The following is a 115,343-nucleotide window of genomic DNA, read 5'->3' on the forward strand; positions in this document are numbered from 1 at the left end:
TGCACAGCAACGGGCAGCTGACCTCGGCCGATGACGCCGCAGCCCGCGTGCTGGCCTGGCTGGCACGACCGGACTTCGGCGACCAGGTGGTTGCCGACGTACGCCAGGCTTGAGATAGCACTCAGAACGGTTGGACTCCAAAACATGGCTGCAGCCACCTTATCCAAACCAATGACCAAAGGCACCTGCAGCTCTTGTTGCCGTGAACTACCGGGCCAGGCAAAAAATCTGGAAACAGGCGCAGCCTATTCTCGAACCAAGCCCTGGCAAGTCTTTCATGCGTGGCAGAATGTTTCCACTGGTCTGCAGCAGCCTCCGTGGCTGTGCGCAGAACCACAATCCGCACCCGTGGGCCACATAGACAGCGACACCCGATCGGTACGCTGCCTCCGTGCTAGCAACGGCAGCAACCCTGTCGTGCAGCGCGTGCGGATGGCGATCATGTCCGTACGGCATGGCTCGCGCTCCCCGGTAAAGACAAATACCCATTGATGGCGGAACCACCGTCCCCGATCATCGAAAAGCCCACCTTCCGTGACTCTGGCTGCCGAGCTCAAGGCTCAGGCACCAGCCGCGACTGCGCCGCCCTTGTTTGCGGGCCAGCGCTCCCCCGTTCGTCTCTGGAGCTTCTTTTTCATGATTCGCCAAATTCTCATCAGCACAGCCGTGATCGCAAGCGCGGGCCTGAGCTTTTCAGCCGCTGCACAAGACCCCGCAGCCGACTACCCCAACAAGCCCGTGCGCATGATCGTGCCGTTCCCACCTGGCGGCGGCACCGACATCCTCTCGCGCGTGATTGCCAGCAAGCTCACCGAAGTCAGCAAATGGACCGTGGTGCCCGACAACCGTGCTGGTGCAGGCGGCACCATCGGCATCACCGAAGCGGTCAAGGCGGCGCCCACGGGCTATGACATGGTGATGGGCCAGAAGGACAACGTGGTCCTTGGCCCCTACCTCTACAAGAACCTGCCCTGGAACCCCAGCAAGGATCTGACCCCCGTGGCTCATGTGGCCTACACCCCCATCGTGATCGCCACGGCCGCCAACTCGCCATACAAGACGCTGGCTGACGTGGTGGCTGCAGCCAAGAAGAACCCGTCCAAGATCACCTACGGCTCGCCCGGCAACGGCACCAGCATCCACCTGGCCGGCGTGATGCTGGAAAAGGCCTCGGACATTCATCTGACTCACGTGCCCTACAAGGGCTCCAACCCCGCGATGATGGATGCACTGGCCGGCAATGTGGATCTGCTGGTGTCCTCCGTACCCTCGGCCATAGCCCAGATCAAGGCCGGCAAGCTGCGCGCCATCGCCGTGACCTCGGCAAAGCGCTCGTCCTCGCTGCCAGACACCCCGACACTGGCCGAGTCCGGTCTCAAGGGCTTTGATGTGAGCACCTGGTACGGCCTGTTCATGCCCAAGGGCACACCCGCAGCCATCGTGACCAAGGTCAATGTCGAAGTGAACAAGCTGCTGGCCATGCCCGAGGTGCGCGAGGCCATTCTGACCCAGGGCGCCGAGCCTCAGTCCATGAGCGTGGCCAACTTCGACAAGATGTTCCAGGCCGACTTCAAGCAGTCCAAACAGGTCGTCGAATCCTCGGGCGCCAAGATCGAGTGACATCCCGACGCGGCGCGCAGGATTCGCGCCGCCCTGCCCGGCGCGGATAGGCCTGATCTGCATCAATGCGGCATATGACAGGCTCGTGAATACTTCTGCGGAAACCCTTGAATTTCTGGAGAACATCATGGCATTGCTGGTCTGGGTCCCCGAGCTGGACACCGGGATTGCGGAGATCGACCGGCAGCACCGCCGCATCGTCGATTACATCAACCGGCTTTATGAGTTGCGCAGCTCGCCAGATCGCGAAGGTCTGGGCGATGTCATCGGCGAGATGATCGACTACACCGTCTCGCACTTCGTCTTCGAGGAAAGCCTGATCGAGAGCGCCGGCTATATGTTCGCCGGCCCGCACAAAAAAGTGCACGAGCTGTTCACGCGCCGCGTGATCGAGATGCAGACCCGCTTCGATGCGGGTGAGGATGTGGCCGCCGAACTACACGGCATGCTTTCGCGCTGGCTGTTCAACCACATCCGCAACGAAGACCATGGCTATGTGGACTCGGCCAAGGTCTATCTGCGCATGATGTCCAAAGAGAGCGGACAAGCTGCACAGAAGGAACAGCTCAAGGCCGAGGTGCTTCAGGAGCTGGAATTGCAGCGCAAGAAAAAAGGCTGGCTGGCCCGGCTGCTCAATCGCTGAGCACTCTGGCTCATCAGAAAAACGGCTCCCTGAGGAGCCGTTGCTTCGTGGGCAGCCGCCTTACGCTCACTCGCGCACCACAAGAACCGGGATTTTGACTGCGCCCAGCACACGTTGCGTGACGCTGCCCAGCATCAGCTTCTCAAGGCCGCGTCGCCCCTGCGAGCCCATGACGACAAGGTCTGCGCCCACGCTCTCCATGGTGCGAACGATGCCTTCATGCACTGCATGACCCTCACCCACCAGGGTCTTCACGGGCACACCCGCCTCATCCATGATGGCCTTGACCGCATCCAGGGCGGTGTTGGCTTCGGCGGTGGCCGCGCTCAGATACTGGGACTGGCCATAGGCAAAGTCGGCGCCCACGCCGGTGAAAGGATAGGGATCGACCACATACACCGCCGTCACGGCGCTGCCGAAAACCTTGGAGAGTTCAGCGGCCTTGCGTGCGGCCAGCATGGAGGGCTTGGAGCCGTCGACCGGAACCAGGATGTGATTGAACATGGACATATGTTTCTCCTTCTAGGTTGCAGGCGACACGGAACCCGGACCAGGGACCCAGGGCAAATGCCGCTCTTGGAATAGCATGCAGTCTGCCTTCATCATGCCTCAGCGTGTTGACATGAATCAACCCTAAAGTTCACTCCAAGCCATCTGCCTCAGATGCAGACATGGGCCGCCTGGTACTCGTAGCACTTGTCCAGCAGAGTGTCGGACTTGTCGGTGATAGTGATGCGCGTGCCGTCGGGACGCAGCAGGGAGACGTTCTTGAAAGCCGGCTCATGAGGCTTGCTCGGTGCATCGCGGCGCACGGTCCATTCCTCCTGGACGATGCCGCCCGGCAGGTCCAGCATCACGACGATCTGCTCGGTATCGTCCGACAGCCTGATGCACTTGGCATCATTGAGCTCGACCACGGCACCGGCCGGCGCGGCCAGACCATAAGGGCATTCCTCCACCCCGTGAACCGGCACCGAGGCATCGCCGAGGGTAATCTCAAGGCCATTGCGAAAGTAGATCGTGGGCTCCTTGGTGTAGGCCGCCTGTGCCGGACGGTCTTGCGAAGGCTTGCAGGCCGCTACTGTGACAAGAGCGGTCAGCACTGAAATACTAAGGGCGTAAAAGCGATTCATATAAAAAACCACGCCCTGCAGGGCGTGGTGTCGGCCAGCTGTTCTGGCTTGTTGGATGCAGGAAAGACTTGAAGGGGCGAAAGCTTCGCCGCAACAAGCCTGCATCATGCAGTGTCGAGGGCGTCACTTTGATGCATTGAGCACGTTACAGTTTTGCTCAAATTTTCAGAACAAAGCCGTCCGGCCCAATCAAGCTCAAGCGGCCTGGCCCTGCTGCCCCTGGAGCTCGGCCCCCTGGAAGTTGCCGCGGCGATAGGTCAGCACCAGCGTGTCGCGCACACCACCGGGCTCGGCAGGTTGGATCGGCGTGGTCTCATGAATCATGCGCGCATCGTCGAGCAGCATCACCGACCAGGGCTCGGTCAAGGTAAAGCGCTGGCCATTGGGGCCGGTCGCTTCGAACACGCGGGTCTCGCCCCCTTTGACGCCCTTGCGTCCCACCAGCAGCACGGCGACCAGATCGACGCCGTCGCGGTGAGCGCCTTCGGGCGTGGGACGGCCGATGCCGTCCGTGGTGTCGATGCGGAACTGGTGCGCCTCGACAAACCAGCGCTCATGCAGCTCGTCGGTGCAGAACACCTGATCGGCCAGCTGCCCCAGAGCATTGATCATCTCCAGCCATGCCGCGCTCGTCGTCGTGCTCTCCAGCATGGGCTCGAACATGCGGTGCATGCCGCCATGCAGCGCGTTGTATTCCACCGGCTGCCAGTGCGCGCGGTGGGGCACTTGCTGCACCTGATCGCCTTCGCTGACAAAGCAGGAATGGCGGCGGCGGCGATAGCGGCCTCCATCCTTGAGGAAGGCATCGGGCGGCAGACCCTGCCAGTCCGCATCCATGGCGTGCAGATCGGCCACACTCAGGCCCATCCACTGGGCGAAGTCCTCGGGCTGCAGCACGGCATAGCCGCGCGTGCGCAAGGACTGGGCTGCCTCGGCAGCGGCAATATAGGGAGGGGAAAACATGATGTGCGCCATAAGGTCGGCAAGCTTACTCCTCGCAGGCCCCGCTGGCTTGTGCCCCGGCATCAAAATTTACGCAAGGCAGCATCAACCAAATTGCATGGATGAAAAAATGCCTGCATCGCACACAGCAATGCAGGCAGAACACGAGGCGCCGTGATCGGGCACCCGGCCTTCATCACCTAGGTGACGAAGGCAAGGCGGTCTCGGGCTTAAACCAGAGGCAGACCCACATAGTTCTCGGCCAGCGAGGTCGAGCCGGCTTCGGAGTGGACGATGTAGTCCAGCTCGGCTTCCTGTACCTTGGTGTTGAACTCGCCCTCGCCGGGGAAGTTGTGCAGCATGGAAGTCATCCACCAGGAGAAGCGCTCGGCCTTCCAGACACGGCGCAGGCACTGCTCGGAGTAACGGTCGATGCCAGCCTCGGACTGCTCCTTGTAGTACTCGACAAAGGCTTGCGACAGATAGCCCACGTCGGAAGCCGCCAGGTTCAGGCCCTTGGCGCCGGTGGGGGGAACGATGTGCGCGGCGTCGCCTGCCAGGAACATGCGGCCGAATCGCATGGGCTCGGTCACAAAGCTGCGCAGCGGCGCAATGCTTTTTTCCAGCGATGGCCCGGTCACCAGATTGGCGCGGGCTTCGGGGTCCAGGCGCTTCTTGAGCTCTTCCCAGAACGCCTCGTCGCTCCAATCCTCGACCTTGTCGGTCAGCGGCACCTGCAGGTAGTAGCGGCTGCGCGTGGCGCTGCGCTGGCTGCACAGGGCAAAGCCGCGCTCGGTGTTGGCGTAGATCAGCTCGTGCGACACGGGCGGCGTATCCGAGAGCAGGCCCAGCCAGCCGAAGGGATAGACCTTCTCGAAGGTCTTGATCTTGTCCTGAGGAGCGCTGGCGCGGCAGATGCCGTGAAAGCCGTCGCAACCGGCGATGAAGTCGCACTCGATCTCATGCACCTGGCCGTCTTTTTCGTAGCGCACCTTGGGCTTGTCGCTCTCGAAGTCCACAGGCTGCACATGACTGGCTTCGTAGACTGTGGTCAGGCCTTCCTGAGCCCGCACCTCCATCAGGTCACGGGTCACTTCGGTCTGGCCGTAGACCATCACGCGCTTGCCGCCGGTCAGACCATTCAGGTCGATGCGGTGGCGCTTGCCCTTGAACAGCAGCTCGATACCGTCGTGGGGCAGGCCTTCCTCGTTCATGCGCTTGTCGGCACCCGCCTGCTTGAGCAGATCCACCGTCACCTGCTCCAGCACGCCGGCGCGGATGCGGCCCAGCACATAGTCGGCGCTGCGCTGCTCGATGATGATGTTGTCGATGCCCGCCTTGTAGAGCAGCTGCCCCAGCAGCAGACCTGAGGGACCGGCACCGATGATGGCGACTTGTGTACGCATGATTGTGACTCCTTGTTATGGCTCAAAAACCTGTCAATCGGCGAGCGTGACGACGCCGGTTGCGCTGTGCAGCAAGACTAAGTTTTGTGCTGCATCAAGACAAAGGAGAGAAGCGTTGTTTGCGCGATAATCGCACAATGAGAACGATGATCGCGCAAAACAAGAACTGCGGAAGCCTCCATGAATGACCATGGCTCATCCTCCATCGCCCCGGCAGACTTCATTGCCGGCCTGGCCAAGGGCCTGGCCGTACTGGAAAGCTTCGACACCGAGCGCCAGCGCCTGAATGCCACCATGGCCGCCGAGCGCGCCGGCATCACGCGCGCTGCCGCCAGGCGCCATCTGCTCACCCTGGCCTATCTCGGCTATCTGGAAACCGATGGCAGCTATTTCTGGCTGGCTCCCAAGGTGCTGCGCCTGTCGGGCAGCTATCTGGCCTCGGCGCGGCTGCCGCGCATCGTGCAGCCCGTGCTGCACAGGCTGGCAGCACAGACCGGACTGTCCTACTCCTGCGTGGTGCGCGAGGGCCGCGAAGTCGTCATCGTCGCGCGCAGCGCCGTTCATGAGAAGGGCGAGCGCCTGATGGCCCACGGACTGCATCTGGGCACGCGCCTGCCGGCGCACGCCACGTCCACCGGCCGGGTGCTGCTGGCCTCGCTCTCAAGCTCGGAGCTCGACGACTGGCTGGCCAGCTATGACCTGCCCAAGCTGACGGCACACACGGTGTCCGATGGTGCGGCGCTGAAGGCCTTGCTCGACGAGGTGCGCCGTCTCGACTACTGCATGGCGCTTGAGGAGCATGAACTGGCCATTCAGGCCGTGGCCGTGCCGTTGCGCAATATGCGCGGGCGCACCGTGGCAGCGCTGAATGTGGTGACATCGGCCAAACGCATGAGCCCGCAAACCATGCAGCAGGAAATACTGCCGCTGCTGCAGGAAGCCGCGAGAACCTTGCGCCCTCAGCTTTGACGCTATCAATATCAAAGCTTATTGCGCTTACCATTCATTGATTTCATGTACAAACAAGTTTGAAATCCTTATTCAACAAGCGCAACCAGCTCCCCTAAAAGGAGCATGAACCAGCAGCGGCAGTGCCCCGGAGCAGGCCGGTCGTTCAGATATGCCCGCTTTCCACCGAGCACACCTGCATGCTGAGGCGGCGCAGCAGCTCGGCCGTGCGGCGCATCAGCGGCGTGGACTTCTTTTTGGCGGGCTGCACCAGGCACAAGGTGCTGACGATATGCGGCGACTTGATGGGCACCTCCACCAGCGATGCATCCGTGGCATGACTGTGCATGGCGCTATCGGTCAGCGCCGCATAGCCATAGCCGCCGCGCACCAGATCCAGAATGGCGGGCACGCTGGAAACCTCCCAGACCACATTGAGCTTGACCTGGGACAGCGTGGCCTGGGCCTCCATCAGCTTGCGGAAAATCTGCCCGTGCTGGGGCATGATCAACGGAAACTCGGCCAGATGCTCGAACGGAATGCTGGTGCGCCCTGCCAGCGTGCTGGCCGGGCCGATCAGGCACAGGCGCTCTTCGAGCACGGGCGAGACCTCGATCTGCGGGTGCGGCTCCGGCGTGTAAACCAGGCCCAGATCCATGCGCCCCGAAGTCAGCCACTCCGAGATATTCATCGAAAAACCTTCGACCACCGCCAGCCTGGCCTTGGGCATTTCGCGGCTGAAGCCGTCGATCAGGGGCAAGGTCAGGCGCCGCGCCAGGCTCGGCGGCAAGCCGACCGTGATACGCCCCACGGGCTCGTCGCGCTGACTGCCCAGGTCTTCCTTGGCCATGGCCACGCGCTGCATGATGGCATGGCCATGCTCGAGCAGGCGGCGCCCCGCATCGGTCAGCGTCACGCCGCGCCCGGTGCGGATCAGCAAGGTCTCGCGCAACTCGGTTTCAAGGGCCCGCACCTGACGACTGAGCGCTGGCTGGGCGGTGTCCAGCAGTACCGCAGCCTTGCTGAAGCTCCCCACTTCGGCCACCCGAACAAAGGTCTCTATCTGCTGCAGATTCATGCTCACACCTTTCAAAACAAGCTATGCTATTTTGCTATAGCTGCTAGCCTCAGCTAGACCTAGGTGTTTATGCCCCAAGTGACACAATGTAATCAACTGGGCCTGAATATCTAAAAATAACAGCCGACGATATCAACAATGCGTGGTCCACACGCAATTCATCATCGACATCCTTCCAGGGAGACAAAATGACCCATCAGCTCAATATGAGCCGTCGCCAAGCTGCATTCGCACTCGGCGCCATTGCCGCAGCCGTGGCAGCCCCCTCTTTCGCCCAGAGCGACAAGTGGCCCACCAAGTCCTCACGCATCATCAACCCCTTCCCCGTAGGCGGTGGCCCCGATGGCCTGTCGCGCCTGGTGGCCGACAAGCTTGGCCGCGCCTGGGGTCAGCCCGTGGTGGTGGAAAATCGTCCCGGCGGCAACGGCTTCATCGCCATCAATGAATTCAAGCGCGGCGCCACCGACGGTACGGACATGATCCAGCTGGACAACGTCCATATCGCCGCCTACCCCCACCTGTTCAAGAAGCTGCCCTATGACTTGAACAAGGACTTCGAAATCCTGATGCCCTTGTTCCGCAACTTCTTCTTTGTCTGCGTGCCCGTCAACAGCCCTTACAAGACCATCGGCGACCTGATTGCCGACGCCAAGGCGCACCCCGGCAAGCTGAACTACGGCTCCTGGTCCGTGGGCAACCCTGTTCACCTGGGCTCGGCCCTGCTGGAAAACCAGACCGGCACCAAGATGGAGCATGTGATCTACAAGGAAACCAGCCAGCTGTACCAGGGCGTTGCCAATGGCGAGCTGACTTTTGCCCTGGGCTCCCTGGGCACGGCAGGCCCGCTGGTGCGTGGCGGCAAGCTGCGCTTCCTGGCCGTGGCAGCTCCCAGCCGTATTGCCGGCTTCGAGAACGTGCCCACGGTGTCCGAATCGGGCGGCCCCAAGGACTTCACTGCCATCGGCTGGAACGCCCTGGCCGTGCGCCCCGGTACACCCCCCGCCGTGATCGAAAAGATCCGCACCGATGTGCGCCAGGCACTGACAGGGCAGGACGTCAAGGACAAGTTCGCAGCCTTCGGCTACGAATCCTTCAATCCCACGCCTGCCGAGTTCAAGGCCTTCATGGCCTCCGAGAGCAAGCGTTTCGGTGATGTCATCAAGAAGGCCGGTCTGGCTCTGGACTGATCCGTCTTCCAATCGATAAAAAGCCGCCTCTTGCAGGCGGCTTTTTCATGTCCTCTGGTATCAAGAAAAACGCCCGATGCAAGCACCGGGCGTTTTTCAGGGAAGTTCACTGACTTCTTATTGGTCGCGCGCCTCGATGGCACGGTTGATGCCCAGGGCCGCCAGCGTGCACAAGGCGCCCGACAGCAGATAGATACCCAGAGCCACCAGGCCGAACTTTGCCGAGACACCCAAGGCCACCAACGGAGCGAACGCCGCGCCGATCAACCATGCCATATCGGTGGACAAGGCCGCACCGGTGTAGCGGAAGTGAGGCGAGAAGTTGGAGGTCACGGTACCCGATGCCTGCCCGTAGGACAATCCCAGAAGGATGAAGCCCACAATGATGAAGACATTGTTTCCCACCGTACCGCTGCCCAGCAGCCAGGGCGCCAGGAAACTGAAGATGCCGATCAGACAAGCCATGGTGCCCAGCGTATTGCGGCGGCCCACACGGTCGGCCAGCCAGCCAGAGAGCATGATGGCCATCCCCGCCAGAAGTGCGCCGATGATCTGCACCACCAATACATCGGTCACCGACTGATTCGAGTACATCGAGATCCAGGACAGCGGGAACACGGTGACCAGATGGAACAGTGCAAAGCTGGCCAGCGCCGCGAATGCGCCGATCATCACATTGCGGCCTTCGCTGGCCATCAAACGTGTGACGCTGACAGGCTCCAGTTCGCGCTCCTGCAGCGCCTGTGTATAGGACTGGCCCACAACCAGGCGCAGACGAGCAAACAAGGCCACCACGTTAATCGCAAAGGCAACGCAGAACGGGAAGCGCCAGCCCCAGCTGAGAAAATCGTCGGCACTCAGGCTCGAATACAGATAGGCGAACAGCGCTGCGGCAATGATGAAGCCCAGCGGAGCCCCCAACTGCCCGATCATCGAATACCAGCCGCGCTTGTCCTTGGGTGCCGACATGGCCAGCAGCGAAGGCAGACCGTCCCAGGTACCGCCAAGAGCCAGGCCCTGCCCGACGCGCAGGATCACCAGCGCCCAGACCGCTTTCATGCCAGCGACTTCATAGCTGGGCAGGAAGGTCATGCCCACGGTGCAGACGCCCAGCAGCAACAAGGCCAGAGTGAGCTTGGTGGCTCGCCCCCAGCGGCGCTGCACGGCCATGGATAGCGCCGTGCCGACAGGACGGGCCACAAAGGCCAGCGAGAAAATGGTAAATGCCGCCAGCGTGCCATCGAGCTTGGACAGATCGGGAAACAGCAGTGAAGGAAACACCAGCACGCAGGCAATGCCGAACACGAAGAAGTCAAAGTACTCGGAAGAGCGCCCGATGATCACCCCCACGGCAATCTCGCCGGGGGTCACATCCTCGTCGGTATCCGCGTAGGCCAGGGTTTCCGAGTTCTCATAGTCTTGCTGAGTAAGACCAACGGACGGGTTCATGCTTGTCATAAAGGTACAACTCCTTGTCTTACTTTTCAGTCCTGGGGACGCTTTCCGTTCTACGCCCAAGCATGTGCAGCTGCAATAGAGTTTTTGCCCTGAACACTGTCAGCCCAGCCCTGTGCTGGCCCCGTTTCTGAGGGCTGATTTGACAATTTCAAGCCCTGCCAGCTCAAAGTTTGTCCACACGCCAAAGCCGCTAAACCCTTGTCGCATAGCGCATTTCCAATCCCAAGCTGTTGACCTTGGACAAAATGTCCAATGGACAAGCCCCTGTTTGGTATTACATTTGCCGAGATCCAGTAATCCGCGTTTACACCTAAGCGCGACTTTGTCACGCCCAAAGCATGTTAAAAATCAAGGAAATCCGTGGGCCCGCGTGGCTCTCAGCGGCCGCTTTGACCGCAACCCTCGCCGGTTGCAGCAAGGCCGTCGTCCTCAACCCAGCTGGCGATGTCGCCAAGCAGCAAGGCGATCTGGTCATTACGGCCACTTTGCTGATGTTGCTCATCATCGTCCCCGTCATCTTTTTGACGCTGCTGTTTGCCTGGAAATACCGCCAGTCCAACACCGAAGCCAAGTACGACCCCGAATGGCACCACTCCACCGCGCTGGAGCTGGTGATCTGGACGGTTCCCCTGCTCATCATCATCGCTTTGGGCGCCATTACCTGGATCAGCACCCACAAGCTCGACCCCTATCGTCCCCTGGACCGCATCTCCGCCACCAAGGCTCTGGACCCCAACGTCAAGCCTCTGGAGATCCAGGTCGTGTCGCTGGACTGGAAATGGCTGTTCTTCTACCCCGAGCAAGGCATTGCCACCGTCAACGAAGTGGCTGCCCCGGTGGATCGCCCCATTCACTTCAAGTTGACCTCCACCCACACCATGAACGCGTTCTACGTTCCTGATCTGGCCGGCATGATCTACACCATGCCCGGCATGCAGACCGAGCTGAACGCAGTGATCAACAAGCCCGGTGTCTATGGCGGCAAGTCCTCTCATTACAGCGGCGCTGGTTTTGCGGGCATGACCTTCAAGTTCCACGGTCTGGAAAACGAGCAGTTCGATCAGTGGATTGCCAAGGCCAAGACCGAAGGCAAGGTTCTGACACGCGATGCCTATATCGATCTGGCCAAGCCCAGCGAGCGCAACCCCGTTGAACGCTTCGCCAGCGTGGACGAAGGCCTGTACCACAAGGTCCTCAACCGCTGCGTGGAAGACGGCAAGATGTGCATGAACGAGATGATGGCCATCGACGCCGCCGGCGGCAGGCCACCTGCACACCACAGCAAGACCTCCAGCGTGACCCTGCCCCTGGATGTCTGCACTTCCAAAGACGCTGACCGCGTTGTCGCCCTGCTCGACGAAGTCGCCGCCTCCGGAGCTGTCGCACAGCAATAAGTAGTTCACGGTGCGGATGCGCTCAGCGCTCAGCCGCTCCAATACGACAAAAGAGACTCAACATGTCTGAAACAACAACCCCGGCCTCCCACTGGCTGTTGGGCCGTATCACATGGGACCAGATTCCCATGACGCATGAGCCCATCGTGCTCATGACCTTTATTGCCGTGGTGCTTGGCGGCCTCGTCGTGGTCGGCGGCATCACCAAGTTCCGCCTCTGGGCTCCGCTGTGGAACGACTGGATCACCTCCATCGACCACAAGAAGATCGGCATCATGTACATGATCCTCGGTCTGGTCATGTTCCTGCGCGGCTTTGCCGATGCCGTGATGATGCGTCTGCAGCAGTCCATGGCCTTCGGCGACAACATGGGCTACCTGCCTCCTCACCACTACGACCAGATCTTCACGGCCCACGGCGTGATCATGATCTTCTTCGTGGCGATGCCCTTCGTGACCGGTCTGATGAACTACCTGGTTCCTCTGCAGATCGGCGCACGTGACGTGTCCTTCCCGTTCCTGAACAACTTCAGCTTTTGGATGACTACCGGCGGCGCCGTGCTGGTGATGATCTCCCTGTTCCTGGGCGAGTTCTCGACCTCCGGCTGGCTGGCTCTGTCCAATCTGGGGCACCAGAGCGGCAGCACGGGTCTTGATTACTACATCTGGGGCCTGCAGGTCGCCGGTGTGGGCACGACCTTGTCAGGTATCAACCTGATCGTGACCATCATCAAGATGCGCGCTCCCGGCATGAACCTGATGAAGATGCCCGTCTTCACCTGGACTGCCCTGTGCACCAACGCCCTGATCGTGGCCTCCTTCCCCGTGCTGACCGCAGCTCTGGTGCTGATGTCGCTGGACCGCTACGTCGGCACCAACTTCTTCACGAACGAACTGGGCGGCAACCCCATGCTGTACGTGAACCTGATCTGGATCTGGGGCCACCCCGAGGTCTACATCCTGATCCTGCCCTGCTTCGGCGTGTTCTCCGAAATCGTGGCAACGTTCAGCCGCAAGCGTCTGTTCGGCTACACCTCGATGGTTTACGCCACCGTGTGTATCACCATCCTGTCCTACCTGGTGTGGCTGCACCACTTCTTCACCATGGGCTCGGGTGCCAGCGTGAATACCTTCTTCGGTATCACCACGATGATCATCTCCATCCCCACGGGCGCGAAGATCTTCAACTGGCTGTTCACCATGTACCGCGGCCGCATCCGCTTCTCGGTGCCCATGCTGTGGACGGTGGGCTTCATGGTCACCTTCGCCATCGGCGGCATGACCGGTGTGCTGCTGGCCGTGCCTCCCGCAGACTTCGTGCTGCACAACTCGCTGTTCCTGATCGCCCACTTCCACAACGTGATCATCGGCGGCGTGGTGTTTGCCGTGTTTGCCGGCATCAACTACTGGTTCCCCAAGGCTTTCGGCTTCCGACTCAACGAGTTCTGGGGCAAGGCTTCGTTCTGGTTCTGGCTGGTCGGCTTCTGGGTTGCCTTCACTCCCCTGTACATCCTGGGTCTGATGGGCGTGACTCGCCGCGCCAACCACTTTGACGATCCCTCGCTGCAGATCTGGTTCATCATCGCTGCCTGCGGTGCCGCCCTGATCGCTGCCGGCATCGGCTGCTTCTTCATCCAGCTGGCCGTGTCCATCTGGAAGCGCGACGAACTGCGTGACGTAACCGGCGACCCATGGGAAGGCCGTACCCTGGAATGGGCCACTTCTTCGCCCCCTCCCCAGTACAACTTCGCCTTCACCCCCGTGGTGCACGACATCGACGCCTGGACCGACATGAAGAAGCATGGCTATCAGCGTCCGCTGAACGGCTTCGAGCCCATCCACATGCCCGCCAATACCGGCGCCGGCGTGGTGATTGCCGGCCTGTCCACCGTTCTGGGCTTTGCTCTGATCTGGCATATGTGGCCTCTGGTGATCGCTTCGTTCGCCGCGACCATCCTGGCTTCGATCATTCATACCTTCAACTACAAGCGTGACTACTACATCCCTGCGGCCGAAGTGGCCACATCGGAAGAAGCACGTACCAAGCAGCTTGCAGCAGCCCATGTCTAATACACATATCAACGCTGGCGGCGCTGCCGCCCTGGCTACTCGCGAGTACCACCTCGCGCACGAGCCTCATCCGGAAAACGGCACCTCGCTGGGCTTCTGGCTCTACCTGATGAGCGACTGCCTGATCTTTGCCGCACTGTTCGCCACCTATGGCGTGCTGGGCCGCAGCTATGCAGGCGGCCCCTCGGGCAAGGATCTGTTCGATCTGTCGCTGGTGGCCGTCAACACGGCTTTCCTGCTGATGTCGTCCATCACCTTCGGCTTTGCCATGCTTCAAAAGCAGAAGAAGAACGTGAACGGCACTCTGCTGTGGCTGGCCGTCACCGGCCTGCTGGGCGCAGCCTTCCTGGCCGTGGAACTCTATGAGTTCCACCACCTGATCCATCAAGGTGCGACGCCTCAGAGCAGCGCCTTCCTGTCGTCCTTCTTCACGCTGGTGGGCACCCACGGTATCCACGTGACCTTCGGTCTGGTCTGGCTGATCACCCTGATGATCCAGATCAAGAAGCACGGCCTGATCAACGAGAACGTGCGCCGTATCAACTGCCTGTCCATGTTCTGGCACTTCTTGGACGTGGTCTGGATCGGTGTGTTCACCTTTGTGTATCTGATGGGGGTGCTGTAAATGAGCGCACACGATATCCACGCCGGTCATGACGATCACCACGATCACGACGACCTGCACGTCACCATGGGCGACTATGTGAAGGGCTTCATCCTGGCCGTCATCCTGACCGCCATCCCCTTCTACCTGGTCATGAACAACATCATCACCGACCGCACCACGGCTGTGGCCGTGCTGGGCCTGTTCGCGGTGATCCAGGTGATCGTGCACATGGTGTACTTCCTGCACATGAACGGCAAGATCCAGGGCGGCTGGACCATGCTGTCCACCATCTTCACGGTGATCTTCCTGGCGATTGCGATCTCCGGCACGCTTTGGGTCATGTTCCACATGAACACCAACATGATGCCCGGTCATGAAATGCACCAGGCTGCAGGCCATGCAGATCACGCAGGTCACACGGCTCCCGCAGCTGTCACACCTTGACTGACCTCATGAAGAACCAGAGCGCTGCGCGGCAGCGCTCTCCCTTCGCCAAGGCGATGCTCGCGTTTGTGGGCATCGCCTTGTTTTTAGGGTTCATGGCTCTGGGCACCTGGCAGGTGCAGCGCCGCGCCTGGAAGCTCGATCTCATCGAGCGCGTGGAGCAGCGCGTGCACAGCGCCCCCGTGGCGGTTCCCGAGCCCGGCCAGTGGCCGCAGATCAATGCCGCCAGCCACGAGTACCTGCCTGTCAAGGCACAGGGCCAATGGCTGGACAAGCAAAGCGTGCTGGCCAAGGCCTTGACCGAGGCCGGCGCGGGCTTCTGGCTCATGACGCCGCTGCAGCTGGGCGATGGCACACAGGTTCTGGTCAACCGCGGCTTCACGCCCGAGAAGCTGCGCGGCCAATGGCTCAAGCAGATTGCCGAAGCCGGCCCGTCCGCCGAGACCGTCACCGTCATCGGCCTGATGCGCATGAGCGAGCCCGGCGGCGGCTTTCTGCGCCAGAACGACCCGGCCAACGGCCAGTGGTACTCACGCGATGTCGCCGCCATTGCCCAGGCCCAGGGCCTGAGCAGGCCCGCCCCCTACTTCATAGACCAGGGTGTGCCCGCCAGCAACCCGGCCTATGCCCGGGCAGAGGCCGGCACCGAAGTCCTGCGCCCCGGCATGACGGTCATCCGCTTCCCGAACAGCCATCTGGTCTATGCGCTTACCTGGTATGGGCTGGCCATCATGGTGATCGGAGCGGCCTGGCTGGTACGCCGGCACGACAAGGCGGTTGCCAAAAGCTGATGCCTCCCCCTGAAAAGCGCTCCCCGGAGCGCTTTTTTTCGGCCCATTCAAACTGTTCCTACATCAGGAACGCATAGCCCCAGAGGCGTCCGTGGCAGGCCTGCTCGGTGACAATTGCGCGGTGAGCCAAATTTCCGATTCCCTGTTTCGCGTACAGCGCCTGACCGAGCGGCAGAACATGCAGCTGCTGATTCAGCTGCGCTGGATTGCCGTGGTCGGCCAGGTCGTCACCATCTCGCTGGTGCACTACGGCTTTCAGATTGCACTGCCCTTGCTGCCCATGGCGCTGGTGCTGGTGGCCCTGGTGGCCACCAACCTGGCCTATATCTACTGGAGCCAGGGCCTGCACCGCCCCGTGACCTCGCGCAGCGTCTTCTATGCGCTGCTGGCCGATGTGCTGGCCCTGACCATTCAGCTGTACCTGAGCGGCGGTGCCAGCAACCCCTTTATCTATCTGTATCTGCTGCAGGGCATTCTGAGCGCTGTGCTGCTGCCCGCTCATTACACCTGGTGCGTGGTCGCGGCCTCTTTTGTCGGAGTCCTGGGCCTGACCCTGTTTCACCAGCCCCTGCATGTGCAGTTCGTGAGTCAGGAAGGCCTGCCCAGCCTCTATGTGGTGGGCGTGCTCATCAGCTTTGCGCTGACCAGCATCCTGACCATCGTCTTTCTGACGCGCATCGTCGAGAACACGCGCCGCCGCGACAAGCGCATCTCCAATATGCGCCAGCGCGCCAGCGAGGAAGAGCACATCGTGCGCCTGGGCCTGCTGGCCACCGGCGCGGCCCACGAACTGGGCACGCCCATGGCCACCATGTCCGTGATCCTGGGCGACTGGCAGCATATGCCGGCCCTCATGCAGGACGAGGATCTGCGCGAGGACCTGCAGGAAATGCAGCGCCAGCTGCTGCGCTGCAAGTCCATCGTCTCGGGCGTGCTGCTGTCGGCCGGCGAGACCCGGGCCGAAGGCACGGAAAGCACCACCTTCGCGAGCTTTGTGCAAGGCGTGGTCAGCCACTGGCAGACCCATAACAGCCTGCAGCACTTTGCGCTGCACCAGCAGGGCGTGAACGACTTCGCCATGCTCTCGGATACTGCATTGCAGCAAATGATTTGCAATTTGCTGGACAATGCCCTCGAAGCCTCGCCCGACTGGGTGGAGCTGACCCTGAGCAGCGATCACGACCAGATACGCATCCAGGTGCGCGACCATGGTCCGGGCTTCGATGCCGCCGTGCTGCAGCAGTTGGGCCAGTGCCATGTCTCCACCAAGCAAGAGCGCCCCGGTCGCGGCCTGGGCCTGTTTCTGGTGACCAACGTGGCCCGCGCCCTGGGCGGCCGCGTTCATGCCGGCAATCTGCCGGCTCAGCAAGGCGGAGGTGCTCTGGTGGAGGTCAGCCTGCCCCAGTCCGCTCTCGCGATTTAAGACATTGTGGTTTGCATGGAAGAAGACCGTTTACTGCTGCTGGTTGAAGATGATGCGGCATTTGCACGCACCCTCAAGCGCTCGTTCGAGCGCCGGGGCTACCGCGTGCTGCATGCCACCAGCGGCGAGGAAGTGCAGCTGCTGCTGACCCAGCACCGGCCGCAATATGCGGTCATGGACCTGAAGCTGGCCGGCAATGCCTCGGGCCTGAACTGCGTGCAGATGCTGCATCTGCACAACCCCGATGCGCTGATTGTCGTGCTCACCGGCTACGCAAGCATTGCCACGGCGGTGGAAGCCGTCAAGCTCGGAGCCTGCCACTACCTGGCCAAGCCCTCGAATACCGACGATATCGAAGCCGCCTTCGGGCGGGTCGAAGGCCGCACCGACGTGGAGGTCAGCAGCCAGACCACCTCCATCAAGACGCTGGAATGGGAGCATATTCACGAGACCCTGGCCGAGTCCGGCTTCAATATCTCCGAGGCCGCACGCCGCCTGGGCATGCACCGGCGCACGCTGGCGCGCAAGCTGGAAAAGCGCCAGGTCAAGTAACTGGCGTCTGGCGCAAGCAGCAATGTTGATAGCTGACTCCGCTCTTCAGCATTGCCTTTCAAATATGAAAGTATCTGAAATCGTCATGCAGCAAGCGATAACAGCTCCTTTTTTCATTGGTTTCGCGACCTCGTTCCAGCGCACCGGCAGACGTCCATGAAGCAGCAGCAACAGCGGCAACCCCGACTCATAGGAGCCACCGGCCTCGGCCTGCTGGTTCTGTCCTATGCGACGGCCCTGCCCTGGCTGCTACGGGGCGAAGCAGTGGACCTGGTGCCTTTTCTCTGCGCCCTGGTCTTTGGCTGCTGCCTGATCCGCCCTGTCACGCTCGCCTTCGAGCGCGCATCCAAACGTACCAAGGCCCTGGCCGTCACGCTGCTGGCCCTGCTCGCCGCCGCCATCGCGACCGCCGTGGCCGGCGGCCATGTTCAAAGCTGGCTCGCACATCTGCGCACCATGCCGCTGTGGCAGGCCAACCACCTCTTCTTTTTGTTCTTTGCCTTGCTGCCTCTGACCAAGGGCATCATCGTCGCTGCGCTCAACTTCATCAGCCAGGCCGCACGCGGTACAGCAGGCAGGACCTAGGCATGCTCCAAAGCCGTTTTCTTGCGGCAGTCCGGCTCAGCACCTCGGCCGGCCGTCACGACAGGGCAGCGCACCGGGTCCGGTCCGAGTCGGCCGCGAAGCCCCGCATTCACGGCTGAGCCATCTATAGTTGCCGCGGAGATGCACGATATGAAAACCCTGAGCCGACTTGTTTTCTCCGCCTTTCTGGCACTGCTTGCCAGTCTCGCCGTGGCGGCGCTTTTTCTGCCGTTTCACAGCATCTTCCTGCCGCCCGACGGGGTCAGCTGCCTGAATGAAGGCATAGCGGAATGCATGCGCGCCCTGGAGATAAGCCTGCTCGTCTACGGCCCCCTGTTCTCCATCATCGGCGTTCTGATCGGCACTCCGATCTTCATGCTGCTTCTGTACCTGCGCGATTGATCAGGCAGCCCTGCCTGGGCATTGACGTACGGCCCTATCGTGGTCCGCAGGACAAAACATCCTGCCAAAGCCTGCCCCCATTCAGGCTACAAGCACCGAAACGACCGCATTGGCAGCTGCTGCATCCGCCAGGACCAGTCCATAGAACCTGATGGGCGAATCATCATTCATAGCTGACTTCGACCGCGACCAGCAGCACTCAAGCATAAAAACACCTGAATTACATGCTACACAATCGATAGAAGCTCTCATAAAGAGAGCAAATACAGGCCAGGCGGACAACAAAAAACCGACAGTGTCGCCACTGCCGGTCTCTGGTTTCAGCACCCCATACGGGCGCTGACGAAGGCCTTATTCGGCCACGGCCTGCTCGGGCTCGGCCTTGGGTGCGTCCTTGGGCAGCTCGGTAATGGTGAGCTTGACATCACCCTTGCCTTCGTTGCCCGCTTCGTCCCACTCCACTTCCAGGCGCCCGCCATTGGTCAGACGACCGAACAGCAGCTCATCGGCCAGCGAGCGGCGGATGGTGTCCTGGATCAGGCGCTGCATGGGGCGTGCACCCATGAGCGGATCGAAGCCCTTCTTGGCCAGATGCTTGCGCAGGTTGTCGCTGAAGGTGACCTCCACCTTCTTCTCGGCCAATTGCTGCTCGAGTTGCAGCAGGAACTTGTCGACCACGCGCAAGATGATCTGCTCGTCCAGCGGCTTAAAGCTGACGATGGCATCCAGACGGTTGCGGAACTCGGGCGTGAACAGGCGCTTGATATCGCCCATTTCATCACCGGCTTCACGCGGGTTCGTGAAACCGATGGTGGCCTTGTTCATGGTCTCGGCACCCGCATTCGTGGTCATGATGATGATCACGTTGCCGAAGTCGGCCTTGCGTCCGTTGTTGTCGGTCAGCGTGCCGTGATCCATGACCTGCAGCAGCACGTTGAAGATGTCCGGATGCGCTTTTTCGATTTCATCGAGCAGCAGCACCGAATGCGGCTTCTTGGTCACGGCCTCGGTCAGCAACCCTCCCTGGTCAAAACCCACATAGCCGGGAGGAGCGCCGATCAGGCGGCTGACCGCATGACGCTCCATGTACTCGGACATGTCGAAGCGGATCAGGTCCACGCCCAGGATATAGGCCAGCTGTTTGGCAGCTTCCGTCTTGCCGACGCCCGTGGGGCCGGAGAACAGGAAGGAGCCGATCGGCTTGTCCGGCTTGCCCAGACCCGAGCGCGCCATCTTCACGGCCGAGGACAGCACTTCCAGCGCCTTGTCCTGGCCGAAGACCACGCTCTTCAAGTCACGCTCCAGCGTCTGCAGCTTGCTGCGGTCGTCGTTGCTGACATTGGCCGGCGGAATGCGGGCGATCTTGGCCACGATGGCCTCGATCTCGGCCTTGCCGATGGTCTGCTTGCGCTGTGCTTCGGGCGCGATGCGCTGGGCAGCACCGGCCTCATCGATCACGTCAATCGCCTTGTCGGGCAGGTGACGGTCGTTGATGTACTTGGCCGACAGCTCGGCAGCAGCCTGCAGGGCTTCCTGCGCATAGGTGATGCTGTGGTGTTCCTCGAAGCGCGACTTCAGGCCCTTGAGGATGTCCACGGTCTCGGCCACGGTAGGCTCGACCACATCCACCTTCTGGAAACGGCGCGACAGGGCCGCGTCTTTCTCGAAGATGCCACGGTATTCCGTGAACGTGGTCGCACCGATGCAGCGCAGCTGACCGCTGGACAGCGCAGGCTTGAGCAGATTGGACGCGTCCAGCGTGCCGCCCGAGGCCGCACCGGCGCCGATCAGCGTGTGGATCTCGTCGATGAACAGGATGGCATGCGGCTTGTCCTTGAGCGACTTGAGCACGCCCTTGAGGCGCTGCTCGAAATCGCCGCGGTACTTGGTGCCGGCCAGCAGCGCGCCCATGTCCAGCGAGTAGACCACGCCTTCCTTGAGCACCTCGGGCACCGTGCCCTCGGTGATGCGCCAGGCCAGACCCTCGGCAATCGCGGTCTTGCCCACACCGGCCTCGCCCACCAGCAGCGGGTTGTTCTTGCGGCGGCGGCAGAGGATCTGGATGGTGCGCTCCACCTCGTACTCGCGCCCGATCAGCGGATCGATCTTGCCTTCCTTGGCGGCCTGGTTCAGGTTCAGCGTGAACTGCTCCAGCGGCGAGGCCTTTTCATTGCGCTCGCCAGCCGCGCCTTCTTCGCTCTCCGAGGGAGATTCGGCCTTGGCAGGCTCGGGCGGCTCGCCCTTCTTGATGCCATGAGCAATGTAGTTGACCACGTCCAGGCGTGTGACGCCCTGCTGGTGCAGGTAGTACACGGCATGGGAGTCCTTTTCGCCGAAGATGGCCACGAGCACATTGGCGCCCGTCACCTCCTTCTTGCCATTGCCTGTGGACTGCACATGCATGATGGCGCGCTGAATCACACGCTGGAATCCCAGCGTGGGCTGCGTATCCACCTCTTCGGTGCCGTCCACCTGAGGTGTGTTGTCCTTGATGAAGTTGGACAGCGATGAACGCAGGTCGTCGATATTGGCCGCGCATGCGCGCAGCACTTCAGCTGCACTGGGGTTGTCCAGCAGGGCGAGCAGCAGATGCTCCACGGTGATGAACTCGTGGCGCTGCTGACGGGCCTCGACAAACGCCATGTGCAAGCTGACTTCCAGTTCTTGAGCGATCATGTGCGACTCCTTTCGGCTTGCTTGGTTGACTCTCTGCTAACTAATCTGAGGGCGGACTGCGCTTATTCAACAGGCTCGAATGTGGCCTGCAAGGGATGGCCCGCTTTCTGGGCCGCCTGCAGTACCTGCTCGACCTTGGTCGCCGCCACATCCTGGCTGTAGACGCCGCAGACACCGCGGCCGTCCAAATGAATTTTGAGCATGATCTGCGTGGCCGATTCTCGGTCCTTGCCGAACAGGTCCTGCAGCACGGCAATCACGAACTCCATGGGTGTGAAGTCGTCGTTGAGCATCACCACCTGATACATGCGTGGCGGCTGCAGCCGCTGGCGGCGCCGCTCGAGCACCAAGGAATCTCCATCGTCAGGCGTTCTGATCGCTGGCGAGACCGGGGGAATTGATGGGAGTTGGGTAGCCATGAAATCCATTCTAGCGAGCCGTTGCAATGTTTTTGCGCTGGCATATGCATAGCATTGTTAGGGATTTCAAGGCGACCGGAAGCAAATTTGGCAAAACCAAGGGAAATCCATGGAAATCCCTTAACCAGCAAGCGCTCTGCGCTATCAAAAAATCAGGCTCTTATCCGACATTCGAGTGCAATCGGCCCTCAAGGCCAGCCATGATGTCTATTCATAAACCACTTTGACCTGGCCTGCTGCGGCCGAGCCATACCAGGCAGCCAGTGCGGCATCCGAGGGATAGAAGCGGCTGCTCTCTCCCAGCGCCAGCTCGCAACTGGCCGAGCCGCGCTCGTCGCGGCATATCAAGTCCAGACGTACCTTGACGCCATGGTTGATATTGCCGCTCTCGGTTTCCTCGACCTTGGCCGGGAACTGGCGCAGCAGCGCCGGCACATCGGGCATCTTCTCCCCGACGCTGACCTGCAGATAGCGCGCAAAACGGCAGCGTGCATCGGCCAGGCTCCACATCTGCTGCACCTTCATGCGCAGGCCGCCGCTGAAGCGGTCGGGCTGGAGACGACCCGAAACCACGACAAACTCGTCTTCCTTGAGCACATCGGCGCAGGCTGCCATGGTTTTTTCGTCGACCGAGGCCTCGATCACCGCCGATTTGTCGTCCAGCGTGAAGATGCTGAGCCTGCCGCGCTGGCCGTTGATGGTGCGCAGCCCGCCGATGATGCCGGCCATGGTCTGCGGCTCGCGGCTGTCGCGCATCTCGCCGATAGGAGTGCGCACGAAGCGGCGCACTTCGGCCTCGACCTCGTCGAACAGATGGCCCGTCAGGTAGAAACCGATGGCCGTCTTCTCCAGCGTCAGCTTTTCCTTGACGCCCCAGGGCAGCACATCGGCCATGGGCGGCTCCGCCGTGCTCGAGCCCAGCGCATCATCGCCCATCATGTCGAACAGACCGCCCTGATCGGCATTGGCAATCGAGGTCGCCGCAAAGCCGAATGCCGTGTCCAGCGTCGCCATCAGCGAGGCGCGGTTCATGTCTATCGTGTCAAAGGCGCCGCCCTTGATCAAGGCTTCCACGGTGCGCTTGTTGATGCGGCTGCGATCCACGCGCAGGCAGAAGTCGAACAGGCTCTTGAACGGGCCTTTCTCGTGGCCGTTGGGGCCTGTGCCCTCGCCGTTGCGCGCAGCCACAATGGCTTCGATGGCCGCCTGCCCCGTTCCCTTGATGGCTCCGAGGCCGTAGCGTATGACCTTGTCGGTCACCGGCTCGAAGCGGTACACACCGCGGTTCACATCGGGCATCTCGAAAGTGATGCCCATCTTGAGCGCGTCCTCGTACAACACCTTGAGCTTGTCGGTGTTGTCCATTTCCACGGTCATATTGCCGCAGTAAAACTCGGCCGTGTAGTGCACCTTGAGCCAGCCCGTGTGATAGGCCAGCAGGGAGTAGGCTGCCGCGTGCGACTTGTTGAAGCCGTAGCCCGCGAACTTCTCCATCAGGTCGAAGACCTCGTCGGCCTTTTCCTCGCTCAGTCCGTTCTTGGCTGCACCCTCGCGGAAGATGCCCCGGTGCTTGACCATCTCCTCGACTTTTTTCTTGCCCATGGCCCGGCGCAGCAAGTCGGCACCGCCCAGCGAGTAGCCGCCCAGCACCTGGGCGGTCTGCATCACCTGCTCCTGGTAGACCATGATGCCGTAGGTTTCGGCGAGCACCGACTCGACCAGCGGATGCGGGTACTCCACGACTTCCTGCCCGTGCTTGCGGGCAATGAAGGTGGGAATCAGGTCCATGGGACCGGGGCGGTAGAGAGCGTTCAGCGCAATCAGGTCTTCCAGACGCGAGGGCTTGGCCTCCTTGAGCATCTGCTGCATGCCGCGCGATTCAAACTGGAAGACGGCTTCGGTCTTGCCGTCGGAGAACAGCTTGTAGGTCGGGTAATCGTCCAGCGGAATGTTCTCGAACTGGAAGTTCTCCTGGCCCTTGTGGCGCTTCATGATGAATTCGCGCGCAATCTCCAGGATCGTCAGCGTGGCCAGGCCCAAGAAGTCGAACTTCACCAGGCCCACGGCCTCCACGTCATCCTTGTCGTACATGGCCACGGCCGAGGTACTGCCGGGTTGCTGGTACAGCGGACAGAAATCGGCCAGCCTGCCCGGCGCAATCACCACGCCGCCGGCATGCATGCCGATGTTTCGCGTCATGCCCTCCAGGCTCTGCGCCATCTCGATCAAGGTCTTGACGTCTTCCTCGCGCTCGATGCGCTCGGCCAGAATCGGCTCCTCCTTGATGGCATAGGTGTATTTGTCGCCTTCCTTGGGCGGATTGGGCGGGTACTTGAGCGTGACATGCAGGCCGGGCTTGTTCGGGATCAGCTTGGAGATGCCGTCGCAGAAGGTGTAGCTCATGTCCAGCACGCGGCCCACGTCGCGGATGGCCGCACGTGCGGCCATGGTGCCGAAGGTGGCGATCTGGCTGACGGCATCGCGGCCGTAGCGGTCCTTGACATAGTCGATCACGCGGTCGCGGTTCTGCTGGCAGAAGTCCACGTCGAAGTCGGGCATGGACACGCGCTCGGGGTTGAGGAAACGCTCGAACAGCAGGTTGTATTCCAGCGGATCCAGGTCGGTCACCTTGAGCACATAGGCCACCAGCGAGCCGGCACCCGAGCCACGGCCCGGCCCCACTGGGCAGCCATTGGCCTTGGCCCACTTGATAAAGTCCGACACGATGAGGAAGTAGCCCGGAAAGCCCATCTTCATGATGGTTCCCAGCTCGAACTCCAGCCGCTCCACATAGCGCGAGCGCTGGGCGTCGCGCTTGGCCGCATCGGGATAGAGGTGGACCAGGCGCTCCTCCAGCCCCTGGTAGGACTCGTGGCGGAAGAACTCGTCCATGCTCATGCCGGACGGCACGGGGAAATTGGGCAACTGCGGGTTGCCCAGCTCCAGCGTCAGGCTGCAGCGGCGGGCAATTTCCACCGTGTTCTCGATCGCGCTCGGAATGTCGGCAAACAGCTGCTCCATCGCGGCAGCGGTCTTGAAATACTGGTCGCGGGTGAACTTGCGCACCCGCTTGGCATTGCCCAGGATCTCGCCTTCGGCAATGCAGACGCGGGCCTCGTGGGCCTCGTAATCGTCGGGCTTGGCATACTGGATCGGGTGTGTCGCCACCACAGGCAGATTCAAGCGGCTGGCCAGCTTCACGGCCGCCAGCACATGCGACTCGTCATCGGCACGGCCCGCGCGCTGCAGCTCGATATAGAAGCGGTGCGGGAACATGGTGGCCATGCGCTGGGCAATCTCGGCCGCCCCTTTTTCATCACCACGCGTCAGGGCAATGCCCACGGGGCCGGCTTGCGCACCGGACAGCACGATCAGTCCCTCGCCCAGTTCCTGCAGCCATTCCCACTTGTGCTGCGCCTGATCACGCACTACATTGCGCGTCCAGCCACGTGCCAGCAGCTCGGCAATATTGTGGTAGCCCTGCTTGCTCTGCACAAGAACGATGATCCGCGAAGGCGGCGCGTCGCCCAGCCCTTCGAGCATGATCTCGGCGCCCAGCAGAGGCTTGACGCCCTTGCCACGGCCTTCGCGATAGAACTTGATACCGCCAAACAGATTGTTGAAGTCGGTAATGGCCATCGCCACCTGCCCGTCTTCGGCAGCGGCCTTGATCATGGCATTGACGCGGGTGGTTCCGTCGACGACGGAGAATTCGGTGTGCAGGCGCAGATGGACAAACATGGCCGCTATTGTAGGAAGAGCGCTTCGTCCCTGCGGACTCAATGCCTCTAGATTCGCTGTAGCCGTAGCGTAAAGACGCCAGCAACTCGCGAGCGCGATCCGGCGGCCCATTACAATGCGTCGATCCTTTTTCAGGAAGGTCCGGGCCTGGTGGTGTATGGTGTAGGTTTTGCGCCTTGCCGCCAGATGCGACGGGCCTGCCTCCTATTACCGCTAATGATTGTCAGAAAACTGTCCACCATGCCGCGTATTTCACTGACTCTAGTCCCTGCCGTGTTAATCGCCGCCACGCTGGCGGGATGCTCCAGCACCAAGGACGACCCGACGGCCAAGTGGACACCCGAGCGCATCTATACCGAAGCGCGCGATGAATCTTCCTCCGGCGCCTATGACAAGGCCGTGCCGCTGTTTGAAAAGCTCGAAGGCCGTGCCGCCGGCACGCCACTGGCCCAGCAGGCTCAGCTGGAAAAAGCCTATGCCCAGTACAAGGCCGGCGAAAAAGTGCAGGCTCTGGCCACGCTGGACCGCTTCACCAAGCTGCATCCTGCCAGCCCTGCCATGGACTATGCCCTCTACCTCAAGGGCCTAGTCAACTTCAATGACAACCTGGGCATGTTCGGCTGGCTGACCCGCCAGGATCTATCCGAACGCGACCAGAAAGCCGCCAAGGACTCCTTCGAGTCCTTCCGCGAACTGGTGACCCGCTTTCCAGATTCCAAGTACTCCGATGATGCCCGCCAGCGCATGCAGTACATCGTGAACTCGCTGGCCCAGTACGAAGTCCATGTCGCCAAGTACTACTACAGCCGAGGCGCCTATGTGGCGGCCATTGCCCGTGCGCAGGCTGCCATCAAGGACTACCAGAACGTGCCTGCGGTGCGCGAAGCCATGGTGATCCTCGTCAAATCCTATGACGCCCTGGGCATGACTCAGCTGCGTGACGACGCCCAGCGCGTGCTGGAGAGCAGCTATGGCGCCAACACCGAGCAAAGCGTAGAGAAGAAAAAAGAATCCTGGTGGAAGCTCTGGTAAGCAGCGTTTGCCGCCCAAGGGACAAAAGGATGCGTCAAGCGCATCCTTTTTCATTTCTACACCTCTGAATCCTGCGCCGGCGCCTGCTCGCCGTCACGCCCGGCATGTTGCGCCGACAACTGCTCCAGCGCCGCCTCGAACTCCGGCTGACTTCCCAGCACGCGCATGGGAGGCAGCGCCGACATCAACTCCGCTCCATAGCCCATAGTCATCAAGCGGCTGTCGCAGATGACCAGCACGCCACGATCGGCTTCACTGCGGATCAGACGCCCGCCCCCTTGCTTGAGGGCCAGTGCCGCCTCGGGCAGCATGTAATCATGAAACGCTCCTCGCCCCACGCGCTCCAGCAGTCGCGAACGGGCTTCGACCAGCGGGTCGTCAGGCGGCGGAAACGGAAGCTTGTCGATCACCACCAGCTGCAGCATGTCGCCGGGCAGGTCCACCCCCTCCCAGAAAGTGGCGGAAGCCACCAGAACAGCTCCTCGTCCGGCGACTGCTCCGGCGGCCATAAAGCGCTGAATCAAGGCCAGCTTGGGCGCCTCGCCCTGTACCAGCACATCGAGATCAGCAAACAGGCCCAGGCTGGTGCGCAGCGATGCGCTGATCGCGTGCAGGGCCTTGAGGGTGGTAGTCAGCACCAGGGTGCGGCCGCCTATGCGCTGCGCTGCATCCAGCACCAGCTGGGCGACCTGCTGGCTGTGCTGTGCGCTGCCGGCCGCAGCAAAGGGCTGGGGCACATAGACACCGGCTTGCCGATGGTAGTCAAACGGGCTTTCCACCTGCAGCACCTGTGCTCCGCGCAGGCCGCAGGACTCGACAAACCAGCTCAGCTGGGCGTCATTGCCCAACGTGGCCGAGGTGAAGATCCAGGCCTTCTTCCTTGAAGAATCGGGCTCCTCGCCCTTGTCCGTGCCGGCATCCTCCAGCGAGCGCTGAAGCAGCCGCTGCTGCATGATGCGGGCAATCGACAGCGGAGACTCCAGCATGCGCAGATACTGCGCCCCGACCTCCAGCCAGCGCACGCATTCATCATCTGCAGGAGCAGCAAAGCGTGCCAGTCGCGCGAGCAACTCTGCTCCGCGCTCATACAGACGCTGCAGCTCTGCCCCTGCCCCCTCCAGGCTTGAGAGTGGAATCAACAAGGCACGCAGGCTCTGCCCCAGCCGCACCAGTGCCGCACGCCATTTCACCGCATCCAGTCCCTGCGGGGTCACCGCTTGCCACGCAAGCCGTCCTCCGACCGGAGGCTTGCCGGCCTGCAGGCGCAACTCACGCATGGCCTGCTCCAGCGTGGCACAGAGCACCAGCCAGTCGGCCATGCCGCGTGCATGTTCCTGCGTCAGCCTGAGGGCATCGCGTGCATACCCCACCAACTGCTGACTGGACAGAGCCTCTCCGGCAAACTGCACGCCGATATCGTTGAGCCGATGGGCTTCATCGATCACCACCACGCCGGTGTTGGGCAAAAGATGAGCCATGCCGCTATCGCGCACATCGAGGTCGGCAAACAGCAGGTGATGATTGACCACCACCACGTCGGCCTCCAACGCCTGCTGACGCGCCTGATTGACATGACAGCCCTGCCAGTGCGGGCAGTCAGACCCCATGCAATTGTCCTTGGTGGAGCTCACCAGGGGCATCACAGGGGAGCGCTCATCCAGCGCCGTCAGCTCGGCAAGATCGCCGGTACGCGTGACCCTGGCCCAGCGTTCCACATCGGCCACGGCGCGCAGCACCTGCGGATCCTGGGGAGCCGTGCGACCCTGGCGCACACGCTCCAGTCGCTCCGTACATAGATAGGAAGAACGCCCCTTGAGCCTGGCCATGCGCAGAGGCAGGCCCAGACCATGAACCAGGCGCGGAAGATCACGGGCAAACAACTGATCTTGCAGCGCCTTGGTGGCCGTGGACACCAGCACGCGCTGACCGCTGAGCAAGGCAGGCACCAGATAAGCGTAGGTCTTGCCAACACCCGTGCCGGCCTCCACCACCAGCACCCCGCCCTCCTCTATGGCCTGAGCCACCGCCAGCGCCATGCGGGTCTGGCCTGGGCGCGGCGTGAATGCGGGCTCAGCCAGCGAGAGCGCACCTTGCTGTGCAAACACCTGCGCGACCGCCTCCTGCAAATGAGTCAAAACCGTTTCACCTTCCAACAAGCCAAGTCAGCGCAAGCTCACATAAGATCGCAAATATTCGCCGAGGCCCAGCCTCCGCCCGATAAAATGTAACGCAACGTTAAATCTCGCTCCGCGAGCGCATTCGCACACACTCATGTCATCCAGCTACCGCATTCAGGCGGCCACCGGCATTCATCGCGGTGACCGAGAATACCAGCAGGACCAGGTTCTGCTCATGGCGCATCCCTATGCCAAGGGCTGCATTCTCGGCGTGGTAGCCGATGGCATGGGCGGGCGCAGCGGCGGGAGAAAGGCATCCGATCAGGTCATGCTGACGGCCCGCCAGGTTTTCGAGCGCTTTGAGCCCGCCAAGGAAGACTGCACACGCATGCTGCGCACCATTGTGCAGGATGCCCACACCGTCATTCGCCTTACCGCCATAGCAGCGGAACAGGAGCCCCACAGCACCATCGCGGTCTTTGTGGTCCTGCCCGACAGTCGCTGCCACTTCATGCACTCCGGCGATTCACGGCTCTACCATTTTCGCGGCTCTTCCCTCGTGCACCGTTCGCTTGATCACTCCTATGTACAGGCACTGGTCGACCGCGGCGAGCTCACCGAAACCGAGGCTCAGCACCACCCACAGTCCAATATCTTGCTGGGCTGCCTGGGTGCCGAGCCGCCGCCGCCCATGAGCCACCACATGATTGAGAAACTGCTGCCGGGCGACAGCTTGATGGCCTGCTCGGACGGCCTGTGGCATTACTTCACCGCACAGGAGCTGGGCACTGTGCTCGACGGACTCTCGCCACGCGAAGCCTCGCAATTTCTGATTGAAAAAGCCAGGCGGCGCGCGGCCGGGGGTGGTGACAACCTCTCGCTGGCAATACTCAAGCTGGACACCTCAGCCGCAGCGGCAAACGCTTGAAGAGCTATTCAGTCCAGCCAAGACTGCTTGAGCGCCTTGGGAACAGGCGCTTGCAGCCATTCTCTCGGCAGCACCCTGCTGTAGAGCACTGTCGATCCTCAATGTATCAGGGAGCAGGTGCTGGCAGCGGCGCCGCCGTCTGACCGCGCTCCTTGGCCTGCTGCAAAGCCCTGGCTTTGTGTTCGGCTGCAGCCTTTAGCTTGGCCTCATGATCTGCCCGGGCCTTGGCTTCACGCTCGGCTCGCCCCTGATCGGCTTGTGCACGGTTTTGCTCGTGGCGGCGCACATAGTCGGCCTGTTTGCTGGCACGCTGCAGAGCCTCGGTCTGGCGCTGTGCCTGCGCCGCCTGCTCGTCAACCGCAGGTTTGGCACCCGGGCCGGTGGGCTGGGGCTGACTCTTGCCATTCTTCTCGCGTTGCTGAGACTTCATGGGAACGGCAGCGTTTTCGGCTTTTTTCTCTTCAATGGCCTGCAGCTTGGCTGCCGCCTTTTCCTTGCGCTCCGCGTCGTTGATTTCCAGCTCGCGCGCACGCAGCGGCGCATCTTTTTCACGTGCCGCCCTGCGGGCATCGGCCAGACAGCCCTCCACGGCAAATTTCTGGTAGCAGAGCTTTTCATCAGCCACCCGCTGCTGCTCGATAACGGCGCGCTTGCCGAGAATCTCGTCGCGCTCGGCTTCGCGCTGCTGGTGCAATTGCTGGCGCGCCTTGTCGGCAACTTCCTTCTGCGCCAGCTTGTCGGTCTGCTGCGCCGAATCCACCTTTACCTGGGCCATGGCCGGCACACAAGCCAGCCAGATGGCGGCCAGGGGCGCCAGTGCAAAGCCTGCAATGCGGTGGCGGATCGGCTGGGCAAGGATAGTGGGCATCGTCATCAACTCAGAACTCGAAGTACAGGCTGGCATCTTAAGGCCGCAGGCAGTTGCCCGCAGGCGATCAGGTCAAGCTGGTGTCCACCACGCGGCGCTCAAGCGCCAGATATTCCTTGGAGCGCATCTCATTCAGGCGCGAGACGGTGCGCGGGAACTCGTGGGACAGAGGACCTTCGGTATAGATCTTCTCGGGCGGCACGGCAGCCGACAGAATGAGCTTGACATGGCGATCGTAGAGCACGTCCACCAGCAGCGTAAAGCGCCGTGCGGCCGAAGCCATGTTCACATGCAGCTCGGGCACATCGGACAGCAAGATGGTGTGAAACTGCGTGGCAATTTCCAGATAGTCATTTTGCGAGCGCGGGCCGCCGCAGAGTTCACGGAAGTCAAACCACACGACGCCGCCGGCACGGCGCTTGGCTGCAATCTTGCGGGTTTCGATCTGCATCACCGGCTCTTCGTCATGGGCTTCGGCCAGGCGATCGAAGGTCTCCTGCATCGCAGCATCGGCGTCCGGGCCCAACGGGCAATGATAGAGCTTGGCATCTTCGAGAGTGCGGCGGCGATAGTCGGTGCCGTTATCCACATTCACCACTTCCATGCGCTCCTTGAGCAGGGCAATCGCAGGCAGGATCCGGTCGCGGTGCAAACCACCAGGATAGAGACCGTCAGGCTCGAAGTTGGAGGTCGTCACAAAGCCCACGCCGTTGGCAAACAGCGACTCGAGTAGCTTGTAGAGAATCATGGCATCGGTGATGTCGGCGACATGAAACTCGTCAAAACAGATCAGCTTGTACTTCTTGGCGATCTTGGCGCCAAGGGCATCGAGCGGATTCTGCGTGCCTTGCATGAGATGCATCTCGCGGTGCACCTCGCGCATGAATTCGTGAAAGTGCAGTCGCACCTTGCGCTTGAGGGGCACGGCATTGAAGAAGCATTCCATCAGAAAGCTCTTGCCGCGCCCCACCCCGCCGTACATATAGACGCCCTTGGGCAGATCGGGGTGATTGATCAGTTTCTTGAGAGCATTGGAGCGTTTGCCCTTGTACACGGCCCACTCGTCGGCACAGCGCTGCAACGCATCGACTGCACGCAACTGCGCGGGATCGCTTTTGAAACCCTTGGCGGCCAGTTCCGCCTCGTAGGCTTGTCTTACATTCACCGTCTTGTCTCCAGATGCTCAAAAAACAATAGCTGCTACCGCTTATGCACTAAGCGTTAGCAGCCATTTTGTTCTGAATTCTAAAAGAAACTCAGCCTGCGCGCGGGCACTTCACAGCCATGTCAAAACCTGCGCGCAAGACTGAAAAAACTTAGAAGTTCAGGGTACGCTTGTCCACAGCCAGAGCCGCTTCCTTGGTGGATTCGGACAGCGAGGGGTGAGCGTGGCAGATACGGGCGATGTCTTCGCTCGATGCCTTGAACTCCATGGCCACCACGGCTTCGGAAATCAGCTCGGACACCATGGGACCCACCATGTGCACACCCAGGATTTCGTCAGTCTCGGCGTCGGCCAGGAACTTGACCATGCCGGTCGTGTCGCCCAGTGCACGCGCGCGGCCGTTGGCCAGGAAGGGGAAGGAGCCAGCCTTGTACTTGACGCCTTCGGCCTTGAGCTGCTGCTCGGTACGACCCACCCATGCCACTTCGGGGCTGGTGTAGATCACCGAAGGCAGAGTGGCGAAGTTCACATGGCCATGCTGGCCGGCAATGCGCTCGGCCACGGCCACGGCTTCTTCCTCGGCCTTGTGCGCCAGCATGGGACCACGCACCACGTCGCCCACAGCCCACACGCCAGGCAGATTGGTCTTGCACAGATCGTCCACCACGATGGCGCCGCGCTCGTCCAGAGCCAGGCCCACGGCTTCTGCGTTCAGGCCGATGGTGTTGGCGGTACGGCCGATCGACACGATCAGCTTGTCCACTTCCAGGGTCTGGGCTTCGCCCTTGGCGTTGGTGTAGGCAACGGTCACGCCCTTCTTGCCGGACTTGACTTCACCGATCTTCACGCCCAGCTCGATCTTCAGACCTTGCTTGTCGAAAGCCTTCTTGGCTTCCTTGGCGATCTGCTCATCCACCACGGGCAGGAACTTGTCCATGCCTTCGAGCACGGTCACTTCCGTACCCAGACGGCGCCAGACCGAGCCCATTTCCAGACCGATCACACCGGCACCGATCAGGCCCAGCTTCTTGGGAGCCTTGCCCAGGCTCAGAGCGCCGTCGTTGGACAGGATGTTCTCTTCGTCGAAAGCCACGCCGGGCAGGGCACGGGCGTTGGAGCCAGTGGCCACCACGATCTGCTTGCCGGTGATGACTTCCTCTTCCTTGCCGGCAACCTTGATTTCATAGCCGCCTTCGACAGCCTTGACGAAGGAGCCGCGGCCGTGGAAAAAGGTGACCTTGTTCTTCTTGAACAGGTACAGGATGCCGTCGTTGTTCTGCTTCACGATCGCTTCCTTGCGGGCGATCATTTTGGCCACGTCCATCTCGACCTTGCCGGTGGAGATGCCATGGTCGGCAAAGTGCAGCTTGGCATGCTCGAAATGCTCGGAAGACTGCAGCAGCGCCTTGGAGGGAATGCAGCCCACGTTGGTGCAGGTGCCTCCGGGGGCAGCGCCGCCAGCGGCGTTCTTCCACTCGTCGATACAGGCGACGTTGAAACCCAGTTGTGCAGCGCGGATGGCAGCGATGTAGCCGCCGGGGCCTGCGCCGATCACGACGACGTCAAATTGCTTGCTCATGATTTGAATCTTTTCTCTGTTTAACTCGAAAAAAGCCCACCGCTTTTGGTGGTGGGCTTTGTAGAAGCTCGATCTGCTGAATTACAGATCAAACAGGAGGCGAGAAGGATCTTCCAGCGCGTCCTTCATGGCCACCAGGCTCAGCACGGCTTCGCGGCCGTCGATGATGCGGTGGTCATAGGACATGGCCAGGTAGTTCATGGGACGGATCACGATCTGACCGTTCTCGACCACGGCGCGATCCTTGGTGGCGTGCACGCCCAGAATGGCGGACTGAGGGGGGTTGATGATGGGGGTGGACATCATCGAGCCGAAGGTGCCGCCATTGGAGATGGAGAAGGTGCCGCCGGTCATTTCTTCAATGCCCAGCTTGCCTTCCTTGGCCTTCTGACCGAATTCGACAATCTTCTTTTCGATGTCGGCAAAGCTCATCTGGTCTGCATTGCGCAGGATGGGCACCACCAGGCCGCGAGGCGAGCTCACAGCGATACCGATGTCGAAGTAGCCGTGGTAGACGATGTCGTTGCCGTCGATGGAGGCATTGACTGCGGGGAACTTCTTCAGGGCATGCACTGCAGCCTTGACGAAGAAGGACATGAAGCCCAGCTTCACGCCATGTTCCTTGGTGAACTGGTCCTGAAACTTCTTGCGCAGTTCCATCACGGGAGCCATATTCACTTCGTTGAACGTGGTCAGGATGGCGTTGGTGGCCTGGGATTGCAGCAGACGCTCGGCAATACGGGCGCGCAGACGTGTCATGGGCACGCGCTGCTCGGGACGGTCGCCCAGGTTTTCCTTGGTCACGGGAGCTGCCACCTGAGGCAGAGCCGCCTTGGGAGCGCCGGTGGGGATGGCTGCGCCAGCCTTGATGGCACCCAGAGCGTCACCCTTGGTCACCCGGCCGTCCTTGCCTGTGCCGGCCACGTTGGCAGCGGACAGGTTGTTGTCGGCCAGGATCTTGGCAGCAGCAGGCATGGCCACGCTGCTCTTGTCGGCGCCGGCAGGAGCTGCGGCCACGGGGGCAGCAGCAGCGGGGGCGGCAGCAGGAGCAGCGGCGCCTGCGACGGCTTCGGAGTCGATCTTGGCGATCACTTGCTCGGCAGCCACGGTTGCGCCGTCGCCTTGCAGGATTTCGGTGATCACGCCAGCCGAAGGAGCGGGCACTTCCAGCACGACCTTGTCGGTTTCGATTTCGATGAGGATTTCATCGACGGCCACGGCCTCGCCGACCTTTTTCTTCCAGGTCAGCATGGTGGCTTCAGTGATGGATTCGGACAGCTGGGGGACTTTAACTTCAACGATTGCCATTTTGAATTCTTTCCAAAGATGTTTCTTGTGCCCCCTGTCCTCGGACAGGGGGTGTCGCCTGTATTACTTGGTCAGGACAAAGCCCTTGAGCTTGGCGAATGCGCCTTCCACCAGTGCCTTTTGTTGCTCTTGGTGCAGATGTGCGTAGCCAACGGCGGGCGAAGCGGACGCAGCGCGACCGGAGTAGCCCAGCTTCTGGCCTTCACGCATGTTCTCGTGGATGTTGTGCTGGATGAAGAACCAGGCACCCTGGTTCTGAGGCTCATCCTGGCACCACACGATGTCAGTAGCGTTGGCGTACTTCTTCACTTCGGCGGCGAACGCCTTGTGGGGGAAGGGATACAGCTGCTCGACGCGGATGATGGCGACGTCCTTGGATTCCTTCTCGGCACGCTTCTTGACCAGATCGTAGTACACCTTGCCCGAGCAGGCGATGATGCGCTTGACCTTGGCAGCGTTCTTGACGATGGTTTCGTCCTGCTCGGGGATCACGGTCTGGAAACCACCAGAGGTGAATTCGGACAGGGGCGACGTGGCGTCCTTGTTACGCAGCAGCGACTTGGGAGTCATGATGACCAGCGGCTTGCGCAGGCCACGAACCATCTGGCGACGCAGCACGTGGAAGATCTGGCTGGCCGTTGTGGGCTGCACGATCTGCATATTGGTGTCGGCAGCCAGCTGCATGAAGCGCTCCAGACGCGCCGAGCTGTGCTCGGGGCCCTGGCCTTCATAGCCGTGAGGCAGCATCAGTGTCAGGCCGTTGACACGACCCCACTTCACTTCACCCGATGCGATGAACTGGTCGATCACCACCTGGGCGCCGTTGGCGAAGTCGCCGAACTGGGCTTCCCACACCACCAGGGTGTTGGGATCGTTCGATGCATAGCCGTATTCAAAGCCCAGCACTGCCTCTTCGGACAGGATGGAGTCGATCACGACAAACGGAGCCTGATTCTCGGCAGCGTTCTGCAAAGGAATATATGTGCCCTCGTCCCACTTTTCACGCTTCTGGTCATGAACCACGGCGTGACGGTGCGTGAAGGTGCCGCGACCCGAGTCTTCACCCGACAGACGCACTGGATAGCCGGAAGCGACCAGGGAGCCGAAGGCCATGGTTTCACCCATGCCCCAGTCCACGTTCACATCGCCGCGGCCCATGGCTGCGCGGTCGTCGTACACCTTCTTGACCAGAGCATGAGGATTCACGCTGGCAGGCAAGGTGGTGATCTTCTCGGCCAGGCGCTTCCACTCGGTCAAGGGAATAGCTGTGTCGCCGGCGTCGGTCCAGGTCTTGCCCACGAAGGGGCTCCAGTCCACTGCGTACTTGCTCTTGAAGTTGGTCAGCACCACGTCCTGGGTGTGACGGCCTTCGTCCATGGCGGCGCGATAGGCCTTGACCATATCGTCGCCCAGCGTGTCGCCCAGGCCCTGCGTCGCCAGCTTGTCTGCGTACAGCTTGCGCGTGCCGGGGTGGGCAGCGATCTTCTTGTACATCAGAGGCTGTGTCAGTGCAGGTGTGTCCTGCTCGTTGTGACCCAGCTTGCGGAAGCAGATGATGTCGACCACCACGTCCTTGGAGAACTCCATACGGAATTCCAGGGCCAGCTGCATGGCCAGGCACACGGCTTCGGGATCATCGCCATTCACGTGCAGCACGGGCGACTCGATCATCTTGACGATGTCGGTGCAATACAGCGTGGAACGCAGGTCGCGAGGGTCAGAGGTCGTGAAACCGATCTGGTTGTTGATGATGATGTGAACCGTACCGCCGGTGGTGTAGCCACGGGTTTCGGACAGTGCCAGGGTTTCCTGGTTCACGCCCTGGCCGGCGAAGGCTGCGTCACCGTGCACCAGCACGGGCAGCACTTGCTTGCCCATGGGGTCGTCGCGACGGTCCATGCGCGAGCGCACCGAACCTTCCACCACGGGGTTGACGATTTCCAGGTGCGAGGGATTGAAGGCCAGCGACAGGTGAACGGGGCCGCCCTTGGCAGACACGTCAGAGCTGAAGCCCTGGTGGTACTTCACGTCACCGGCAGGCAGATCTTCAGGAGCGGTGTGGTCGAACTCGGCAAACAGATCCTTGGGCGCCTTGCCCAGGGTATTGACCAGCACGTTCAGACGGCCGCGGTGAGCCATGCCGATCACGACTTCCTGCACGCCCTTGGCGCTGGCGGAGTTGATCAGCTCGTCCATGGCGGCGATGAAGGACTCGCCACCTTCCAGCGAGAAGCGCTTCTGGCCCACATACTTGGTATGCAGATAACGCTCCAGACCTTCAGCAGCGGTCAGGCGGTCCAGGATGCGCTTTTTCTCGTCCGCATTGAAGACGGGCTTGGAGCGGATCGATTCCAGGCGTTGCTGCCACCAGCGCTTTTGATTTTGATTGGTGGCATACATGTACTCGGCGCCCAGGGTGCCGCAGTAGGTTTCGCGCAGAGCATTCATCAGCTCGCGCAGAGTCATGCTTTCCTTGCCGAAGAAAGTGTTGCTGGTGTTGAACACCACTTCCTGGTCGGCGTCGGTGAAGCCGTAGAAAGAAGGCTCCAGCTCGGGAATTTCGGGGCGCTCGGTGCGCTTCAGAGGATCCAGATCGGCCCAGCGTTGACCCACGTTGCGGTAGGCAGCAATCAGTTGCTGCACGGCCGTGCGTTTGCGACCCAGCTCGGAGTCAGCGCCGGAAGCCACCACCACCTTGGTACCGCCCTGCTTTGCGCGCTCTGCGAAAGCATTGATCACGGGCAGGTGGGGAACGTCCTTGTTGTCGGTGCCGTCGACTGCAGGCACATGCTGCAGGGCATCGAAGTATTCACGCCAGGAATCGGGAACGCTGCCGGGGTTGGCCAGGTAGTTCTCGTACATCTCTTCGACATAGGGCGCATTGCCGCCGAACAGATAGGTGTTGCCTTGATAGGCTTGATAGATCGTTGACTGATCGCTCATATCTCGCTGACCTCCGCTTTCCTTCGGAAAGCATTAGCTGGTTTGTAGAACCTCCCGCGACACGGCTGTACCGATTGGCGGATGCGACTGTGGCTGGGGAAGGGCCTTGAGTTGCGGCAGCCATTGTGCCACTGTTCAAAGTCTTGGTCTTATAAAAGACAAGATGTTTACCCCCCCTGGGAGTCGCTTACATTGCGGGAACTCCATAAACAAGGACTCGCATGCCGCTTTTGCCGCTTCACAAACGTGCATTCATTCTTCTTTTAATAGCAGTAACCACAGGATTCGGCTTGGTTCTAGAGGAATATGCCGTAGCCATCTTCTGGGGCGTGGTGTTTGCCATCGTCTTCGCCCCCCTGCACCGCAAGCTGCTGATGCGCATGCCCAACAAGCCCACGCTGGCCGCGTTGGCAACCTTGCTAATTAGTCTGGTAATGGTCATTTTGCCGCTGTCTCTGATAGGCCTCTCGCTCATCAAGGAGACTGCCGCCATCTACGATCGAATCAGCAGCGGCAACCTGTCCGCCGGCAGCTACGTGGAGCAAGTCTTCAATGCACTGCCATCCTGGCTGACGCCATGGATGGAAAAACTGCACCTGGGCACTCTGGAGGAAATCCAGACCAAGCTCTCCAACATCGCCCTACAGGCCAGCAAGCTCGCCGCCACCAAGGCTGTGGGGCTGGGTCAGAACACCCTGGGCTTTGTGGTGGGCTTTGGCGTCATGCTCTACCTGATCTTTTTTCTGCTGCGTGACGGCAAGGAGTTGGTCGCACGCATCTGGGCAGCCACGCCGCTCGCACCCGAACACAAGCGCGAACTGGCCATCAAGTTCATTACCGTCATCCGGGCCACAGTCAAGGGCAATCTGGCCGTTGCAGCCGCCCAGGGCGCGCTGGGTGGGCTGATTTTCTGGATTCTGGGCATTCAGGGCGCAGTACTCTGGGCCGTGGTCATGGCCTTTCTGTCGCTGCTGCCAGCAGTGGGGGCAGGCCTTGTCTGGGGGCCGGTGGCTATCTACTTTCTGGCCACGGGCGCCGTCACCAAGGGGCTGATCCTTGCTGCTTATGGTGTGCTGGTCATCGGTCTGGTGGACAACGTGTTGCGCCCCCTGCTGGTCGGCAAGGACACCAAGATGCCCGACTATGTGGTTCTGATCTCCACCCTGGGGGGCATGGCCTTGTTCGGTCTTTCGGGCTTTGTGCTCGGTCCCGCCATTGCCGCCCTGTTCATGGCGGCCTGGGAGTTGTTTGCCACCATGCAGGAGCAGGAGGAAAAGCTGCTGAACCGGGAAATCGCGCAAAAGCGCACAACAACCGATCCGCAACAACCTGTAGAAGGCCCTGCCCCCACCGTCGCCCCCCCTCCTGCCGAAACACGCAAAAGCGACACAGATTAGGGATTTCCTGTTCAACCCGGCCTGCTGACCGATGGCTTTTCGAGCAGAAAGTTGATAGGTTTAGAGGTGCAGGTTGAAAACTATCGCCGTCATTAAGAAAAACAAAAACGAAACATAAAACTCAAAGTCGCTCAACGTTACTCAAGAATTAAGGGTTTGTAACTGCTATCAAAAATGGGGGGGGTCGTAAAATTTGCTTTCACATAAGCGTTCATACGAAAAGGTACCCCACAATGGACCAATTCTCCAGACGCCAGTTCATGAAAGTGACTGGTTCGACTCTGGCGGGTTCAAGCTTGGCGCTGATGGGCTTCTCACCCACAGCCGCCCTTGCTGAGGTGCGACAGTACAAACTGTCAGCCACCACCGTAACCCGTCAAACCTGCACCTACTGCTCCGTAGGCTGCGGCATCCTCATGTACTCCCTGGGCGACGGCGGGAAAAACTCCCGTCTGTCCGTGATGCACGTGGAAGGCGACCCGGATCATCCGGTCAATCGCGGCACGCTGTGTCCCAAGGGCGCATCGCTGCTGGACTTTGTCCACAGCCCCAGCCGCCTCAAGTACCCCGAATACCGCGCCCCCGGCTCGTCCGAGTGGAAGCGCATGTCCTGGGACGAGGCACTGAACCGCATCGCCAAGCTGCTCAAGGAAGACCGCGACGCCAATTTCGTTGAAACCAACGAAAAAGGCCAGAAGGTCAACCGCTGGCTGACCACCGGCATGCTGGCCGCTTCGGCCTCCAGCAACGAAGCCGGCTACATCACGCACAAAGTGGCCCGCTCCTGGGGCCTTCTTGCACTCGATAACCAAGCACGTGTCTGACACGGCCCGACGGTGGCAGGTCTTGCCCCGACGTTTGGCCGTGGAGCGATGACGAACCATTGGGTCGACATCAAGAACGCGGACGTTATTTTGATCATGGGCGGCAATGCCGCCGAAGCACACCCCTGCGGCTTCAAGTGGGTGACCGAAGCGAAGGAGCACAACAAGGCTCACTTCATGGTGGTCGATCCGCGCTTCAACCGCTCGGCATCCGTGGCTGACTTCTATGCGCCGATCCGCTCCGGCTCGGACATCGTCTTCCTCGGCGGCGTGATCAATTACCTGCTGACAAACGACAGGATTCACCACGAGTATGTGAAGAACTACACGGACTTCTCATTCATCGTGCGCGAGGACTTTGCGTTCGACGAAGGTATTTTCTCCGGCTACAACCCTGAAAAGCGTACCTATGACAAGGCGTCGTGGGACTACGAACTGGGTGAAGACGGCTTCGTGAAGGTCGATCCCACTCTGGAACACCCTCGCTGCGTCTATCAGTGGCTCAAGAAGCACTACGCCGGCTATACCCCCGAGAAGGTGGAATCCATCTGCGGCACACCCAAGGAAAAATTCCTGCACGTGTGCGAGAAGCTTGCTTCGACCGCCGAAGCCGGCCGTGTTGCCACCATCCTGTACGCACTGGGCTGGACCCAGCACACCACGGGTGCGCAGATCCTGCGTACCGGTGCCATGATCCAGCTGCTGCTGGGCAATATCGGTGTCGCTGGCGGCGGCATGAACGCGCTGCGCGGCCACTCCAACATCCAGGGCCTGACGGACCTGGGCATCCTGTCTGCTTCGCTTCCCGGGTACCTGACGCTGCCGAACGAAGCCGAACAGGACTACAACCAGTACATCGCCACTCGCACGCCAAAGCTGCTGCGTCCCGGTCAGATGAATTACTGGTCGAACACGCCCAAGTTCCATGTCAGCCTGATGAAGGCATGGTGGGGCCCGGCCGCAACTGCTGAAAACAACTGGGCGTTCGACTATCTGCCCAAGTTGGACAAGCAGTACGACATGCTGCAGATCTTCGAGATGATGACGCAGGGCAAGGTCAACGGCTATATCGCTCAAGGCTTCAACCCCTTGGCGGCTCTGGCCAACAGCAACAGCGTGCGCGACGGTCTCAAGAAGCTGAAGTTCCTGGTCATCATGGATCCGCTGGTTACGGAAACTTCGGAATTCTGGAAGAACCACGGCGAATTCAACGACGTGGACTCGGCTTCGATTCAAACCGAGGTGTTCCGCCTGCCAACCACTTGCTTCGCTGAAGAAGACGGTGCCGTGGTCAGTTCCTCGCGCGTGCTGCAGTGGCACTGGAAGGCTGCCGAGCCCCCAGGAGAGGCCAAGACCGACATTGCCATCATGTCCGGTCTGCACCTACGCCTGAAGGCTCTCTATCAGAAGGAAGGCGGCAAGTTCTCCGAGCCCATCACCAACCTGTACTGGCCTTACGCTGAAGCCGATCATCCCTCTTCCGAGGAAGTAGCCAAGGAATACAACGGCCGTGCGCTGGTGGATCTGTTTGATCCCAAAGACCCCACCAAGCTCATCCGCAAGGCCGGCGAGCAGTTGGCAGGCTTTGGCGAAATGCGCGATGACGGCACCACCCTGGGTGGCTGCTGGATCTGGGCTGGCAGCTGGACCTCGTCCGGCAACCAGATGGCGCGCCGCGACAACAGCGATCCCACAGGCATAGGCAACACGCTGAACTGGGCCTGGGCCTGGCCTGCGAATCGCCGCGTGCTTTACAACCGCGCATCCTGCGACCGCCAGGGCAAGCCCTTCAACCCAGAACGCGTGCTGATCAAGTGGAACGGCAAGCAGTGGGGTGGAGCGGACGTGCCGGACGTGGCCGTGGGCCTGGATCCCGAGGTGATCAATCCCTTCATCATGAACCCCGAAGGGGTGGCCCGTCTGTTTGCCCGCAAGGGCATGGCAGAAGGTCCGTTCCCCACGCACTACGAGGCGTTTGACAACCCGCTGGGCTACAACCCTATGTACCCCAACAACAAGCAGGCCGTCATCAGCCCCGTGATGCGCATCCTGGCAACTGCCAAGGACACGCAGGGCGACCCCAAGGACTACCCGCATGTAGGCACGACCTACCGCCTGACCGAGCACTTCCATTACTGGACCAAGCATGTTCAGCTGAACAACATCGTTCAGCCCGAGCAGTTCGTGGAAATCGGCGAGGCACTGGGCAAGGAACTGGGCATAGAGACCGGCCAGAAGGTCAAGGTTTCGTCCAAGCGCGGTTTCGTGAAGGCCGTGGCCGTGGTGACCAAGCGCATCAAGCCCATGAAGATCGATGGCAAGACCATCCATCACGTGGGTGTGCCGATTCACTGGGGCTTCTCCACGACGGGACGCAAGGGCTATCTGGCGAACAACCTGACAGCCTCCGTGGGTGACGGTAACAGCTTGACCCCTGAATCCAAGACCTTCCTCGTGAAGGTGGAAAAGATCTAAGGAGCCACGCTGATGTCCTCAACCATGTCTCTCGATATCAAACGCCGTTCGGCCACGACAACCCCCGCACCCAGCGCACGCGGTGCGCACGCAGGGGAAGTCGCCAAGCTGATCGACGTCTCCAAATGCATTGGCTGCAAGGCTTGCCAGACCGCCTGCATGGAGTGGAACGACCTTCGCGACGAAATCGGCACGGTTGCCGCAGGCGTCTACGACAACCCGACGGATCTGACGTCGGAGTCTTGGACCGTGATGCGCTTTGCCGAGTACGAAAACGAAGCCACAGGCAACCTGGAGTGGCTGATCCGCAAGGACGGCTGCATGCACTGCGAAGACCCGGGCTGCCTGAAGGCCTGCCCCTCGCCTGGCGCCATCGTCCAATATGCCAACGGCATCGTGGACTTCCAGCAAGACCAGTGCGTGGGCTGCGGCTACTGCGTCACGGGCTGCCCCTTCAACATTCCGCGCATCTCCAAGAAGGACAACAAGGCGTACAAGTGCACCTTGTGTTCGGATCGCGTGGCTGTTGGCCAGGAGCCCGCCTGCGTCAAGACCTGCCCCACGGGCGCTATCCAGTTTGGCACCAAGGAAGCCATGCAGGAGCAAGCGTCCCGCCGTGTCGTGGACCTCAAGGAACGCGGCTACGAAAAGGCAGGCCTCTACGACCCGCAAGGCGTGGGCGGCACGCACGTGATGTACGTTCTGCATCACGCGGACAAACCTTCGCTGTACAAGGGCCTGCCGGACGATCCGTCCATCAGCCCGATGGTGTCGCTGTGGAAGGGTGTAGCCAAGCCTCTGGCCATGGCCGCACTGGGTGCAGCCGCAATCGGCAGCCTGTTCCACTACATCACCAAGGGACCCAACGACGTGTCCAAGGACCTTGAGGATGAAATGGAACGCAAGGACGCCGAAGCGCTGAACAAGGAGAACGGCAAATGAAACGCAATCCTCGCGACCTCGTGCGCTACAACGCATCGGAGCGCGCCAACCACTGGGTGGTAGGCATTTGCTTCATCTTGCTGGCCCTGTCTGGTCTGGCGTTCTTTCACCCGGCTTTCTTCTGGTTGACCAATCTGTTCGGTGGCGGTCCCTGGACCCGCATCCTGCACCCCTACATCGGGGTTGTCATGGGCGCATTCTTCGTCATCATGGCCTGCCGTTTTGCCAAGCTCAACATCGTTGAGCCGCGCGACATCGAATGGCTCAAGAACGTCAACAAGATGATCGATGGCGACGACCACGACATGCCCGAACAGGGCAAGTACAACGGTGGTCAGAAGCTGTTGTTCTGGGGCCTGGTAATCGGCATGCTGCTGATCGTGATCACCGGCTTTCTGATGTGGCGCGCCTGGTGGACATTGCCGGTCAACGTGGTCCGAGCGGCCTCGGTGGTTCACGCCATCGCTGCCGTGTGGATGATCGGCCTGATCATCATGCACGTGTATGCCGCCATCTGGACTCGTGGCACCATTCGCGCCATGCTTTATGGCACAGTAACGCGAGCCTGGGCCAAGCAACACCACCGCGGCTGGTACCGCAAGATGACGGGTGACAACGACTAAGGTTTTTAGTCCTCTCCCCTAACAACCCAGCCGCCAAGCGTTTATCGGCGCTCGGCGGCTGATTCATTTGGAAACCCTGTCAATGCAACGCATTCTTCAACCCGGTGAAATCGAAGCACTGGATCACACCAGCTTTCCCCGCATCTTGCTGCCCCAGGTAAGCAGTCTGTTCGCCGAACGCGCTGCACGCCTGCGCCAGCTGGCCAACGGCAATCCCATTGCAGACTATCTGCTGTTTGTGGCCCAGATCATGGATGCGCAGCACAAGGCTGCCGCCACCATCGAGATATCTGCGCCCGATGCCGAACTCATGGCGCGTGCTCAGGAGCACTCCATGCCCCTGCTGCCCGCAGTGGACACCATCGATCCCGCCTGGCAAGCCGTACTGGACAATATGCTCGACACGCTGCAGGGTAGCGAAGGCCTGCCTGCACCGCTGCAGCCCCTGCTCAAGGAGCTGCGTGCACTGACTCCCGAGACCCGTGCAGACATTGCCAAAAAGCTGTTGCAAAAGGAAGTCGCCGCCCGCCACGTGGGCATGGCACCCTTCATCATGGCTGCGCTGCAAGTGACCTTTGCCAAGCGCTCGGCCAGGCTCAGTGGCCGCGACGTTCCCTACACCGACCCCGCCAGCATCTGCCCCGTCTGCGCCAGCGAGCCTGTGGCCAGCGTCATCCGCATTGGCGGCAAAGTGGCCGGTCACCGTTACGCTCATTGCGGCACCTGTGCCTGCGAATGGCATATGGTTCGCGTCAAGTGCACGCACTGCGAATCGACCAAGGGCATCCACTACCAGGGCATTGACGGTTCGGGCGAAGAAGTTCTGGCCGAGACATGCGACGAATGCGGCAGCTACCGCAAGATCGTGAATCAGGAAAAGAACCCCATGGTCGAACCTCTCGTCGACGATCTGGCCAGCCTGATGCTGGATCTGCTGATGAGCGAGACCCAGTTCCAGCGCGCCAGCGCCAATCCTCTGTTGTTTGTGGCCGTGGCCGAAGAGCAGCAAGGCGAGGCCGATCACGAACTGGTGGACCCTGCGGCGTAAACCTGCCGGCTCCAACCGCCACCATAATGAAGGCGGCAGGAACTCCTGCCGCCTTTTTCATTTTTTGACGACCCGACACACCTTGGCCATGAGCAATACCGCAGCGACCGCCCCTGAAATTTCGCACCCATCTCAGCTTCCCGCCGTGGACAAGGTCTTGCTCGCGATCGAGATGCAGGTGCTGCGCGAGTCCTACGGCCTCGATGCCTGCACCAAGGCAGTCCGCGATGTGCTGACGGGGTTGCGCCAGCAGCTCCTGGGTTTTGCCGATCAGCCTGGCCAGAGCGTGCAGGCCGACATCGCCAGCATCGTGCAAACTGCGCAGCGCCAGCTTCAGGCCCGGTTTGCGCCACGCCTGCAAGCCGTCTTCAATCTCACCGGCACGGTGCTGCACACCAACCTGGGCCGCGCATTGCTGCCGCAGGCCGCGATCGATGCCGTGGTACAGGCCATGAACTCCCCGGCCAACCTGGAATATGACCTTGAAGACGGCGGTCGCGGCGATCGCGACGATCTGGTCGAGTCGCTGATCTGCGAGCTGACCGGCGCTGAAGCCGCCACCGTTGTCAACAACAACGCCGCAGCCGTGCTGCTGGTGCTGTCCACCATGGCCACGGGCAGGGAAGTCGTGGTCTCGCGCGGCGAGCTGGTGGAAATCGGCGGCGCCTTCCGCATTCCCGATGTCATGACCCGCGCTGGCGCCAGGCTCGTCGAGGTCGGCACCACCAACCGCACGCATGAGAAAGACTATGCAGAGGCCATAGACGAGAACACGGCCGCGCTCATGAAGGTGCACTGCAGCAACTACGCCATCACCGGCTTTACCAAGGCGGTGAGCGACGCCGATGTCGCCCGCATTGCGCACGACAGCAATCTGCCGATGATTGTGGACCTGGGCAGCGGCACGCTGATCGACATGCGCGACTGGGGCCTGCCCTATGAAGTCACGGTGCGCGAGACGGTCGAGTCCGGTGCCGACATCGTCACCTTCAGTGGCGACAAGCTCCTGGGCGGCCCGCAGGCCGGCATCATCGTTGGCAAAAAGGAGCTGATCACCCAGATCAAGAAGAACCCGCTCAAACGCGCGCTGCGTGTGGGCAAGATCACCCTGGCGGCACTGGAGCCCACGCTGCGCCTGTATCTGAACCCTGAAAAGCTCGCCCAGGAGTTGACCACGCTGCGCCTGTTCACGCGCCAGGCCGCCGACATGCAGATCCAGGCCGAGCAGCTGCAGCCTCTGCTGCAGCAGGCACTGGGCCAGGACTATGTGGTGGAGATGGCGGCCATGAACAGCCAGATCGGCAGCGGCGCCCTGCCCGTGGAAAATCTGCCCAGCTTCGGCCTCAGGATTTATCCGGCCAGCGGCAAGCATGCGGGTCGCCAGCTGACCCGGCTCGAAGCGCGCTTTCGCGCCCTGCCCCGGCCCGTGATCGGGCGGCTGCATGACGATGCGTTGTGGCTGGATCTGCGCTGTCTCGAACACCCGGCGCAGGCCCTGTTTGCCGCGCAGCTGCCGCAGCTGGCCTGAGGCAGTCCCATGGCCCCGGCCCCTGGAATTTATACAAAAACACCTTGCATCGCTTGATACACAAGCGCCAGCAGCCAACAAAACTACAAGCACACCATGATCATCGGAACCGCAGGCCATATCGACCACGGCAAAACCACGCTGGTGCGTGCGCTCACGGGCGTGGAAACCGACCGTCTCAAGGAAGAGAAAGCCCGCGGCATCTCCATAGAGCTCGGTTATGCCTACAGCCCGTTGCCCAACGGCGATGTGCTGGGCATCATCGACGTGCCGGGCCACGAGAAATTCGTCCACACCATGGCCGCCGGAGCCGTGGGCATTGACCACGCCCTGCTGGTCGTGGCTGCCGACGACGGCGTGATGCCCCAGACCCTGGAGCATCTGGAAATCCTGCAGCTGCTGGGTGTCAGGCGCGGCAGCGTGGCGCTGACCAAAGTCGATCGCGTGCTGCCACAGCGCATTGCCGACGTGCATCGCGAAATCAACGCCATTCTCGGCGTCACCGCGCTGGCCGACAGCCCCATCTTCGAGACCAATGCCGCAGAACCCGACAATGCCGGCGTAAAGGCCTTGCGCGAGCACCTTCAGGTGCAGGCCCAGATGATGCAGGCACGCCCCCGCGACGGCCTGTTCCGGCTCGCCGTGGACCGCGTCTTCACGCTGTCGGGCCAGGGCACGGTGGTCACGGGCACGGTCTTCAATGGCCAGGTCCGCGTGGGCGACACGCTGGCGCACTCGGCCAGCGGTCGGGCCGTGCGCGTGCGCAGCATTCACGCCCAGAACCAGAGCAGCGACAGCGGCGTCGCCGGCCAGCGCTGTGCACTCAATCTGGCGGGCATAGGCAAGGACGAGATCGAACGCGGCGACTGGATCATGGACCAACGTCTGCTGCAGGCCACGGACCGCCTCGACATTCATCTGCACCAGCTCAGCGAAGCGCCCTTGCTGGCCCAGTGGACGCCCGTCCATGTGCACCTGGGCACCAAGCGCACCACGGGCCATGTGGCCCTGCTGCAGGACGAGGCCATAGAGCCCGGTACCGAGGCTCGGGTGCAGCTGGTGCTCGATGCGCTGGTGTTCGCCCTGCCCGGCGACCGCCTGATTCTGCGCAACGCCCAGGCCAGCCGCACCATCGCCGGTGGCATGGTGCTCGACCCCTATGCCCCGAGCCGCAAGCGCCGCAGCGCAGAGCGCATGGCCTACCTCGACGCCATGGAGCAGCTAATCGCCCGCAACGACTTCAGACCGCTGATCGCACAGGCCCCGCACGGCATTGCGCGTTCGCAGCTGGTGCGTCTGAGCGGCCATGCCTTCCCCGAGGCCAGCCTTGCCGACACCATCCAGTTGCCCATCGCCGGCGGCGATGCCCTGGTGCTTGGCCTGCAGCGCTGGCAGCAGCTGCAGACCCAGCTCATCGACAGCCTGGCGCGCTTTCATGAAAAATCGCCCGACGAGCCCGGCGTCAACGCGGCCAGACTGAGGCGCATGGCCTTGCCCGGCCTGCAGCAAGGCAGCTACGACGCGCTCTATCAGGGCCTGGTCGATGCCCTGCTCAACAGCCAGTTGCTAGCCAGCACCGGCGCCTGGTTGCATTTGCCGCAGCACAGCGTGCAGCTGAGCAGCGCCGAGCAGACGCTGGCCGAAAAACTGCTGCCCGCCATTGCTGCAGGCCGCTATGACCCGCCCTGGGTGCGCGATCTGGCGCGCGACCATGCCGCTGGCGAAGAGCTGGTGCGCCAGCTGCTCAAAAAGCTTTCGCGCCAGGGCCAGCTGTTCCAGGTCGTCAAGGACTTGTTCTATGCACCGGTGCGCATGGATGAACTCGCCGCCCTGGTTGCCGACATCGCCAGCCAGCACGCCAGGGGAGAGGTGGAAGCCAGCGCATTCCGCGACGCCACAGGTCTGGGCCGCAAACGCGCCATCCAGATTCTCGAATTCTTCGACCGCACCGGCTACACGCGCCGCGTGCGCGACGCCCATCTGCTGCGCCCTGACGTGCATTGGAATAGCACGCCACGGTGATCCAGCAAGGAAAGCAGATAGAAATCAGCCCAGGTTCCTTATGCAACCTGCGCAACAAGCTATCAAATCAGAATAACGGGACATGAGGCCGGCTCGTCGTCAAGTGCAGGATTGCTGGCTACAATCGCAGTCCTATCTTCTACAAGAGTGGCAGCTGCCACTCTTGACCCAAAGGAAGGCAATCGTGCCCGGTGGCGCGGCCGGGCTTCAAACCCGGTGGGGGGCGTCAGCCGCTCCCGGGTTGGTTCGACTCCAGCTGCTTTCCGCCACTCCCCCTCTTTGCATTTCAGACCGCGGCTTCCTGCTCCTGCAGCATTCGCCACATCACCTTGCCGCTGCCGCTCTTGGGCAAAGCCGTCACGAATTGCACCCGACGTGGGGCCTTGTAGACTGCCATATTGTCATGGCACCACTGGATGATCTGCTCTGCCGTCGTCGCCTCATGGCCGGCACGCAGCACGACCACAGCCTTGACGGTCTCGCCGCGATAGGCATCCTTGGCGGAGATCACGCAGGCCTCCTGAATCGCGGGATGGCGGAACATCAGCGACTCCACCTCGGCCGGCCACACCTTGAAGCCGCTGGCATTGATCATGCGCTTGAGCCGGTCGGTGATGAAAAAGTAGCCATCCTCATCCACGCGCCCCAGGTCGCCGGTGCGGAAAAAGCGCTTGCCATCAAGCTCCATAAAGCTCTGCTCGGTCGCCTCGGGGCGCTGCCAGTAGCCTTCGAACACCTCGGGGCCGTTGACCACGATCTCGCCCTGCTCTCCTTGGGGCACTTCCTCCAGCGTGTCGGGGCTGATCACGCGCGCGTCGGTACTCATGAAGGGAATGCCCAGGCATTGCTGCTTGGGATGGTCGGGCGGATTGCTGTGCGAAGGTGCGGCGGTTTCGGTCAGGCCATAGCCCTCGCAAAAGCGCAGGCCGTACTGCTCCAGCAGGCGCTGGGCCACGGCCTGGGGCATGGCGGCGCCGCCGCCGCCGATGTATTTGAGGCTGGAGAGATCGAAGGACGCAAAATTGGGGCTGGCCAGCAGATCGATCACCATGGTCGGAATATTGGTCCAGCTCGTGACCTGATAGTGCGAGATCAGGCGCCCTGCCAGTTCACGCTCCCAGCGCGGCATGATGATCAGCGTCGCCCCCATGTAGATGGCACTGTGCAGCACGGAAACCATGCCTGTGATGTGAAACATGGGCACGACGGCGAGCACCACGTTCTCGCTGCTGCCCGTGCCCCACATCGCGCCGGAAACGGCGTTGTGGTTGATGCTGCGGTGCAGGTGCATGCAGCCCTTGGGCTGGCCCGTGGTGCCGCTGGTATAGGGCAGCAATGCCAGGTCGTCACGACCCGCGGTATGCGGCGGCGGCAGCTCGCTGCAGGCCAGTGCCTGCGTCCAGGCATGGACCTGGCCATGGCTCAGGCTTGCGGGTTCGCGCTCGCCGAGCAGCCAGTTGCGCCAGGCTTCGGGCGGTGCATCCGGCCCCTGCACATCGGCATCAAAACCGTCGGTGAATCGGGTGACCAGCAAGTGCTGCAATGCTTCGGACTGCGGCAAGGCATTGCTGGCCTTGGCCAGCTCCGGCGCCAGATCGGCCGTGGTAATGGCCACCTTGGCGCCGGAATCCGTGATGTAGTGCTTGAGCTCCTCCGCCGTATTCATGGGGTTGACTGGCACCACCACCGCATTGGCTCGAAAGATGGCGTAATGCGCCAGCACCAATTGCGAGCTGTTTTGCATCAGCACGATAACGCGGTCGCCTTTTTGCACGCCCAGGCCATGCAGATAGGCGGCCATGCGCTCCGTTCCCTCGCAGAGTTGCCGATAGGTCGTGGTGCGTCCCAGAAACACCAGCGCGGCTTTGTCCGGATAACGCCTGGCATTGATAGCGAGGTTTTCCCAGACACTGGTTGCTGGAACGGTGATGGAATATGGCAGCCGATTGGGCCAAAACTTGTGGTGAGCGGGCATGAGTCAGGCAATCAGAAAAGCGTATACATAGTCCGGGTGGACTAATCAGTCCGCAAGACTAGGCCCGCAACCTCGGCCCGGCATCCGGGATGGCCCCAACAGTCGGTCACGCAGGTGACGGTCGACGCGGCCTGACGCGGCTCAAGCTGGTCCGACCCCGCGCTCTGGCTTACCATGCGCAAATGCCTCATGAATCACGCCTGCAGCAGTCGCTGCGCCAGCTACTCGCCAATCAGCGTACTGCCGCCCTGGCCGTTCAGCCACAGGCCGGTTCATCAGCCCCCGGATATCTCCCCGCCCCAGGCCTGTCGCTGGTGCCCTGGGCCTGGAGTGGCGAATTCAGCTGTCTGATACTGCATGTCAGTGCGCTGGCCAGCCACACACAGGCCATGGAGCAGCATCCTGCCGTCAGCCTGCTGATGAGCAGGCCAGAGTCCGCTGGCGAAGCCGTGCATGCGCTGGAGCGCATCAGCATTCAGGGCGTGGCCTCCACTCCCCCAGGCGACAGCGGCCTGTGGCAAGGCGCCCGTGCCAGCTATCTGGCGCGCTTTCCCGAAGCCGAGCCCATGACGGCGCTGGGAGACTTTCGCTTTGTCTGCATCACGCCGCAAGGCGGCAGGCATGTCGCCGGCTTCGGCGCAGCGCGCGATGTGGACGAGCACGACCTCATCGCCGCACTCAACCCGGCTGCCTAGCCTTTGCTGGCTCGGCCCGACCTGGATTGGCCAGCTTGAGCCTTGAGCACATGCTCGGCAATCAGGCACATGCAGGGCAGCGGCTGGCCCTGCACCAGGGCCTGAACATGGTCCTGCCAGATCTGACCCTGCTGCTCCACGTTTGCGTCCAGAAAGCACTGCAGCATCTGCTGCGGATCTGCACAGGCCTGATATTGGTAGGGATTGCGCCGCAGGCATGCCGCGCGCAGATGCAGGCCCAACGCCTCCCAGGTCACCGCCCTGCCTTGCAGGCGCTGCCACTGATGCAGCAGCTCATGGGCGAAGACGCCTGCCACCACAGGGTGGGCAAGCCGCAGCGGCTTATGCGGGTCCCGGTGCTCAAAAAAGCTGCGCGGCAGATAGATGCGCCCGCCGCCCAGGGACAGCGCGCGCCTGGTATCGCCCAGACGCCGCACATGCAGACGCATGCCGGGAAGCAGCTCATCCAGCGTAGTGCCGAAAAGCCGCTGCACGAATCCGGTCTCGACCGGCATCAGGCTTCGCCGCCAGAACATCATGCAACAGGCCGTGCGCAAGACGGATTCTGCATCTCGGAGACTCCCGGCACGCTCTAGAACTCGAAGACCTGAGCCGGCTGCGGAACCTGCACCGTGAAATGCAGGCGCTCGTGCAGCAGCGTGGCCAAGGCCTGGGAGGCATGCGGCTCCCCATGCACCACAAAGGTCTGCTGCGGCGGGCGAGTGAACGCGGCCGCCCAGTCCAGCAGGGCCTGCTGGTCGGCATGGGCCGAAAAGCCACCCAGGGTATGGATGCCCGCGCGGACCTCGACTTCATCGCCGAGCAGGCGCACCTGCCTGGCACCGTCGACCAACCTGCGGCCCAGCGAACCTTCGGCCTGAAAGCCGCAGATCACCACCGCACACTCGGGCCTGGGCAGATTGTTCTTCAGATGATGCAGCACCCGTCCCGCATCGCACATGCCGCTGGCCGAGATGATGACCGCACCGCTCTTGATGCGGTTGAGCTTGATGGAGTCCTCCACATCGCTGATGAAATGAATGTGCGGCGACTCCTTGAGTCTCCTGACGCTGCCCAGCAACTGCCTGGCCTCCTCGTCGAACACGCCGAAGTGCCGCAGCGTGATGTCCGTGGCCGCCACCGCCATCGGCGAATCCACAAATATCTCTACCGGCGGCAGGCGCTGCTGCTGGATCAGCTGCAGAAAGTGATAGAGCAGCTCCTGCGTGCGCCCCACGGCAAATGCCGGGATGACCACATTGCCATGAGGAGCCGTGCGCGTGACCACATCGACCAGCTCCTCCAGGGTATCGCCCGTGCTCCTGTGCTGCCGGTCGCCATAGGTGGACTCGATGAGCAGCAGATCGGCCTCCAGGATCGGCGTGGGATCGCGCAGAATCACCCGCCCCGGCTGGCCCAGATCGCCGCTGGCCACCAGCTTGCGCGTGCCGCCATGGCCATCTGCCAGCCATAGCTCCACAATGGCCGAGCCCAGAATATGCCCGGCATCCTGAAAACGTACCGTCACCGCAGGACGGGGTTCGAAGCTGTGGCCATAAGGCATGGCCTGGACCTGCTCCAGCGTGCTCGCCACATGGGCCAGCGAATACAGAGGAGCCGTCGGCTCGCGCTCGTGCCCCCGGCCTTCACGCCGGCGCCGCGCCGCCCGTTCGGCATCCATCATCTGGATATGGGCGCTGTCCTTGAGCAAGACCTCGAGCAAGTCCTTGGTGGCCAGCGTGGCATAAATAGGGCCCTTGAAGCCCTGGGCCACGAGCTTGGGCAGCAGGCCGCTGTGATCGATGTGCGCGTGGGTCAGAACGACGAAATCCAGACCTGCGGCATCAAAGGCAAAGGCTTGCTGATTGTGCTCGTCAGCCTCGCGACCGCCCTGGGCCATGCCGCAGTCGATCAGAAATCGGCAGCCATGCGCCTCGACCAGAAAACAGGACCCCGTAACCGACTGCGCCGCACCGTGAAAAGTGATGTTCATGAAGCACCCATTGACGATCCACATGGATCGTCAATGAATCTAGCACCACTGGCGCCTGCGTTTCCAGAGCCTCAAGTCTTGCCTTGACGCCCATCAAATCAACCGAAACCATAGCGACCACGTGCGGGCTGCGTCGATTGCTCGCACCAACGGCTCGCTGCCGTCTCCGGCTTTTCCAATACATGCCCTCCTGAGCTGCTGCGCCATTGGAGATGGAGTGCCCTGCCGCGTCACTCTGCTACGAGCTAGGTGCCCTGCGCCCTCGGCGGTACTAGCTGCCTCGGCTACGGCCCCCGGCATCCACATAGGCACCTGACTCAAAAAGATGCGCCTCAGCACTCTCAATGCGGTCGATGACCGGCTTGCCCGCGCGGCTGACCAGGAGTTCCAGCAGCGACTCTGTCAACGCCATCCCCGAGGTAATCGATGGAAAAAATGAAGGACTCTGAGTCGAGAAAAGCAGCGTCACATCCGCCAAAAGCGACAGTGGCGAGGCATCGCTATCGGTGATGGCAATCACTTTGCAACCAGCACGTTTGCCTGCTTCCACCACCTGCAGCACCTCCCGGGAATAGGGCGCGAAGCTGATGACCAGGAGTGCATCCTCCTCGGTCATGGATCGAGTCTGCATCTCCAGAGAGCCGCCCTGGCCGTCTATGAGATGCACGGAATTTCTGAAAAGCCGATACACATAGACGAAAGAAAACGCGATGGGAAAGCAGGCACGAAACCCCGCTACATGAACATTGGGCGCCGCTTCCAACAAGACGGCCGCATCGTTGAGCCCGCTCCTGCTATGACGCTCCGTGGCCTCAAGGTTCGCCTTGTGAACCTGAAATATCTCGCCCGCCAGACCTTGCTCACTGGCGCGCTCCAGCAAAGAGCGGGCCCTGTCGCCATAGGCTTCCCGGCCCAAGCCCATCTCCTGCGCAATCGCCTGCTTGAGTTCCGGCCAGCCGGCAAATCCTAGCTGCTGAGCAAATCGCACCAGCGTCGCCGGACGTGCGTCCGCGCTGATTCCCACGGTGCGCATCGAACTTATGACCACTTCATTGGGATGGTCCAGCACGTATTTCGCAATCCGCTGCAGAGCGGGACTCAGTGAGTTGAAGCGGCCTCGCAGCTCGTCTTTGACTGTCATTGTTGAAGACTCAATCGAAAGCGGTCCTCGCCAGACAGCTGACTCGAACGCTGATGGAACAAATGTTCCCAAAGCATACAACTCAGCAAAATACCTCTTGACGAAACATTTGTTCCATCAAATACTTTATTCAGAACATTAGTTCCATTTCACAGCAAAACAGCCAAGCATCCGTATCAGTTTTCGGAATACTCCCAATGACGCACGTCTTTCACCGCCATCTGCGAACAGCCCCACCCATTGCCGTATCAGCTTGCGGAATGCGAATTCAGGACGCCAGCGGCAATAGCTACCTGGACGCATCCGGGGGCGCAGCCGTTTCCTCACTGGGGCACGGGCATCCGGACGTGATTGCGGCGATGCATGCCCAGATCGACCAGCTCCCTTATGCGCATACCAGCTTCTTCAGCTCTCGGCCGGCCGAGGAACTCGCAGACGAGCTCATCCGCACAGCGCCTGAGGGCATGAGCCATGTGTATCTGGTCAGCGGTGGCTCCGAGGCGGTGGAATCCGCATTGAAGATGGCACGCCAGTACTTTGTGGAAATCGGAGAGCCTGAGCGCACACATTTCATTGCCCGGCGACAGAGCTACCACGGCAATACCCTGGGTGCTCTGGCCGTCGGCGGAAACGAATGGCGCCGCGCTCCTTTTGCCCCCATTCTGGTGCCTGCCACACATGTAGCGCCTTGCTACCCTTATCGCGAACAACGCGCCGATGAAACCCCCGAGCAATATGGACAACGGCTGGCGCAAGAGTTGGATACGGCCATCCTCGCCCAAGGTCCGGGGCGAGTCATCGCCTTTGTGGCGGAGACCGTGGGCGGAGCAACGGCAGGCGTGTTGACTCCGGTACCAGGCTACTTCAAGGCCGTGCGCGAAGTCTGCGACCACCATGGCGTGCTTCTCATCCTCGATGAAGTGATGTGCGGCATGGGACGGACCGGGACTCTGCATGCCTGCGAGCAGGAAGGCATCAGCCCGGACTTGATGACCGTCGCAAAGGGACTGGGAGGCGGCTATCAGGCCATAGGCGCCGTGCTTGCAAAAAAACACATCGTTGAGGCCATGTCTTTCGGCAGCGGCTTCTTCCAGCACGGGCACACCTATCTAGGACACCCCGTCGCCTGTGCTGCGGCGCTTGCCGTCCAGCGGGTCATCCACCGGGACGGACTTCTGACCAAGGTGCAGGAGGACGGCGCCTTCTTCGGTGCGCTGCTGCGCGAAACCTTCGCCGACCACCCTCACGTGGGGGACGTGCGCGGTCGTGGCTTCTTCTGGGGCATTGAGCTGGTTGCAGACAAAGCCGAGAAACGCCCCTTCAACCCGGCGCTCAAGGTCAATGCAAATCTCAAGAAGGACGCCATGGCGCGGGGCCTGCTGTGCTATCCGTTCGGAGGCACTGTCGATGGAGTCAACGGAGACCATGTGCTGCTTGCACCGCCCTATATCGCCAGCCGCGATGAGCTCAAGACCATTGCCAGTCTGTTGGCAGAGTCCGTGGACGCCATCACCCGGCAAGCCGCCATCGCGGCCTGAAGACTCCCACTCCCCGTTCTCAACCCCACTCTCTCATTCAGGAATACCATGCGCTTGTCTATCCGAAACGTCGCGGCTGCTGCCATGATGGCCACTGCTCTTGTCCCCGCACTGGATGCCCTCGCACAGGAGTCGCCTACTTTGAAAAAGATCAAGGAGAGCGGGACTATCACCCTGGGTCACCGCGAGGCCTCCTTCGGGTTCTCATACATCTCCGATACCGCCACCCCCATCGGCTACAGCCTCGACATCTGCATGAAAATTGTGGACGCCATCAAGGCCGAGCTGAAACAGCCCAAAATCGATATCAAGTACCAGGTGGTGACGTCGCAGAACCGCATCCCTCTTGTGACGAACGGGACGGTCGACCTTGAGTGCGGCTCCACGACCAATTTGGTAGAACGCCAGAAGGACGTGGCATTTTCTCCGGACATCTTCCGATACAACGTGCGCATGGCAGTCAAGGCCAGCTCAGGCATCAAGAGCATTGCTGACTTGCAAGGCAAGTCGGTTGTCACCACCGCAGGCACGACTTCGTTCCGACTTCTGCGTGAAACCAACCGTGGCAAGGTGCTGGAGGTCACACAATTGTCCGGGAAAGACCATCTCGACTCCTTTCTGCTGCTGAATTCGGGCCGCGCAGCCGCCTTCGTGCTCGACGACATCTTGTTGGCAGGTCTTATCGCGAACACCCAGAACCCGAAGGAATTCATCATCACGGGCGAAAACCTGCGCACAGAAAATCAGTCTCTGATGCTGCGCAAGGACGACCCGCAGTTCAAGGCGCTGGTAGACCGCGTGGTTGTCGAAATGATGAAATCAGGCGAAATGGAGACGCTTTACAAAAAGTGGTTCATGTCGCCGATTCCACCGAAGGGGACCAACATCAACTACCCACTCAACGCAGAAACCAGAGAAGGCTTCGAGAATCCTTCTTCAAAGGGCATCTGACATCCTCGAACTTCCAGGCACCAACATATGACTCGGATTGCTCTCATTCACGCCCTTAGCCATTCGGTCGAGCCCATCAACGCCGCCTTCGACCGAGACTGGCCGCAAGCCGTTCGCATGAACCTGCTGGACGACAGCCTGTCGGCAGACCTCGCACGAAGCAGCCACGGACTCGACACAGCCATGCACAGGCGCTTCGAGGTCCTGGCCGACTACGCAGTGGGCACGGGTGCCCAGGCTATTCTCTTCACCTGCTCGGCCTTCGGCCCCTGCATCGATGCGGTCGCTGCGCGGCATGCCGACCTCCCGGTGCTTCGGCCCAATGAGGCCATGGTGGCCGAAGCCCTGCGACAGCCCGGAAAAATTGGACTCATCGCGACTTTTGCGCCCACGCTGAAGTCGATGCCGCCCGAGTTCGGTCCGGATGCCGACCTCGTTCTGGCTCTGGCCGAAGGCGCGTTGCAGGCCATGAATGCGGGAGACCTGGCCCGCCACGACGCTCTCATTGCAGCCCAAGCCGCTCGCTTGAGAGACGAAGGATGTAGCCGCATCGCTCTGGCGCAGTTCAGCATGGCAAGAGCCAGGGCGGTTTGCGAGCAAGCGTCGGACCTGCCGGTACTCACCACGGTGGATAGCGCGGTACGCGCACTGAGGAATGCGCTTTGCAATCCGGTCACCACGCGGGGATAGGCTAGAGCCCGCCTCTTAGCGGCCAAAGACCTTTGTGCCGAGCTTCATCACTCAACGCAGAGAGGCAGCTGCCGACAGCGGTAGACGCGGGCCGGCACAGAGCCTGCGATGATGCTGCATCTGGGCCCAGCTCAGGCCTGCCCGAAACAGGCCCCTCCTCATCCGCGAGCCGCAGGCGACTCACCGCTATCCCAGCCTCCGCCCAACGCACGAATCAGCGCCACTGTGGCCGTGTACTGCGCGGTGCGCACCTGCAGGGCCTGGCGCCGGTTGCGCAGCTCGTTGCGGCGCGCATCGAGCAGCTCCAGCTGGCTCACCAGACCGTTGCGGTAGCGCACATCCGAGAGATGGGTGGCGCGCTCCGAAGACTGCACGGCCTGCCCCAGCACGCGGGCCTGACCCGAGAGCAGGCGCAAGGCACTGAGCTGATCCTCGACCTCCCGGAAGGCCGCGAGTACCTGACCGCGCTGGGCGGCCACGGCGGCCTCCAGACGTGCACGGGCCCCCTCTTCCTGCGCTGCGCGCTGGCCGCCGTCGAAGATGGGCAGAGACAGCAAGGCGCCTATGCCCCAGGAGCGCGCCGACCACTTGAACAGATCGCCGAGCTCCGTCGAGGCATAGCCGCCATTGCCCGTGAGCGTGATGGCCGGAAACCATGCGGCCTGGGCCACGCCCACGCGCGCCTGGGCCGCCAGCACCGATGCCTGGGCCGCCGACACATCGGGGCGGCGTGCCAGCACCGTCGCGGGCACGCCTGCCGGAATCACGGGCAGCGTTGCCAGCACAGGCTGCGCAGCCAGCGTGAAGCCAGTGGCGATATCGCCGACCAGCACGGCCAGCGCATGCGTGAGGGCTGCCTGCTGGCGCTCCAGCGCCAGCGTCTCGGCCTCGGTGGCCGAAACCTCGGTCTGCATGCGCGCCACGTCCAACTCAGCCGCATCGCCGGCACGGAAGCGCTTCTCGATCAGTGTCAAGGTCTCGCGATAGGCCACCAGACTCTGCTCGACCAGCTGGCGTTCGGTCTGCAGCGAACGCAGCTGCAGATAGGTCTGCGCTACATCGGCCTGCACCATCAGGCGCGTGCTCTGCAGCAGTGCTTCGCGTGCATTGGCATCCTCGTGCGCTGCTTCGCTGGCCCGCGACAGCCTGCCGAACAGATCCGCTTCGTAGGAGAAGTTCAGGCCGGCCGTGACCAGGGTGGTGGGCTGCAGGCCGCTCGCGGTGTTCAGCCCGGCCTGGCGCACAGCGCCGCCCGAGACCCCGATCTGCGGCTGCCGCTGGGCATCGGCCGAGCGCAGCAGCGCACGGGCTTCGGCCAGGCGTGCCGCAGCGGTCTGGACATCGGTATTGGCTTCACCCGCACGCTCCACCAGAGCGCTGAGTTCGGTGTCCGCAAATACCCGCCACCAGGCACCGCGCGGCTGGGCCTCGGCCGGGGCGGCCTGCGTCCAGCCCGCGGCTGCGGCCTGGGCGCTGAAGCTTGCTGGCACTGCAACGCCGGCATGCTGGTCCACCGTGGGCGGTGCGCTGGCGCAACCCGCCAGCACCAGGGCTGCCGTCAGCGCGCTCAGGGACGGCATCAGGGATCGAATGCCTTGCATCGTTTTCATATCGGAATCCATGGTTGATTGGGCTTATTCGTCATGGCCGCGTGGCGCAGCAGGCATGGGCAGGGCCGAGGCGCCGTGACCCGGCTCGCTGATCGGCGCCACATGGCTGCCATGCTGCTGCAGCGGACGGTTGCCGGCCAGACGACGCAGCACCACATAGAACACCGGCGTGAGGAACAGGCCAAAGGCCGTCACACCGATCATGCCGGCGAACACCGCCACGCCCATGGCGCTGCGCATCTCGGCTCCCGCGCCCGTGGACAGCACCAGGGGCAGCACGCCCATGACAAAGGCCAGCGAGGTCATGAGGATGGGGCGCAGGCGCAGGCGGCTGGCTTCGATGGCGGCCTGCACGGGCGTGCGGCCGGCAAATTCCAGCTCGCGGGCGAACTCCACGATCAGGATGGCGTTCTTGGCCGACAGCCCCACCAGCACGATGAGCCCGATCTGCGTGAACACATTGTTGTCACCGCCGCTCAGCCACACGCCCGTCATGGCGGCCAGCAGGCCCATGGGTACGATGAGGATGATGGCAATAGGCAGGGTCAGGCTTTCGTACTGAGCCGCCAGCACCAGGAAGACCAGCAGGATGGCAATGGGGAACACCAGCACGGCGGAATTACCGGCCAGGATTTCCTGGTAGGTCAGCTCGGTCCACTCGAAACCTATGCCGGGCGGCAGGGTTTCGGCAGCAATGCGCTCGACGGCTGCCTGGGCCTGACCCGAGGAGAAGCCAGGAGCGGGCCCGCCATTCACGTCGGCGGCCAGGAAGCCGTTGTAGCGCATGGCGCGCTCGGGCCCGAAGCTGGGTTCGAGCTTCATCAGCGCCGACAGCGGCACCATCTCGCCCGTGGTGGAGCGCACCTTGAGCAGGCCCACGTCTTCGGCACGCGCCCGGTAGGCGGCATCGGCCTGGACGCGCACGCTATAGGTGCGGCCGAACTGGTTGAAGTCGTTGGCGTACAGGCTGCCCAGGTAGATCTGCAGTGTCTCGAAGATATCCGTCACGGGCACGCCGAGCTGGCGCGCCTTGGTGCGGTCGATGGCGGCATAGAGCTGGGGCACGTTGACCTGCCAGCTCGTGAACAGGCCGGCCAGCTCGGGCGTCTGGTAGGCCTTTGCCATGAAGGCCTTCACGGCCGCGTCCATGGCGTCGTAACCCAGCGAGGCACGGTCCTCGATCTGCAGCTTGAAGCCGCCGGTCGTTCCGAGGCCAGCCACGGGCGGTGGCGGGAACATGGCGATAAAGGCTTCCTGGATGCTGCCAAAGGCCTGGTTGAGCTGGCCCGCCACTGCACCGCCGCTCTGGTCGGCATGCTTGCGCTCGGCAAAGGGCTTGAGCGTGACAAAGACGATGCCCGAGTTGGAGCTGTTGGTAAAGCCGTTGATGGACAGTCCGGGGAACGCGATGGCATCCTCCACATTGGGATTGTTCTTGACGATCTCGCCCATGCGGCGGATCACGTCTTCCGTGCGGTCCAGCGTGGCGCCATCGGGCAACTGGGCAAAACCGACCAGATACTGCTTGTCCTGGGCCGGCACAAAGCCGCCGGGCACCAGCTTGAACAGACCCCAGGTCGCGCCCACCAGCACGGCGTAGATCACCAGCATCAGCGCCTTGCGGCCGATGACGCGCTGCACGCCGCCGCTATAGGCATCCGAACCGCGACGGAACAAGGCATTGAAGCGGCGAAAGAACCCGCCCAGCACGCGCTCCATGCCGCGTGTCAGCGCGTCCCTGGGCGCATCGTGGCCGCGCAGCAGCAGCGCGGACAGCGCGGGCGACAGGGTCAGCGAGTTGATGGCCGAGATCACCGTCGAGATGGCGATGGTGGCCGCAAACTGGCGGTAGAACTGGCCCGTGAGGCCGCTGATGAAGGCCAGGGGCACAAACACGGCGCACAGCACCAGGGCGATGGCGATGATGGGTCCGCTCACCTCCTGCATGGCGCGGTAGGTGGCCTGGCGTGGCGACAGGCCGGCCTCGATATTGCGCTCCACGTTCTCCACCACCACGATGGCGTCATCCACCACGATGCCGATGGCCAGCACCAGGCCGAACAGGCTCAGCGCATTGATGGAAAAACCCAGCAGGTGCAGCACGGCGAAGGTACCCACCACCGAGACCGGCACGGCCAGCAGCGGAATGATGGAAGCGCGCCAGGTCTGCAGGAACAGGATCACCACCACCACCACCAGGGCCACGGCTTCCAGCAGGGTCTGGATCACGGACTTGATCGAAGCCCGCACGAATTGCGTGGGGTCGTAGGCGATGCGGAACTCCACACCTTCAGGCATGTGCTTTTGCAGCTCGGCCATGGTGGAGCGCACATTGGCCGAGATCTCCAGGGCATTCGAGCCCGGAGCCTGGAACACGCCCATGCCTACGGCGGGGTCGTTGTTGAGCAGGGAGCGCAGCGAATAATCGGCCGCGCCCAGCTCCAGCCTGGCCACGTCGCGCAGGCGCGTCACCGCGCCGTCGGAGCCCGTCTTGACGATGATGTCGCCAAACTCTTCCTCGGTCTGCAAGCGGCCTTGCGCATTGATGGACAGCTGCATGTCGACGCCAGGCAGGCCGGGCGAGGCGCCGACCACGCCGGCCGCTGCCTGCACGTTCTGGCCGCGGATGGCAGCCACCACGTCGGCGGCCGAGAGACCGCGCTGCGCCACCTTCTGCGGATCAAGCCAGGCACGCATGGAATAGTCGCCGCCGCCGAAGATCTGCACCTGGCCCACGCCCTGGATGCGCGCCAGGCGGTCCTTCACATTGAGCACGGCATAGTTGCGCAGATAGTCGATGTCATAGCGGCCGTTGGGCGAGACCATGTGCACGACCATGGTCAGGTCGGGGGCGCTCTTGACCGTGGTGATGCCCAGGCGGCGCACTTCCTCGGGCAGGCGCGGCTCGGCCTGGGAGACGCGGTTTTGCACCAGCTGCTGGGCCTTGTCGGGATCGGTGCCCAGCGCGAAGGTCACGGTCAGCGTCATCACGCCGTCGGTCGTGGCCTGGCTGCCCATATAGAGCATGCCTTCCACGCCGTTGATGGATTCCTCCAGCGGCGTGGCCACGGTTTCGGCAATCACCTTGGGGTTGGCGCCCGGGTACTGGGCGCGCACCACCACCGAGGGGGGAGCGACCTCGGGGTATTCCGAGATCGGCAGCGTCCGCATGGCGATCAGGCCAGCGAGAAAGATGAGCACCGACAGCACACCCGCGAAGATCGGGCGGTCGATGAAGAATCTGGAAAGGTTCATGGTGTCGGAGGATTAAGGGTTCTCAGACCGTAGGTTGCTTGGCGGCTCCGCGGCCATCGGCCAGCTCGGCCTTGGCATCCATGGGCACGTCCTGAGGCGCGACCACTACGCCGGGGCGCACACGCTGCAGTCCGTTGACGACGATGCGCTCGCCGGCCTTGAGGCCCGAAGTGACCACGCGCAGGCCGTCCACCGGTGCGCCAAGTTGCACCTCCCGGTACTCGGCCTTGTTGTCAGCGCCAATCACCAGCACGAATTTCTTGCTCTGGTCCGTGCCCACGGCGCGCTCGTTGATGAGCACGGCCTGGGTGGTCTGGGGCTGGCCCATGCGGATGCGCGCGAACTGGCCGGCCATGAGCGTGCCGTCCACATTGCCGAACACGGCCCGCACGCGCACCGTGCCGCTCTTGGCATCGACCTGGTTGTCTATGAGCTGCAGATGACCGGCATAAGGCGTGCCGCCACTGGTACCCACCCCCATCTGAACGGGAATGGTTTCAATCAGTGCACGCGTGCTGCGTCCCTGGCTTGCGCTCTGCAGACCCTGCAGCGCCTGGGCCACGATCTGCTCGTCTGCGTCGAAACTGGCATACATGGGGTCCACCGATACCAGGGTGGTCAGCACCGGCGCTCCGGCCCCCGAGCTCACAAGATTGCCCACCGTGACCTCGATGCGACCCACGCGCCCGCTCACCGGAGCCTTGACCTGGGTGTAGCCCAGGTTCAGCTTGGCGGTCTGCAGTGCAGCCTGGGCGGCGCGCAGATTCGCATCGGCCTCGCGCCGGGCATTCACGCGCTCGTCGTATTCCTTTTGCGCGATCGCCCGCTCGTCCCACAGACGCGTGGCGCGCTCGGACTCGCTCTGGGTATAGGCCATGCGCGCCTTGGCGGCAACGACCTGGGCTTCGGCGCGATCGACTTCTGCCACATAGGGCGCCGGGTCCACGGTGAACAGCAGATCACCGGCCTTGACCAGCGCGCCTTCCTTGAAATGCACGGCCTGCACCGCTCCCGAGACGCGCGGCTGCACATCCACACGCTGCACGGCTTCGAGGCGGCCGGAGAATTCATTCCACAGCGTTACGTCCTGCTGCAGGACCTGGGCTGCCGAAACTGGCACAGCTGGCGCGGCGGCTTGCGCAGCGGGCGCTTCGGCATGCGATGACAGGCCCAGCATGGCAGCGGTCGTGGCGATCACGGCAGCGGCGACGCCGACGGCGGCCCACCGGCGGCGGTTGGAGAGTTTGGAGTGCTCGTTCATGGCAATGTCTTTATTCAAGGGTTGAAAGCGGTAGCGGCTCTTTCGGCGGCAGGCAAGACTCATCCCTTCCAGCGCTCAGGCCAGGAATCGAATGAGAAAGAGAAGAAAAAGGCGCAGCCGTGCTGCTTCCGGCCCAGGGGGCCGGATCAGGTCAGCGGTATCAGCAGGGAAAGATCAGCTCAGAGCCGACATCGGGTGGTTTCAAAAAACTGGCGCAGTTGCTCCTGCAGCTGCGCGGCGCAAGGGCAGGACTCGGGCGGCTGCTCCAGCAGTGCCTGCGGCCATTGCCCGGCTTCGGCAAACACATGGCGATGCACGCTCAGGCCGGCAGCTTCCAGGCGCGCGCCATAGTTCAGTGCCTCGTCACGCATGGGGTCGGCCTCGCCGACCAGAATCAGCGTCGGCGGCAGTCCCGCGAGACGGCGGGCTCGCGCCGGCACCGCATAGGGGTGCTCAGCATCATGCGGCTCGCCCAGGTACTTGCACCAGCCCGAAGCCCATTTGCATTCGACGGACTCGCCCTGGGCGGCACGCTGCGAAGGCGTGGCCGAGCAAGGGTCCAGCATGGGAGAGATCAGAATCTGCCCGGCCAGCGGGGGCTGCTGCTGATCGCGCGCCATCATGCAGACGCCAGCCGCCAGATTGGCGCCGGCCTCTTCACCGGCCAGATAGAGCGGAGCGCCCTTTCCAGCCAGCTTGGTGCGTTGCTTGTAGGCCCACAGCAGCACCTCGTAGCCCAGCTCCAGCGGACGCGGAAACGGATGCTCGGGTGCCAGCGGATAGGCCAGCGACACCACGCATGCCCCGGCCGCCGCCAGCGAGCTGCCGACGGTGCAACCGTTGTCCAGATCCCCGGCCACAAAGGCGCCGCCATGAAAATGCAGCACCAGCGGGACCACTTCGCCGCGCCGCTTGCCGCCGTATATGCGCACATCGGCCTGCACACCGTCGGCCACGGAGATCGTGGTGTCGGTATGAGGAATCGGCTCCGATGCGGTGGCTTTGGTGTTTGACATGGATTTTCCGGACAGGACCGGGTGATGGAACAGAAATGTAGCAACAGCAAGTGACGGTATAAACCCCGCAAACGCGGCCACACTGTTTCCAATTCTCGAACAATGACGGTGTGAGCTGTGTGTGAGAATCCCGCATCCTCGGCGAGTCCGGGTTTTCGCGAGGACAAGGAGATCCCATGGATCAGATACAGGCCATGCGTATTTTCGCGCGGGTCGTGGAAGCCGGCACTTTCACGCGTGCAGCCGATTCGCTGCAAATGCCAAAAGCCAGTGTGACCAAGAACGTTCAGGCGTTGGAAGAGCGCCTGCGCGTGAAGCTGCTCAACCGTACCACGCGTCGCGTCACCGTGACCGCCGATGGTGCGGCCTATTACGACCGCGCTGTGCGCCTGCTCGCCGACTTCGACGACCTCGAGGCCAGCGTCAGCCAGGCCCGCACCACGCCGCGCGGGCGCCTGCGCGTGGATGTGGGAACCACCGTGGCGCGTCTGCTCATCATTCCCCATCTGAGTGAGTTCCAGTCTCGCTATCCCGAGATACAGATCGATCTGGGCGTGAGCGACCGCACCGTGGACCTGATCAGCGACAACGTGGACTGCGTAATCCGCGGCGGCGAGCTGGCCGACCAGTCCCTGGTGGCGCGCCGCATCGGCAATCTGGAATTCATCACCGTTGCCGCACCCGAATATCTGCAGCGCCACGGCGTGCCCCGGCACCCGCGCGATCTGGAGTCCGGCCATCGCAATGTGATTTATTTCTCCCCTGTCTCGGCGCGGCGCTATCCGCTGGAGTTCCACAAGGGCGGCGAAGTGATAGAGATCGCCAGTCCCGCCCACCTGGGCGTCAACGAAGGCAATGCCTATATCAGCGCCATCCTTGCCGGCCAGGGCATAGGACAGCTCAGCCGCTTCCAGATTCACAAGTACCTGGAAAACGGCCAGCTGCAACGCGTGCTGGAGGACTGGAAGCACCCCCTGCTGCCGATCTACGTGGTCTATCCGCCCAACTCCCACCTCAGCGCCAAGGTGCGCGCCTTTGTGGACTGGGTCGTGGAGCTGTTTTCGCGCAATCCGCTGCTGCAGGGCGAAAGCCGGCCCGCCTAGTCAGGCAGAGCCCCATTCGTCAGGCCGTCAGACCGGCATCACTGCTGCAGCTGCGCCCAGACCTTGTCCAGCCGCTTGGCACTGACCGGATACGGCGTGCGCAGCTCCTGGGCAAAAAAGCTCACGCGCAGCTCCTCCAGCATCCAGCGGTACTCCTGCATTCGGGCATCGACCTGCCCCTTGCGCTCGGCCACCAGCCGCCAGTAGCGCTGCTCCAGCGGCAGCAGCTCCTTGAGCTTGGCGGCATCGCGCGCCGGGTCGGCCCGATACTTGTCCAGACGCGAGCTAATGGCCTTGAGGTAGCGCGCGTAATGGCCGAGCTGCGCCCAGGGGGCCACGGCGATGAAGTTTTTGGGCATGAGCTTTTGCAGCTGCTCGCTCGCGTCCTTGGTGGCCTCCGGCGCGTTCTTGGTGTCCTTGATCTTGCGCGCGGCGGCTGCGTATTCAGCGAGGATGGTGGCCGACATGCGAGCCACCTCGTTGGCAATCAGCGTCAGTCGGCCACGGCCGTCCTGCACGCGCTGCTTGAAGTCGGCCTCGTTGCTCGGCAGCGGCTCCTGCAAAAAGGCGCGGTCTATGGCCACATCGATGATCTGGCCGCGCAGCTCTTCCTGCGTGCCCAGCGGCATATAGGCCACGGCCATCTTCTGCAGATCGGGAATGTTCTTTTCCAGATACTTGAGCGCATCGCGAATCTGCAGCGCGAACAGCCGGCGCAGGCCCACGCGGTGCTTTGCGGCAGCGGCTTCGGGTTCATCGAAGACTTCGATGCCGACGGCGTCGCCATGGTCGATCAAGGCCGGAAAGCCGATCAGCGTGGTGCCGCCCTTCTTGATCTCCATGAGCTCAGGCAGCTCGCCAAAGCTCCAGTCCTTGTAGCGTGCATCATGCGACTGGGCCGGCTTGCCCGCCGCAGACTTATCATTTTTAGGAGCTGCTTGCGCCTTACCCTTATCATTTTCAGATGCTTTCTGCTCGGAATTTACCGGCTCACCACCGCTAGCAGCTACCTTTAATGAAGCAAGCGCCTGGAATGCACCGCGTGCCTTGGCGCCCCACTCGGCCTTGAGCGCGCCCAGATTGCGGCCCTGGCCCAGTTGGCGGCCATGCTCGTCCGTGATGCGGAAGTTCATGAACAGATGCGGGCTCAGCATGTCCAGCTTGAAGTCGGCGCGCTTCACATCCAGCGAAGTCTCGTCGCGCACCTGCTTGAGCAAGGCATCGATAAGTCCACCCTGGGCCCAGCGCTCGCTCTCGGTGAACAGCTCGGCCAGCCGCGCCGCGCTCTCGGGCAGCGGCACGAAACGGCTGCGCGGGCGCTGGGGCAGGCTCTTCAGCAGTGCCTGGATCTTGTCCTTGAGCATGCCCGGCACCAGCCACTCGGCGCGCTCCTCCGACACCTGGTTGAGCACAAACAGCGGCACGGTGACCGTGATGCCGTCGCGCGCGTCGCCGGGGCTGTGCAGATAGCTGGCGCTGCAATCGGCACCGCCCAGCTTCACGGTCTTGGGGAATTTGTCCGTGGTGATGCCTGCGGCCTCGTGCCGCATCAACTCGTCCTTGGACAGGCGCAGCAGCTCGGGCTGGTTCCTGCTCTCGGCGCGGAACCACTTGTCGAAGCTCGCGCCGCTGTACACATCCTTGGGCAGATGCTGGTCGTAGAAGGCAAAGATCAGCTCGTCGTCGACCAGCACGTCCTGGCGACGGCTCTTGTGCTCCAGCTCCTCGACCTTGCGCATGAGCTTGAGGTTGGCGGGCAGGAAATGCCACTTCGTTTCCCACTCGCCCTCCACCAGCGCCTGGCGGATGAAGAGATTGCGCGCCTCATGCGGATCGACGCGGCCGTAGCTCACGCGGCGGCCGTTGTAGACCACCAGACCGTAGAGCGTGGCACGCTCGAGCGCCACCACATCGGCCTGCTTCTTGCTCCAGTGCGGGTCCAGCAGCTGCTTCTTGAGCAGGTGGCCGCCCACCTCCTCCAGCCACTGCGGCTCTATGGCCGCAATGCCGCGGCCGTAGAGGCGCGAGGTCTCGACCTGCTCGGCCGCCACGATCCAGCGGCCAGGCTTCTTGCTCAGGTGAGCGCCGGGATGCGGGTGGAACCTGATGCCGTGCGCGCCCAGATAGCTCTCGCTTTCCTCTGCCTTGTAGCCAATATTGCCGAGCAGACCCGACAGCATGGACAGGTGCACGGCCTCATAGCCGGCAGCCTCGTTGTTGAGCAGCCATTTCTGCTCCTTGACCACGGTCAGCAGCTGAGAGTGGATGTCGCGCCACTCACGCACGCGGCGGATATTGATGAAGTTCTGGCGCAGCAGCTGCTCCCACTGGCGGTTGCTGATCTTGTGCGTGGCCTCGTCGGCATGTTGGGCCTGATCGGCAGGGTTGAACAGCGCCAGCCGCTCCTCAACCGTGCCTTCGACCTGCGCGCCGCTGGCACGCTGGCTGACAGGCAGGAAGGCCTGGTTGCGCGCATTGGGCTTGGCCGCAGGCGCGTGCTGGGCCGCCATCTCCTTGCGGCTCTTGGCCACGACCTTGCCGCCGCGCGCATCCGACAGCCATTTCCACAGCCGCAGATAGCCGCTGAACTCGCTTTTCTCGTCGTCGAACTTGGCATGTGCCTGGTCGGCCTGCTGCTGCGCTTCCATGGGGCGGTCGCGCACATCCTGCACGCTCAGAGCCGAGGCGATGATCAGCACCTCGGCCAAAGCGCGGCGCTCGCGCGCCTCCAGAATCATGCGGCCCACGCGCGGGTCCAGCGGCAAGCGCGACAGTTCCTTGCCCATGGGCAGCAGATGGCCGTGATCGTCCACCGCGCCCAGCTCGGCCAGCAACTGATAGCCGTCGGCAATGGCGCGGCCCGAAGGCGCTTCGAGGAAGGGGAAATGCACCACATCGCCCAGACCCAGCGACTTCATGCGCAGGATCACGCCGGCCAGCGAGGAGCGCAGGATTTCGGGGTCGGTGAAGCGGTCGCGGCTGACAAAGCTCTCTTCGTCATACAGGCGAATGCAGATACCGTTGGCCACACGACCGCAACGGCCCGCGCGCTGGTTGGCAGCGGCCTGCGAGATCGGCTCGACCAGCAACTGCTCCACCTTGCTGCGGAAGGAGTAGCGCTTCACGCGCGCCGTACCGGCGTCGATCACATAGCGAATGCCCGGCACCGTGAGCGAGGTTTCGGCCACATTGGTGGCCAGCACGATGCGCCGGCCCGTATGGCCGTCAAAGATACGGTCCTGCTCGGCCTGCGACAGGCGCGAGAACAGCGGCAGCACTTCGGCACTGCGCAGCGTGGGCGAGTGCTGCAAATGCTTGCGCAGATGGTCGGCGGCTTCGCGAATCTCGCGCTCGCCGGGCAGGAAGATCAGGATATCGCCGCCCTTGCCGCCGGCCCAGAGTTCATCGACGCCATCGGCAATGGCGTCGTTCAGATCCTTGTCCTTTTCACCCTCGAACGGGCGATAGCGCATCTCCACCGGATAGGTGCGGCCCGAAACCATGATCACGGGCGCAGGACCGCTCTTCGATTCGAAGTGCTTGGCAAAGCGGTCCGCGTCGATGGTTGCCGAGGTCACCACCACCTTGAGATCGGGGCGCTTGGGCAGGATCTGCTTGAGATAGCCGATCAGAAAATCGATGTTCAGGCTGCGCTCATGCGCCTCGTCGATGATCAGCGTGTCGTACGCCTTGAGCAGCGGATCGGTCTGGGTCTCGGCCAGCAAGATGCCGTCGGTCATCAGCTTGACGGAGGCGTTCTTCTGCAGAGTGTCCTGAAAGCGCACCTTGTAGCCCACCACTTCGCCCAGCGGCGTGTTCAGCTCCTCGGCAATGCGCTTGGCCACCGAGCTGGCGGCAATGCGGCGCGGCTGGGTGTGGCCGATCAGATGGCCGCGCACCTGGCCGTTGGCATCGGGCGCGGCATTGAGCCTGCCCCGGCCCAGCGCCAGAGCGATCTTGGGCAACTGCGTGGTCTTGCCCGAGCCGGTCTCGCCGCAGACGATGATGACCTGATGGCGATCCATGGCCTCCATGATTTCCTGGCGACGGCTGGATACGGGGAGCGACTCGGGGAAGTTGATCTTCAAAGACATAAGGGCTGGGATTATCCCCGTCCTTGGCCGGTCTTGCGCAGTGATGACAAAAGCAGCCGTGCCGCACAATTTTCAACGCCCTGCGTTGTACCAGCGATAGCGGCTGCAGCAGCGTTCATCGCGGGGACGCCAACGCTTGCTATGCTCGCGGCAATTTTCGGTTTCCCTCCTGCCCATGGTCTCGACTGCTGCTTTCGTCATCCCTCTTCTGGCTCTCTGGCTCTGGTGGCCTGTCTCCAGCCTCAACGGCACCTCCCGTCTGGCACGCCTGCTGGCAGTTCTGATCACGAGCATGCTCGGCATCGCTCCCGCCTTGCTGCTCAAGGCCGTGCAGACCAATGCCCTGCCCTACGCCGTGGTGGCGCGCCTGCAGGTTCCCGGCGGCTGGATTCTGGCCATGCTGCTGATGCTGGCGCTGTTCGTGCTGCTGCGCGATCTGCTGTGGCTGATCGCCCGACTCATGGGGCGAACCAGCCTGGCGCAGCTGCTGCACCTTCCCGCACTTACCGCAGCCGCCGTGGTGGCGACCGGCTGCCTGAGCGCCATCGGCATCTTCAACGCCCTTCAGCCGCCCAGGGTGCATGAGCAACAGATCGCGGTCAGAAACCTGCCCACCGCCCTGCAGGGCCTGCGCATTGCCGTGCTGGCCGATATCCACGCCAGCCCGGTCAATGATGCAAGCTATGTGCAGACCATCGTGCAGCGCACCCTGGCCACCACGCCCGACCTGATCGTGCTGCCCGGCGACATGGTGGACGGCGATGTCGCCACCAGCCGCGCCCATGTGGCGCCGCTGGCCGCCTTGAGCGCGCGCTACGGCGTCTGGGCGGCGCCGGGCAACCACGAGTACTACAGCGGCTACAACGCCTGGATGGCCGAGTTCCGCCGCCTGGGCCTGAATCTGCTGGAAAACCGCATGCAGCTGCTGAACATCAAGGGCAGCAAGCTGGCCCTGTCCGGCATCGGCGACCCGGTGTTCGGCCGGACCTCGCCCAACAACGCCGACCCCGAGGTCGCCGAAGGCGTCCCCCCCGATGTGGATGCGGTTGCCGCCCAGGCCCGCAAGGCCGGCGCAGCGTTTCATATCCTGCTGGCGCACCAGCCCAAATTCGCGCGCGATAACGCGGACAAGGGCGTGAATCTGCAGATATCGGGCCATACCCACGGCGGACTGATCCTGGGCATGGACCGCTGGCTGGTGGCTCCCGTCAACAACGGTTTTGTGCGCGGCGAATATGACGTCGGCAATATGAAGCTGCTGGTCAGCAGCGGAGCAGGCCTGTGGGCCGGTTTTGCCATACGCCTTGGCGTGGCGCCACGAATCGAGCTGCTGACGCTGATTGCGCAGCAGTGATTACCGGCCTTGCTGACTCCTGGGGTTCAGCAAGGCTTGTATTTCGTTGAAATCTTTACAGCGCAAAACACTCTCAACCATTTGAAGCATTTGCAAAAATCAAACAGATTTCGAGATCCGAGCTTTTCCCGGCAATCCCGGCTTCCATAAAGCACCTGATTTATTGCCTTCTTTTCAAATCAGTCACTTACGCCATAAATCCCTTGAAACTCCGCGCAGCTCCATTAATCCAAACCCCATTCATGGATTGCCATGCCTGACAAAAAGCTGTCAAAACCGAACGTGCTTACATTCCCGTAAAGCGATCCGACAGGCTGCGGCAAATGCGCCGCTAAGATACAAATCATTTTTCAGGGTCCGTACCGGTTCATGCCAATGCGCAAAAACCGGCCCATATTCCACGCATTGCCCAGGCAGCAATGCCGCCGAGCGGCCATTCCAGCGGACTCTTTTCTCGATTGCAGACCATGAATTGTTCCCAATGCGGCAATCCGCTCTCTCCGAATGCCAAGTTCTGCAAGAACTGCGGCGCCAGACAAGCACCGGAAGCGGCAATCACTGCTGTTGAAAAAACCTGCAGCCAATGCCAGGCTGTCTGCAAGCCCGAGGCCCGCTTCTGCACACGATGCGGCCTGGTGTTCGAGCGCCCCGGCGATAGTCATGCCGCAGTGGCAGCTGCGCCGCCCATGCCTTCAGGTGCCTCGCAGACCATTGACAGCGCAAGCCTGGCCCCTCCCCTGATCGAGCCCATGGATACACCCGCGCCAAGGCCGCCACAGTCGGAGCCTGCCGCAAGCTTTGCGCAGCGCAATGACCGCACGCCGGCCTTTCCCCAGGAACCGGTGCGCGGCAGCAATGCCTGGATCAAATGGGTGGCGCTGGCACTGCTGGTCGCAGCCATTGCAGGCGGTGTGATGATGGCAAGCAATATGAAGGGCCTGACCAGCTCGGGCAATAGCGCATCCAGTTCGTCCCAAGCCGGCAAGGACGGGATTTCGCCCGAAGACAAGGCCAAGGCCGACGCCCTGGTCGGCCCGCTGGGCGGCAGTACCGCAGCGCAAACGACACCTGCCGAAAATGCCTCGATTGCCGGCGCCGTAGACAACGCGCCCGCCACGGCAGTCACCCCCGCAGCGACGACAGCAAACACTGCCAGCGACGCACCCGCGCCTGCGGCCAGCCCGGAGCCGTCCTCAGCCCCGGCATCTGGCAAACCGCCCGTGCCGGCCCCTGCAAGAACACCTGCAGTCAAGAAGAATGCCGCGCCATCCCTGGATGACCTGCTGGATTGAAAGCCATGAAAAAACTCAAACTCACTGTGCTCGCCTGCGCCGCAACCCTGCTCGGCGGCTGCGCCAGTTTGCAAGATGCCTCCACATCGCTGAGCTGCATGCTCTCGCGCGTCACCAATTCCGCAGACCCTAGCTGCGGCCCTGGCGGCGGCGCGCCCGCAACCGCTGTTTCGGGCGGACAGAACGAGCGCTTTGCCCGCTTGCAGGCCGCTCTGGATCAGGAGACGCAGCATGCGCAGAGCATGCAGGCCCAGGCCGTGCAAGCCATGCAGAAGCTGCCGGCCAAACAACGCGCCGTGGCCGGGCCGTTACAGACCAGGACCGTCAGCATTGCCGACGGGCAGTCGGGACAGACACACCAGATGCGCAGTTTCTCAGCACTGACCGTGGAGATGCCGCTGGCTGCCAAGGGTCGCAAGGAATATACGCAGGCCATGAATGTGCTCAAGGAACTGGCCAATGAACTGGCCGACAACCGGGGCTCATCCAGCATCGTGGTTGATCAGTCCGACGAGGATGTCAGGGCCGGGCGTGTGAATACCGCCACTGGCACCACCCAGTCCAAAGGCGGCAAACCCGTGACTGTCATCAAGAAGATCGATACTGGCCTGCCCGCCGGCGTGGAGCGCTACACCATAGAAGCCGGCGAAATCCGCGGCAAGCTTTGACCCCCGGCCAGCCAGCGGCTCATCGCGCCACACCAGCCAGCCTCAACCACCAGACAGGACGAAAAATGAGAGAGCAACCCCTGGGAGAAATACGTTTTGCCACCCTCGCCAGAGCCGCCGAAGGACTGACGCAATGGCGACCGCTGCTGCTGTGCTTTCTGACACTGCTGCTGACCGGTGCACTGATAGCAGGCGCGGCCTGGATGCTGGTCAAGGCCGGCTTCTTCATGTACCTGATCTTCATGCTGGCGGCCGTGGTCGCTCTGCTGGCCGGCTCTTCGGGCGTCGGCATCATGCTCATGGACAAGGCCAGAAACGAGCCCGTACGCTCCTTCTCTGCGGCGGCATCGGCCGGGCTGCTGTGCCTGCCCAAATTCCTGCTGGTCGGACTCGCGATATTTGTTGCCACGCTGGCCTACTACCTGCTGGCTGCCGTCATTTACTTCATCTGCAAGATTCCCGTGCTCGGCGGCATTCTGGCCTTTGTGGCCCACCCGATTCTGGTGCTGGTCGCCGCAGCCTTGCTGATCGCCATGATCTGGGTCGTCGGCCCCTTGATGGGCCCTGCGCTGTGGAGCGGCCTGTCCGTCAAGGCTGCGCTGGCCAATGTGCTGAGCATCGCTCGCAGGCGTCTGGTCGAAGTGGTACTGATGGAAGTCGTGCTCTATGTCATTTTGGGCCTGGTCTGCTTCATGCTGTTTGCCGGACTTGTGCCTGCCACCGTCTCCCTGACCGGGATGGCCATGAGCATTACCGGAGATGCCGGCTCCATGGCCGGCATGTTCATGGGCGGCGGCTACGGACGTGGCTACGGTGGTGGCTTCAACCCCATGGGCATGATGGGTGGCGGCAGCACCGGCCTCATCGCCGGCCTGGGCGTTCTCTACTGCGTGGTGGGCGCACTGCTGGCCCAGGTGGCCATCATGGGCATGAATCTGATCTATCTGCAGGCTCGTGAAAGCGTGGACCCGGCCGAGGCCGAGGGTGCACTGGACAGCCTGATTGGCGATGTGCGCAAAAAAGCCGAGGAAGCCAAGGCCCAGACCATGGCTGCCGCAGAACGCACCATGGCTGCGGCCGAGCGCGCCAAGCAGGCTGCCAGCGAGCGCCTGCAGGAAGCCACAGCCAAGCCCGCCGCCACCGACACCCCGCCCGGCAACGACAGCAATGCCAACGCTGGCGCGGTAACGGCTGCCGCAGCAACGGCTGCCGCAGCAACGGCTGGCGCAGCAGCGGCTGCCGCAGGCCTGACTGCCGCCACAGCGGCATCCACCGAGCAGGCGTTTGCGGAGCAGCAGGCGCGCGAGCGTGCTGCCGCCGACGCGGCGGAAAAAGCTCGTCAAAGCGCTGAAGAGGCAGCCGCACGCCAGCGTAGCGAAGCCGAGGCTGCACGCCTGAAGGCTGAAGCCGAGGCCGCCGAAGCTCAGGAACTGGCCGCACGCCAGCGAGCCGAAGCCCAGGCTGCAGAGCGCGCCGCACAGCAAAGGGCCGCTGAGGAGCGCGCCGCAGCCCAGGCTGCCGAAGAAGCACGTCAGCAAGCCGAAGCCGAGCAACTGGCCAGGCAGCAGGCTGCCGAGCGTGAAGCGGCCCGCGCCCGCGCCGAAGCAGAGGCCGCCGAGAAAGCCCGCCAGGCTCAGGCTGCGCCGAGCTGCCCAGCCTGCAGCGCCCCGGTAGCCGCCAATGACCTGTTCTGCGGCGAATGCGGCAACAAGCTCAAGTAGAAGCTTGCATGGAAAAGCCTGCAGCGCTTGCGAACGAGCGCTGCAGGCCAAAAGCAAAAAAGGGGCTTTCAGCCCCTTTTTTTGTGCTTCCCAGACTCAGAGCCCGCAAGCCTGTTCAACCTGCTCCTTGAGCCCCTCGGTCGATGGCTCGCGCCCCGTCAGCGCCAGCAGCCCGCAGGCCAGCGAACCCTGCCAGTGCACATAGTCATGACCGGTGCTGTGCACACGCTGCACGACCTTGTTGCCCTTGGCACGCAGCACATCACCCAGCTCCTGGCTGGTTTCGCGTATGCCTGCCTGACCACCGCGAGCCCCTTCGTATAGGCCGGCATCAAAGTAAAAGCGAATGGGCAGTTGCGGTGCTTGCTCATACTGGCGAGCCAGCCAATTGGGCGACTCGCCCTTGGGAGCCCACCAATAGGAGCCCGAAAGACTGAGCACATTGCCAAACCACTGCGGATAGCGCAGCGCCACATAGCTTGAAGCCAGGCCGCCATAGCTCGATCCTGCGATCACCGTGCGCTCAGGTCCGGCCGCGATGCCCTGAGCCTTGAGCCAGGGCATGAGCTGCTTGCCCATGAAGTCGGCAAACACCGGGTTGGGCGGCAGTTCGCGGCTGCGCGCGTCGCCTGCGCCATTGGCCACCAGCACGACGGCTGTTGCAGGCAGCAGGCCGTCGGCCATCAGGTTGTCGATGATGGCGGGCGTGGGAACCTGGCGCAGATAGGCCTGGGCGTCGAACAGCACCAGCATGGAACGCTGAGCCGCATCGGCCTGCTGCCAGCCCTGCGGCTTGTAGATCCAGATATCGCGTCCATTGCCCAGTGCCTGGCTGCCCAGCCAGTGACGCTGCAACTGGCCAGCTGCCACGCTGGCGCGGGACTGGCTCCAGGGTTGGGGCGGCGCCTTGGCCAGCGTCAGCACGGAGCGTCCGTCGTAGCGATCCTGCACTGCCTGCAGATCCGCAGACCGCCCCCAGCTCTGGCGATTGAGAGGGTCGCGCTGCAAAGTGGACAGAATGGCTCGGCGCTGAATCATGGCATCGGCCGAGACTGCAGGCACATCGGGAGCAAAACCATAGCTGAGCCGTGCATCCCTGGGCATGACGAAACTGGCCCACCAGACATCGCTGCTTCCGAGGCGCTGCAAAGGCTCATGGTTGCCCGATGGACTTCCGAACAGCCGCACGGACTGTCCGGCACCGCGCCAGACAAAGCTCACCAATTGGTGCTCCGCATCCCAGGGCTCGATCAGCGGCGTGCCCTGGCGTTCCATTTCCAGCCAGAAGCTGCGGCTGTCGCCGCCCTGCGCCAGGCGCGCCTGCAAGGCCTTGAGTCTGGGGCTGCGCAGCGGCTCGGGTTCGATCTCTGCGGCAGGCGCATGGCTGGCCGCCAACGGCGCCAGCACCTGGGTGATCGTCAGCTCGTAGGCGCCAGGAATGGGCGCAGCATAGGTCGGAGCACCGATGTGTCCGTCCTGCGCCGCCAACACGCCGTTTGCTGCCGACGCATAGGGCTGGACCTTCTCGGCGCGCAGCACCAGACGCTCCTTCGCCATGCCCCGGCTTTGCCAGGTGAATGCGTGATCGACGCCTGCGCCCTGGCTCAGCCGCCGCAGATGGCGCCCGTCAGGCGTTTCCACATCCAGCACCACGCCCAACGCCTGCAGATTGCCGCGAACCACTGCGCCGGCCGGAGCCTCCAGCTGCAGGCTCAGCTTCTGTCCCGACGCCAGCCTGCCGGAGAACGGCTCCTGCACCGAAAGCAAGGAGGCCGCCTTGCCCGCGCTCTGAACAGTGCCGCCAGGCAAAGGCCGGGCCGCACCGGCCGAGCCGCCGATGCCGACGCTGGCCGCTGCCAGCAGACCTGGAACAAGCAAGGAGCGCAGCCCTTTGCCCGATGGTCTGTGGCCCGTCACCGGCAATGGCAATGGCAATGGCAATGGCAATGGCAATGGCAATGGCAAACCTTGATGATTTTCATGCATTGATGCCTCCTCCGCCTCAGAAGTCCACCGCAGCGCTGATGCGCACGGTGCGCGGTGCCCCCACGGTCAGGAAGTTGTCGGCAAAGGCTCCAGCCCAGTAGTTGCGACCAAAGACGTTGTCCACCGTACCGCGCAAGACCACTTTCTTGTCGGCAACGCGCGTGGTGTAACGGGCGCCGACATCAAAGCGCGTCCAGCTCGGTGCACGCAAGGTGTTGGCCGAGTTGACCCACTGCTTGCCTGTATGCACCAGACGTGCGTTCAGCGCCAGGCCGGCCACGCCCGGAACATCCCAGTCTGCCGCCAGATTGGCCGCCCAGCGCGCCGCGCCGAAAGCATCATGGCCGTCGTTGTTGGCGCCCTGGGTGCTGGTCAGCTTGGGCTGCAGGTACGTGATGCCGCCCAATACGCGCAAACTGGGGCTCACGGCACCAAAGGTATTCCACTCCACACCGCGATTGCGCTGCTCGCCATTGAGCTTGAGGGTATTGGCCGCCGTATCGATGGTGGTCGAAGGCTTCTCGATCTGGAACAGCGACAACGTATTCGTCCAGCCTGCGCGGCGCCACTTCACTCCCGCCTCCATCTGCTTGGATTTGTAGGGCGCGAATGTCTCCCCTGCATTGGCATAGGTGGAGCCGACCTCGAGACCTGGGCTCAGCCCCTCGATGTAATTGGCGTAGAAGGACAGATCCTCGCCCCAGGGCTTGGCCACCAGGCCCAGCATGGGAGTGACAGCGCTCTCGTCATAGCCCTTCATCTTCTGATTCACGCGCTGGTGGCGTGCGCCCAGTGTCAGCTGAAGCCTGTCCTGCAGCAGGCTCAGGGTATCAGCCACGGCGAAACTGCGGATCACATTGTCGTTTTCCTGGCGCACGGCATTGCGCGGGCCTGCCAGAACCGGCAGCACCGGGTCGTAGATATTGGTGGTGTAGCTGCTGCTGACCACGATGGGCAGCGCGCGCCCGCTTTGCTGCTGCAGCTCGTTGAACGAGAACACCAGCTGATGGCCCACATCGCCGGTCTTGAAGCGTCCGCGCAAACCCGCGTCCAGCGCCGTGCTGTTGGTATAGCCCTGCAGGTTATAGGTCTGACCTACGGCAGAACCGTCGCCCACGGCATTGAGCACCACACGTGTGCCCGTGGGCTGGCCGGCATAGTCATGCCAAGCCTTGCCCAGGCTGCCGTAGAGCTGCCAGCTGTCGCTCAGCTCGAAGCTGCCGCGCAGTGCCACCGACTTGTTCTCCACTTCGGTGTTGACGCCGCGGAACAGATTGTTGCTGGCATCCGGCGCCGCAATCAGATTCTTCATCTTGCCAAAGCTCACCATCACCGGGCTGCCGTTGTCCAGATTCACCTTGTAGTGATAGGCATCCAGTCCCAACGTGAAGCGATCGCCCTGATAGTCGAGCGCCACGGCGCCCAGACGGCGGCGGCGCTTCTGGTCGTCGACCTCGGTCTCCCCGCTGGACAGCGCGCCGTTAAAGCGTATGCCCAGGCGGCGCTCGGGGCCGAAGCGCCGCGATACATCCACATGCTCCTGCAGCTGCGAGCCTGAGGTGAAAGTGGTGGTCAGCCGCGTCAGATCATCGGCCAGCGGCTTCTTGCTGACCACATTCACCACGCCGCCCACCGCTCCATTGGGAGCCATGCCGCCGAGCAGTGCACCGGGGCCCTTGAGCAGTTCCACGCGCTCGACCATCTCGGTCGGCACATGGCTGTCGGGCGCCAGACCGTACAGGCCGTTGAACGCCACTTCGCTGGCGTTGACGTCGAAGCCCCGAATCACATAGTTCTCGTTGACATGGCCGGTATTGGTGGTGAAGCGCACCGAAGAGTCGTTTTCCAGCACGGCAGCCAGCGTGGCCGCATTCTGGTCGCGGATCAGCTCTTCGGAGTAGGCGGTGATGTTGAAAGCAGCATCCATCACATCCACATTGCCCAGCAGCCCCAGCGCCGCCCCTTTGGCAACCTGGGCGCCAGGGGCGAGCGCGGGCAGAGCGCTGCCGTCCTGCTTGCCGGAAACCGTGACTTCGCCCAGGCGTCTTTCCTGCGGGTCCGGCGTCTGGGACTGGGCCTGGGCGCCGGCACTCAAAACCACCAACACCGCCAGCCCCACGGCTGAGCGGGGGCTGCGGCAGGCCGCAGAAGACAGCCAATGCGCGAATGGAGCGAACTGCGTGGATGCGAGCGCTGGAGCCGACGGCGCCTTGCCTGCGCCGCCACGAACTGGGGTTGCCATGTAGACCTCGTTTTGATTGATCTCCTATGGCTAAAACGAAGTGCGTGGCTAAGGCTTGTTGAGAATGAGTCTCAATTTGTTAAATTGTATAACAAGCAAACTTTCTTAAAACGATAGCAGCAAGCGATTTCCATGCATAGTGATAAGTCGTTCTCAGGGCTGGGCCCCAGTGGGCTTTTCCGTCTCGCAGTCCTGCTCGGCGTTCTCGCTCATCAGCACACGCACCACCTTGTGGACATCGGCATCGAAGACCGCGATATCGGGGCAGTAACGGACGCCTTGGGGCGTATCGACCTTGCGGTAGCTTGCGCCATAGGCCTTGAGGACTTGGGGTGGCTGTCCGGCTCTGGGCTCGGCCAGCACCTGGACCAGGTTCTGGCCCATGGTGGCAGCAGGGTCGGCATCGCACCAGTCGGCAGCAGGCTCCTGCGCCAGACTCAGCTCGCCGCCGCGCTGGTAGAGACCGGCAGGCCAGCGCACATGGCCTTGCGCATAGTCCGGTACCTGATAGCAGGCCATGAGCTTGCCGCCCTTGCGCACCGGCAGCATATGGCTTTCAGCCTGCTCGACCAGCTCCGGCCCCGCAGCCTTCCAGGCATAGATGTCCACGCCATGGCTGCAGCAGCTGGCACGCCATTCGCTGTAGATGCGCTTGGCCTTGCCATCGAAGGCGGGCGAGCTGATGTCCTGCAGGGACTGCGGTCCCAGCACCAACTTCTGCGCTCCCGGGTCGTAAAGCCAGGTGCGGTGCGCAATATTCGGCCCTGCAGGCAGATCCAGCGCCTGGGTCAGATCCGGCCAGCCGTCAAAATTCGCATCCACCCAGCTCGGCTGCACCAGCCAGCAACTGCCTACGGCGGCGGTCGGCAGGCTTTGCTTAAGACGCCCCTTCTCATAGACCTGAATGGCGGAAACTTGAAGATCCGTATGTTCGCCGCAGTCGGCCAGGGAGCGCAGCCTCTGATTCATCAGCAGACGCAGCTCGTAATGCAGTGCATGGGGAAAAGCCGGGGGCTGGCGCAGCAGATTGACCGGCCAGCGTCTTTTGCCATCCATGGACTGCCACTGTCCCTGCAGACGCGGCGGCGCCATGCCAGGCAAGGCCGCCAGCGACCAGCGGCCCGACGGCCTGGGATCGCTGGCACCCGCCATCGGCGTCTCGGTCAGCTGTCCGCTTGCCGAGCCTTCCAGATCAAGCGTGGCGCCAGGCCGATTGCAGGGCTCGTAGCAATAGCTGCCGCCGACGGCTCCGTCGAGCCGCCACAACTCCAGCTTGACTGCCTTGCCGGCAATCTCGCCGCGATAGCTGGCCGACCAGACCACCGCTTCATGCGGGGTGTCTGCCGTCTCGGCATGCGCCATCGACGCCCAGCTCATGAGCGCCAGAACAATGTTCAGGCCTGCGGCCCGGCCAGTCAGGCATTTCAGCGTCATATCACTTCCATTCACTTCGATCACCAGGCCCGTATCTGCATCATGGCCGCAGCAAACCTTTTAATGTGCGGCCAATATGAATGCTGCAAGATGTGACAAATCTGCGTACAAGCATGGGCAGCCAAAGCGATTTATGCAATCAGACAACAACACACAACAAAGCCGCAATATGGGCCTGCTGGTCGCAGCCCAATCCCTGGGAGGTGCCTCTCCGCCCATCATCATCTCGCTGGGCGGGCTGGTCGGGCAGCAGCTGTCATCCAATCCCACGGCGTCCACCTTGCCGGTCAGCATCTACCAGCTCGGGCTGGCGCTGTCCACCCTGCCTGCGGCCTGGATCATGAACCGCATGGGCCGCCGCGCGGCCTATGTGCTGGGCGCCATTCTGGGCGTGATCTCCGGCGTGGTCGCCGCGCAAGGCATTGCCCACAGCGACTTCGTCACCTTCTGCATCGGTACGGCGCTGGCCGGCTTCTATGCGGCCTGCGTGCAGAGCTACCGCTTCGCCGCCACCGATCTGGTGAGCGAGCCCGCGCAGCAGGCCAAGGCCATTTCGCGCGTGATGATCGGCGGCCTGATTGCCGCCATCATCGGCCCGCAGGTCGTGATCTGGACCCGTGACGCCCTGCCTGCCACCCCGTTTGCCGGCAGCTTCTATAGCCAGGCGGCCCTGGCCTTGCTGGCCCTGCCCCTGCTCATGGGCCTGCGTCTGCCTCCACCACAGAGCAAGCAGGCCGTGGCCGGCGAAGCCAGGCCTCTGGGCGAGATTGCCCGCACGCCCCAGTTCGTCGTGGCCTGCGCGGCCGGTGTGGTCAGCTACGGTTTGATGGCGTTTTTGATGACCGCTGCGCCCATGGCCATGGTGGGCTGCGGCCACAGCGTGGGCGAAGCCGCCATGGGCATTCAATGGCATGTGCTCGCCATGTTCGTGCCCAGCTTTTTCACCGGCAAGCTGATTGCGCGTCATGGCAAGCAACCCGTGACAGCGCTGGGTCTGCTGATGATAGGCGCGGCTGGCGTTCTGGCACTCATGGGCCTGGACATCTTCCACTTCTGGGGTTCGCTGATTCTGCTGGGCGTGGGCTGGAACTTCGGCTTCATCGGTGCCACGGCCCTGCTGACCGAGTGCTACCGTCCTTCGGAGCGCGCCAAGGTACAGGCACTCAACGACTTCCTGGTCTTCGGCACGGTGGCCGTCGCCTCGTTCGGCTCGGGTCAGCTGCTGCACAGTGCGGGCTGGAACGGCATCAACATCGGCATGCTGCCCCTGGTAGCCATCGTGCTGGTGCTGCTCGGCCTGCACCGCCAGCGCGGGCAAACGTCCTGACAATGCGCCGCTGGGATCCATTCTCAGGCGCTATCAAGCGGAGAGCATCTATCGGCTTGCGGTTGGGCAAGACGGCCTTTTCAGCAGTGAAGTCCTTCAAGAAAAGCGTCAGAAGCTACTTTTGAGATAGCACCACATTCCCTGAAAAGGCGCTTTGCGGGTGCGACCTGTGGACCGCATCCCTGCGGGCAGCAGACCGTCGCGCAGGGCGCCGCCAACACGCCAGGCGGACATGACGGCATCGCGCCTGGCCAAGTCTCGCCGTGGATTACACCGCCCTCCTCCCTCAAAGCGGCTACTCCGTCCCAGCCCTGCCTCGGCCGGGGCCTTGACGTCGACACCCCGGTGCTTCGCTGCCGGGCTGTCGCCGGCACCAGGGTGCCCAGATCCTGGGTAACGCCCACAGCGCATGTCTGCGCTTGCCGGTCCGACGCAGGCAGCCTCCTGCAGCACTGCGCCCCCGCCTCCCTCACCGGCGTCTTCGGCGCTGACACCCTCCTGGCTCGCGCCGCGAACAGACTCACGGCGCAGCCGCACGATCCGCCCGTCCCAACACGGTCCGGACCGCGTCCGAAAGCGCCGAGACCACTGCTTACGCAACCTACAAACGCGTCACATTTTCATCTCATGCACATTAGGCAAATTCTTACGAGTACAGATATTGATAAACGATTTCTATAGTAATAGCATTTCCACAAAATTAAACAAAAGAATGAATTCGATAGAAAAATTGTATTTGGTCACAGATCGGCAGAGTCAGGCCGGGCCCCGCCAGAAGCGCTGAAAGCAACAGACAGCGCGACATCCGGGGCTGCGACAGGACTGGCGGACACAGAACTGGAGATTCACCATGACAGCTTCCGAACTCAGCGCAGCATCCGAGCTGGTGGCCGGCCTGTTCACCGAGCCGCGCTCACTCCTGTTGCTGCTGCTTCTGGCGGCCGCCAGTCTCTGCGACCTGCGCACAAGGCGCATCCCCAATCGCCTGACTTTCGGGGGCATCGCCCTGGCTCTGCTCTACGGTCTGCTGGCCCCCCACCCCCACCATGGTGGCTTTCTCTGGGCGCTGGGTGGCATGGCGCTGGGTCTGGCGCTGATGCAGCCGCTCTATCTGCTGCATGCCATGGGAGCCGGTGACGTCAAGCTGATGGCCATGGTGGGCAGCTTCATCGGACCCGAAGCCGCATGGCAGGCCGTGATCTTTGTCTTCATCACCGGGGGTCTGGCGGCCATGGTCTATGCGCTCCGGCACCGCCTGGCCGGCAAGCTGCTGCGCAACTCTGCCGAGGCCGTGCAACTGCTCTATATCAACGTAGCGGCCGGGATACGTCCCGATGCACGCTCCAGCTCGGCGCACTCGGTAGGCAAGCTGCCTTACGGCGTCAGCATCGCCCTGGGAACCCTGGCGTTCCTGGTCGCTCGCCAGTTCACCTGGGTCTAGCCACTTACACAACGGCATAGCGGGAGCCTCCCATGAAAAACCTCAAAGCTCTGGGTCTGTTTGTCCTTGCCGCACTGGCCAGTCTGGCGGCTGCGGTCTACGCGGCCAGCTGGGTCGCCCAGCGCGGCAGTCTGGACGCCGACAAGGTCGTCGTCGCAGCCACCGATATCCCGCTGGGCGGCAAGATCATGCCGAACATGCTGAACACGGTGGACTGGCCACGGGGCTCCGTTCCCGATGGCGCTTTCCATGACATGCAGCAGCTGCAGGATCGCGTGGTCAAGGTCGGCGTGCTGCGCGGCGAGGCGGTGCTTGAGGGCAAGCTCGCTCCGGTCGGTACCAAGGGCGGACTGGCAGCCGTCATCGCTCCGGGCAAGCGGGCCATGACGGTACGCGTCAACGATGTGGTCGGTGTTGCTGGCTTCGCCCTTCCCGGCAACTACGTGGATGTGGTGGTCAATGCCCAGCAGGAGCAGGCCGGCAAGATGGAGGACTCGCGCCAGATCAGCAAGACGGTGCTCGAGAACGTGCTGGTCCTGGCCGTGGCCCAGGAAGCCGACCGCGACGAAACCAAACCCAAGGTGGTGAGCGCCGTCACGCTGGAGCTGAGCCCAGAGGATGCCGAGAAGCTCGATCTGGCGCGCAGCGTGGGCAATCTTTCCCTGGTGCTGCGCAATCAGATCGACAAGGACCCGACCAGCACCGTCGGGATCACCAAGCACCAGCTGTTTGGAACCCCGGACCCGGTGCCTGCCCCCGTCAAGGTCGCAGCGCCTGCCAAACCCGTGATGCAGCGAGCCAGGCCCATACCCCAGGCTTCGACAGCCACCTGTGTCGAAGTGATCCAGGGCGGCACTCGAACGCTCAACTGCTTCTGATCTTCTACCTGCAACCACTCAGTGAGGTCGGCCGTGCAACACCATCACCTATATCTGGCAGCTAGCATGCTGCTCGCCAGCTCAGCACCTGTGCTGGCACAGTCCGGGGGCGCTCCTGCCCAGCCCGGCCCGGTGGCCGCAGCCGCTGCGGCAGCCCCCCGCACCACCCTGCCTGCCAGGAACTGCACCGCCATCCATACCGAGGACCCGACGACGGTCACCCTGGGCAAATCCGTGGTCATTCCGCTGAACTCGCCCATGGCGCGCATCCTGGTGAGCGGCCAGACACCGGGAGCCGGCCAGCCCGCTTCGGGCCAGCCACCGATGCAGGTACAGAACGGGATGGGCGATATCGAAGTGCAGCTGCTCAGCCCGCGCGACCTGTTCTTCCGCGGCCGCAAGTCAGGCTCCATGAACGTCATCCTGCAAAACGCCCAGGGCGCCTGCTTCATCAAGGACGTGATCGTCACCATGGACCCGGGACCGCTGCAGGCAAAGCTCAGCGAGCTCATGCCCGAGGAGCGCAGCATCCGCGTCCAGGGCGCCGACAATGCCTTGGTCCTGAGCGGAGAAATCAGCAATCCGCTGCGCCTGGACGATGTGGTGACGCTGGCCGGTGCCTACAGCGACAACAAGAAGATCGTCAACCTGCTGCGCACCACCTCGCCTCACCAGGTAATGCTGGAAGTGAAGATTGCCGAAGTCAGCAAGACCCTGCTCGACAAGCTGGGCTCCAGCCTCAGCGGCCAGCGCATCACCAGCAACGGCCAGAACAGCTACTCCATCCTCTCCAACTTTCTGAGTGGCGGCGGAGGCCTGCTGAACGCCATGCGCATCGGCAGGGGCTCGATCACCATCGATGGTCAGAAGGATGACGGCCTGGTGCGCATCCTGGCCGAGCCCAACATCATGGCCATCAGTGGCCAGCAAGCCAGTTTTCTCTCTGGCGGCAAGATCTTCATTCCGGTCGCTCAGACCAACACCACCGGCGTGCCAGTCATGACGCTGCAGGAAAAGGAGTTCGGCATCGGCGTCAAGTTCACGCCGACCGTGCTCGGCAACTCGCGCGTCAACCTCAAGCTGGTGTCCGAGGTGTCGGATCTGTCGCAGACCGGCTCTCCGTTCACGACCATCAACGGCATCACCTCCGTCATCCCTTCGCTCACGGTACGGCGCGCGGACACCACGGTGCAACTCAATGACGGACAAAGGCTGGTCATTGCGGGCCTCATCAAGAACAACATCACCGAAGCCATCAAGCGCTTTCCGGGACTCGGCGAAATACCCGTGCTGGGTGCGCTGGCCCGCAGCACCGAGTTCCAGACCGACCAGACCGAGCTGATGTTCGTCATCACGCCGCGACTGGTACAGGCACTCGCCGAAGCACCCAGAGTGCCCACCGACAACCACGTGGTGCCTTCGCGCGCCGAGGTCTATCTCAACGGCGCACTGGAGAGCTCCAAGCCCGCCCCCGCAGGCAAGACGGCTCCCGCACCCGCCATGCCTGAAGGCCCAGCGGCATCGATGCCGGCACCCGCCGCAGCGCCCCTGGAACAGCAGCCGCAGGCACCGGCCGAACCCTCGATCGACCGTCCCGCACCCCAGAACCCGCCCACCTGAACCGGAGGCAAGCCATGACCAAACCCAGCTACCTGTTTCCCGTGGCACTCGCCGCCCTGCTGGCAGGGTGCGGCAGCACCACCCCGAACTACGACGCCCGCTTTGGCGAAGCCGTGCGCAGCGCACGCCTGCAGATGACCATAGACCCGCAAGCCGGCAAGACGGCCGGAGTCGGGGTGGACGCAGCGACCGGCATGGACGGGCGCACCACGCACCACAGCATGGAGAGGTACGAACAGAGCTACAAGAGCCCGCCCCAGGCTGTCAACGTCATCAATATCGGCGGCTCGCTGACCAGCAACAACTCCGGCAACAGCGGCGGCACGCCCTGATCGCACCGCCAGACACGGTTTTTCACCATCCTGCAAATCGAGTCCGAAAGGAGCCCTGATCGCACACCGGCCTTGCACGCCAGCCATCGGCCCACCCGCCGACCTTTCGAAACGGTCTTCCATCCATTCACTCTGTGAGGTTCATCATGTCCCATATCGCTCAACAATTTGGCCATTCCCTGCTGTCTTTTGCCCGTGACGATGAAGGTGCACAAGTCGTCGAGTACGCACTGATCATCGCGGTGGTCTCCATTGCGCTGGTCGTCGCCCTCAAGGCGCTGACCTCCTCGGGTGGCGGCTTCAGCTCGTTCATCACCCGCGTCACGAACTGCCTGACAACCTCGACCTGCTCTTGAGCCGGCTCCAGGCAGTCATGGACATACCGCCTTAAAGGAGAAAGCCATGTACTCCATCAACCCATCGGGCCTGCGTCTGCAGCACCTGCTCAGGGACGACGAAGGTGCGCAGGTCGTCGAGTACGCGCTCATCATTGCCGTGGTGTCCATCGCTCTGGTCGTGGCGATTCAGGGCCTGGCCGGCGGCAAGTTTGCGGACTTCGTCACGCGAGTCACCAACTGCCTGACGGGCACCTGCACCTAGCCGCGCCGTCGACGGAGGTCGGCACGACAGCCCCGCTGCCGTGCCGACCGCCTCCGGGCCGCCTTCATTCACCGGTTCTGCAGCCTATGAGAGTCCATCATGAGCACCCGCATTCTTGCCCCGACCCTGGTGCGGCCTGCCAGAAGCCGCAGCCGGCAGCATTCACGGCGCCAGCAGCATGGGGCCATCATCGTCACGGCAGCGCTGGCTCTCCTGTTGCTGCTGGGGTTCATGGGTATCGCGCTGGATTTCGGACGCCTGTTCATCGTCAGGACGGAGCTGCAGACGGCGCTTGACAGCTGCGCGCTGGCCGCAGCGCGCGAGCTCAACAAGCAACCGGATGCCATCAGCCGCGCCGCGAGCGCAGGAGCGGCTGCCGGCAACCTCAATGGTGTGAACCTTCAGTCGGCCAATTGGAGGGGGCAGGGCCAGATCACCGCCGCTGACATCAGCTTCCGCGATGCCAGCTATCTGAGCACCACCAGCGCAACCGCTGCCGTCTATGCGCAGTGCACGCACACCCAATCCAATATCGGCCTGTGGCTGCTGAAGGCTCTGGGGGCCTTCTCCGGCAACAACGCCGGTTTTCCGGGCACCGCCAGTGTCGGCAGCTTTGCCGTGGCGACAAGAGCCAGCGCGCAAAGTGCCTGTCCGATTCCGGTCGCCCTCCAGGCCAAGACGCCGGGAGCCAGCAAACCCGACTACGGCTATGCCCCTGGCGAATGGCTCACCCTGCTGGCCAAGTCGAACGGCGGCAGCACCTTCGGATGGGCCAATCTGGACGGCTCCAACAGTGCCTCCGAGACCACCAATGAGCTCAACGGCCGCTGCGGCAGCAAGCTGGGCGACACCCTGGGCACACCCGGCGTACAGGCTTCCATCGTCGAAGTCTGGAACTACAGGTTCGGCATCTACAAGAACTCCAGCGGCCCCAGCGAGGGGCGGCCCGACTACACCGGCTACATCTACAACACCAGCACCTGGAGCGCCGGCCGCAACGCCTACAACGGCAGCTCGGGCAGCACACCCAACTTTCTCGCCCAGCGCCTGACGTTCACGCCCTGCGGCAACAACCCCTCGCAGTGCGGTCAGCAAGGCGGCGGCTTTTCGTCGGTGGCAACCTCGGCCCAGCACAAGGCCTATGGCGCGGACCGACGCATCGTGACAGTGCCCATTGTCGATGCCGGCCGCAAGGTGGTCGATTTCGCCTGCATGCTCATGCTCGAGCCCATGTCGATCCCGGTGGACGACGTCAAGCTCGAGTACCTGGGCAATGCCAGTGCCTCGGGCAGCCCCTGCACCACCAGCGGACTCGCGGGCGGCACCGCCGGCCCCCTGGTCCCCGTCCTCGTGAGGTGAACGCCATGCGCAAGCACCACAGACAACAAGGGGTGGAGCTGGTGGAGCTGGCCCTGATCCTGCCTTTCCTGCTCCTGCTGAGCATGCTGGTCGTCGAGTTCGGCCGCGCGCTGTACGAGTACAACACGGTGACCAAGTCGGTACGGGACGCAGTGCGCTATCTCTCGGTCCAGTTGCCCAACACCGGCTGCAGCCAGGCCCAGAACCTGGTGGTGTACGGCCAGACTACTGCGGGCACCACACCGCTGGCCCCCGGTCTGAACACCGCAGCCGTGAGCTGCTCCTGGCAGACCAGCGGAACCTATCCACTGATCAATACCGTCACCGTGACCGTCACCGGATACCGCTTCCGCTCCATGACGGCCAGCGTTTTCGGCCTGCGTCTGGGGGATGCCAACGGTGGCCTGACGCTGAGCAACATTGCCGCCACGATGAGGACACAGACATGAAAGCCCCAAGTCACACCCATCACGAGCGCGGTGCCACCATCGTCGAGTTTGCCCTGGCTCTGCTGGTCTTCCTGATGTTTCTGTTCGGGATCATGGATTTCAGCCGCATGCTGTTCACCTGGGTCGCGGCCAACGAGGCCGCGCGTGCCGGGGCTCGGTATGCCGCGGTCTGCGACGACACCTCCCAGCAGGCCAAGGTGCTCGCGCGCATGCAGGCCCTGCTTCCCCAGGTCAGCAGCATCAATGTCAGCTGGGCTCCCACAGGCTGCACTGCGGCAAGCTGCCAAAGCGTGACCGTCGCCATCACGGGACTGAAATTCCAATGGATCTCGCCCATCGCGGGCCAGGGCCTGCAAGCGGCCATCCCCATGCCCGGCTTCTCCAGCACGCTTCCCCGGGAGGTCATGCGCCAGGACATCAACAGCAGCACGGCCTGCTCAAGCTAACCAGGGGTGCCACACCATGAAAATCGCCATCATCTCTCCCAACACCACCCATCTCCAGGAGATGGCCCGCGTGCTGCAGGCGCAATCGCACCAGGTTCAGACCTTCGAGGGCGGCAAGACGCGCATGCCCTCGATTGCCGAGCAGCACCGTCCCGACCTGATGATCGCCGACGGCATGTGCTGCGATCCGGCAGACCTTGCGCCGGTGGAGCATGTGACCACGCATCAGCCGCACATCGCCGTCATCTTGCTGTGCGCGCAGCAGACGCCCGAGTTTCTGCTTCAGTCCATGCGTGCCGGAGTCCGGGAAGTGCTGACCTCGCCGGCTTCGCATCAGGCGCTGCTGGATGCAGTGCAGCGCATCACCGCCAAATTGCAGCACCACGCGGCAGACCGCCGCCAGGGTCAGGTCATGGCCCTGTTGCCCTGCAAGGGAGGCAGCGGAGCCACCTTCCTGACCAGCAACCTCGGATGGATGCTGGCACGCAGGCACTCGGTCCTGCTCATCGACCTCAACCTTCAGTTCGGCGACACCCTGGCCTATCTGCACGAATCCAAGCCGGTCTCCACCCTGGCCGATGTGGCGCGCGACATCCATCGCCTCGACGCCTCCTTTCTGACAGCCAGCACCGTCAAGGTCACGCCTCAGCTGCATGTGCTTGCGGCCCCCGAAAACGCCATGCATGCCATGGAGGTGGAGCCGCTGCACGTGGATGCCATCCTCCAGCTCGCAGCCGCGCACTACGACTTCGTCCTGATGGACATGGGACGTGTGCTCGATCCGCTGGCACTGCGGGTTCTCGACAGGGCGCAGCTGATCGTGCCGGTGCTGCTGCCGAATGTGCCGGCAGTGCGCAATGCGCAGAAGCTGCTTCACATGTTCCGCGATCTGGGCTATCCCGAAAGCCGGCTGCATCCGGTACTGAACCGCGTCGACCGGCGCAGCGAGATCGGCCTGCCAGAAGTGCGCAAGGCACTGGGCCTGGAGCAGCAATGGCGCAGCATTCCGGATGCCGCACCCGAAGTGCAGGCGACCATCAATGCGGGACTGCCGCTGGCCGAGACCAGCCGCAACAGCCCCGTGGTCCGAGAACTGGGAGCCTGGGCCGACGCGCTGTCGCCCCAGATCCGGGAAGACAGCAACGGCTTCTTGAACCGGCTCTTCCGCCGGGCATGAGCCATCCCTCAGCGCACAAGGAGATCGTCATGTCCCTCAGAGATTTCTTGGCCACGTCAGCGACCCGCGCCTCCAAGCCGCCGCTGCAGGTTGTTTCGGATACAGCTGACACGCCCGAGGCAACCACCCCGCAAGCCGCTGCGGCTGAGCCGCCTGCTCCCCACTACGGGCACTCTGCGGCCTATCTGACGCTCAGGACGCGCATTCATTCCAAGCTGCTGGAGCGCTTCGATCTGGCGGCGCTGGAGTCGGTGCCCACACCGACCTTGCAGCAGGAGATTGCCGTCATGACCGAACGCCTGCTGGAGGAGGACGCCGCAGTCGTCAACGATCTGGAACGAAGGCTGCTGATCCGCGACATCCAGCACGAAATGCTGGGCTTCGGCCCCCTGGAGCTGCTGATGACCGACCCGGCGATCTCCGACATCCTGGTCAACCGCCACGACCAGATCTATGTGGAGCGCCTGGGTCGGCTGGAACTCACGCCCGTGGTCTTCACGGACGACAAGCATCTGCTGCGCATCATCGACAAGATCGTCTCTCGCATCGGCCGGCGCATCGACGAGTCCAGCCCCATGGTCGATGCCCGCCTGCCCGACGGATCGCGGGTCAATGCCGTCATCCCGCCCGTGGCCCTGGACGGCCCCATGATGTCGATCCGCCGCTTTGCGCGCATTCCGCTTCGCATGGAGAACCTGATCCAGGATCTCAAGAGCCTGACGCCGGGAATGGCCCTGACTCTGGAGGCCCTGGCCAAGGCCAAGGTGAACATGATCATCTCCGGGGGAACGGGCGCCGGCAAGACGACGCTGCTCAACATCCTATCGGGCTACATTCCTGCCGAGGAACGCGTGGTCACCATCGAGGACGCCGCCGAACTGCAGCTACAGCAGCCTCATGTGGTGCGCATGGAAACGCGCCCGCCCAATATCGAAGGACGCGGCGAGATCACCCAGCGTTCGCTGGTGCGCAACGCGCTGCGCATGCGCCCGGACCGCATCATCATCGGTGAAGTCCGGGGCGCCGAGGCTGTGGACATGCTGCAGGCCATGAATACCGGCCACGAAGGCTCTCTGACAACCATCCACGCCAACACTCCGCGCGACTCGCTGGCGCGTCTGGAGAACATGGTCGGCATGGCCGGCCTGAATCTGCCGCACCAGGCCGCGCGCCAGCAGATTGCCTCGGCCATCACGGTGATCGTGCAGGTACTTCGGCTGACGGATGGCAAGCGCAAGATCACCAGCATCCAGGAGATCACCGGGATGGAAGGCGATGTGGTCACCATGCAGGAGATCTTTGCCTTCACCCAGACCGGCGTCGGAGCCGGCGGCGAAGTGCAGGGCTATTTCCATGCCACGGGCGTCAGACCCAAGTTCGCCGACCGGCTCAAAGGCTTCGGCATTGCGCTGCCCGACAGCATCTTCTCTCCAGAGCGCCACTATCAATGAACTCGGCAAAGAGGTGCTGTCATGCTGTCCTTTTTCTCGTCCCACTCGATCCTGGTGATCGTCGCGCTGGTCTTTGCCGCCATGTTGCTGCTGCTCGAAGGCGTCCACCTGGTCTGGAAGCAATACAAGAGTCCGGAGGCAAAGCGGCTTGAACGCCGGCTCAGGGCCCTGTCTGCCGCCGACGACCAAAGCAATCCGACCAAACTCGTCAAGGAGCGCGTGCTCAGCGACTTGCCCAGGATGCAGCGTGTGCTGCAAAGCATGCCGCGAGCCCACCAGCTGGACCGCGTGATCGTCCAGTCGGGACTGGAATGGACAGTTTCCGGCCTGCTGCTGGCCATCGGGATGCTGTTCTTCCTGGGAGCACTGACGGCCAGCATGTTCCACCTGCCCATGGAGCTGGCCTTGCTCGCAGGGGGCGTGCTGGGCGGCCTGCCCTGGATCTACCTGCAGCGCAAACGCAGTCAGCGTCTAGGACAGCTGGAGCGCCAGATCCCCGAGGCGCTGGATCTGATCGCGCCGGCCACGCTTTTTCGGCCGGCCTGCAGATGGCAGGAGAAGAGCTGTCCGAACCCATCGCCGGCGAGTTCCGCCTGGTGCACGACGAGATCAACTACGGGACATCGCTGCAGCAGGCACTGAACAATCTGGGGGAAAGAATACCGATCACCGATCTGCGCTACTTCATCGTTGCCGTGCTGATACAGCGCGAATCCGGCGGCAACCTCACGGAGATGCTGAGCAATCTGAGCCGCCTGATCCGCGAACGGCTCAAGCTCCACGCCAAGATCCGCGTTCTCTCCTCCGAAGGCCGCATGTCGGCATGGATCCTGGGTCTCATGCCATTTGCCCTGGCGGCCCTGCTCAATGTGGTGAACCCGGAGTTCATGTCCACGCTGTGGACCGATCCCATCGGCATCGTCATATTGCAATGGCTGGCCGGACTCATGGTGATCGGTTTGTTCATGCTGCGGCGCATTGTCCGCATACGGGTATGAGTGCACACGAACTTCAAGGAGTCCGCCATGTTAATCGTCGCCCTGCTCACTTTTCTTGCCGTCATGCTGGCTGCAGGGGCCTTGTTCTTCTGGGTGACGCCCACGGTCACCGAACAGCGCCTGCAAGAGCTCAGCCCGGCCCCTCTGTCCGGCGGCTGGACAGAAACGGCCGTCAAGCTGGTGGGACCGTTCGCGCAGCTGTCCTCTCCCACCGCAGACAATGACGCCAGCCCACTGCGCCTGCGCTTTCTGAATGCAGGCATTCGCCATGAGAACGCGCCCTTGCTGTATTTCGGCACGAAGACGCTTCTGCCCCTGGTGATGATGTTCCTGGTCTATTCGCTGCTGCTGGCACAGGGTACGACAGACAATCTGCAGCTCCTGCTCTACCCTCTGGTCACCGGTCTTGCGGCCTGCTATGTGCCCAATCTGGTGTTGCGCTGGATGGCTGCGCGCCGCAAACGCGAGATCTTCGAGAACTTCCCCGATGCCGCGGACCTCATGCTGGTCTGCGTGGAAGCCGGAATGGGGCTGGATGCGGCCCTGGGCAAGGTGACGACCGAGATCCGCATCAAGAGCGAAGCCCTGGCCCAGGAGCTTCACTGGACCAATCTGGAGATGCGTGCAGGCAGCACCCGCGAGAAGTCTTTGCGCAACCTGGCCGCCCGCACCGGAGTGGACGAGATTCACGCCTTCACTGCCATGCTGACGCAGGCGGACCGCTTCGGCACCAGCATCGGCGACTCCATCCGCGTGTTCTCCGACGATCTGCGCCACAAGCGTCAGATGCGCGCCGAGGAGCTTGCCGCCAAGATCCCCACCAAGATGCTGCTGCCACTGGTGACGTGCATCTTTCCCGCCATCGTGATGGTGGTGCTGGGCCCGGCCATCATCAGACTGCTGCGCATGGTGCTGCCCATGATCGCGGGCAGCGCCTAGGGCGCCGCGCGCCCCTCGACAAACCTTGGCCGAATGGTTCAAACCGGGGAGTTTGCGATGAACTTGATGCAGGGAACCATCAGTGACCGGCAGCGGATCAGTCCCCGGAAACTCGCACCCGTTGTCTTCCTGGCGGCCCTGGCGCTGGCAGAAGCCTTATGGCTGCGCGTCCATCCGCTGGTCTTTTCCGGCACCGAGCCGGTGTTCTGGACCACATTGGTTCTTCTGGGCATCAGCTGGATCTACGGATCTTCGGGGCGCAGCCTGGCGTTATCCGAGATGTCTTTCTACGCGGCCCTGTGGATCGTGACGGCACTGATCGGGGCGATACTGACCTATCTCTTCGCAAGCCTGAACCTGCCCCTGCTCGATGCCCGGTTCACCAGACTGGATCAGGCCCTGGGCTTCAACTGGCGCGCCTTCTATGACTTCGTCCAGCAACACCCGCTTCTCAGAGCCCTGCTCACCCTGGCCTATTACAGCGGGCTGCTGCAAGTCTTTTTCTCCATCATCTATCTCTCGCACAGCGGCAGAAGCGACAGAAACGAGGAGCTGTGGTGGGCGTCCTCCATCGCCCTGATGCTGACAGCCTTGCTTTCGGGCCTGCTGCCTGCGGGAGGCACTCTTTTCTTTCACTCCATCGGTCTGGAGAACGCCGTGCATCTTCCTCACTTCATGGCACTCAGGGATGAAAGCCTGCGCGAGTTCGCATTCGGGGATCTGAAAGGCATTGTTACCTTCCCCTCCTATCACACGACCATCGCCTTGCTGCTCATCCACGCCTACCGTCAGCTCGGGCTTTTTCGCGGGGTGCTTGCATTGAACGTCCTGATGCTGATCTCCACTCCCATCAACGGCGGGCACTATCTGGTGGACATGCTCGGCAGCGGCGTTGTTACCGTTATTTCCATCTATCTGACGAGGCGCATTCAATATCTCCTGCAGCAGTGAATTCCAACTCATCCGCACAATGGGCCAGAACAGGGAGAGTTCTGAATGAAAAACAGATTATGCAACTTCATGCTGCTGAACGAAGTGATCCGGTCGCCCCGCGAGATCGGAGCCCTGTGCCCCAGTTCAGAGCGACTGGGCAACACCATGGCCTCTCTGGTGGGGGACGCGGACGAGGGCCTGGTGGTGGAGCTGGGTGCAGGAACGGGTGTCATCACGGAGTCACTGCTGCGCAGCGGCATCGCTCCCGGCAGGCTGGTGATCATTGAAAAGTCCTCCTCGTTCGCCAGCTACCTGTCCGAGCGATTCCCGCAGATCAGCGTTTTTCATGCCGATGCCGGTGACTGGCCGTCGATTCTCGGACGCTCGGCGGTCAAGACCGTTGTCTCCGGCCTGCCACTGCGTTCCCTGCCCCATCAGGCGGTACACAGGATCACCGACACCTGGGCCCGCTCGCTGACCTGCGATGGCCGCGTGATCCAGTTCACCTATTCGCTGTTTGGAGCGTCCGCCTGGCAGAACGCCGGCCTGAAGCGCATCGACCGCGAAACCGTGTGGGGCAATCTGCCACCGGCCAGGGTGGAGGTGTTCTCACGCCCCTGAGCCCGCGCTGCCGCAGCCTGCTGTGCCTGCCGTTCCGAGGGTAACTGCTGCCTGGCTGATGCCGATCTGTCGGTATCGTTGAGACTTCTGATTCCACAAGGAGACCGGGGCCATGGTGGACATTGTTCATAGGATTGGCATCCGAGCGCCTGTCGGCGATGTGATGCAGGCGATCTCGACCGCTGCGGGCATCGCCGGCTGGTGGAGCCGGGAGACGAGCGCCGATGCCGGGTCCGAAGACGCGATCAGGGCGCGCTTCACGAACCAGGCCGGTGAGGTGCTCGGGCAGATAGGCTTCGATCTCGTCGGGCCGGAGGCGGAACACCGTGTGCGCTGGCGCTTCACGCACGGGCCCGAAGAATGGACAGGAACAGAGGCAACGTTCGAGCTGAGCACGCAGGATGGGTACACCATTCTCGTGTTCGGCCACAGGAACTGGAGCGAAACCGTGGAGTTCACCGCGCATTGCAGCATGAAATGGGCCGTCTTCCTGCTCAGTCTCAAAGCGTTTGCAGAGACCGGCAAGGGCAGCCCCTCGCCCGACGACACCAAGATCGACAACTGGAACTAGCGCTCCAGCACCCACCGGAGCGATGCCCGTAGGCACCTGCGCCCGCCCCATCCTGCCAGCAAGGCCATGCCCGAAGCGTCCTCGCTGGGCTTTCGGCTTGGCTGCGCAAGGCGCTGTCCGGCTGCGGTCCTCATTTTTTGAAAACATCCCGTCAAAAAAGCCACAAACTGTGCGATCAGCGCGCATAAAACCCGGCGGCAATGAGCCCAGGCACGCTAGTAAACGCTACACTTTGCGCCGCAGGCCTGCGTGATCCCCAACGCAGGCCTTTTTTTCCCGCTTTTCGAGGTTTTCGCGCACTGCCATGTCCACCGTCTTCAATTTCACCTTTGTTCCCTGGTTCCGGTCCGTGGCTCCCTATATCCACAAGTTCCGACACCAGACCTTTGTGGTGGGTCTGACCGGTGAAGCCATCGATGCGGGCAAGCTCAGCTCCATCGTCCAGGACCTGGCCATGATCCAGGCCATGGGCGTCAAGATCGTGCTGGTGCACGGCTTTCGTCCCCAGGTCAACGAGCAGTTGCGCCTCAAGGGCCAGGAGCCGCGTTATTACAACGGCATGCGTGTCACCGACTCCATTGCGCTGGACTGTGCCCAGGAAGCGGCCGGCCAGCTGCGCTACGAGATCGAGGCCGCCTTCAGCCAGGGACTGCCCAACACGCCGATGGCGGGTGCACGCGTGCGCGTGATTTCGGGCAACTTCCTCACCGCCCGTCCCGTTGGCATTGTCGACGGCGTGGACTTCATGCATTCCGGTCTGGTTCGCAAGGTCGATGTGGAAGGCATTCGCAGCGCGCTGGACTCCGAAGCCATGGTGCTGGTCTCGCCCTTCGGCTTCTCGCCCACGGGCGAGGCCTTCAACCTCAGCATGGAAGAAGTGGCCACCCGCGTGGCCATCGAACTCAAGGCCGACAAGCTGCTGTTCCTGACCGAAGTGCCCGGCGTGCGCATGGACCCCAGCGGCCCGGCCGACGAGAACAATCCCATCGATACCGAGCTGCCGCTGGACGCCGCGCGCCGCCTGCTGGCCCAGCTCCCTCCTGCACAGCAGCCGACCGATGTGGGCTTTTATCTGCAGCACTGCGTACGAGCCTGCGAGCATGGCGTGGAGCGCAGCCATATCCTGCCCTTCTCGACCGACGGAGCGCTGCTGCTGGAGATCTATGTGCACGACGGCATAGGCACCATGGTCATCGACGAAAAGCTCGAAGAACTGCGCGAGGCCACGATCGACGACGTGGGCGGCATCATTCAGCTTATCGAGCCCTTCGAGCGCGACGGCACGCTGGTCAAGCGCGACCGCACCGAGATCGAACGCGATATCGCCAGTTACACCGTGATCGAACACGATGGCGTGATCTTCGGCTGCGCCGCCCTGCACCCCTACCTGGAGGCGAAGACCGCCGAAATGGCCGCCGTCACCGTCTCTCCCAAGAGTCAGGGCACGGGAGACGGCGAAAAGCTGCTCAAACGCATCGAACAACGCGCCCGCGCCCTGGGTTGCGAAACCATGTTTGTGCTGACCACGCGCACCATGCACTGGTTCATCAAGCGCGGCTTTCAGCCTGTCGAGCCCGAATGGCTGCCCGAGGCCCGCAAGGCCAAGTACAACTGGGGCCGCAAGAGCCAGGTGCTGGTGAAGAAGCTCTAATCCACCTTCACTATTAAAAATAGCTTCCGGCGCTTGATAAACCAGCGTTGGAAGCTATTTTCGGAGCAAAAGATCTTGATGCGGCAGGCGTTGCAAGAACGGCTAAGGCCGCGTAGCCCGGCCTGCCGACGCAACAAACTCCGATGGCGGGCGGCCGAACTGGCGGCGAAACGCAGCCGTGTATGCGCTATGGCTTTCATAGCCGCTTTCCAGTGCCACGGTCGTGATGGCCATGCCCTGCAGCAACTGGGGGATGGAAGCCATCAGGCGCATCTGCTGATACCACCTGCCCCAGTTCATTCCGGTGCTTTTCAGAAAGCGGCGATGCAGCGTCTTGGGCGTGAGCGCGTGCTGCCGCGCCAGGGCTTCCACCGTGGTGCGCTGCGCCGGTGCACTCAGCATGCTCTCGCAGATACGTCGCATCAGCGCATCCTGGGGCCAGGGCAGGTAATACGGCAGCGGGGCCAGGGCGCTGAGTTCCTCCAGCAGCAAACTGCCCAGCAAGGCATCGCGCGGCCTATGCGGCCCCTCGTGGGGCAATGCCACCAGAGCTGTCATCAGCTCGCGCACCAGCGGCGCGACATGCAGCACGCCGTCCCGGGCCGGCAGCTGTGCGGACCAGGCCTCGTCGACGAACAGGCCATAGGCCCGCACCGCCGTGGTCGCCGTGATCCCGTGCAGCATGCCCGGGCGTAGCCACACTGCCGTGGTCGGCGGAACCAGCCATTGGCCGCTGGGGGACTCGACCAGCAACACACCTTCAGACGCATAGATGAGATGGCCACGCGCATGGCTGTGCTGCGGCACCACATGGCCGGGCGGATAGCGCTGCTCCACGCCCGTAACAGGCAGCGAAGAGGCCTGGGCATGCTGCAGATCCAGCGCATGCGCACCATGTTCGGGGGAAGCAAAACCCATGAGATGTCCAAATTTCTACAACAAATGAATATCTATCGATAGAAGTCTATACCTCTGGCGACATAAAGTAGCCGCATTGCCTCCATCAAGCACCTTGCCGTGAAACACCGCCACCCGCTTTCGCTACGCCTACTGACTCTGACATCTGGTCGGGGTCCGCATGCACGCGTTCGCGCATGGTCCCATCCTGGTCTTCCCAGACCCCGGCCTTAGCCAGCCCCATCCGGGCAGGGAGACCAGGTGATCGTTTCTTCAACTCCAAGGTCTCTATGCTGGCTGATCCCTCTACCAAATACCGCGCATTTCCCGTTGTGGACTTGCCCACCCGCCAATGGCCTGCCCGTACGTTGACCCAAGCGCCCGTATGGCTTTCGACCGATTTGCGCGACGGCAACCAGGCGCTGTTCGAACCCATGAACCGCGAGCGCAAGCTGCGGCTGTTCGAGGAGCTGGTCGCCATCGGTTTCAAGGAAATTGAAATCGGCTTCCCCTCCGCTTCGCAGACCGACTTCGACATCGTGCGCCACCTCATCGAAGCGCAACTGATTCCGCACGACGTCACACCCATGGTCATCACCCAGCTGCGTGAGGACCTGATTGCCACCACGGTGCGCAGCGTGGCCGGCGCACGCCGCGTGATCGTGCATCTGTACAACGCCGTGGCACCGGCCTTCCGCGAAATCGTCTTTGGCATGGAAGTGCCGCAGATCATTGCCATGGTGGAGCACCATGTACGCCACCTCAGGCAACTCACCGAGCAGCACCCCGAAACCGAATGGGTGCTGCAGTACTCCCCGGAAACCTTTTGCATGGCCGAGCTGGACGTTTCCCTGGCCGTGTGCAATGCCGCCATTGCAGCCTGGGATGCCGGTCCTAAGCGCCCCATGATCATCAACCTGCCGACCACGGTGGAGGTTTCCACCGCCAATGTGTTTGCCGACCAGATCGAATGGATGGACCGGCGTCTGGCACGGCGCGAGCACATCACGCTTTCGGTACACCCCCACAACGACAGAGGCACCGGCGTGGCCTGTGCCGAGCAGGCCCTGCTGGCCGGCGCCCAGCGTGTGGAAGGCTGTTTGTTCGGCAACGGCGAGCGCAGCGGCAATGTGGATCTGGTGACGCTGGCCCTGAACCTCTACACCCAAGGCATTGCTCCGGGCCTGGATTTCTCCGACATCGCTGCCGTGGCACGCATTGCCGAAGCTTCGACGGCCCTGCCCATACATCCGCGCCACCCCTATGTGGGCGACCTGGTGTTCACGGCATTTTCCGGCTCACACCAGGATGCGATTGCCAAGGGCTTTGCGACGCAACAACCCAACGCCCCGTGGCGCGTACCCTATCTGCCCATAGACCCGCAGGACCTGGGACGAACCTATGACAGCATCGTGCGCGTCAACAGCCAGTCCGGCAAGGGCGGTATTGCTTTCCTGCTGCAGAAGGACAGGGGCATCACCATGCCGCGGCGCATGCAGATCGAGTTCAGCGCCATTGTCCAGGCCTGGGCCGACAGCAGCGAAACCGAACTTAGCAGCGCACAGATCTGGGAGCTGTTTGAAGCCACCTACCTGCATGCCCAAGCCGGTTCTCGGTCACTGCGTTATGAAAGCCACCGCCTGTTCGACAGCCCGCAAGGCCAGGGTATCGAACTGCACTGGCACGACGCCAACGGGCAACCCAGGCTGCGCAGCGGCATCGGCAACGGCCCTATTGCAGCCACCGTCGCTGCACTGGAGTTGCCGCTGCGCATCGACAGCTACGAAGAGCGCAGCCTGGGCAACGGCGCCGACGCCTGCGCCGTTGCCGTCATCGAAGCCGCATGGCCTGGCGTGCCCGGCTCACGGTTTGGCGTAGGCATGCACGCGAACATCGTCACCGCATCAGTGATGGCGGTCGTGAATGCCGCTGCGCGCTTTGAGGGGGACATGATTCAGACCCGCGCGTAGCCTTCGATAGATCGTTGCGTCTCCCTCTTGTCGGCCGATACCGTTTGAAGCTCGGCCTGCGCGGTGCCCTGCCTCATACGCCGCCCCGGTCTTTTCCGTCTATTTTCGGCGGGTCTGTCACAATTTTGGGGCGGGCCCGTTCTGGCGATGGAGGCTTCTGGCCACTTGGTGCATCGCCGATGTTGCGCTGCATCACAGCACCACCAAACAGTCTGGGCTACAAAGTCAGCATCCGATTAGCATGAGGCATGCCATGAACACACTCCCTCCTCAGGCCATCAGCCAGGATGTGCTGGCCGAAAAATATCTGGCCGACGGCGAGCAATCCGAACAAGACCTGTTTGCCCGCGTGGCACGAGCCCTGGCAGCTGTTGAAAAGCCTGAGCTTCAGACGCATTGGGAGCAACAATTCCTGGCCAATCTGCAGCGCGGTGCCATCGGTGCCGGCCGCATCATGGCAGCTGCTGGGCTTGATACCAAGGCCACGTTGATCAACTGCTTTGTGCAACCCGTCGCCGACGCCACCAATGGTTTCGACAGCCAGGGCAACCCCGGCATCTACACGGCGCTTTCTCAGGCGGCCGAGACCATGCGCCGTGGTGGTGGCGTGGGTTATGACTTCTCCAACCTGCGGCCGCGCGGCGCGCTGGTGCGCGGCACCAACTCCTTTGCATCGGGCCCCTGCTCCTTCATCGATGTCTTCGATGCATCCTGCACCACGGTGGAATCGGCCGGTGCGCGCCGCGGAGCCCAGATGGGCGTGCTGCGCATCGACCACCCCGACGTGCTGGAGTTCATCACCGCCAAGCGACAAAAGGGGCGCTGGAACAATTTCAATGTCTCTGTGGGCGTGAGCAGCGCCTTCATGCAGGCGGTCAGGGACGATGCAGAATGGGAGCTGGTGCATGTCGCCAGTCCCAGCGAGGCACAGATGCAGGCCGGTGCCCATCGCCGCGACGATGGTCTCTGGGTCTATCGCAGCCAGCCTGCGCGCACGCTCTGGGACGCCATCATGCGCTCGGCCTATGACTTTGCCGAGCCTGGCATTCTGTTCCTCGACAACATCAATGCCGACAACAACCTCTGGTATGCCGAGCAGATTGCTGCCACCAATCCCTGTGGCGAGCAACCCCTGCCGCCTTACGGCTGCTGCGATCTGGGCCCGGTCATACTCACGCGCTTTGTGCGCGAGGCGTTCACACCGCAGGCCTTCTTCGACCTGGAAGCCTTTCGCGCCGCCGTCGCGGTTCAGGTGCGCATGCTGGACAATGTGCTGGACGCCACCGTCTGGCCGTTGCCCGAGCAGCAGCGCGAGGCACAGCAAAAGCGCCGCATCGGCGTGGGCTTCACGGGGCTGGGAGACGCCCTGATTCTGCTGGGCCTGCATTACGCCAGCGATGCTGGCCTGCAGCAGGCCGCATCAATAGCCCGTGCCATGCGCGATGCGGCTTATGCCGCGTCGGTGGAGCTGGCACGGGAAAAAGGTGCCTTCCCTCTGTTCAACGCCAAGCAGTATCTGAAAAGCGGCTTTGCCAAACGCTTGCCCAAGGAGCTGCGCGCTACCATCAAAAAACATGGGCTGCGCAACAGTCATCTGCTGTCCATCGCCCCCACGGGCACGGTATCACTGGCCTTTGCCGACAATGCGTCCAACGGCATCGAGCCGGCCTTCTCGTGGACCTATACGCGCAAAAAGCGCACGGCCAACGGCGGAGAGCAGTTCTACACTGTGCAAGATCACGCCTACCGCCTCTACAAGGCCTTGCACGGCGACGATGCCCCGCTGCCCGAGTGCTTTGTCAGCGCCCTGGAGCTGAGCGCCAGCGAGCATGTGGCCATGATGCGCTGCGTCCAGCCCTTTATCGACACTTCGATTTCCAAGACCGTCAACATCCCGGCCGACTATCCGTTCGAGGACTTCAAGCACCTCTATATGGAGTGCTGGGAGGTCGGCCTCAAAGGCTGTGCCACCTACCGTCCCAACGACACGCTGGGCGCGGTTCTGTCTACCGATTCAGCCCCCGCCCCCTCTCAAGCGCCTACCGGTAAATCGCAGGCTGCAATCAACTCGGTTAGCAGCAGCGGCATGACGGCCGTGATCGAGCGCCGCCCCGAGGGTCCGCTCAATGCCGTGGTGGACAAGATCGAGTATTTCACACATGACGGCATACGGCGTCTCTATCTGGTCGTCAGTTTCATGGTGGTCGACGGTGTGGAGCGTCCCATCGAATTCTTCATGCCCGTGGGCCAGACCGGGGAAAGCCAGCAATGGATCACGGCCACCATGCGCAGCTTGAGCCTGGCCGCGCGTGGCGGCTTTCTCGACAAGGCCCTGGCCGATCTGCGCAAAGTGGCCTGGGATCGCGGCCCGGTGCGCTACGGCAACAGGACGCGTGACGACGGCAGCCGCATCCCGCTCTGGCATGACAGCGAAGTGGCGCTGCTGGCCTATGCGATTCAAAGCATCATCGCCAATCGCGGCCTGCCCCAGCCGGCGCCCAGCACGGCGGCTACGCCGGCATCTCCGCCCGAGAACAATGCCCCAGTCAGCGGTCAAAAGTGTCCCGACTGCGGAGCACATGCCATGATCAAAAAAGATGGCTGTCAGTTCTGTACCGCCTGCGGTTTTGTGGGGTCATGCGGTTGAAAAATGGATAGCTTGAGTCGCGATCAAGCTGAGCAGTGCGATGGATGACTGAGTCCGCAGCAGCAGCGTCCATTCAGGTGGCTACCCAAAGCAGCGGTCAGACGCGACTTCGGACCCAACACCCTGAGCTCAACAATGCGACGGGTGACCGAGGCATGTGGAAACGCTAAGTACAGACGTTGATATCGAGGCCATCGTTCATCGCTCTCTAACCTGAAAGGTGTTCCGTCATGAAAGTCAAAGTCCTCTGCTTCGGCATCTCGCTGGACGGTTACTCCGCCGGCCCCAACCAGGATTTGCAGAACCCGCTCGGCGTCGGTGGACCTGAGATCCTTGAGTGGTTCTTCCCCACCCAAGTCTTTCAGCGCATGCATGGGGGGTCTCAGATCGGCGAAACAGGTGTCGACAATCAGATGGCCGAACGCTCCTTCGAGAACATCGGCGCGTGGATTCTGGGGCGCAATATGTTCGGACCGATACGCGGCCATTGGCCCGACGAAAGCTGGAAGGGCTGGTGGGGCGATGAGCCGCCCTATCACGTGCCCGCATTTGTCCTGACCCACCACGCGCGGCCCTCGCTGCGCATGCAGGGAGGCACTGATTTTCACTTCGTCACGGATGGCATTGCATCGGCGCTGGCGCAAGCCAAGACAGCCGCAGGTGATCGCGATATTCGCATTGGCGGCGGCGTAGCCACCGTGCGACAGTTCCTGCAGGCGCGACTGGTCGATGAGATTCACCTCGCTGTACGTCCTCTGTTGATGGGGTCCGGCGAAAACCTCTGGCAAGGCTTGGACATGCGCGCTCTGGGCTATGAGGTCGCCGAAGTGAGGCAGGGCGAACGAGCCATGCATGTGATGGTGCACAAACAAGCCTAACACCTGAAAACCGGGTCGCACTTGATACCACAGGCGTACTCCTGGCTGCCCGGACTGTTCAAGCCCGTGGACCTGACACTTGTGACGCTCATGTTCCAACCGCGATGGCCAGCGGCAGTCGTATCCAGGACGCTTGCTTAACGCTTGGCTTCGGAAGTCGAAAAAGATGACCGACTGGAACGATAGGCCAGATCGGTGCTGCAAGTGGCCTCAGTCGTAGACGTCACATACCTCACCAATGGCGAGGTCGCCCCACTTCTCGCTCTTTGGATATCACATGCCTGTAGGCCTGACTCACCGACTGCGCCTCGCGTCCAGAATCACCTGAACTACTGATTTCACCCGAGCATAAGCACCGTTGGCCCAAGCTAGTTCAATTCCGCGTAGACGCTGCTGATGGATTCAACCGACAGCCTAGCCTTGACGCGACTTTTGCAGTGCATCAGTCTCTGAAGACTCGTCCCGCGCCACAGGCTGTGTGGACTCCGCTGGAGCCGCAGCGGCTTCAGGCTCCGGCACCTTGGGCAAAGAGGCCCTTGCCATCTGGAGCATGTGCAAGGCCAGCGACTCATACAGCGGCCGCGCAATCATGCGCGAGATCATGCTGGCGATCATGGCCGATGCCATGAGGCTCAGCACCAGTGAGTGGCCGTCCACCATCTCCATCACGATGATGAAGGCCGTCAGTGGCGCCTGGGTGACCGCCGCCAGAAAGGCAGCCATGCCCATCGCTATCAATGCAGGCGCTATATCCGCAGTTCCAACAATCGATGCAACGTTATTCCCCACGCCTGCACCAATCGACAGCGAGGGCGCAAAGATACCGCCGGGTACGCCCACCCAGGCCGATAGCCAGGTAGCGATGAATTTGAGCGTGACATAGAACTCGGGCACATCGGCCTCGCCCTGCAGCATATGCTTGACGGCTTCAGAGCCCGCACCAAAGGTGGCGCCGCCGGTGACCACGCCGATGACGGCAATCAGCAGGGCCAGCACTGCCGCAAAGCGGATGGGAAAGCGTGACCTGAGCTTGTTGAGGCGCTCCGTGGATGAAGTCAGCGAGTGGGTCATGAGCTTGGCGAACAGGCCGCCCAGCACGCCGCAGGTCAGCGCCACGGCAAGACAAGGCAGCAGGTCACGCCAGCCGAGTTCGGCCACGCGGATGCGGCCAAAATAGCTCAGATTGCCGAAGACCGAGACCCCCATCAGACCGGCCAGCACAATGGCCGCGATGATGAGTCCGCTGGAGCGCGACTCCAGCTTGCGCGAGAGCTCCTCGATGGCAAACACCACGCCCGCCAGCGGGGCGTTGAAGGCTGCTGCAATACCTGCCGCCCCACCGGCCACCAGCAAGGCATGGGTGTTGATGACGGACTTGGGGCCCAGCCAGCGCCGCGCCGAATGCATGACACCGGCAGCCACCTGCACCGACGGCCCTTCGCGCCCTATCGACAGCCCAGCGAGAAATCCCGCGCTGGACAGCACGATCTTGGCAAACGACAGCCACAGCGACACAAAGCGCTTGCGCAGACTGGCATCGACCGATGGTTCAAGCGTGGCAATCACCTGCGGGATGCCCGAGCCGCTGGCACCCGGAGCCCATTTGCGCGTGGCCCAGACCGCTGCCGCCGTGATGGCCGGCATCCAGATCAACACCAGCCAGCCGTGGACGCCGTGGTAGATGCTCTCGAAAAATCCGAACGCCGCCTCGGCCAGCAGCGTGAAAGCCACCACGCTCAGGCCCGCTGCCGCGGCATAGGCCAGCACCACCGTCCGCTCCAGCCAGCGCTTTCCGTCGCGCATCTCCTCATTGAGGTTGTGAAAGAAATCTGGCTCTTGCTGCATGGGCGGGCAATCGTTTCGGGGCGGCTGAAAAAATGGGCGAATACCCACATTCTGCGCCTGCCCAAGGACTTGCTAGATCGGCATTAGCCACAACGATTGCCCACACAGGTTTTTACAACGACTGCCCGATTCGCACATCTATTGCGAATCGCCCGGCTAAAGCCCGAGGGAATGCCCATGCGGTCATGCCGTCTAACTCATCCCGTGAATGCCACCCAAAGCGTCCCGGCCAAGGCGACCAGACCTCCCATGGCCACCAGCACTGCACCGGGCCCAGGCACATAGGCGAGCAGCCATGTGAGTGCCAGCGCGGCCACACTGAGGCAGCCCAGCCAGACGATGGTTCCCACCGCAGCACCCCACAAGCCCATGCACAGCCACAGTGCGAGCAGCATCAGCGCCGCCCCCGCCAGGCGCAGCACGACCCGCAGCGCCGGCCCGGGCTCGCCACGCGATACAAGCTGATCGCAATGCCTGTCCATGGCCTGGCTCAGCACCAGCATGCCTGCCAAGCACAGCGCCAGGGCGCAGACCATCACCTGCCACAGACTCATGCCACACCTTTCAGCGCCTGCAGCGCAGCTGTCAGCAAAACTGCCGAGCCCGCCATCCATGCCGTCACGCGCAGCAGGCAGCGCACATGGAAGGCCCAGAGCGCCACTGCGGTGTAGAGCACAAAGCTGAGCAAGGTGGAAAGCAGCACGGCAGGTGCACGCTGCATGGCACCCACGGCCACAAGCACATGAGCCATCACGGCGCAGGCCAGCGCCGTGAGCGCATAGCCGCCCAGCGTGGCCATCAGCACGCGCAGCAGCACGGCCCAGCGATAGCGCCTGGTCTGAGCCTTGGTCATTGCCGCCGCTTTCATGTGAGACCTCCTGAGACAACGCCACGGCTCGCACGCAGCTGCGCCATGTTTTTGCTGCGCTGCGACTTTTCATGCCGCCATGCGCCCCAGGCGACCAGCAGGCCCAGCGCCATGCAGGTCAGCTCCAGTCCGCCCCTCTGACCATCGCCCTGCGCCAGATACATGCCCACGTGCTGGCCTGTAGTCATGGCATTGAGCAGCGGCAGGCCCACGCACAGCAAGGCCACAATCCATAGCTGTTCGCGCCAGGCCTGGCGCGCCGTGCGCAGCAGCGCATGCAGCAGGCTCAGAACCCAGACCGCAAAGAACACGCGAATTTCCCAGCTGGAACGTGCCTCCAGCACCAGGGGCAGCAGACGATTGCCGTACAGATAGGCAATGGACGCCAGCGCCGAGCCTGCCAGTGCCGCCACATTGAGCGCATCGATGCAGCGGTACATGGAGGGCGTCGCCGTGCCCCATTCATGACCGCTTCTTGCACGGCGCTTGACCGCAAACAAGATCGATCCGCTGGCAATCATTGCCGTGCCGACCAGGCCCAGGACAAAGTACAGCCACTTCATCGTCCAGCCGCCAAAGGTGACCAGATGCAGCGCACTGATGACGGGGTAGGTGTCAGTCGCCAGATTGCCGGATGCGGGGTTGCTTGGTGCTTGCAGCAAGCGACCGCTGGCGGCATCAAAGATCAGTGATGTGGCGCTATTGACCATTCGGCGAGTCGCGGCCGTATCCGGCTTTCCTTCAGTGAAGCGTATCGTGGCCGGCGCCCCCTCAGGTCGCTGCACCACCACGCCCACAACGGGCTCCGTCAGCAGGGACTGGGCCTGCTGCGCAAGGCTGACAAGGTCCACAGCTGCAATGGCAGGCACATTCGAGAGCGTATTCGCCTCGGGTCTGGCATTCAACTCGGACTCGTAGCGGCTGTAGGCCGAACGGTCCTGCCCATACAGCGATTGCAGCGGCCAAGGCATATAGCTGGTGTAGAAATGCGCGAGTCCTGTGTAGACGATCATGAACAGAAACGGCAGCGTGAGCACGGCCGATGCATTGTGAGCATCCAGCCAGGAGCGCTGGCCCTTGCCGGGCCGGAAGGTAAAGAAGTCCTGAAAAATGCGCCGGTGCACAATCACGCCGGAGACCAGCGCCACCATCATGCACATCGACACCAGTCCCACCACCCAGAAGCCAGCGATACCGCCCTGCAAGGAATAGTGAAAGGACATGAAATGCCGGCCGCCTTCGGTCTCGCGCGTGGCGGGTTCGGGCAAGGCTTCGCCCGTCTGTGCATGCAGGCTGGCCTGCTGATCGCCGTCCAGGGTACGCGCGAATACCTTGACCCCATCGCCTGCGTGCAGCGGCAGACCGATGCGCCAGATACTGGCATCCGGCGCCGTCTTGCTCAGGTGCTGCTCGGCCAGCCGCAAGGCCTGCAGACGCTCTTGCGGAGAAAGCGGCTGCTGGCCGCTGCCCTCCAGTGGCAACCCCTGCATCCATCGCGTGATGGGCTCACGGAACACACTGATCGAGCCCGTCAGGAAAATGGCGCAGAGCAGCCAGCCGCACACCAGGCCGCACCAGGTGTGCAGCCATGACATGGTCTGGCGAAGTCCGGGCTGAGATGCTGGCTTGCCGCTCATGCCAGCCCGCTCAGAACGCGCCACGCAAGGTCAGCAGCACGCTACGCGGCTCGCCATACCAGTTGCCGCTGCCCGAGGTCCCAACCGTCTTGTAGTAAGTCTTGTCGAACAGATTGTGCACATTGAGTGCAGCCGACCAGTTGCGATTGATGCGGTATTGCACGCTGGCACCCCAGACGGCGTAGCCGGCCTGGGTGAAGCGGAAGGGAACGGCATTGCCATCGTATTGGCCCGATGCCGGGTTGTAGCTGTTGGCCGTGCCGCTGACATAGGTGGCGCTTTGCAGCGTTACGCCACCGCCCACCGTCCATGGCGAGAGCTGACCCTGCAACTGATACGTGCTCCACAGCTTGAACAGGTGCTTGGGTGTGATGGAGCTGTAGACCAGTTGCGACGGGTCGGTCTTGTTGCGATTGTGGTTGTAGGTATAGCCGGCAAACAGCTGCCAGCCCTGCGCCAGCTGACCGGTCACTTCCATGTCCAGCCCCTGGCTGATGATCTTGCCCTGCGCGACATAGCAGCAGCTCAGGCCCAGATTCCCCACATCCGTTTCCGGATAACGCGGATCACGCACCGCCTGCCCCTTGCGCTCGATACGGTAAAGAGCCAGCGCTGTATTGAGCTTGCCATCGGCGAGTTCCCCCTTCATGCCCAGCTCGAAGCTGCGGCCTTTGATCGGGTCCAGCGCGGCCCCCGGTGCCGGCCCGGCCAGCATATTGGCCTGCGATTTGTGGATCTCGGTCACGCTGCCATAGGCTGTCCACTGCTTGCCCAGGTCGTAGACCAGGCCTGCATAGGGGGTGAAGATACCGCTTTCGCTGTAGTACTCGCGACCGCTCGCCCGAACACTGCCATCGGCGTTGTAGTTGATGTATGGCGTGTCGTAGGAGTAGCTGGCATAACGTCCTCCGACAATGGCAGTGAGCTGATCCGTCAGGCTCAGGTTGGCACGACCATAAAAGCCTTTTTGCGTGGCTCCATAGCCGGGATAGCTGCGCGTCATGCGTTCGCGTACCGCAGGGGGTATTCTGCCGGGATCGAACTCATAGACATTGGTCAGAGACAGCGGCGTATCCATCTCGGAGTAATAGGTGTCCTGATCGTCACGGACCTTGCTCCAGTCCGCGCCGAAGAGCAAGCGGTGCTTGCGGCCAAACAACGAGAACGGGCCGCTGGCATGCACATCCAGGCTTTTTTTCTCCGAACGAAAGTCGTTGGAAAAGCCGGTCCAGTTGGCGCCAAGACCTGTTGCAGGGTCAACGGCTCCGCTGAGGCTGGCCAGCCGTGAATCGCTGTCCACCTTCTGATAATTGACTTGAGCCTTGAGCTTCCAGTCCCCCGCCAGTTGCTGGTCGAGTTGCGCAAAAATCTCCTTGGCGCTCTTGTCGTAGTGGCTCCAGCCCGCCATCAGCGCGGTTTTGCGGGACAGCTTCAGATCGTCGCCATTGGCGGCACGCGGCAGGCCTTCGCGCCAGGGAGTGGCCTTGAGCTTGTCGTAGCTGGCTCCCAGGCTCACACGCGTGGAGCTGGTCACATCGGCCTCCAGAATGCCGTAGAGCAAGCTGTTTTGCGAATCCGCTCCGCGATAGAAAAAGTTCTTGTCCGAATGCGCGAGCACGGCACGACCTCGCAGGCTCCCTGCTTCATTCAACGGGCCCGCAACATCCAGCTCGGCCTGTTTGCGACTCCAGCTGCCGACGCCCACCGAGCCCAGAATCTGCTTTTGCGCCGTGGGACGCTTGCGCACCAGATTGATGGCACCGCCAGGCTCCCCATTACCGCTGAACAGACCGTTGGCGCCGCGCACCACCTGCACACTGTCATACATGGCCAGATTGGGGTCGAACAGCTGCTGGCTGAACGCGTCCACACTGGCACCGTCGATCTGCACATTGCTGATCTCGAAGCCGCGCGACAGAAACTTGGTGGCCGCACCGCCCAGTCCACCCGCGCCGCCATAGTCCACCGTCACGCCGGTGGTCTGCTGCATCACCTCCCCCACATTGCTCATGGCCTGATCTTCAATGCGCTGGCGCGTCACCACCGAGATCGACTGTGGTGTCTCGCGGATGTCCTGCCCTTTGCCCAGGGACACGTATGAGGCGGCATACGAGCCGCTGCCTTCCGTGGCTTCGCGTTCAGCCTGGGCCGTCACCGTCACCTCGCCCAGCATGCCGGTCTGGTTGCTGTGGCGGCGCACGGTGATGGCCGACCCGGCAGGTACCGCTTCCAGCCCGCTCCCAGTCAGTGCCTTGCCCAACGCCTCGTTCAAGGTATGAACGCCTTGCAGCGCCGGCGCCGTGCGGCCTTCCACCAATGCAGCGTCAACCGAGACCGACACCCCCCAGGTGCGGGCCAGTGCATTCAATGCCTGTCCCAGGGGCTGCGCAGGCAAGCTCAGGCTGCGCGATGTGGACATGGCTGTCTGGCTGCTGGCGCTCTGGGCATGAGCCGTCGGCAACACCGCCAGGCCCGACCAGCTCAGACAAGCCAAGGCACTGGCCAGAGCCACGCTGCGCAGACTGCCACCATGCGAACCCGCAGCCAAACCCTTCCCTTGGTTAGAAGAAAAATGAGAGTGATTTCTTTTCATCAAATACGTCCTGTGAACTGCTTGTCAAAGTGCTTTCACAGTGAAGACGCATGAAACGGTTTGTACCGGACAAAAATTTTCATCCGGCCTTGCCGGCCGTCAGCGCCGACGGATGATGGTGCGGCCATCGGCCAGTTGCTCCACGCGCACCGGCAGGGAGCGCGACAGGCTGGCAATGAAGATGGCAGGCTCGCGCAGCTTGAAGCTGCCGGTCAATCGCAGGGATTGCAAAGAAGCCCCATCGTCCAGCAGCATCGGCTGGGCCAGATAGTCACTCCAGCGCGCCACGACTTCGGTCAGTGGCGTGCGGTCGAACACCAGCCAGCCTTCGCGCCAGGCGCCCACATCCGAAGCATTGAGCGAGTAGTGCGCGAGCTCGCCGCCTGCATAGATGCGCAGGCCTTGGCCGGCGCCCAGCATGGCATCGGGATTCTGATCCGTCATGCGGGCTTGCTGCCACACGGCCACACGGCCCTGGGCGACGCTGACCTGCAGGCCGGTAAGCCTAAGGGCCACAGAAAAAACCGTACCCAGTACACGCACCCGGCCCAGGGCCGTGTGGACCTCCAGCGGCCTCTGTGCATCATGGGCCACGTCGAGCCGGATTTCGCCCTGCTGCAGATGAACCTCGCGACGCTGGCGGTACAGCAGCACCGATGCATCGGTGCCAGGCGCCAGATCGAGCTGGCTGCCATCGGCCAGATGACGGCTCAATTGCTGTCCATGGCCTGTATGCAGCGCGATCTGCTCCGTTGGCTGCAGCCAGTGCCAGCGGCCAAGCATGCCGGCCAGGCCCGCCACACCAGCGACTCCCAGCACGGAAAGCGCACGCCGGCGCGTCTGCTGCGCACGCGCCGACTGGGTGGCGGGCAAGGGCATCTCGCCCTGCAAGGCGCTGCCTTGCGTCGCTTCCCAAGCTGCCATGGCGGCCTGCGCCGCCTGTTCGTTCGCCGGCTCCCTGGCACGCCAGCGTTCCAGCGTCTCTACCGCTACCTGCGCTGCTTCGGTACTTGCGCCATGCTGGCGAGCAATCAGCAACAAGGCGTATTCCAGCCGTTTGCGCTCGGGCATCTCGGCCTTCATGACTTGAGCCCCATGCAATCGCAGACGGCACGCACCACATGTTTTTCGATGGCGGCTTCGCTGATATTCATATGCGCTGCTGCCTCGGCATGGCTGAAGCCATAGATGCGCACCAGCACAAACACCTCGCGACGCTTGCGCGGCATGGCTTGCAGGCGCCGTGACAGCAAGACCAGTTGCTGTCGCCCTTGCACCTGACGCTCGGCCGAGGGCGCCTCATCGGCCCCCACTACCGCCAGGGTTTCCAGCATGCGTGCTTCTGCAGCGCGGCGGCGCGCATCGTCGATCACAATATTCTTGCCGGTACGAAACAGCAGTGCTCGCAAATCCCGTACCGCAAGCTCTCGCGACTGCATGGCAAAGACGCGGGCATAGCTTTCCTGCACGACATCTGCAGCCGCATCCCGGCTATTGAGCGAGCGAGCAAAGAAACTGACGAGTTCTGCGTAATAGTGCGCAACCACGGGTACACCTCGACCTCTTGCGAGGCATGCCGCCCAGGCTCTGGAATCGGCCGCAAAACATGCAGCTACGGAGCGGGAAAGCGCAGACTCTATCAGAAAATGAGAATCAATCTCATTAAATGACAGATCTCGACGCCTCTTCGCATCAATGCAGAGCCGGCGTCGCGACAAACTTTGAACGTGCGTCTGCAACGCTGGCGCGACTGGGTGAGCTCCGCCCCGGGTCATCTCCTGCGATCAGCCATTCAGGCGCAACAACTGCTGCCGGGCCCACCCAAGTTCAAGCGCAAGGCTCGGACAGGACTTGTGATTGGTCAGCCCCCTACCCTGCCTGCCAGCAAACCTCAAGCCTGAAAGGCAAGCCCACAGAGCATCCTGCGGGCTGCAATCGAGTGGATGGTCAGGCTTCTGTAACAGAGCTTCCCCCAAGCCTGCAGGCATGCAAGATCCTTGCCCACGATCGAAATGACCGCCGCTGGTTCAGATCGTGTAATACCAGCGTTTGATCGCTTCGCCAGCCCTGGCCAACACGGCTTCTCGCCCCGCCCCATCGAGCGGGCTGCCGGTCAGATACGCCGTCACCAGCAGCGGCGCAGATTGTGCGGTAGGCCAGACGATAAGAGTGTCGCAAGCCGTGCCCCTCTCTCCGCTGCCTGTCTTGCCGCCCACTGTCCAGTCGCCGGGCATGCCGGCGCGCACGCGCTTGTCACCGGTACGGCTGTCCACCAGCCATTGCTGCAACAAGGCGCGGGCATAGCCCTCCAGCACATCGCCCAGCAGCAGTTTCTGCAGGCTTTGCACCATGGCTTGCGGCGTCGTTGTGTCGCGTTCATCGCCGGGCAGCGCAGTGTTCAGCGAAGGCTCGTTGCGGTCCAGCCGGGTGATGCCGTCCCCCAGTTCGCGCAGCCATTGCGTCAGCGCCGCCGGCCCGCCGCTGGCCTCCAGCAGCACATTGGCCGCCGTGTTGTCGCTGACAAGCACCATCGCTTCACACAGTTCCTGCACCGTCATGCCGCCATTGGCACCCGCGCGCTTTTCGGATATCGGCGACCAGGCCACGACTTCGGAAGGAGAGTAATAGAGCTTGCGCCACAGACGAATTTCATCTCGCTGTGCCAGATACAGCATGCGTGCAGCCAACAAGGTCTTGAAGGTACTGCACATGGGAAAGCGCTCATCGCCGCGCCAGCCCGCCTCGGCGCCACTGACGGTATCCAGCACATACAGGCCGAATCGGCCCTGGGCCTGAATCTCCAACGCCGCCAACTCGTCGCTCAATGTTCTCGCTGCTGCGGCTTGCTGCTTGGAGATAAAAGCACAGCCGCTCAGTCCCCAGGCCCCCAGCCCCAAGGCCAGTCCTGTTGTCAGCATGCTGCGTCGCTGCATAAGATCCTCTTTTGGTTAACTGTCATGGTTTGAAGCATAAATCGGTAGATTCGTATGAACCAGCAGTAATAATTGACACCATCCATTAGAAAAACTTTTATCTTGATTGAGATATGCAGCTACCACTGAACGCCTTGCGCATGTTTGATGCGGCCGCCCGTCACCAGAGCCTGACTCGCGCCGCGCAGGAGCTGCATGTGACGCAGGCCGCCGTCAGCCAGCACATCCGTAATCTCGAAGAGCGCCTTGGCAAGCCTTTGTTTCGCCGCCTGCCGCGCGGCCTGGCCCTGACCGACGAAGGCCAGGCCTTGTGGCCCGTGGTGGCACAGAGCTTTGAGCGCATAGAGCAATCGCTGCAGCAGGTGGCAGAACCACGACCACGCGAAATTCTGACCGTGGGCGTGGTCGGCACTTTTGCCATAGGCTGGCTGATCCCCAGGCTGAGCCAGTTCCAGCAGTTGCACCCCTACATAGATCTTCGGCTGCTGACCAATAACAATCGCGTGGATCTGGCCGGCGAAGGGCTGGACGCCGCCGTGCGCTTTGGCGACGGTGCCTGGCATGGCACGCACGCGCAGATGCTGCTGCGCGCACCGCTCTCGCCCATGTGCACCCCCATGCTGGCACAACAGCTGCGCGAGCCTGCCGACCTGGCCCGGCAAACCTTGCTGCGCTCCTATCGCACCCAGGAATGGGAAGGCTGGTTTGCCGGCCTTGACCAGGCAGCCCCGCTGGCGCGCGGAGCCATGTTCGACTCTTCGCTAACGCTGGCCGAGGCCGCCGCTCAGGGCGCAGGCATTGCCCTGCTGCCCGCACGCATGTTCGAGCACATGCTGCAACAGGGCCGGCTGGTGCGCCCTTTTGCCCATGAGGTCGACACCGGCGCCTACTGGCTGACCTATCTCAAATCGCGTCAGGCCAGCGCCGCCTTGCAAACCTTCAGACAATGGCTGATGACCCAGTTGCAAACTGACTGAAACCAGCGCTCTTTAATGGCTAAAACCGTTTCACTCCAATCGTTTCAAGCTATCAATCCGTGAGTACTCCAAAACATCTAAGCCGCACAGGTCTGCATGGCTTCAGGGCAAGAGGTACAGTACACGCCCAGCAAGCGCCATGGCGCTTTGGTTTCATTCATCTCATCAGATACCTGCCTTGACTGCCGCCGCCACCCTGCCCGTCCTGTACTCCTTCCGTCGCTGCCCCTATGCCATTCGAGCCCGTCTGGCGCTGGCCCATGCGGGCCTGGCTTGCGAACTGCGTGAAATCAATCTGCGCAACAAGCCACAGGCACTGCTCGACGCATCGCCCAAGGGCACGGTGCCCGTGCTGGTGCTGCAGGACGGAAAAGTCATTGATCAGAGCCTGGAGGTGATGCTGCATGCGCTGCACGGCAACGACCCCGATGGCTGGCTGCAACCCACGCATGGCAGCCTGGAGGACATGCTGGCTCTGATCGAGCGCAACGACGGCTTTTTCAAACAGGCTCTTGATCGCTGCAAATACCCCGAGCGCCACGATGCCGAGGCCGTGAACCAGGCCCAGGCCGACGCGCTGACCTGGTTGTCGGCACTGAACGATCAGCTCGAGGAAACCGGCTATCTGTTCGGTCTGAACCCCAGTCTGGCCGATATGGCACTGCGCCCCTTTGTGCGCCAGTACGCGCGCATCGACGAAGCGCAGTGGAACGAGCAGCCCTGGCCTCATCTGCAGCATTGGCTGCAGCGCTGGATTGACTCGGCCCTGTTTGCCGAAGCCATGGAAACCTATCCAGGCTGGTTGCCCGGCAGCAAGGGGCCGACATTTGTTGGCGAGAGCGTGGAAAGCCTCTAATGGTGAAACCATGGCTGCAGCTGCTGGAGTGACAGCTACGGCCAGTGTTTCCAAGCCATGAAAAAGCCCCGGCAGCTTACGCTTGCCGGGGCTTCATAGTTTGGATGTCGCCG

General features: G+C 62.5%; 90 protein-coding genes, 1 tRNA gene and 1 pseudogene (1 of these 92 cut by a window edge). 56 read left to right on the top strand and 36 right to left on the bottom strand.

Annotated elements, in window-relative coordinates; translation table 11 throughout:
- From FSY45_RS00775 to FSY45_RS00785, 3 genes are all read left to right on the top strand, one after another.
- Positions 1 to 113, top strand: partial view of an SDR family NAD(P)-dependent oxidoreductase gene (locus FSY45_RS00775; RefSeq protein ID WP_080554185.1) — the end only. It extends 652 nt beyond the left edge of the window; the window shows 113 of its 765 coding nt (coding positions 653-765); the start codon falls outside the window, past its left edge; it ends in the stop codon at positions 111 to 113.
- 523 nt (positions 114 to 636) lie between these two features.
- Positions 637 to 1,620: a tripartite tricarboxylate transporter substrate binding protein gene (locus FSY45_RS00780; protein ID WP_046462136.1), complete on the top strand. Its 984-nt coding sequence runs from the start codon at positions 637 to 639 to the stop codon at positions 1,618 to 1,620.
- An 85-nt stretch (positions 1,621 to 1,705) separates the two neighbouring features.
- Entirely contained in the window at positions 1,706 to 2,263 is a 558-nt protein-coding gene (locus FSY45_RS00785; protein WP_223305725.1) for a bacteriohemerythrin, read from the top strand.
- Between the two features lie 66 nt (positions 2,264 to 2,329).
- Here FSY45_RS00785 and FSY45_RS00790 read toward each other — a convergent pair whose 3' ends face one another.
- From FSY45_RS00790 to pobA, 4 genes are all read right to left on the bottom strand, one after another.
- Complete coding sequence (locus FSY45_RS00790; RefSeq protein WP_003079494.1) at positions 2,330 to 2,767, bottom strand: universal stress protein; 438 nt, start codon at positions 2,765 to 2,767, stop codon at positions 2,330 to 2,332.
- Positions 2,768 to 2,922: 155 nt separating this feature from the next.
- Complete coding sequence (locus FSY45_RS00795) at positions 2,923 to 3,396, bottom strand: hypothetical protein (RefSeq protein ID WP_004340638.1); 474 nt, start codon at positions 3,394 to 3,396, stop codon at positions 2,923 to 2,925.
- A 195-nt stretch (positions 3,397 to 3,591) separates the two neighbouring features.
- Positions 3,592 to 4,371 carry a 2OG-Fe dioxygenase family protein gene (locus tag FSY45_RS00800; protein WP_046462097.1) on the bottom strand — a complete coding sequence of 260 codons (780 nt, stop codon included), beginning with the start codon at positions 4,369 to 4,371 and terminating at the stop codon, positions 3,592 to 3,594.
- A gap of 197 nt (positions 4,372 to 4,568) precedes the next feature.
- Positions 4,569 to 5,744, bottom strand: coding sequence for a 4-hydroxybenzoate 3-monooxygenase (pobA, locus tag FSY45_RS00805; protein WP_034395228.1), 1,176 nt, complete (start codon positions 5,742 to 5,744; stop codon positions 4,569 to 4,571).
- Positions 5,745 to 5,924: 180 nt separating this feature from the next.
- Between pobA and FSY45_RS00810 the strand changes: the two genes are divergently transcribed.
- Positions 5,925 to 6,713, top strand: coding sequence for an IclR family transcriptional regulator C-terminal domain-containing protein (locus FSY45_RS00810; RefSeq protein ID WP_046462096.1), 789 nt, complete (start codon positions 5,925 to 5,927; stop codon positions 6,711 to 6,713).
- A 145-nt stretch (positions 6,714 to 6,858) separates the two neighbouring features.
- Here the strand turns inward: FSY45_RS00810 and FSY45_RS00815 are convergent, their stop codons facing one another.
- Positions 6,859 to 7,770 carry a LysR family transcriptional regulator gene (locus FSY45_RS00815; RefSeq protein WP_003055493.1) on the bottom strand — a complete coding sequence of 304 codons (912 nt, stop codon included), beginning with the start codon at positions 7,768 to 7,770 and terminating at the stop codon, positions 6,859 to 6,861.
- Between the two features lie 188 nt (positions 7,771 to 7,958).
- On the opposite strand from FSY45_RS00815, the gene FSY45_RS00820 reads away from it, so the two are divergent.
- A complete protein-coding gene (locus FSY45_RS00820) occupies positions 7,959 to 8,957 on the top strand; it encodes a tripartite tricarboxylate transporter substrate binding protein (RefSeq protein WP_003067198.1) in 999 nt (332 codons plus the stop codon).
- A 117-nt stretch (positions 8,958 to 9,074) separates the two neighbouring features.
- Here the strand turns inward: FSY45_RS00820 and FSY45_RS00825 are convergent, their stop codons facing one another.
- Entirely contained in the window at positions 9,075 to 10,415 is a 1,341-nt protein-coding gene (locus FSY45_RS00825) for an MFS transporter (RefSeq protein ID WP_012838225.1), read from the bottom strand.
- A gap of 338 nt (positions 10,416 to 10,753) precedes the next feature.
- Between FSY45_RS00825 and cyoA the strand changes: the two genes are divergently transcribed.
- The 9 genes from cyoA (at position 10,754) to FSY45_RS00870 (ending at position 18,682) form a co-directional block, all read left to right on the top strand.
- Positions 10,754 to 11,809, top strand: coding sequence for a ubiquinol oxidase subunit II (gene cyoA / locus FSY45_RS00830; RefSeq protein ID WP_046462095.1), 1,056 nt, complete (start codon positions 10,754 to 10,756; stop codon positions 11,807 to 11,809).
- Between the two features lie 62 nt (positions 11,810 to 11,871).
- Positions 11,872 to 13,878 (top strand): cytochrome o ubiquinol oxidase subunit I, encoded by a 2,007-nt coding sequence (gene cyoB / locus FSY45_RS00835; protein ID WP_003067194.1) that lies wholly within the window; start codon positions 11,872 to 11,874, stop codon positions 13,876 to 13,878.
- Positions 13,871 to 14,503 (top strand): cytochrome o ubiquinol oxidase subunit III, encoded by a 633-nt coding sequence (gene cyoC / locus FSY45_RS00840; RefSeq protein WP_003055501.1) that lies wholly within the window; start codon positions 13,871 to 13,873, stop codon positions 14,501 to 14,503. The genes cyoB and cyoC overlap by 8 nt, the downstream gene beginning before the upstream one ends.
- Positions 14,504 to 14,929, top strand: coding sequence for a cytochrome o ubiquinol oxidase subunit IV (gene cyoD / locus FSY45_RS00845; RefSeq protein ID WP_003067192.1), 426 nt, complete (start codon positions 14,504 to 14,506; stop codon positions 14,927 to 14,929).
- A gap of 8 nt (positions 14,930 to 14,937) precedes the next feature.
- Positions 14,938 to 15,720: an SURF1 family protein gene (locus FSY45_RS00850; RefSeq protein WP_046462094.1), complete on the top strand. Its 783-nt coding sequence runs from the start codon at positions 14,938 to 14,940 to the stop codon at positions 15,718 to 15,720.
- Positions 15,721 to 15,841: 121 nt separating this feature from the next.
- A complete protein-coding gene (locus FSY45_RS00855; RefSeq protein ID WP_046462135.1) occupies positions 15,842 to 17,143 on the top strand; it encodes an ATP-binding protein in 1,302 nt (433 codons plus the stop codon).
- Between the two features lie 15 nt (positions 17,144 to 17,158).
- A complete protein-coding gene (locus tag FSY45_RS00860; RefSeq protein WP_003069919.1) occupies positions 17,159 to 17,695 on the top strand; it encodes a response regulator transcription factor in 537 nt (178 codons plus the stop codon).
- Positions 17,696 to 17,851: 156 nt separating this feature from the next.
- Positions 17,852 to 18,280 (top strand): hypothetical protein, encoded by a 429-nt coding sequence (locus FSY45_RS00865; RefSeq protein WP_046462093.1) that lies wholly within the window; start codon positions 17,852 to 17,854, stop codon positions 18,278 to 18,280.
- Between the two features lie 150 nt (positions 18,281 to 18,430).
- Entirely contained in the window at positions 18,431 to 18,682 is a 252-nt protein-coding gene (locus FSY45_RS00870; protein ID WP_039048671.1) for a hypothetical protein, read from the top strand.
- Positions 18,683 to 19,033: 351 nt separating this feature from the next.
- Here FSY45_RS00870 and clpA read toward each other — a convergent pair whose 3' ends face one another.
- The 3 genes from clpA to dnaE all read right to left on the bottom strand — a co-directional run bounded on the left by clpA (position 19,034) and on the right by dnaE (position 25,518).
- Entirely contained in the window at positions 19,034 to 21,358 is a 2,325-nt protein-coding gene (gene clpA, locus FSY45_RS00875; protein WP_148747889.1) for an ATP-dependent Clp protease ATP-binding subunit ClpA, read from the bottom strand.
- 62 nt (positions 21,359 to 21,420) lie between these two features.
- On the bottom strand, positions 21,421 to 21,786 hold the full coding sequence (gene clpS / locus FSY45_RS00880) for an ATP-dependent Clp protease adapter ClpS (RefSeq protein ID WP_046462092.1): 366 nt from the start codon (positions 21,784 to 21,786) through the stop codon (positions 21,421 to 21,423).
- A gap of 198 nt (positions 21,787 to 21,984) precedes the next feature.
- Positions 21,985 to 25,518, bottom strand: a complete 3,534-nt coding sequence (gene dnaE, locus FSY45_RS00885; protein ID WP_046462091.1) for a DNA polymerase III subunit alpha — start codon at positions 25,516 to 25,518, stop codon at positions 21,985 to 21,987.
- A gap of 240 nt (positions 25,519 to 25,758) precedes the next feature.
- On the opposite strand from dnaE, the gene FSY45_RS00890 reads away from it, so the two are divergent.
- Entirely contained in the window at positions 25,759 to 26,550 is a 792-nt protein-coding gene (locus tag FSY45_RS00890; protein WP_003069900.1) for an outer membrane protein assembly factor BamD, read from the top strand.
- Positions 26,551 to 26,606: 56 nt separating this feature from the next.
- Here FSY45_RS00890 and FSY45_RS00895 read toward each other — a convergent pair whose 3' ends face one another.
- A complete protein-coding gene (locus FSY45_RS00895) occupies positions 26,607 to 28,685 on the bottom strand; it encodes an ATP-dependent DNA helicase (RefSeq protein WP_046462090.1) in 2,079 nt (692 codons plus the stop codon).
- A gap of 136 nt (positions 28,686 to 28,821) precedes the next feature.
- On the opposite strand from FSY45_RS00895, the gene FSY45_RS00900 reads away from it, so the two are divergent.
- Positions 28,822 to 29,595: a PP2C family serine/threonine-protein phosphatase gene (locus tag FSY45_RS00900; RefSeq protein ID WP_012838214.1), complete on the top strand. Its 774-nt coding sequence runs from the start codon at positions 28,822 to 28,824 to the stop codon at positions 29,593 to 29,595.
- A gap of 106 nt (positions 29,596 to 29,701) precedes the next feature.
- Here FSY45_RS00900 and FSY45_RS00905 read toward each other — a convergent pair whose 3' ends face one another.
- The 5 genes from FSY45_RS00905 to FSY45_RS00925 all read right to left on the bottom strand — a co-directional run bounded on the left by FSY45_RS00905 (position 29,702) and on the right by FSY45_RS00925 (position 37,458).
- On the bottom strand, positions 29,702 to 30,463 hold the full coding sequence (locus tag FSY45_RS00905; RefSeq protein WP_046462133.1) for a hypothetical protein: 762 nt from the start codon (positions 30,461 to 30,463) through the stop codon (positions 29,702 to 29,704).
- Positions 30,464 to 30,530: 67 nt separating this feature from the next.
- Positions 30,531 to 31,628: a cell division protein ZapE gene (zapE, locus tag FSY45_RS00910; RefSeq protein WP_003069887.1), complete on the bottom strand. Its 1,098-nt coding sequence runs from the start codon at positions 31,626 to 31,628 to the stop codon at positions 30,531 to 30,533.
- A 151-nt stretch (positions 31,629 to 31,779) separates the two neighbouring features.
- Positions 31,780 to 33,207, bottom strand: a complete 1,428-nt coding sequence (gene lpdA / locus FSY45_RS00915; protein ID WP_034352346.1) for a dihydrolipoyl dehydrogenase — start codon at positions 33,205 to 33,207, stop codon at positions 31,780 to 31,782.
- An 81-nt stretch (positions 33,208 to 33,288) separates the two neighbouring features.
- Positions 33,289 to 34,515: a 2-oxoglutarate dehydrogenase complex dihydrolipoyllysine-residue succinyltransferase gene (gene odhB, locus FSY45_RS00920; RefSeq protein WP_046462089.1), complete on the bottom strand. Its 1,227-nt coding sequence runs from the start codon at positions 34,513 to 34,515 to the stop codon at positions 33,289 to 33,291.
- A 63-nt stretch (positions 34,516 to 34,578) separates the two neighbouring features.
- Entirely contained in the window at positions 34,579 to 37,458 is a 2,880-nt protein-coding gene (locus tag FSY45_RS00925; RefSeq protein WP_003055529.1) for a 2-oxoglutarate dehydrogenase E1 component, read from the bottom strand.
- A gap of 221 nt (positions 37,459 to 37,679) precedes the next feature.
- On the opposite strand from FSY45_RS00925, the gene FSY45_RS00930 reads away from it, so the two are divergent.
- The 8 genes from FSY45_RS00930 to FSY45_RS00965 all read left to right on the top strand — a co-directional run bounded on the left by FSY45_RS00930 (position 37,680) and on the right by FSY45_RS00965 (position 48,586).
- The gene (locus FSY45_RS00930; RefSeq protein ID WP_046462088.1) at positions 37,680 to 38,855 is read left to right on the top strand and encodes an AI-2E family transporter; all 1,176 of its coding nucleotides are present in this window, start codon (positions 37,680 to 37,682) and stop codon (positions 38,853 to 38,855) included.
- A gap of 233 nt (positions 38,856 to 39,088) precedes the next feature.
- On the top strand, positions 39,089 to 42,154 hold the full coding sequence (gene fdnG / locus FSY45_RS00935) for a formate dehydrogenase-N subunit alpha (protein WP_148747890.1): 3,066 nt from the start codon (positions 39,089 to 39,091) through the stop codon (positions 42,152 to 42,154).
- Between the two features lie 12 nt (positions 42,155 to 42,166).
- On the top strand, positions 42,167 to 43,096 hold the full coding sequence (gene fdxH, locus FSY45_RS00940) for a formate dehydrogenase subunit beta (RefSeq protein WP_003079546.1): 930 nt from the start codon (positions 42,167 to 42,169) through the stop codon (positions 43,094 to 43,096).
- Positions 43,093 to 43,719: a formate dehydrogenase subunit gamma gene (locus FSY45_RS00945; protein ID WP_003066500.1), complete on the top strand. Its 627-nt coding sequence runs from the start codon at positions 43,093 to 43,095 to the stop codon at positions 43,717 to 43,719. The genes fdxH and FSY45_RS00945 overlap by 4 nt, the downstream gene beginning before the upstream one ends.
- An 82-nt stretch (positions 43,720 to 43,801) precedes the next feature.
- On the top strand, positions 43,802 to 44,767 hold the full coding sequence (fdhE, locus tag FSY45_RS00950) for a formate dehydrogenase accessory protein FdhE (protein WP_046462086.1): 966 nt from the start codon (positions 43,802 to 43,804) through the stop codon (positions 44,765 to 44,767).
- Positions 44,768 to 44,855: 88 nt separating this feature from the next.
- Positions 44,856 to 46,295 carry an L-seryl-tRNA(Sec) selenium transferase gene (gene selA, locus FSY45_RS00955; protein WP_046462085.1) on the top strand — a complete coding sequence of 480 codons (1,440 nt, stop codon included), beginning with the start codon at positions 44,856 to 44,858 and terminating at the stop codon, positions 46,293 to 46,295.
- A 96-nt stretch (positions 46,296 to 46,391) separates the two neighbouring features.
- Positions 46,392 to 48,317, top strand: a complete 1,926-nt coding sequence (gene selB / locus FSY45_RS00960; protein ID WP_046462084.1) for a selenocysteine-specific translation elongation factor — start codon at positions 46,392 to 46,394, stop codon at positions 48,315 to 48,317.
- Between the two features lie 173 nt (positions 48,318 to 48,490).
- A tRNA-Sec gene (locus tag FSY45_RS00965) sits at positions 48,491 to 48,586 on the top strand.
- Positions 48,587 to 48,603: 17 nt separating this feature from the next.
- Here the strand turns inward: FSY45_RS00965 and FSY45_RS00970 are convergent.
- A complete protein-coding gene (locus tag FSY45_RS00970; RefSeq protein ID WP_046462083.1) occupies positions 48,604 to 50,292 on the bottom strand; it encodes a long-chain fatty acid--CoA ligase in 1,689 nt (562 codons plus the stop codon).
- 182 nt (positions 50,293 to 50,474) lie between these two features.
- Between FSY45_RS00970 and FSY45_RS00975 the strand changes: the two genes are divergently transcribed.
- A complete protein-coding gene (locus FSY45_RS00975) occupies positions 50,475 to 50,987 on the top strand; it encodes a pyridoxamine 5'-phosphate oxidase (protein ID WP_046462082.1) in 513 nt (170 codons plus the stop codon).
- On the opposite strand, the gene FSY45_RS00980 is transcribed toward FSY45_RS00975, so the two are convergent.
- The 3 genes from FSY45_RS00980 to FSY45_RS00990 all read right to left on the bottom strand — a co-directional run bounded on the left by FSY45_RS00980 (position 50,984) and on the right by FSY45_RS00990 (position 54,121).
- Positions 50,984 to 51,502, bottom strand: a complete 519-nt coding sequence (locus tag FSY45_RS00980; RefSeq protein WP_187427514.1) for a hypothetical protein — start codon at positions 51,500 to 51,502, stop codon at positions 50,984 to 50,986. The genes FSY45_RS00975 and FSY45_RS00980 overlap by 4 nt on opposite strands.
- Positions 51,503 to 51,579: 77 nt before the next feature.
- Positions 51,580 to 52,980, bottom strand: a complete 1,401-nt coding sequence (locus tag FSY45_RS00985) for an MBL fold metallo-hydrolase RNA specificity domain-containing protein (protein ID WP_046462132.1) — start codon at positions 52,978 to 52,980, stop codon at positions 51,580 to 51,582.
- A 271-nt stretch (positions 52,981 to 53,251) separates the two neighbouring features.
- Complete coding sequence (locus FSY45_RS00990) at positions 53,252 to 54,121, bottom strand: MurR/RpiR family transcriptional regulator (RefSeq protein ID WP_046462080.1); 870 nt, start codon at positions 54,119 to 54,121, stop codon at positions 53,252 to 53,254.
- A gap of 197 nt (positions 54,122 to 54,318) precedes the next feature.
- On the opposite strand from FSY45_RS00990, the gene FSY45_RS00995 reads away from it, so the two are divergent.
- From FSY45_RS00995 to FSY45_RS01005, 3 genes are all read left to right on the top strand, one after another.
- Entirely contained in the window at positions 54,319 to 55,659 is a 1,341-nt protein-coding gene (locus FSY45_RS00995) for an aspartate aminotransferase family protein (protein WP_046462079.1), read from the top strand.
- A gap of 84 nt (positions 55,660 to 55,743) precedes the next feature.
- Positions 55,744 to 56,610: an amino acid ABC transporter substrate-binding protein gene (locus FSY45_RS01000; protein WP_080944517.1), complete on the top strand. Its 867-nt coding sequence runs from the start codon at positions 55,744 to 55,746 to the stop codon at positions 56,608 to 56,610.
- A 27-nt stretch (positions 56,611 to 56,637) separates the two neighbouring features.
- On the top strand, positions 56,638 to 57,300 hold the full coding sequence (locus FSY45_RS01005) for an aspartate/glutamate racemase family protein (RefSeq protein ID WP_148747891.1): 663 nt from the start codon (positions 56,638 to 56,640) through the stop codon (positions 57,298 to 57,300).
- Positions 57,301 to 57,458: 158 nt separating this feature from the next.
- On the opposite strand, the gene FSY45_RS01010 is transcribed toward FSY45_RS01005, so the two are convergent.
- From FSY45_RS01010 to FSY45_RS01025, 4 genes are all read right to left on the bottom strand, one after another.
- On the bottom strand, positions 57,459 to 58,922 hold the full coding sequence (locus FSY45_RS01010; RefSeq protein WP_046462076.1) for an efflux transporter outer membrane subunit: 1,464 nt from the start codon (positions 58,920 to 58,922) through the stop codon (positions 57,459 to 57,461).
- Between the two features lie 12 nt (positions 58,923 to 58,934).
- Positions 58,935 to 62,165 carry an efflux RND transporter permease subunit gene (locus FSY45_RS01015; protein ID WP_046462075.1) on the bottom strand — a complete coding sequence of 1,077 codons (3,231 nt, stop codon included), beginning with the start codon at positions 62,163 to 62,165 and terminating at the stop codon, positions 58,935 to 58,937.
- Between the two features lie 22 nt (positions 62,166 to 62,187).
- Positions 62,188 to 63,426, bottom strand: coding sequence for an efflux RND transporter periplasmic adaptor subunit (locus FSY45_RS01020; RefSeq protein ID WP_046462074.1), 1,239 nt, complete (start codon positions 63,424 to 63,426; stop codon positions 62,188 to 62,190).
- A gap of 179 nt (positions 63,427 to 63,605) precedes the next feature.
- Positions 63,606 to 64,442 carry an alpha/beta hydrolase gene (locus FSY45_RS01025; RefSeq protein WP_046462073.1) on the bottom strand — a complete coding sequence of 279 codons (837 nt, stop codon included), beginning with the start codon at positions 64,440 to 64,442 and terminating at the stop codon, positions 63,606 to 63,608.
- A 176-nt stretch (positions 64,443 to 64,618) separates the two neighbouring features.
- Between FSY45_RS01025 and FSY45_RS01030 the strand changes: the two genes are divergently transcribed.
- Positions 64,619 to 65,545, top strand: a complete 927-nt coding sequence (locus FSY45_RS01030; protein WP_003066462.1) for a LysR family transcriptional regulator — start codon at positions 64,619 to 64,621, stop codon at positions 65,543 to 65,545.
- Between the two features lie 38 nt (positions 65,546 to 65,583).
- Here the strand turns inward: FSY45_RS01030 and hrpA are convergent, their stop codons facing one another.
- Positions 65,584 to 69,639, bottom strand: a complete 4,056-nt coding sequence (gene hrpA, locus FSY45_RS01035; RefSeq protein ID WP_046462072.1) for an ATP-dependent RNA helicase HrpA — start codon at positions 69,637 to 69,639, stop codon at positions 65,584 to 65,586.
- Between the two features lie 175 nt (positions 69,640 to 69,814).
- Here hrpA and FSY45_RS01040 point away from each other — a divergent pair, with 175 nt between their 5' ends.
- From FSY45_RS01040 to FSY45_RS01055, 4 genes are all read left to right on the top strand, one after another.
- The gene (locus FSY45_RS01040; RefSeq protein WP_046462071.1) at positions 69,815 to 70,993 is read left to right on the top strand and encodes a metallophosphoesterase; all 1,179 of its coding nucleotides are present in this window, start codon (positions 69,815 to 69,817) and stop codon (positions 70,991 to 70,993) included.
- 467 nt (positions 70,994 to 71,460) lie between these two features.
- Entirely contained in the window at positions 71,461 to 72,285 is an 825-nt protein-coding gene (locus tag FSY45_RS01045; protein ID WP_046462070.1) for a zinc ribbon domain-containing protein, read from the top strand.
- A 5-nt stretch (positions 72,286 to 72,290) separates the two neighbouring features.
- On the top strand, positions 72,291 to 72,953 hold the full coding sequence (locus FSY45_RS01050; protein ID WP_003067919.1) for a hypothetical protein: 663 nt from the start codon (positions 72,291 to 72,293) through the stop codon (positions 72,951 to 72,953).
- 65 nt (positions 72,954 to 73,018) lie between these two features.
- Positions 73,019 to 74,674, top strand: a complete 1,656-nt coding sequence (locus tag FSY45_RS01055; protein ID WP_046462069.1) for a zinc ribbon domain-containing protein — start codon at positions 73,019 to 73,021, stop codon at positions 74,672 to 74,674.
- A 96-nt stretch (positions 74,675 to 74,770) separates the two neighbouring features.
- Here FSY45_RS01055 and FSY45_RS01060 read toward each other — a convergent pair whose 3' ends face one another.
- The 3 genes from FSY45_RS01060 to FSY45_RS01070 all read right to left on the bottom strand — a co-directional run bounded on the left by FSY45_RS01060 (position 74,771) and on the right by FSY45_RS01070 (position 80,336).
- Entirely contained in the window at positions 74,771 to 76,660 is a 1,890-nt protein-coding gene (locus FSY45_RS01060; protein WP_046462068.1) for an enterochelin esterase domain-containing protein, read from the bottom strand.
- Positions 76,661 to 76,676: 16 nt separating this feature from the next.
- The gene (locus FSY45_RS01065; RefSeq protein ID WP_003067925.1) at positions 76,677 to 78,902 is read right to left on the bottom strand and encodes a TonB-dependent siderophore receptor; all 2,226 of its coding nucleotides are present in this window, start codon (positions 78,900 to 78,902) and stop codon (positions 76,677 to 76,679) included.
- 153 nt (positions 78,903 to 79,055) lie between these two features.
- On the bottom strand, positions 79,056 to 80,336 hold the full coding sequence (locus FSY45_RS01070) for a hypothetical protein (protein WP_046462067.1): 1,281 nt from the start codon (positions 80,334 to 80,336) through the stop codon (positions 79,056 to 79,058).
- A 133-nt stretch (positions 80,337 to 80,469) separates the two neighbouring features.
- On the opposite strand from FSY45_RS01070, the gene FSY45_RS01075 reads away from it, so the two are divergent.
- From FSY45_RS01075 to argA, 18 genes and pseudogenes are all read left to right on the top strand, one after another.
- The gene (locus FSY45_RS01075; RefSeq protein ID WP_046462066.1) at positions 80,470 to 81,663 is read left to right on the top strand and encodes an MFS transporter; all 1,194 of its coding nucleotides are present in this window, start codon (positions 80,470 to 80,472) and stop codon (positions 81,661 to 81,663) included.
- A gap of 850 nt (positions 81,664 to 82,513) precedes the next feature.
- A complete protein-coding gene (locus FSY45_RS01080; protein ID WP_046462065.1) occupies positions 82,514 to 83,104 on the top strand; it encodes a prepilin peptidase in 591 nt (196 codons plus the stop codon).
- A 32-nt stretch (positions 83,105 to 83,136) separates the two neighbouring features.
- Positions 83,137 to 83,982, top strand: a complete 846-nt coding sequence (gene cpaB / locus FSY45_RS01085) for a Flp pilus assembly protein CpaB (protein ID WP_046462064.1) — start codon at positions 83,137 to 83,139, stop codon at positions 83,980 to 83,982.
- 66 nt (positions 83,983 to 84,048) lie between these two features.
- On the top strand, positions 84,049 to 85,602 hold the full coding sequence (locus FSY45_RS01090) for a type II and III secretion system protein family protein (RefSeq protein WP_148747892.1): 1,554 nt from the start codon (positions 84,049 to 84,051) through the stop codon (positions 85,600 to 85,602).
- 14 nt (positions 85,603 to 85,616) lie between these two features.
- Positions 85,617 to 85,934 (top strand): hypothetical protein, encoded by a 318-nt coding sequence (locus FSY45_RS01095; protein WP_046462062.1) that lies wholly within the window; start codon positions 85,617 to 85,619, stop codon positions 85,932 to 85,934.
- 146 nt (positions 85,935 to 86,080) lie between these two features.
- Entirely contained in the window at positions 86,081 to 86,290 is a 210-nt protein-coding gene (locus FSY45_RS01100) for a Flp family type IVb pilin (RefSeq protein ID WP_046462061.1), read from the top strand.
- A 46-nt stretch (positions 86,291 to 86,336) separates the two neighbouring features.
- Positions 86,337 to 86,534: a Flp family type IVb pilin gene (locus FSY45_RS01105; RefSeq protein WP_046462060.1), complete on the top strand. Its 198-nt coding sequence runs from the start codon at positions 86,337 to 86,339 to the stop codon at positions 86,532 to 86,534.
- A 99-nt stretch (positions 86,535 to 86,633) separates the two neighbouring features.
- A complete protein-coding gene (locus FSY45_RS01110) occupies positions 86,634 to 87,893 on the top strand; it encodes a Tad domain-containing protein (RefSeq protein WP_046462059.1) in 1,260 nt (419 codons plus the stop codon).
- A gap of 5 nt (positions 87,894 to 87,898) precedes the next feature.
- Positions 87,899 to 88,342 (top strand): TadE/TadG family type IV pilus assembly protein, encoded by a 444-nt coding sequence (locus FSY45_RS01115; protein ID WP_046462131.1) that lies wholly within the window; start codon positions 87,899 to 87,901, stop codon positions 88,340 to 88,342.
- Positions 88,339 to 88,788: a TadE/TadG family type IV pilus assembly protein gene (locus tag FSY45_RS01120; protein WP_046462058.1), complete on the top strand. Its 450-nt coding sequence runs from the start codon at positions 88,339 to 88,341 to the stop codon at positions 88,786 to 88,788. The genes FSY45_RS01115 and FSY45_RS01120 overlap by 4 nt, the downstream gene beginning before the upstream one ends.
- A gap of 16 nt (positions 88,789 to 88,804) precedes the next feature.
- Positions 88,805 to 89,965: an AAA family ATPase gene (locus FSY45_RS01125; RefSeq protein ID WP_046462057.1), complete on the top strand. Its 1,161-nt coding sequence runs from the start codon at positions 88,805 to 88,807 to the stop codon at positions 89,963 to 89,965.
- A gap of 29 nt (positions 89,966 to 89,994) precedes the next feature.
- Positions 89,995 to 91,416: a CpaF family protein gene (locus FSY45_RS01130; protein WP_080944515.1), complete on the top strand. Its 1,422-nt coding sequence runs from the start codon at positions 89,995 to 89,997 to the stop codon at positions 91,414 to 91,416.
- 21 nt (positions 91,417 to 91,437) lie between these two features.
- Positions 91,438 to 92,414 (top strand): annotated as a pseudogene (locus FSY45_RS01135) (type II secretion system F family protein).
- A gap of 27 nt (positions 92,415 to 92,441) precedes the next feature.
- On the top strand, positions 92,442 to 93,353 hold the full coding sequence (locus FSY45_RS01140) for a type II secretion system F family protein (protein ID WP_046462056.1): 912 nt from the start codon (positions 92,442 to 92,444) through the stop codon (positions 93,351 to 93,353).
- 57 nt (positions 93,354 to 93,410) lie between these two features.
- Entirely contained in the window at positions 93,411 to 94,304 is an 894-nt protein-coding gene (locus tag FSY45_RS01145; protein WP_046462055.1) for a phosphatase PAP2 family protein, read from the top strand.
- A 45-nt stretch (positions 94,305 to 94,349) separates the two neighbouring features.
- Entirely contained in the window at positions 94,350 to 94,907 is a 558-nt protein-coding gene (locus tag FSY45_RS01150) for a class I SAM-dependent methyltransferase (protein ID WP_046462054.1), read from the top strand.
- A gap of 112 nt (positions 94,908 to 95,019) precedes the next feature.
- The gene (locus tag FSY45_RS01155; RefSeq protein WP_046462053.1) at positions 95,020 to 95,478 is read left to right on the top strand and encodes an SRPBCC domain-containing protein; all 459 of its coding nucleotides are present in this window, start codon (positions 95,020 to 95,022) and stop codon (positions 95,476 to 95,478) included.
- 304 nt (positions 95,479 to 95,782) lie between these two features.
- Positions 95,783 to 97,129: an amino-acid N-acetyltransferase gene (gene argA / locus FSY45_RS01160; RefSeq protein WP_003079639.1), complete on the top strand. Its 1,347-nt coding sequence runs from the start codon at positions 95,783 to 95,785 to the stop codon at positions 97,127 to 97,129.
- A 102-nt stretch (positions 97,130 to 97,231) separates the two neighbouring features.
- On the opposite strand, the gene FSY45_RS01165 is transcribed toward argA, so the two are convergent.
- Positions 97,232 to 98,047, bottom strand: a complete 816-nt coding sequence (locus tag FSY45_RS01165) for a helix-turn-helix domain-containing protein (protein WP_003067943.1) — start codon at positions 98,045 to 98,047, stop codon at positions 97,232 to 97,234.
- A 269-nt stretch (positions 98,048 to 98,316) separates the two neighbouring features.
- Here FSY45_RS01165 and FSY45_RS01170 point away from each other — a divergent pair, with 269 nt between their 5' ends.
- The 3 genes from FSY45_RS01170 (at position 98,317) to FSY45_RS01180 (ending at position 103,521) form a co-directional block, all read left to right on the top strand.
- Complete coding sequence (locus FSY45_RS01170) at positions 98,317 to 99,996, top strand: 2-isopropylmalate synthase (protein WP_003067944.1); 1,680 nt, start codon at positions 98,317 to 98,319, stop codon at positions 99,994 to 99,996.
- Positions 99,997 to 100,249: 253 nt separating this feature from the next.
- The gene (locus FSY45_RS01175) at positions 100,250 to 102,643 is read left to right on the top strand and encodes an adenosylcobalamin-dependent ribonucleoside-diphosphate reductase (protein WP_046462052.1); all 2,394 of its coding nucleotides are present in this window, start codon (positions 100,250 to 100,252) and stop codon (positions 102,641 to 102,643) included.
- Between the two features lie 230 nt (positions 102,644 to 102,873).
- Positions 102,874 to 103,521 (top strand): dihydrofolate reductase family protein, encoded by a 648-nt coding sequence (locus tag FSY45_RS01180; RefSeq protein WP_046462051.1) that lies wholly within the window; start codon positions 102,874 to 102,876, stop codon positions 103,519 to 103,521.
- 414 nt (positions 103,522 to 103,935) lie between these two features.
- On the opposite strand, the gene FSY45_RS01185 is transcribed toward FSY45_RS01180, so the two are convergent.
- The 8 genes from FSY45_RS01185 to bla all read right to left on the bottom strand — a co-directional run bounded on the left by FSY45_RS01185 (position 103,936) and on the right by bla (position 113,397).
- Positions 103,936 to 105,366 carry a chloride channel protein gene (locus FSY45_RS01185; RefSeq protein ID WP_046462050.1) on the bottom strand — a complete coding sequence of 477 codons (1,431 nt, stop codon included), beginning with the start codon at positions 105,364 to 105,366 and terminating at the stop codon, positions 103,936 to 103,938.
- Positions 105,367 to 105,563: 197 nt separating this feature from the next.
- Positions 105,564 to 105,920, bottom strand: a complete 357-nt coding sequence (locus tag FSY45_RS01190) for a DUF3325 domain-containing protein (RefSeq protein WP_046462049.1) — start codon at positions 105,918 to 105,920, stop codon at positions 105,564 to 105,566.
- A complete protein-coding gene (locus FSY45_RS01195; protein ID WP_223305723.1) occupies positions 105,917 to 106,234 on the bottom strand; it encodes a hypothetical protein in 318 nt (105 codons plus the stop codon). Before FSY45_RS01195 ends, FSY45_RS01190 begins: the two co-directional genes overlap by 4 nt.
- Positions 106,231 to 107,871, bottom strand: a complete 1,641-nt coding sequence (locus tag FSY45_RS01200) for a PepSY domain-containing protein (protein WP_046462047.1) — start codon at positions 107,869 to 107,871, stop codon at positions 106,231 to 106,233. Before FSY45_RS01200 ends, FSY45_RS01195 begins: the two co-directional genes overlap by 4 nt.
- 10 nt (positions 107,872 to 107,881) lie before the next feature.
- Positions 107,882 to 110,464 carry a TonB-dependent siderophore receptor gene (locus FSY45_RS01205; RefSeq protein ID WP_046462046.1) on the bottom strand — a complete coding sequence of 861 codons (2,583 nt, stop codon included), beginning with the start codon at positions 110,462 to 110,464 and terminating at the stop codon, positions 107,882 to 107,884.
- A 99-nt stretch (positions 110,465 to 110,563) separates the two neighbouring features.
- Positions 110,564 to 111,547 (bottom strand): FecR family protein, encoded by a 984-nt coding sequence (locus tag FSY45_RS01210; RefSeq protein ID WP_046462045.1) that lies wholly within the window; start codon positions 111,545 to 111,547, stop codon positions 110,564 to 110,566.
- On the bottom strand, positions 111,544 to 112,011 hold the full coding sequence (locus FSY45_RS01215) for a sigma-70 family RNA polymerase sigma factor (protein WP_039048631.1): 468 nt from the start codon (positions 112,009 to 112,011) through the stop codon (positions 111,544 to 111,546). Before FSY45_RS01215 ends, FSY45_RS01210 begins: the two co-directional genes overlap by 4 nt.
- A gap of 480 nt (positions 112,012 to 112,491) precedes the next feature.
- Entirely contained in the window at positions 112,492 to 113,397 is a 906-nt protein-coding gene (gene bla / locus FSY45_RS01220; RefSeq protein ID WP_003067956.1) for a class A beta-lactamase, read from the bottom strand.
- A gap of 113 nt (positions 113,398 to 113,510) precedes the next feature.
- Here bla and FSY45_RS01225 point away from each other — a divergent pair, with 113 nt between their 5' ends.
- Together FSY45_RS01225 and FSY45_RS01230 are read left to right on the top strand one after the other, a co-directional pair.
- Positions 113,511 to 114,374, top strand: a complete 864-nt coding sequence (locus FSY45_RS01225) for a LysR family transcriptional regulator (RefSeq protein ID WP_003067957.1) — start codon at positions 113,511 to 113,513, stop codon at positions 114,372 to 114,374.
- A gap of 139 nt (positions 114,375 to 114,513) precedes the next feature.
- On the top strand, positions 114,514 to 115,230 hold the full coding sequence (locus tag FSY45_RS01230) for a glutathione S-transferase (protein WP_046462043.1): 717 nt from the start codon (positions 114,514 to 114,516) through the stop codon (positions 115,228 to 115,230).
- Positions 115,231 to 115,343 lie beyond the last annotated feature (113 nt).

The organism is Comamonas sp. Z1 (genome assembly GCF_008121555.1).
Classification (GTDB): domain Bacteria; phylum Pseudomonadota; class Gammaproteobacteria; order Burkholderiales; family Burkholderiaceae_C; genus Comamonas; species Comamonas thiooxydans.

What these genes read in the sequence shown, in the direction of transcription:
- FSY45_RS00780 (WP_046462136.1), top strand. Translation starts at nt 637, where the DNA reads ATGATTCGCCAAATTCTCATCAGCACAGCCGTGATCGCAAGCGCGGGC.
- FSY45_RS00790 (WP_003079494.1), bottom strand. Translation starts at nt 2,767, where the DNA reads ATGTTCAATCACATCCTGGTTCCGGTCGACGGCTCCAAGCCCTCCATG.
- FSY45_RS00795 (WP_004340638.1), bottom strand. Translation starts at nt 3,396, where the DNA reads ATGAATCGCTTTTACGCCCTTAGTATTTCAGTGCTGACCGCTCTTGTC.
- FSY45_RS00800 (WP_046462097.1), bottom strand. Translation starts at nt 4,371, where the DNA reads ATGGCGCACATCATGTTTTCCCCTCCCTATATTGCCGCTGCCGAGGCA.
- pobA (WP_034395228.1), bottom strand. Translation starts at nt 5,744, where the DNA reads ATGCGTACACAAGTCGCCATCATCGGTGCCGGTCCCTCAGGTCTGCTG.
- FSY45_RS00810 (WP_046462096.1), top strand. Translation starts at nt 5,925, where the DNA reads ATGAATGACCATGGCTCATCCTCCATCGCCCCGGCAGACTTCATTGCC.
- FSY45_RS00815 (WP_003055493.1), bottom strand. Translation starts at nt 7,770, where the DNA reads ATGAATCTGCAGCAGATAGAGACCTTTGTTCGGGTGGCCGAAGTGGGG.
- FSY45_RS00820 (WP_003067198.1), top strand. Translation starts at nt 7,959, where the DNA reads ATGACCCATCAGCTCAATATGAGCCGTCGCCAAGCTGCATTCGCACTC.
- FSY45_RS00825 (WP_012838225.1), bottom strand. Translation starts at nt 10,415, where the DNA reads ATGACAAGCATGAACCCGTCCGTTGGTCTTACTCAGCAAGACTATGAG.
- cyoA (WP_046462095.1), top strand. Translation starts at nt 10,754, where the DNA reads ATGTTAAAAATCAAGGAAATCCGTGGGCCCGCGTGGCTCTCAGCGGCC.
- cyoB (WP_003067194.1), top strand. Translation starts at nt 11,872, where the DNA reads ATGTCTGAAACAACAACCCCGGCCTCCCACTGGCTGTTGGGCCGTATC.
- cyoC (WP_003055501.1), top strand. Translation starts at nt 13,871, where the DNA reads ATGTCTAATACACATATCAACGCTGGCGGCGCTGCCGCCCTGGCTACT.
- cyoD (WP_003067192.1), top strand. Translation starts at nt 14,504, where the DNA reads ATGAGCGCACACGATATCCACGCCGGTCATGACGATCACCACGATCAC.
- FSY45_RS00850 (WP_046462094.1), top strand. Translation starts at nt 14,938, where the DNA reads ATGAAGAACCAGAGCGCTGCGCGGCAGCGCTCTCCCTTCGCCAAGGCG.
- FSY45_RS00860 (WP_003069919.1), top strand. Translation starts at nt 17,159, where the DNA reads ATGGAAGAAGACCGTTTACTGCTGCTGGTTGAAGATGATGCGGCATTT.
- FSY45_RS00865 (WP_046462093.1), top strand. Translation starts at nt 17,852, where the DNA reads ATGAAGCAGCAGCAACAGCGGCAACCCCGACTCATAGGAGCCACCGGC.
- FSY45_RS00870 (WP_039048671.1), top strand. Translation starts at nt 18,431, where the DNA reads ATGAAAACCCTGAGCCGACTTGTTTTCTCCGCCTTTCTGGCACTGCTT.
- clpA (WP_148747889.1), bottom strand. Translation starts at nt 21,358, where the DNA reads ATGATCGCTCAAGAACTGGAAGTCAGCTTGCACATGGCGTTTGTCGAG.
- clpS (WP_046462092.1), bottom strand. Translation starts at nt 21,786, where the DNA reads ATGGATTTCATGGCTACCCAACTCCCATCAATTCCCCCGGTCTCGCCA.
- dnaE (WP_046462091.1), bottom strand. Translation starts at nt 25,518, where the DNA reads ATGTTTGTCCATCTGCGCCTGCACACCGAATTCTCCGTCGTCGACGGA.
- FSY45_RS00890 (WP_003069900.1), top strand. Translation starts at nt 25,759, where the DNA reads ATGCCGCGTATTTCACTGACTCTAGTCCCTGCCGTGTTAATCGCCGCC.
- FSY45_RS00900 (WP_012838214.1), top strand. Translation starts at nt 28,822, where the DNA reads ATGTCATCCAGCTACCGCATTCAGGCGGCCACCGGCATTCATCGCGGT.
- FSY45_RS00905 (WP_046462133.1), bottom strand. Translation starts at nt 30,463, where the DNA reads ATGCCCACTATCCTTGCCCAGCCGATCCGCCACCGCATTGCAGGCTTT.
- lpdA (WP_034352346.1), bottom strand. Translation starts at nt 33,207, where the DNA reads ATGAGCAAGCAATTTGACGTCGTCGTGATCGGCGCAGGCCCCGGCGGC.
- odhB (WP_046462089.1), bottom strand. Translation starts at nt 34,515, where the DNA reads ATGGCAATCGTTGAAGTTAAAGTCCCCCAGCTGTCCGAATCCATCACT.
- FSY45_RS00925 (WP_003055529.1), bottom strand. Translation starts at nt 37,458, where the DNA reads ATGAGCGATCAGTCAACGATCTATCAAGCCTATCAAGGCAACACCTAT.
- FSY45_RS00930 (WP_046462088.1), top strand. Translation starts at nt 37,680, where the DNA reads ATGCCGCTTTTGCCGCTTCACAAACGTGCATTCATTCTTCTTTTAATA.
- fdxH (WP_003079546.1), top strand. Translation starts at nt 42,167, where the DNA reads ATGTCCTCAACCATGTCTCTCGATATCAAACGCCGTTCGGCCACGACA.
- FSY45_RS00945 (WP_003066500.1), top strand. Translation starts at nt 43,093, where the DNA reads ATGAAACGCAATCCTCGCGACCTCGTGCGCTACAACGCATCGGAGCGC.
- fdhE (WP_046462086.1), top strand. Translation starts at nt 43,802, where the DNA reads ATGCAACGCATTCTTCAACCCGGTGAAATCGAAGCACTGGATCACACC.
- selA (WP_046462085.1), top strand. Translation starts at nt 44,856, where the DNA reads ATGAGCAATACCGCAGCGACCGCCCCTGAAATTTCGCACCCATCTCAG.
- selB (WP_046462084.1), top strand. Translation starts at nt 46,392, where the DNA reads ATGATCATCGGAACCGCAGGCCATATCGACCACGGCAAAACCACGCTG.
- FSY45_RS00970 (WP_046462083.1), bottom strand. Translation starts at nt 50,292, where the DNA reads ATGCCCGCTCACCACAAGTTTTGGCCCAATCGGCTGCCATATTCCATC.
- FSY45_RS00975 (WP_046462082.1), top strand. Translation starts at nt 50,475, where the DNA reads ATGCCTCATGAATCACGCCTGCAGCAGTCGCTGCGCCAGCTACTCGCC.
- FSY45_RS00980 (WP_187427514.1), bottom strand. Translation starts at nt 51,502, where the DNA reads ATGCCGGTCGAGACCGGATTCGTGCAGCGGCTTTTCGGCACTACGCTG.
- FSY45_RS00985 (WP_046462132.1), bottom strand. Translation starts at nt 52,980, where the DNA reads ATGAACATCACTTTTCACGGTGCGGCGCAGTCGGTTACGGGGTCCTGT.
- FSY45_RS00990 (WP_046462080.1), bottom strand. Translation starts at nt 54,121, where the DNA reads ATGACAGTCAAAGACGAGCTGCGAGGCCGCTTCAACTCACTGAGTCCC.
- FSY45_RS00995 (WP_046462079.1), top strand. Translation starts at nt 54,319, where the DNA reads ATGACGCACGTCTTTCACCGCCATCTGCGAACAGCCCCACCCATTGCC.
- FSY45_RS01000 (WP_080944517.1), top strand. Translation starts at nt 55,744, where the DNA reads ATGATGGCCACTGCTCTTGTCCCCGCACTGGATGCCCTCGCACAGGAG.
- FSY45_RS01005 (WP_148747891.1), top strand. Translation starts at nt 56,638, where the DNA reads ATGACTCGGATTGCTCTCATTCACGCCCTTAGCCATTCGGTCGAGCCC.
- FSY45_RS01010 (WP_046462076.1), bottom strand. Translation starts at nt 58,922, where the DNA reads ATGGATTCCGATATGAAAACGATGCAAGGCATTCGATCCCTGATGCCG.
- FSY45_RS01015 (WP_046462075.1), bottom strand. Translation starts at nt 62,165, where the DNA reads ATGAACCTTTCCAGATTCTTCATCGACCGCCCGATCTTCGCGGGTGTG.
- FSY45_RS01020 (WP_046462074.1), bottom strand. Translation starts at nt 63,426, where the DNA reads ATGAACGAGCACTCCAAACTCTCCAACCGCCGCCGGTGGGCCGCCGTC.
- FSY45_RS01025 (WP_046462073.1), bottom strand. Translation starts at nt 64,442, where the DNA reads ATGTCAAACACCAAAGCCACCGCATCGGAGCCGATTCCTCATACCGAC.
- FSY45_RS01030 (WP_003066462.1), top strand. Translation starts at nt 64,619, where the DNA reads ATGGATCAGATACAGGCCATGCGTATTTTCGCGCGGGTCGTGGAAGCC.
- hrpA (WP_046462072.1), bottom strand. Translation starts at nt 69,639, where the DNA reads ATGTCTTTGAAGATCAACTTCCCCGAGTCGCTCCCCGTATCCAGCCGT.
- FSY45_RS01040 (WP_046462071.1), top strand. Translation starts at nt 69,815, where the DNA reads ATGGTCTCGACTGCTGCTTTCGTCATCCCTCTTCTGGCTCTCTGGCTC.
- FSY45_RS01045 (WP_046462070.1), top strand. Translation starts at nt 71,461, where the DNA reads ATGAATTGTTCCCAATGCGGCAATCCGCTCTCTCCGAATGCCAAGTTC.
- FSY45_RS01050 (WP_003067919.1), top strand. Translation starts at nt 72,291, where the DNA reads ATGAAAAAACTCAAACTCACTGTGCTCGCCTGCGCCGCAACCCTGCTC.
- FSY45_RS01055 (WP_046462069.1), top strand. Translation starts at nt 73,019, where the DNA reads ATGAGAGAGCAACCCCTGGGAGAAATACGTTTTGCCACCCTCGCCAGA.
- FSY45_RS01060 (WP_046462068.1), bottom strand. Translation starts at nt 76,660, where the DNA reads ATGCATGAAAATCATCAAGGTTTGCCATTGCCATTGCCATTGCCATTG.
- FSY45_RS01065 (WP_003067925.1), bottom strand. Translation starts at nt 78,902, where the DNA reads ATGGCAACCCCAGTTCGTGGCGGCGCAGGCAAGGCGCCGTCGGCTCCA.
- FSY45_RS01070 (WP_046462067.1), bottom strand. Translation starts at nt 80,336, where the DNA reads ATGACGCTGAAATGCCTGACTGGCCGGGCCGCAGGCCTGAACATTGTT.
- FSY45_RS01075 (WP_046462066.1), top strand. Translation starts at nt 80,470, where the DNA reads ATGCAATCAGACAACAACACACAACAAAGCCGCAATATGGGCCTGCTG.
- FSY45_RS01080 (WP_046462065.1), top strand. Translation starts at nt 82,514, where the DNA reads ATGACAGCTTCCGAACTCAGCGCAGCATCCGAGCTGGTGGCCGGCCTG.
- cpaB (WP_046462064.1), top strand. Translation starts at nt 83,137, where the DNA reads ATGAAAAACCTCAAAGCTCTGGGTCTGTTTGTCCTTGCCGCACTGGCC.
- FSY45_RS01090 (WP_148747892.1), top strand. Translation starts at nt 84,049, where the DNA reads ATGCTGCTCGCCAGCTCAGCACCTGTGCTGGCACAGTCCGGGGGCGCT.
- FSY45_RS01095 (WP_046462062.1), top strand. Translation starts at nt 85,617, where the DNA reads ATGACCAAACCCAGCTACCTGTTTCCCGTGGCACTCGCCGCCCTGCTG.
- FSY45_RS01100 (WP_046462061.1), top strand. Translation starts at nt 86,081, where the DNA reads ATGTCCCATATCGCTCAACAATTTGGCCATTCCCTGCTGTCTTTTGCC.
- FSY45_RS01105 (WP_046462060.1), top strand. Translation starts at nt 86,337, where the DNA reads ATGTACTCCATCAACCCATCGGGCCTGCGTCTGCAGCACCTGCTCAGG.
- FSY45_RS01110 (WP_046462059.1), top strand. Translation starts at nt 86,634, where the DNA reads ATGAGCACCCGCATTCTTGCCCCGACCCTGGTGCGGCCTGCCAGAAGC.
- FSY45_RS01115 (WP_046462131.1), top strand. Translation starts at nt 87,899, where the DNA reads ATGCGCAAGCACCACAGACAACAAGGGGTGGAGCTGGTGGAGCTGGCC.
- FSY45_RS01120 (WP_046462058.1), top strand. Translation starts at nt 88,339, where the DNA reads ATGAAAGCCCCAAGTCACACCCATCACGAGCGCGGTGCCACCATCGTC.
- FSY45_RS01125 (WP_046462057.1), top strand. Translation starts at nt 88,805, where the DNA reads ATGAAAATCGCCATCATCTCTCCCAACACCACCCATCTCCAGGAGATG.
- FSY45_RS01130 (WP_080944515.1), top strand. Translation starts at nt 89,995, where the DNA reads ATGTCCCTCAGAGATTTCTTGGCCACGTCAGCGACCCGCGCCTCCAAG.
- FSY45_RS01140 (WP_046462056.1), top strand. Translation starts at nt 92,442, where the DNA reads ATGTTAATCGTCGCCCTGCTCACTTTTCTTGCCGTCATGCTGGCTGCA.
- FSY45_RS01145 (WP_046462055.1), top strand. Translation starts at nt 93,411, where the DNA reads ATGAACTTGATGCAGGGAACCATCAGTGACCGGCAGCGGATCAGTCCC.
- FSY45_RS01150 (WP_046462054.1), top strand. Translation starts at nt 94,350, where the DNA reads ATGAAAAACAGATTATGCAACTTCATGCTGCTGAACGAAGTGATCCGG.
- FSY45_RS01155 (WP_046462053.1), top strand. Translation starts at nt 95,020, where the DNA reads ATGGTGGACATTGTTCATAGGATTGGCATCCGAGCGCCTGTCGGCGAT.
- argA (WP_003079639.1), top strand. Translation starts at nt 95,783, where the DNA reads ATGTCCACCGTCTTCAATTTCACCTTTGTTCCCTGGTTCCGGTCCGTG.
- FSY45_RS01165 (WP_003067943.1), bottom strand. Translation starts at nt 98,047, where the DNA reads ATGGGTTTTGCTTCCCCCGAACATGGTGCGCATGCGCTGGATCTGCAG.
- FSY45_RS01170 (WP_003067944.1), top strand. Translation starts at nt 98,317, where the DNA reads ATGCTGGCTGATCCCTCTACCAAATACCGCGCATTTCCCGTTGTGGAC.
- FSY45_RS01175 (WP_046462052.1), top strand. Translation starts at nt 100,250, where the DNA reads ATGAACACACTCCCTCCTCAGGCCATCAGCCAGGATGTGCTGGCCGAA.
- FSY45_RS01180 (WP_046462051.1), top strand. Translation starts at nt 102,874, where the DNA reads ATGAAAGTCAAAGTCCTCTGCTTCGGCATCTCGCTGGACGGTTACTCC.
- FSY45_RS01185 (WP_046462050.1), bottom strand. Translation starts at nt 105,366, where the DNA reads ATGCAGCAAGAGCCAGATTTCTTTCACAACCTCAATGAGGAGATGCGC.
- FSY45_RS01190 (WP_046462049.1), bottom strand. Translation starts at nt 105,920, where the DNA reads ATGAGTCTGTGGCAGGTGATGGTCTGCGCCCTGGCGCTGTGCTTGGCA.
- FSY45_RS01195 (WP_223305723.1), bottom strand. Translation starts at nt 106,234, where the DNA reads ATGAAAGCGGCGGCAATGACCAAGGCTCAGACCAGGCGCTATCGCTGG.
- FSY45_RS01200 (WP_046462047.1), bottom strand. Translation starts at nt 107,871, where the DNA reads ATGAGCGGCAAGCCAGCATCTCAGCCCGGACTTCGCCAGACCATGTCA.
- FSY45_RS01205 (WP_046462046.1), bottom strand. Translation starts at nt 110,464, where the DNA reads ATGAAAAGAAATCACTCTCATTTTTCTTCTAACCAAGGGAAGGGTTTG.
- FSY45_RS01210 (WP_046462045.1), bottom strand. Translation starts at nt 111,547, where the DNA reads ATGAAGGCCGAGATGCCCGAGCGCAAACGGCTGGAATACGCCTTGTTG.
- bla (WP_003067956.1), bottom strand. Translation starts at nt 113,397, where the DNA reads ATGCAGCGACGCAGCATGCTGACAACAGGACTGGCCTTGGGGCTGGGG.
- FSY45_RS01225 (WP_003067957.1), top strand. Translation starts at nt 113,511, where the DNA reads ATGCAGCTACCACTGAACGCCTTGCGCATGTTTGATGCGGCCGCCCGT.
- FSY45_RS01230 (WP_046462043.1), top strand. Translation starts at nt 114,514, where the DNA reads ATGGCGCTTTGGTTTCATTCATCTCATCAGATACCTGCCTTGACTGCC.